Origin of the sequence: Pseudomonas farris (assembly GCF_019145235.1) — a bacterium.
Classification (GTDB): Bacteria; Pseudomonadota; Gammaproteobacteria; order Pseudomonadales; family Pseudomonadaceae; genus Aquipseudomonas; species Aquipseudomonas farris.
The window spans coordinates 1-115343 of record NZ_JAHSTV010000009.1 but is presented as its reverse complement, the minus strand read 5'-3'; the positions used below and the strand labels follow the sequence as shown (position 1 = coordinate 115343).

98 protein-coding genes, 3 tRNA genes, 1 other RNA gene and 2 pseudogenes (1 of these 104 running past the window's edge) are annotated in these 115343 nt (G+C 57.7%); 38 read left to right on the top strand and 66 right to left on the bottom strand.

Features of this window, described 5'->3' with window-relative positions:
* The 5 genes and pseudogenes from KVG95_RS30440 to KVG95_RS19645 form a co-directional block, all read right to left on the bottom strand.
* A protein-coding gene (locus KVG95_RS30440; protein ID WP_401175982.1) for a methyl-accepting chemotaxis protein crosses the window boundary here: on the bottom strand, positions 1-154 show its 5' end (the start). The gene continues 551 nt to the left of window position 1, outside the view; 154 of the gene's 705 nt are visible here — the first part of the coding sequence; its start codon is at positions 152-154; its stop codon lies off the left edge, out of view.
* Positions 155-307: 153 nt separating this feature from the next.
* Positions 308-511 (bottom strand): annotated as a pseudogene (locus KVG95_RS30435) (HAMP domain-containing protein); the annotation flags it as partial.
* A 1183-nt stretch (positions 512-1694) separates the two neighbouring features.
* Positions 1695-2531 carry a regulatory signaling modulator protein AmpE gene (gene ampE / locus KVG95_RS19655; protein WP_217857608.1) on the bottom strand — a complete coding sequence of 279 codons (837 nt, stop codon included), beginning with the start codon at positions 2529-2531 and terminating at the stop codon, positions 1695-1697.
* A gap of 2 nt (positions 2532-2533) precedes the next feature.
* On the bottom strand, positions 2534-3103 hold the full coding sequence (gene ampD, locus KVG95_RS19650) for a 1,6-anhydro-N-acetylmuramyl-L-alanine amidase AmpD (protein ID WP_217857607.1): 570 nt from the start codon (positions 3101-3103) through the stop codon (positions 2534-2536).
* 64 nt (positions 3104-3167) lie between these two features.
* Positions 3168-5375 (bottom strand): DUF1631 domain-containing protein, encoded by a 2208-nt coding sequence (locus KVG95_RS19645; protein ID WP_217857606.1) that lies wholly within the window; start codon positions 5373-5375, stop codon positions 3168-3170.
* 359 nt (positions 5376-5734) lie between these two features.
* Between KVG95_RS19645 and nadC the strand changes: the two genes are divergently transcribed.
* Positions 5735-6583: a carboxylating nicotinate-nucleotide diphosphorylase gene (gene nadC, locus KVG95_RS19640; RefSeq protein ID WP_217857605.1), complete on the top strand. Its 849-nt coding sequence runs from the start codon at positions 5735-5737 to the stop codon at positions 6581-6583.
* Positions 6584-6633: 50 nt separating this feature from the next.
* Here the strand turns inward: nadC and KVG95_RS19635 are convergent, their stop codons facing one another.
* Positions 6634-6939 (bottom strand): DUF6388 family protein, encoded by a 306-nt coding sequence (locus KVG95_RS19635; protein ID WP_217857604.1) that lies wholly within the window; start codon positions 6937-6939, stop codon positions 6634-6636.
* A gap of 301 nt (positions 6940-7240) precedes the next feature.
* Between KVG95_RS19635 and KVG95_RS19630 the strand changes: the two genes are divergently transcribed.
* The gene (locus KVG95_RS19630) at positions 7241-7786 is read left to right on the top strand and encodes a hypothetical protein (protein WP_217857603.1); all 546 of its coding nucleotides are present in this window, start codon (positions 7241-7243) and stop codon (positions 7784-7786) included.
* Positions 7787-7795: 9 nt separating this feature from the next.
* Here the strand turns inward: KVG95_RS19630 and KVG95_RS19625 are convergent.
* From KVG95_RS19625 to rlmE, 16 genes are all read right to left on the bottom strand, one after another.
* Positions 7796-7871: transfer RNA gene (locus tag KVG95_RS19625), tRNA-Thr, on the bottom strand.
* Positions 7872-8020: 149 nt separating this feature from the next.
* Positions 8021-10126, bottom strand: a complete 2106-nt coding sequence (gene pnp, locus KVG95_RS19620; RefSeq protein WP_052965657.1) for a polyribonucleotide nucleotidyltransferase — start codon at positions 10124-10126, stop codon at positions 8021-8023.
* A gap of 195 nt (positions 10127-10321) precedes the next feature.
* Entirely contained in the window at positions 10322-10591 is a 270-nt protein-coding gene (gene rpsO / locus KVG95_RS19615) for a 30S ribosomal protein S15 (protein ID WP_003176135.1), read from the bottom strand.
* 117 nt (positions 10592-10708) lie between these two features.
* On the bottom strand, positions 10709-11626 hold the full coding sequence (gene truB / locus KVG95_RS19610) for a tRNA pseudouridine(55) synthase TruB (protein WP_007900465.1): 918 nt from the start codon (positions 11624-11626) through the stop codon (positions 10709-10711).
* Positions 11627-11629: 3 nt separating this feature from the next.
* Positions 11630-12031 carry a 30S ribosome-binding factor RbfA gene (gene rbfA, locus KVG95_RS19605; protein ID WP_030128077.1) on the bottom strand — a complete coding sequence of 134 codons (402 nt, stop codon included), beginning with the start codon at positions 12029-12031 and terminating at the stop codon, positions 11630-11632.
* Positions 12032-12190: 159 nt separating this feature from the next.
* The gene (gene infB, locus KVG95_RS19600; protein WP_217857602.1) at positions 12191-14716 is read right to left on the bottom strand and encodes a translation initiation factor IF-2; all 2526 of its coding nucleotides are present in this window, start codon (positions 14714-14716) and stop codon (positions 12191-12193) included.
* 27 nt (positions 14717-14743) lie between these two features.
* Positions 14744-16225: a transcription termination factor NusA gene (gene nusA, locus KVG95_RS19595; protein ID WP_007900474.1), complete on the bottom strand. Its 1482-nt coding sequence runs from the start codon at positions 16223-16225 to the stop codon at positions 14744-14746.
* A gap of 47 nt (positions 16226-16272) precedes the next feature.
* Positions 16273-16731, bottom strand: coding sequence for a ribosome maturation factor RimP (gene rimP / locus KVG95_RS19590; RefSeq protein ID WP_010463487.1), 459 nt, complete (start codon positions 16729-16731; stop codon positions 16273-16275).
* Between the two features lie 138 nt (positions 16732-16869).
* A tRNA-Met gene (locus KVG95_RS19585) sits at positions 16870-16946 on the bottom strand.
* Between the two features lie 96 nt (positions 16947-17042).
* Positions 17043-17128: transfer RNA gene (locus tag KVG95_RS19580), tRNA-Leu, on the bottom strand.
* Positions 17129-17150: 22 nt separating this feature from the next.
* Positions 17151-17534 carry a preprotein translocase subunit SecG gene (gene secG, locus KVG95_RS19575; protein WP_017336473.1) on the bottom strand — a complete coding sequence of 128 codons (384 nt, stop codon included), beginning with the start codon at positions 17532-17534 and terminating at the stop codon, positions 17151-17153.
* A 4-nt stretch (positions 17535-17538) separates the two neighbouring features.
* Complete coding sequence (tpiA, locus tag KVG95_RS19570) at positions 17539-18294, bottom strand: triose-phosphate isomerase (protein WP_052965661.1); 756 nt, start codon at positions 18292-18294, stop codon at positions 17539-17541.
* A 66-nt stretch (positions 18295-18360) separates the two neighbouring features.
* On the bottom strand, positions 18361-19698 hold the full coding sequence (gene glmM / locus KVG95_RS19565) for a phosphoglucosamine mutase (protein ID WP_217857601.1): 1338 nt from the start codon (positions 19696-19698) through the stop codon (positions 18361-18363).
* A gap of 16 nt (positions 19699-19714) precedes the next feature.
* Entirely contained in the window at positions 19715-20566 is an 852-nt protein-coding gene (gene folP, locus KVG95_RS19560; RefSeq protein WP_217857600.1) for a dihydropteroate synthase, read from the bottom strand.
* An 8-nt stretch (positions 20567-20574) separates the two neighbouring features.
* Positions 20575-22485: an ATP-dependent zinc metalloprotease FtsH gene (gene ftsH / locus KVG95_RS19555; protein ID WP_052965666.1), complete on the bottom strand. Its 1911-nt coding sequence runs from the start codon at positions 22483-22485 to the stop codon at positions 20575-20577.
* 202 nt (positions 22486-22687) lie between these two features.
* On the bottom strand, positions 22688-23317 hold the full coding sequence (rlmE, locus tag KVG95_RS19550) for a 23S rRNA (uridine(2552)-2'-O)-methyltransferase RlmE (protein ID WP_007900501.1): 630 nt from the start codon (positions 23315-23317) through the stop codon (positions 22688-22690).
* A 101-nt stretch (positions 23318-23418) separates the two neighbouring features.
* Here rlmE and KVG95_RS19545 point away from each other — a divergent pair, with 101 nt between their 5' ends.
* Complete coding sequence (locus KVG95_RS19545; protein WP_007900503.1) at positions 23419-23727, top strand: YhbY family RNA-binding protein; 309 nt, start codon at positions 23419-23421, stop codon at positions 23725-23727.
* Between the two features lie 9 nt (positions 23728-23736).
* Here KVG95_RS19545 and KVG95_RS19540 read toward each other — a convergent pair whose 3' ends face one another.
* From KVG95_RS19540 to grpE, 8 genes are all read right to left on the bottom strand, one after another.
* Positions 23737-24141, bottom strand: a complete 405-nt coding sequence (locus tag KVG95_RS19540; protein ID WP_217857599.1) for an MFS transporter — start codon at positions 24139-24141, stop codon at positions 23737-23739.
* Between the two features lie 28 nt (positions 24142-24169).
* A complete protein-coding gene (gene greA / locus KVG95_RS19535; RefSeq protein WP_007942892.1) occupies positions 24170-24646 on the bottom strand; it encodes a transcription elongation factor GreA in 477 nt (158 codons plus the stop codon).
* Positions 24643-27864, bottom strand: coding sequence for a carbamoyl-phosphate synthase large subunit (gene carB, locus KVG95_RS19530; protein ID WP_038978902.1), 3222 nt, complete (start codon positions 27862-27864; stop codon positions 24643-24645). Before carB ends, greA begins: the two co-directional genes overlap by 4 nt.
* Before the next feature lie 117 nt (positions 27865-27981).
* Entirely contained in the window at positions 27982-29118 is a 1137-nt protein-coding gene (gene carA, locus KVG95_RS19525; protein WP_217857598.1) for a glutamine-hydrolyzing carbamoyl-phosphate synthase small subunit, read from the bottom strand.
* A gap of 259 nt (positions 29119-29377) precedes the next feature.
* Positions 29378-30184, bottom strand: coding sequence for a 4-hydroxy-tetrahydrodipicolinate reductase (gene dapB, locus KVG95_RS19520; RefSeq protein ID WP_217857597.1), 807 nt, complete (start codon positions 30182-30184; stop codon positions 29378-29380).
* 9 nt (positions 30185-30193) lie between these two features.
* Complete coding sequence (gene dnaJ, locus KVG95_RS19515; protein WP_007900528.1) at positions 30194-31318, bottom strand: molecular chaperone DnaJ; 1125 nt, start codon at positions 31316-31318, stop codon at positions 30194-30196.
* A 297-nt stretch (positions 31319-31615) separates the two neighbouring features.
* Positions 31616-33532, bottom strand: a complete 1917-nt coding sequence (gene dnaK / locus KVG95_RS19510) for a molecular chaperone DnaK (RefSeq protein ID WP_052965675.1) — start codon at positions 33530-33532, stop codon at positions 31616-31618.
* A 102-nt stretch (positions 33533-33634) separates the two neighbouring features.
* Positions 33635-34201, bottom strand: coding sequence for a nucleotide exchange factor GrpE (gene grpE, locus KVG95_RS19505; protein ID WP_007900531.1), 567 nt, complete (start codon positions 34199-34201; stop codon positions 33635-33637).
* Between the two features lie 240 nt (positions 34202-34441).
* Here grpE and recN point away from each other — a divergent pair, with 240 nt between their 5' ends.
* The gene (recN, locus tag KVG95_RS19500) at positions 34442-36115 is read left to right on the top strand and encodes a DNA repair protein RecN (protein WP_217857596.1); all 1674 of its coding nucleotides are present in this window, start codon (positions 34442-34444) and stop codon (positions 36113-36115) included.
* A 75-nt stretch (positions 36116-36190) separates the two neighbouring features.
* Here the strand turns inward: recN and fur are convergent, their stop codons facing one another.
* On the bottom strand, positions 36191-36595 hold the full coding sequence (fur, locus tag KVG95_RS19495; protein ID WP_003197684.1) for a ferric iron uptake transcriptional regulator: 405 nt from the start codon (positions 36593-36595) through the stop codon (positions 36191-36193).
* A gap of 97 nt (positions 36596-36692) precedes the next feature.
* Between fur and KVG95_RS19490 the strand changes: the two genes are divergently transcribed.
* Positions 36693-37220 (top strand): outer membrane protein assembly factor BamE, encoded by a 528-nt coding sequence (locus KVG95_RS19490; protein ID WP_217857595.1) that lies wholly within the window; start codon positions 36693-36695, stop codon positions 37218-37220.
* 61 nt (positions 37221-37281) lie between these two features.
* Here KVG95_RS19490 and KVG95_RS19485 read toward each other — a convergent pair whose 3' ends face one another.
* From KVG95_RS19485 to KVG95_RS19475, 3 genes are read right to left on the bottom strand one after another with little or no spacing between them, the layout of a single operon-like run.
* On the bottom strand, positions 37282-37596 hold the full coding sequence (locus KVG95_RS19485; protein ID WP_123498872.1) for an RnfH family protein: 315 nt from the start codon (positions 37594-37596) through the stop codon (positions 37282-37284).
* Positions 37589-38023, bottom strand: coding sequence for a type II toxin-antitoxin system RatA family toxin (locus KVG95_RS19480; protein WP_217857594.1), 435 nt, complete (start codon positions 38021-38023; stop codon positions 37589-37591). The genes KVG95_RS19485 and KVG95_RS19480 overlap by 8 nt, the downstream gene beginning before the upstream one ends.
* 7 nt (positions 38024-38030) lie before the next feature.
* On the bottom strand, positions 38031-39434 hold the full coding sequence (locus tag KVG95_RS19475; protein WP_217857593.1) for a sodium-dependent transporter: 1404 nt from the start codon (positions 39432-39434) through the stop codon (positions 38031-38033).
* Positions 39435-39552: 118 nt separating this feature from the next.
* Here KVG95_RS19475 and smpB point away from each other — a divergent pair, with 118 nt between their 5' ends.
* Positions 39553-40035, top strand: a complete 483-nt coding sequence (gene smpB / locus KVG95_RS19470; protein ID WP_007900551.1) for an SsrA-binding protein SmpB — start codon at positions 39553-39555, stop codon at positions 40033-40035.
* Positions 40036-40177: 142 nt separating this feature from the next.
* Here smpB and KVG95_RS19465 read toward each other — a convergent pair whose 3' ends face one another.
* Positions 40178-40945 (bottom strand): GntR family transcriptional regulator, encoded by a 768-nt coding sequence (locus KVG95_RS19465; protein ID WP_052965686.1) that lies wholly within the window; start codon positions 40943-40945, stop codon positions 40178-40180.
* A gap of 262 nt (positions 40946-41207) precedes the next feature.
* Here KVG95_RS19465 and KVG95_RS19460 point away from each other — a divergent pair, with 262 nt between their 5' ends.
* From KVG95_RS19460 to KVG95_RS19400, 13 genes are all read left to right on the top strand, one after another.
* Positions 41208-42899, top strand: a complete 1692-nt coding sequence (locus tag KVG95_RS19460; protein WP_217857592.1) for a lactate permease LctP family transporter — start codon at positions 41208-41210, stop codon at positions 42897-42899.
* Between the two features lie 151 nt (positions 42900-43050).
* On the top strand, positions 43051-43875 hold the full coding sequence (locus tag KVG95_RS19455; protein WP_018929467.1) for a (Fe-S)-binding protein: 825 nt from the start codon (positions 43051-43053) through the stop codon (positions 43873-43875).
* The gene (locus tag KVG95_RS19450; protein WP_217857591.1) at positions 43872-45326 is read left to right on the top strand and encodes a LutB/LldF family L-lactate oxidation iron-sulfur protein; all 1455 of its coding nucleotides are present in this window, start codon (positions 43872-43874) and stop codon (positions 45324-45326) included. Before KVG95_RS19455 ends, KVG95_RS19450 begins: the two co-directional genes overlap by 4 nt.
* Positions 45326-45997, top strand: a complete 672-nt coding sequence (locus KVG95_RS19445; protein WP_217857590.1) for a LutC/YkgG family protein — start codon at positions 45326-45328, stop codon at positions 45995-45997. The genes KVG95_RS19450 and KVG95_RS19445 overlap by 1 nt, the downstream gene beginning before the upstream one ends.
* On the top strand, positions 45994-48804 hold the full coding sequence (locus KVG95_RS19440) for an FAD-binding and (Fe-S)-binding domain-containing protein (RefSeq protein WP_217857589.1): 2811 nt from the start codon (positions 45994-45996) through the stop codon (positions 48802-48804). Before KVG95_RS19445 ends, KVG95_RS19440 begins: the two co-directional genes overlap by 4 nt.
* Positions 48805-48933: 129 nt before the next feature.
* Complete coding sequence (locus KVG95_RS19435; RefSeq protein ID WP_217857588.1) at positions 48934-49218, top strand: PA2433 domain-containing protein; 285 nt, start codon at positions 48934-48936, stop codon at positions 49216-49218.
* Between the two features lie 287 nt (positions 49219-49505).
* Positions 49506-49781: a PA2433 domain-containing protein gene (locus KVG95_RS19430; protein WP_217857587.1), complete on the top strand. Its 276-nt coding sequence runs from the start codon at positions 49506-49508 to the stop codon at positions 49779-49781.
* A 97-nt stretch (positions 49782-49878) separates the two neighbouring features.
* Positions 49879-50272, top strand: a transfer-messenger RNA (tmRNA) gene (gene ssrA / locus KVG95_RS19425).
* Between the two features lie 187 nt (positions 50273-50459).
* A complete protein-coding gene (locus tag KVG95_RS19420) occupies positions 50460-51716 on the top strand; it encodes an integrase domain-containing protein (RefSeq protein ID WP_217857586.1) in 1257 nt (418 codons plus the stop codon).
* 1025 nt (positions 51717-52741) lie between these two features.
* Positions 52742-54142, top strand: a complete 1401-nt coding sequence (locus KVG95_RS19415; protein ID WP_437180800.1) for a YfjI family protein — start codon at positions 52742-52744, stop codon at positions 54140-54142.
* Positions 54126-54485, top strand: a complete 360-nt coding sequence (locus KVG95_RS19410; protein WP_217857584.1) for a hypothetical protein — start codon at positions 54126-54128, stop codon at positions 54483-54485. Before KVG95_RS19415 ends, KVG95_RS19410 begins: the two co-directional genes overlap by 17 nt.
* Positions 54463-55443, top strand: coding sequence for an integrase domain-containing protein (locus KVG95_RS19405; RefSeq protein ID WP_050681295.1), 981 nt, complete (start codon positions 54463-54465; stop codon positions 55441-55443). The genes KVG95_RS19410 and KVG95_RS19405 overlap by 23 nt, the downstream gene beginning before the upstream one ends.
* The gene (locus KVG95_RS19400) at positions 55440-55736 is read left to right on the top strand and encodes a hypothetical protein (protein ID WP_217857583.1); all 297 of its coding nucleotides are present in this window, start codon (positions 55440-55442) and stop codon (positions 55734-55736) included. The genes KVG95_RS19405 and KVG95_RS19400 overlap by 4 nt, the downstream gene beginning before the upstream one ends.
* Positions 55737-55871: 135 nt before the next feature.
* On the opposite strand, the gene arsH is transcribed toward KVG95_RS19400, so the two are convergent.
* The 4 genes from arsH to KVG95_RS19380 are packed head-to-tail and all read right to left on the bottom strand — an operon-like array spanning position 55872 to position 58764.
* Positions 55872-56585 carry an arsenical resistance protein ArsH gene (arsH, locus tag KVG95_RS19395; RefSeq protein WP_038978880.1) on the bottom strand — a complete coding sequence of 238 codons (714 nt, stop codon included), beginning with the start codon at positions 56583-56585 and terminating at the stop codon, positions 55872-55874.
* Between the two features lie 23 nt (positions 56586-56608).
* A complete protein-coding gene (locus KVG95_RS19390) occupies positions 56609-57079 on the bottom strand; it encodes an arsenate reductase ArsC (protein ID WP_038978879.1) in 471 nt (156 codons plus the stop codon).
* 14 nt (positions 57080-57093) lie between these two features.
* Positions 57094-58377, bottom strand: a complete 1284-nt coding sequence (locus KVG95_RS19385) for an arsenic transporter (protein WP_217857582.1) — start codon at positions 58375-58377, stop codon at positions 57094-57096.
* Between the two features lie 30 nt (positions 58378-58407).
* Positions 58408-58764 carry a metalloregulator ArsR/SmtB family transcription factor gene (locus KVG95_RS19380; protein WP_038978877.1) on the bottom strand — a complete coding sequence of 119 codons (357 nt, stop codon included), beginning with the start codon at positions 58762-58764 and terminating at the stop codon, positions 58408-58410.
* 181 nt (positions 58765-58945) lie between these two features.
* Between KVG95_RS19380 and arsN2 the strand changes: the two genes are divergently transcribed.
* Positions 58946-59446 (top strand): arsenic resistance N-acetyltransferase ArsN2, encoded by a 501-nt coding sequence (gene arsN2 / locus KVG95_RS19375; RefSeq protein ID WP_080772026.1) that lies wholly within the window; start codon positions 58946-58948, stop codon positions 59444-59446.
* On the opposite strand, the gene KVG95_RS19370 is transcribed toward arsN2, so the two are convergent.
* The 7 genes from KVG95_RS19370 to KVG95_RS19340 all read right to left on the bottom strand — a co-directional run bounded on the left by KVG95_RS19370 (position 59414) and on the right by KVG95_RS19340 (position 69069).
* A complete protein-coding gene (locus tag KVG95_RS19370; protein ID WP_217857581.1) occupies positions 59414-60658 on the bottom strand; it encodes a hypothetical protein in 1245 nt (414 codons plus the stop codon). The genes arsN2 and KVG95_RS19370 overlap by 33 nt on opposite strands.
* A 9-nt stretch (positions 60659-60667) precedes the next feature.
* The gene (locus KVG95_RS19365) at positions 60668-63880 is read right to left on the bottom strand and encodes an outer membrane lipoprotein-sorting protein (protein ID WP_217857580.1); all 3213 of its coding nucleotides are present in this window, start codon (positions 63878-63880) and stop codon (positions 60668-60670) included.
* Positions 63881-63890: 10 nt separating this feature from the next.
* Positions 63891-65456 (bottom strand): AMP-binding protein, encoded by a 1566-nt coding sequence (locus KVG95_RS19360; RefSeq protein WP_217857579.1) that lies wholly within the window; start codon positions 65454-65456, stop codon positions 63891-63893.
* A gap of 80 nt (positions 65457-65536) precedes the next feature.
* The gene (locus KVG95_RS19355) at positions 65537-66391 is read right to left on the bottom strand and encodes a phosphate ABC transporter ATP-binding protein (RefSeq protein ID WP_217857578.1); all 855 of its coding nucleotides are present in this window, start codon (positions 66389-66391) and stop codon (positions 65537-65539) included.
* Positions 66392-67267 carry a phosphate ABC transporter permease PstA gene (gene pstA / locus KVG95_RS19350; protein WP_217857577.1) on the bottom strand — a complete coding sequence of 292 codons (876 nt, stop codon included), beginning with the start codon at positions 67265-67267 and terminating at the stop codon, positions 66392-66394.
* A complete protein-coding gene (gene pstC / locus KVG95_RS19345) occupies positions 67264-68160 on the bottom strand; it encodes a phosphate ABC transporter permease subunit PstC (protein WP_217857576.1) in 897 nt (298 codons plus the stop codon). Before pstC ends, pstA begins: the two co-directional genes overlap by 4 nt.
* A 30-nt stretch (positions 68161-68190) precedes the next feature.
* Entirely contained in the window at positions 68191-69069 is an 879-nt protein-coding gene (locus KVG95_RS19340) for a phosphate ABC transporter substrate-binding protein (protein WP_197282280.1), read from the bottom strand.
* 159 nt (positions 69070-69228) lie between these two features.
* Here KVG95_RS19340 and KVG95_RS19335 point away from each other — a divergent pair, with 159 nt between their 5' ends.
* The 6 genes from KVG95_RS19335 to KVG95_RS19310 all read left to right on the top strand — a co-directional run bounded on the left by KVG95_RS19335 (position 69229) and on the right by KVG95_RS19310 (position 74575).
* Complete coding sequence (locus KVG95_RS19335; RefSeq protein WP_050681290.1) at positions 69229-70077, top strand: long-chain fatty aldehyde decarbonylase; 849 nt, start codon at positions 69229-69231, stop codon at positions 70075-70077.
* Between the two features lie 43 nt (positions 70078-70120).
* A complete protein-coding gene (locus KVG95_RS19330) occupies positions 70121-71050 on the top strand; it encodes a permease (RefSeq protein ID WP_217857575.1) in 930 nt (309 codons plus the stop codon).
* Between the two features lie 25 nt (positions 71051-71075).
* Positions 71076-71510 carry a hypothetical protein gene (locus KVG95_RS19325; protein WP_038978873.1) on the top strand — a complete coding sequence of 145 codons (435 nt, stop codon included), beginning with the start codon at positions 71076-71078 and terminating at the stop codon, positions 71508-71510.
* Positions 71507-72715: an SDR family oxidoreductase gene (locus KVG95_RS19320; RefSeq protein WP_225923227.1), complete on the top strand. Its 1209-nt coding sequence runs from the start codon at positions 71507-71509 to the stop codon at positions 72713-72715. Before KVG95_RS19325 ends, KVG95_RS19320 begins: the two co-directional genes overlap by 4 nt.
* Positions 72702-73766, top strand: a complete 1065-nt coding sequence (locus tag KVG95_RS19315) for a DUF8838 domain-containing protein (RefSeq protein ID WP_217857573.1) — start codon at positions 72702-72704, stop codon at positions 73764-73766. The genes KVG95_RS19320 and KVG95_RS19315 overlap by 14 nt, the downstream gene beginning before the upstream one ends.
* Positions 73767-73891: 125 nt before the next feature.
* The gene (locus KVG95_RS19310; protein ID WP_038978871.1) at positions 73892-74575 is read left to right on the top strand and encodes a response regulator transcription factor; all 684 of its coding nucleotides are present in this window, start codon (positions 73892-73894) and stop codon (positions 74573-74575) included.
* Between the two features lie 668 nt (positions 74576-75243).
* Here the strand turns inward: KVG95_RS19310 and KVG95_RS19305 are convergent.
* Positions 75244-80376 (bottom strand): RecQ family ATP-dependent DNA helicase, encoded by a 5133-nt coding sequence (locus KVG95_RS19305; RefSeq protein ID WP_217857572.1) that lies wholly within the window; start codon positions 80374-80376, stop codon positions 75244-75246.
* A gap of 655 nt (positions 80377-81031) precedes the next feature.
* On the opposite strand from KVG95_RS19305, the gene KVG95_RS19300 reads away from it, so the two are divergent.
* Together KVG95_RS19300 and KVG95_RS19295 are read left to right on the top strand one after the other, a co-directional pair.
* On the top strand, positions 81032-81409 hold the full coding sequence (locus KVG95_RS19300) for a DUF6124 family protein (RefSeq protein ID WP_217857571.1): 378 nt from the start codon (positions 81032-81034) through the stop codon (positions 81407-81409).
* A gap of 31 nt (positions 81410-81440) precedes the next feature.
* Entirely contained in the window at positions 81441-81698 is a 258-nt protein-coding gene (locus tag KVG95_RS19295) for a hypothetical protein (RefSeq protein ID WP_217857570.1), read from the top strand.
* 129 nt (positions 81699-81827) lie between these two features.
* Here KVG95_RS19295 and KVG95_RS19290 read toward each other — a convergent pair whose 3' ends face one another.
* The gene (locus KVG95_RS19290) at positions 81828-82712 is read right to left on the bottom strand and encodes an EamA family transporter (RefSeq protein WP_217857569.1); all 885 of its coding nucleotides are present in this window, start codon (positions 82710-82712) and stop codon (positions 81828-81830) included.
* Positions 82713-82831: 119 nt separating this feature from the next.
* Here KVG95_RS19290 and KVG95_RS19285 point away from each other — a divergent pair, with 119 nt between their 5' ends.
* A complete protein-coding gene (locus KVG95_RS19285) occupies positions 82832-83620 on the top strand; it encodes an AraC family transcriptional regulator (protein WP_217857568.1) in 789 nt (262 codons plus the stop codon).
* A gap of 168 nt (positions 83621-83788) precedes the next feature.
* Positions 83789-84157, top strand: a complete 369-nt coding sequence (locus KVG95_RS19280; protein ID WP_217857567.1) for a DUF6124 family protein — start codon at positions 83789-83791, stop codon at positions 84155-84157.
* A gap of 166 nt (positions 84158-84323) precedes the next feature.
* On the opposite strand, the gene KVG95_RS19275 is transcribed toward KVG95_RS19280, so the two are convergent.
* Together KVG95_RS19275 and pmrG are read right to left on the bottom strand one after the other, a co-directional pair.
* A complete protein-coding gene (locus KVG95_RS19275) occupies positions 84324-85214 on the bottom strand; it encodes a phosphatase PAP2 family protein (protein ID WP_217857566.1) in 891 nt (296 codons plus the stop codon).
* A 34-nt stretch (positions 85215-85248) separates the two neighbouring features.
* Positions 85249-85920, bottom strand: coding sequence for a lipopolysaccharide core heptose(II)-phosphate phosphatase PmrG (gene pmrG / locus KVG95_RS19270; protein ID WP_217857565.1), 672 nt, complete (start codon positions 85918-85920; stop codon positions 85249-85251).
* A gap of 260 nt (positions 85921-86180) precedes the next feature.
* On the opposite strand from pmrG, the pseudogene KVG95_RS30430 reads away from it, so the two are divergent.
* Together KVG95_RS30430 and KVG95_RS30425 are read left to right on the top strand one after the other, a co-directional pair.
* A pseudogene (locus KVG95_RS30430) lies at positions 86181-87194 on the top strand (methyl-accepting chemotaxis protein); the annotation flags it as partial.
* Positions 87195-87236: 42 nt separating this feature from the next.
* The gene (locus KVG95_RS30425) at positions 87237-88100 is read left to right on the top strand and encodes a methyl-accepting chemotaxis protein (protein ID WP_407682179.1); all 864 of its coding nucleotides are present in this window, start codon (positions 87237-87239) and stop codon (positions 88098-88100) included.
* Positions 88101-88206: 106 nt separating this feature from the next.
* Here the strand turns inward: KVG95_RS30425 and KVG95_RS19260 are convergent, their stop codons facing one another.
* From KVG95_RS19260 to mdaB, 7 genes are all read right to left on the bottom strand, one after another.
* Entirely contained in the window at positions 88207-88575 is a 369-nt protein-coding gene (locus KVG95_RS19260; RefSeq protein WP_217857563.1) for a glyoxalase superfamily protein, read from the bottom strand.
* 168 nt (positions 88576-88743) lie between these two features.
* The gene (locus KVG95_RS19255) at positions 88744-90201 is read right to left on the bottom strand and encodes an N-acyl-D-amino-acid deacylase family protein (RefSeq protein WP_217857562.1); all 1458 of its coding nucleotides are present in this window, start codon (positions 90199-90201) and stop codon (positions 88744-88746) included.
* 1 nt (position 90202) lies between these two features.
* Positions 90203-91063 carry a MurR/RpiR family transcriptional regulator gene (locus KVG95_RS19250; RefSeq protein ID WP_217857561.1) on the bottom strand — a complete coding sequence of 287 codons (861 nt, stop codon included), beginning with the start codon at positions 91061-91063 and terminating at the stop codon, positions 90203-90205.
* A 15-nt stretch (positions 91064-91078) separates the two neighbouring features.
* Complete coding sequence (locus KVG95_RS19245; protein WP_217857560.1) at positions 91079-92428, bottom strand: GntT/GntP/DsdX family permease; 1350 nt, start codon at positions 92426-92428, stop codon at positions 91079-91081.
* Between the two features lie 220 nt (positions 92429-92648).
* Positions 92649-94094, bottom strand: coding sequence for a SulP family inorganic anion transporter (locus KVG95_RS19240; RefSeq protein WP_217857559.1), 1446 nt, complete (start codon positions 94092-94094; stop codon positions 92649-92651).
* Between the two features lie 202 nt (positions 94095-94296).
* Positions 94297-95208, bottom strand: coding sequence for a LysR substrate-binding domain-containing protein (locus KVG95_RS19235; protein WP_217857558.1), 912 nt, complete (start codon positions 95206-95208; stop codon positions 94297-94299).
* A gap of 244 nt (positions 95209-95452) precedes the next feature.
* Positions 95453-96043, bottom strand: coding sequence for an NADPH:quinone oxidoreductase MdaB (mdaB, locus tag KVG95_RS19230; RefSeq protein WP_217857557.1), 591 nt, complete (start codon positions 96041-96043; stop codon positions 95453-95455).
* Between the two features lie 160 nt (positions 96044-96203).
* Here mdaB and KVG95_RS19225 point away from each other — a divergent pair, with 160 nt between their 5' ends.
* Positions 96204-96518, top strand: coding sequence for a putative quinol monooxygenase (locus tag KVG95_RS19225; protein ID WP_217857556.1), 315 nt, complete (start codon positions 96204-96206; stop codon positions 96516-96518).
* Here KVG95_RS19225 and KVG95_RS19220 read toward each other — a convergent pair.
* The gene (locus KVG95_RS19220; protein WP_217857555.1) at positions 96508-97272 is read right to left on the bottom strand and encodes a sulfite exporter TauE/SafE family protein; all 765 of its coding nucleotides are present in this window, start codon (positions 97270-97272) and stop codon (positions 96508-96510) included. The genes KVG95_RS19225 and KVG95_RS19220 overlap by 11 nt on opposite strands.
* Before the next feature lie 101 nt (positions 97273-97373).
* On the opposite strand from KVG95_RS19220, the gene KVG95_RS19215 reads away from it, so the two are divergent.
* The 4 genes from KVG95_RS19215 to KVG95_RS19200 all read left to right on the top strand — a co-directional run bounded on the left by KVG95_RS19215 (position 97374) and on the right by KVG95_RS19200 (position 99751).
* Positions 97374-98258, top strand: a complete 885-nt coding sequence (locus KVG95_RS19215; protein ID WP_217857554.1) for a LysR substrate-binding domain-containing protein — start codon at positions 97374-97376, stop codon at positions 98256-98258.
* A gap of 45 nt (positions 98259-98303) precedes the next feature.
* A complete protein-coding gene (locus KVG95_RS19210; RefSeq protein ID WP_217857553.1) occupies positions 98304-98879 on the top strand; it encodes an NAD(P)H-dependent oxidoreductase in 576 nt (191 codons plus the stop codon).
* A gap of 48 nt (positions 98880-98927) precedes the next feature.
* A complete protein-coding gene (locus KVG95_RS19205) occupies positions 98928-99299 on the top strand; it encodes a MerR family transcriptional regulator (protein ID WP_217857552.1) in 372 nt (123 codons plus the stop codon).
* Positions 99300-99406: 107 nt separating this feature from the next.
* A complete protein-coding gene (locus KVG95_RS19200; protein ID WP_024781087.1) occupies positions 99407-99751 on the top strand; it encodes a cupin domain-containing protein in 345 nt (114 codons plus the stop codon).
* A 253-nt stretch (positions 99752-100004) separates the two neighbouring features.
* Here the strand turns inward: KVG95_RS19200 and mmsB are convergent, their stop codons facing one another.
* Positions 100005-100892, bottom strand: a complete 888-nt coding sequence (gene mmsB / locus KVG95_RS19195; RefSeq protein WP_217857551.1) for a 3-hydroxyisobutyrate dehydrogenase — start codon at positions 100890-100892, stop codon at positions 100005-100007.
* 10 nt (positions 100893-100902) lie between these two features.
* Positions 100903-102420 carry a CoA-acylating methylmalonate-semialdehyde dehydrogenase gene (locus KVG95_RS19190; RefSeq protein WP_217857550.1) on the bottom strand — a complete coding sequence of 506 codons (1518 nt, stop codon included), beginning with the start codon at positions 102418-102420 and terminating at the stop codon, positions 100903-100905.
* A 162-nt stretch (positions 102421-102582) separates the two neighbouring features.
* On the opposite strand from KVG95_RS19190, the gene KVG95_RS19185 reads away from it, so the two are divergent.
* The gene (locus tag KVG95_RS19185) at positions 102583-103530 is read left to right on the top strand and encodes a LysR family transcriptional regulator (RefSeq protein WP_217857549.1); all 948 of its coding nucleotides are present in this window, start codon (positions 102583-102585) and stop codon (positions 103528-103530) included.
* Here KVG95_RS19185 and yfiB read toward each other — a convergent pair.
* From yfiB to recC, 6 genes are all read right to left on the bottom strand, one after another.
* Positions 103527-104030, bottom strand: coding sequence for an outer membrane lipoprotein YfiB (gene yfiB / locus KVG95_RS19180; protein ID WP_217857548.1), 504 nt, complete (start codon positions 104028-104030; stop codon positions 103527-103529). The two genes, KVG95_RS19185 and yfiB, sit on opposite strands and share 4 nt — an antisense overlap.
* Positions 104031-104035: 5 nt before the next feature.
* Positions 104036-105304: a diguanylate cyclase DgcN/YfiN gene (gene dgcN / locus KVG95_RS19175; RefSeq protein WP_217857547.1), complete on the bottom strand. Its 1269-nt coding sequence runs from the start codon at positions 105302-105304 to the stop codon at positions 104036-104038.
* Positions 105301-105876, bottom strand: a complete 576-nt coding sequence (gene yfiR / locus KVG95_RS19170) for a regulatory sequestration protein YfiR (RefSeq protein ID WP_123719096.1) — start codon at positions 105874-105876, stop codon at positions 105301-105303. Before yfiR ends, dgcN begins: the two co-directional genes overlap by 4 nt.
* Positions 105877-105992: 116 nt before the next feature.
* A complete protein-coding gene (gene recD / locus KVG95_RS19165; RefSeq protein WP_217857546.1) occupies positions 105993-108101 on the bottom strand; it encodes an exodeoxyribonuclease V subunit alpha in 2109 nt (702 codons plus the stop codon).
* Positions 108098-111787, bottom strand: coding sequence for an exodeoxyribonuclease V subunit beta (gene recB, locus KVG95_RS19160; protein WP_217857545.1), 3690 nt, complete (start codon positions 111785-111787; stop codon positions 108098-108100). Before recB ends, recD begins: the two co-directional genes overlap by 4 nt.
* Positions 111784-115236: an exodeoxyribonuclease V subunit gamma gene (gene recC, locus KVG95_RS19155; protein ID WP_217857544.1), complete on the bottom strand. Its 3453-nt coding sequence runs from the start codon at positions 115234-115236 to the stop codon at positions 111784-111786. Before recC ends, recB begins: the two co-directional genes overlap by 4 nt.
* Between the last annotated feature and the right edge of the window lie 107 nt (positions 115237-115343).

Below are 115343 nucleotides of genomic sequence, written 5' to 3'. Positions count from 1 at the left end.
GCACCGACTGATCGATCTCACTGGCCAGTGCAGCGATGCTGCCCTGCTGGGACTCCACCAGGCCGCGACCGCTAATGGTCTCGTCGTTGACGCTGTGGGCGCTGCTGACGGCCGCCGCGGCACTGCGCGCCACCTCCAGGGAAGTGGCTGACATCTGATTCATCGCGGTGGCAACCTGCTCGATCTGCGTGCGCTGCCCCGCCACTGCCTGATTGCTCTGGGCGGACACGTTTTCAACCTGGCCGGCTTGGCGCTCGACCTCGCTGACGGTCTGGCCCACGCGCTCGATCAGGTCATGGATCTTCTTCACGGTGCCGGTGAATACCTCGCCCAACTCGCCCAATTCATCGCGGCTGTTGGCGCTGAAGGTCACGGTCATGTCGCCTGCCGCCACCTTGTCCATCACCGCACCAAGACGCTTGAGGGTGGTGCGGGTCGAGGCGTAGAAACCGCCATAGAGGTAAAAAATCAACACAAACACCACCGCCAATGCCACCGCCTGCAAAATCATGTGGGTGCGATGTTGCTCCAGCCGCTGCTGCAACTGGGTACCGAGAAACTTCAAGGTGGCTTCATTGAGTTGGTAGGTCTGGTCGATCAGGCCCGTAACCTGATCGTAAAAGGCCTGCCACGGTGCATCGAGGGTGTCAGCCATCACCACTTGTTCTTCGAACAGTTCACTGGCCTTTTTCAGAGAGGCCTTGCTGCTTTCGGCCTGAGCGGCCAGGGTTTCGTGCGCCGCTTTACTGGAGCCCAGAGCATCCTGCAATTTCAGACCATATTCGGCCTGAAGCTTTTCGATCTGCGCCAGCAACTCATCGAAACGGGTGCTCGACGCCGAATTGAGGAAGCCCTGCCCCAACGAGTAAGAACCCATCGCCCGGCCGTCGCCGAGCGTCTGGGTGACGGCCGGCGTGACGTTGGTAATGAGCTCGCTCAGCTGACGCATGTCGCTCTGGCTGTCGCGGCTCAGGCCGGCCTGACTGGCAATGATCTGGCTGAAAATCTGCGCATTACCGAGCAACTTGCCGATCAGCGCACTTTTACTTTGCAGGGAGGTTTCCGTTTGCTGGGCCTTGAACGCGGCAATCATTTCATCGCGCTTACCATCGAAAAAGGTGATTTGCTCCGGGTCAGTGGTCATCGCCGCCAGCCCTTGCAAACGGGTCAGAACGCTTTGCTCCAGAGCACTGATATTCGACTCGACATGACCCGCCTTGCCGGACTGGCCAAGGATGACGTTGATCTGCACCAGGTTGTTCAGGGTTTCCAGATCCCGGCGCAGGCTCAGGCCGCTGCCCAACAGGTCGAGGCTTTGCAGCTCGACCCGTGTGCCCTGGAATTCGCGATAGGAATCGCGCACCAGATAGAAGTTGGTCACCAGCATCGGCACGAGGAATAGCACGCTGATCAGGCTAAACTTCATGCCGAAGCTCAGGCGGTTCATCAGCGCGACGGCGGGATAGAGCAAGCTCTTCACTGTGAAGTCTCCCTTTGAATTCTTATTTTTATGGCAGGCGCACAGAGACAGCAGATAGCCACTATTGGCGCTATCTCTGTATAGCCTAAATCGGCGGAGGGTTTTGTAACTTAAGGTTAACGAAAAAGATCGCAGCCTTCGGCAGCTCCTACAGATTCACACGATCCCTGTAGGGGCTGCCGAAGGCTGCGATCTTTTCAATTCAAAGCAGAAATCAGGACAAAACAGTCCACAACGCAAACCCGGCATACCAAAGCACTGCCGCGCGCAGCAACAGTTCCCAGATCCGGTCGAGGCTGTTGATGCCGTCCGGCCCGACTACCGGCGCCGGAATTTCACCGGCCACCAAGCCGACCTTCTCGATCAGTTGGGCGGCACTGATGTTCCAGTTCAGCAGCTCGTGCAGCATCACCCGGCCGACCGCGACAAAGTTGCCGACCAGCGCAAAACTTGCCGCCAGCAGTCGCACCGGTACCCAATCGAACGCATGACGCAGCTGTGCCGCTCGCTCGACCACGGCCGGGTTCTGCCCGTGCTCCTCGGCCAGCGCCAGCAGTCGATAGCTCAACGCAGCAACCGGGCCCAGCAGGAAGTACCAGAAGATCACCGCGAAAAAGCTCTGATAGGCCTGCCACAGCAGATGCCCTTCAACTCGCTCCAGCAGTTGCTCGCCGTTGTCGGCGCAAATATTCAGATCGCGTTTGGCCACATGGGCGGCGGCTTGCAGGTCTTCCCGGCGCCAGGCATCGCGGAACGGCCCGAGGCCGGCCAGCAGATCACCTCGGCCTAGACTGTAAATCACCACCAGCAGGTGCACCGGTAACGCCAGTAAACCGTAGGCTACCGGCTCCAGCACTACCAATAGCAAACCCAGCAGCGCCACCGGCAACAACACCAGCACCACCAGTATCAGCCACGGACGGTTTGTCATGCGTGGGTTGGCTTCAAGCTTGTGCAGCTCGCGCACCCAACCGCCATCACGTTGAACCTGATGGCGCAGGGCCGAGAACTTCTCGATCCACACCGCCAACAGCAGCACCAGAAAACTCATTGTTACTCCTTTTTTTCCAGAGCAGCGTTTGCCAGAGCCGCGCGATAGCGTGCCCAGTCAAATGCCGGTCCCGGATCAGTCTTGCGCCCGGGTGCGATGTCGCTATGCCCGCAGATGCGTTGTGCGGTGATACCCGTAAAGGCGCTTTGCAGCTGTCGGGTCAGGGCCGTCAACGCTTGATATTGTTCGTCGGTGAACGGCAGATCATCCGTGCCTTCAAGCTCGATGCCCACGGAGAAATCATTACAGGTTTCCCGTCCTTCGAAACACGAGACGCCAGCGTGCCAGGCGCGCTCAAGACAAGAGACAAACTGAGTGACGGTGCCGTCACGTTCGATCAGAAAATGCGCAGACACCCGCAGGTCGGCGATCCCTGCAAAGTAGGGATGTTCCGTGACATCCAGACGATTCTGGAAAAATTCCTGCACCTTGCCGGTCAGAAACTGCGCTGGCGGCAGACTGATGTTGTGGATCACCAGCAGGGAAATTTCGCCCTCGGGGCGCGCATTGAAGTTGGGCGAGGGGCATATGCGCACGCCCTGACACCAACCGCTCGCGGGGTCCAACTGCATACAGGTTCCTTCAACGACGACTGTGTTGGTGCCCAGTATGCCGCGATAGACCCTCGGCGCGCGATCACTTGCCGCGATTGAGACGCCGCAGGTTGCCCAGCACCGACTCCAGCGCCCGGTCGAACAGCAAGGTGTCGTCCAGCGTTCGCACCGCGCCACGCCGGAACTCCAGAGCCAGACCGGTACGGCTGTGCTCCAGCACTTTCATCCCGGTACGGTTGACGAAGATGTATTTGTCGGTGGCTTCAATGATCGCCGCCAGCTTGCAGCGCAGGGTGTTTTCCTCGTCCTCCTGAAACTCGACCCAGCAGCCCAGGTGCAGCTGATCTACCTGAAGCAGAGCAACATCGTCCTCCGGCAAACGCATTGATGCCGTTTCGATCGGGCCTTCGTCAGCGGTGCGAAGCACGATTTCCTGCTGCACTTCGACCATCATCGGTGCGTCAACAGCCGTGCTTTTCTGGCCCGGGCGTTCGAACAACTGAAGGTGCAAAACTTCCAGCTCGCTGAAAAACTCGCCGGTGGCGAACGGGTCGAATGCCGAGCTGTTCAAGCCATCGCGCAACGACTTGAGCAACCCCGGCACCAGCGACAACAAGCGCAGGCTCGCGTCGGGTTCGTCATGGCGTTGCACGCTCCAGATCAATTGCGCCATGGTCTGCACATCGGCATGCCATTCGGCGGACTGATCACCGTGCTTGAGGCAGGTCAGCAACAGCACTTTGCTCCAGGCTTCCTGGACAAACGCCACCACGCTGTGCGGCAGTACCTTGCCCACCAACACCTGATTCAGCGCCTGCTCGACGCGCTGACGCGCCAGATCCGTCCTGGCACGGCCTTCTTCGGCGTCGCGGGTGCGTTGCTCGAGTAATTCGCTACGACGGCGTTCGTCACTGGTGAAGGCGAGGAAATCCGCCAGCAATTCGGAAAAGATCGCCGGGTCATCGACAAAATCGTTCAGCAAACGCTGCACCACTTGCTCGATGCGCAGGTACAGGCTGTCGCGCTCATGGTCATCGCACTCGCCCCAGCCCATGGCCGCAGCGGCGATTTCGTTGAGTAAACGCCGGGCCGGATGGCTGCTACGACTGAAGAAGCTCTTGTCGAGCACCGCGACTTTCAGCATCGGGATCTGCAAACGGCCGATCAGCGCCTTGAGGGAGTCCGGCAGGTTACGGTCATCGAGGATGCATTCGAAGAGCATGGCGATCAGGTTGATCACGTCTTCGTCAGCCACCCCCACCACGCGCGACTTGCCGCTTTTGACGCTGACGCGGGTCAGCAGTTGTTCAAGCTGATTACGCAGATCGAAGTCGTCCGGAGCGGCCAGCTCCGGTACGTATTGCTGCAAGTGCGAGAGCAGGCGCAGCAGGTCGCGGGTGGAAATAGGCTGGGTCTGGGCACTGACTTCCAGGGTCGGCGCAACGCTGCCACGCACGTGGAACAGCAATTCCTGCAAGGCGGCGAAGACTTCCTGCACGCCCTCGTCGATCTGTGTATTGCCAGTCCTCACGCCTGTCTCGGCGGGGTCAGCACGAACACTCGCAGCCGCCCGATCGGTGGCACGCCGCGCCGGGGCGGGCTTGAGGTCCGGCAGCACGCCGGTGGCGATCAGCAGTTGATTGGCTTCGGCGTAAAGCTGATCAACATTGCTGAGCACATAGCGTTCGAACAACTTGAGGATGATCAGCTTGACCTTGATCTCCATGCCCAGGTTGCGCCCGGCCTGCAAGAAATACTCGCAGAGCAGCGTCGGCCCCAAGGGGTTGTGCTGTTCGACCAGTGTCTTGCTCAACAGTGTGCTGAGTCGGGCGGTGAGCTGGTCGAGGGCGAAACCGTCGCGATTCAGCACTTTGCCGACCATGGCCTCCACCGCCACGTTGCGCTCCATGTCGTCATCGGGCATCGACGCCGAGGCATCGAAAGCCAATGCCCGGGGCAAGCCAGCGTGAGAAATGTCGTACTGCGCGAGGCTGACGAAGGCCTCGAAGTATTGCTCGAGAAATCCGCGTTCAATGCTTTTGCGCTTGAGGCGCAAATCGCGCATGGCCTCGAAGAAGATGTTTTGCTCGACATTGTTTCGGGCCCGGTCGGCCATTTCAAACAGGGTGTCGTCGGCGTTATCGAACAGCTCTTGCAAACCTTGCTTGAGCTGTTGAGCGGCCTTGTCGCGAACCTGAAGCAGAATCACGGGCAGGCGGGCGAGCGGCGAGTGAGTCGCCTGGTCGGTAGCGGCCTTGTGCAAAGGCACTACATTCCCGTCGTTGTGCATCCAAGCCTCCTGAAACGGTGATTCTTCGGTTCGGTAAGAAAGATCGAGTACGCAGGCCACACAGCCGACGCTCAACGGGGACAGTCACCACCCGTTGTCATTCAATAATCGGGAATCCAAAGCTACGTCAAAGCTATGACGTCAAATGCAAGGCGAATTATCTGCAAAAGACTCTCCTTGTGCCAGCAGACTCTGCCCTTCCCCAAGAAATAGACGTTTATGAGAGCCCCTTGCTTAGCACTGATTGCTCGCGCGAATCGACCAAATGCAGGTTGGCGAACGATGGAATGGCCGTTGATGCCTTGGGTTGCCTCGCAGCATGGCCCTATAATCGGGCCACTTTGTTTGTGGAGCCCGTTATGCCGAATCTACGTCTCGCCGATTTGACCGCCGAAATCGAAGCCAACGTGCGCCGTGCGTTGCTCGAGGACATCGGCAGCGGCGACATCACCGCGCAACTGATCCCGGCCGAACGCCTGGCCAAAGCCACCATCATCACCCGCGATGAGGCTGTCATTGCTGGCACCGCGTGGGTGGATGCGGTTTTCCGGCAATTGGACCCGCGGGTTGCCGTTCATTGGCAGGTGCGCGACGGCGAACGGGTGAAACCCAATCAGGTGCTATTCCATCTCGAAGGCCCGGCGCGCTCGCTGCTGACGGGTGAACGCAGTGCTCTTAATTTCCTGCAAATGCTGTCCGGCGTGGCCACTCGCGCGCAGCACCTGGCCGACTTCGTCGCCGAGACTCAGGTGAAGTTGCTAGATACCCGCAAAACCCTGCCGGGGCTGCGCCTGGCCCAGAAATACGCCGTGACCTGCGGGGGTTGCCACAATCACCGCATCGGCCTGTATGACGCCTTTCTGATCAAGGAAAACCATATCGCCGCCTGCGGTGGCATTCCTGAGGCTATCGCAGCCGCGCACAAGATCGCCCCGGGCAAACCGGTGGAGATCGAAGTGGAAAGCCTGGCGGAGCTGAAGGAAGCACTGGCGGCCGGTGCCGACATCATCATGCTCGATGAACTGAGCCTGGATGACATGCGCGAAGCCGTGCGTTTAAACGCCGGCAAGGCAAAACTGGAGGCCAGTGGCGGTATCAACGAAAGTACATTGCTGCCAATCGCCAAAACCGGGGTGGATTATATTTCGATTGGTGCGATGACCAAGGATGTGAAGGCTGTGGACCTGTCGATGCGTTTAAGCCTCTGATCACGCCTTTGATAATAAAAAATGCCAGCCTGATGAAGGCTGGCATTTTTTTAGACCACCAGATTGTTCATCTCGCAGTACTCTTCCCACTCCACGCCCAATACCTCGGCCGCCTCCTTGTGCAGCGCCAGGCGCGCGGCCTCGAACTCTTCCGGGGTTGTGGTGTATTTGAGCGTCAATTCCCACGGCTGCAAGCCCTGAGCTTCCGCCTCATCCTCGAACGCCCATTGGATCTGGTCTCTCTGATCGTCGGCTGGCAAGTCCTTGATCTCTTCGGCCAACTGAGGCGACTCAAGCAGGTACTTTTTAAGTGCTTCTTCGTGTCTGGCTTCTTGGGTCAATTCTTTAACGGTCATGGCGTTCTCGCTGATCTGGGGAATGGAAGATGGATCTGGATCATCAAGGATCTCTCTGACGCAAAAAACCGTTTGAAGCCCGGTTTGTCTGGCCTTCAGAACCATTCGGGATCATCTGAAAACTGCTGGGCGATGCTCATGCAGACAACGAATATAGGACGTTTTGTCGAGGATGCACACGGGTCTTTACATCTATCCCACAAAAAGCCACGAACATAAGGTGCAGGAGGCCTTGGAACATAAGTCGAAATCCCAAGTCGTAGCGATGTGCCATATCGTCACTTCACAAGGAACCCCAGTGATGCGCAGTTTTTCGAAGCTTTCGTCTGCCCAGCTTGCCACCGCTGCCCTGCTGCTTGGCAGCCTGACATTGGCCAGTGCCGCTCAAGCGGCTGTCGAAGTCACCTCTGACCCTTCGATGTACTCCGACAAAATCTCCGCCCTCCACAATTCATTCGGTAAGGACACGCTCGTCAGAACCAGTGTCAGCATCGATGATCTGGAAAACCTGCAAAAAACCGTGAAGGCCAATGCCACCGAACTGGAAAGCCAGAAGCGCACCCTCAGCGAGCAGGCCCGTCAGATCGAAGAACTCACACGCAACAGCGGTTCCAGCTCAAACTCCAGCAGCAAGGAGATTGACGATCTCAAGCGCACGATCAATGAGCAGGAGCGCGATCTGAACAACCTTGGCAAGCAAGTGGAAGAGCTAAAGCGCAACAACGGCTCCAGCTCAAGCTCGAACAACAGCGAAATCTCCAGTCTCAAACGGGAGATCAGCGATCAGGATCGCGCGATGGATCAACTCAAGCGCACCGTCGAGGACCTGAGCAGAAAGGTGAAGTGAAGAAGAGAATGGTGCCCGAGACAGGAATCGAACCTGCGACCTTCGCGTTACGAGTGCGCTGCTCTACCGGCTGAGCTACACGGGCTGTGGGCTAAACCTAGCACTGGCTTCGGGGTCCGGCAACTTGTGGCGAGGGAGCTTGCTCAGATATTTTTCTGTACACAAAAAAATGCCCCGCCGCTTTCACGGTGGGGCATTTTTTATAACGTTGAAGCGGTCAGGCGAAGGGGGTGATTAAACGCCCGAAGCCTTGGCTGCTGCTACGTCTTTGATGGACAGCTTGATACGGCCGCGGTTGTCCACGTCCAGTACCAGTACTTCCACTTCCTGGCCTTCTTTCAGGATATCGGTCACTTTCTCAACGCGAGCATCGCTCAGCATGGAGATGTGAACCAGACCGTCCTTGCCCGGCAGGATGTTGACGAATGCGCCGAAGTCGACGATGCGCTCAACCTTACCAACGTAGATCTTGCCGATCTCGGCTTCAGCGGTGATGCCCAGAACGCGCTGACGTGCTGCTTCAGCCGCTTCCTTGGTTTCGCCGAAGATCTTGATCGAACCGTCGTCTTCGATATCGATCGAAGCCTTGGTTTCTTCACAGATCGCACGAATGGTCGCGCCACCTTTACCGATGACATCACGGATTTTGTCGGTGTCGATTTTCATCGCGATCATGGTCGGAGCGTTTTCCGACAGCTCGGTACGCGACTGGCCAATGATCTGGTTCATCTGACCGAGGATGTTCAGGCGCGCTTCCAGGGCTTGGCCCAGAGCGATTTCCATGATTTCTTCGGTGATGCCCTTGATCTTGATGTCCATCTGCAGCGCGGTAACACCTTTGGCGGTACCCGCTACTTTGAAGTCCATGTCGCCGAGGTGATCTTCGTCGCCCAGGATGTCGGTCAGGACGGCGAATTTCTCGCCTTCTTTAACCAGACCCATGGCGATACCGGCAACCGGTGCCTTCATCGGAACGCCGGCATCCATCAGAGCCAGGGAAGCGCCACAGACCGAAGCCATGGAGCTCGAACCGTTGGACTCGGTGATTTCCGACACAACACGAATGGTGTACGGGAACACGTCGGCAGCAGGCAGCATGGCCTGAACCGAACGACGGGCCAGACGGCCGTGACCGATTTCGCGACGACCAGCGCCACCCATGCGGCCACACTCACCTACCGAGAACGGAGGGAAGTTGTAGTGCAGCATGAACGGGTCTTTTTTCTCGCCTTCCAGGGTGTCCAGCAGCTGTGCGTCACGGGCAGTACCCAGAGTCGCGACTACCAGTGCCTGGGTTTCGCCACGGGTGAACAGTGCCGAACCGTGGGTCTTGGGCAGAACACCGACTTCGATGTTCAGCGGACGCACGGTCTTGGTGTCGCGACCGTCGATACGTGGCTTGCCGTTAACGATGTTTTCGCGAACGGTGCGGTATTCGATTTCACCGAAAGCCGCTTTGACTTCAGCGGAAGTCGGCTGACCTTCTTCACCGGACAGGTTGGCAACAACCTGGTCTTTCAGCTCGCCCAGACGTGCATAACGGTCGGCTTTGACGGTGATGGTGTAAGCCTGGGAGATCGCCTCGCCGAACTCGGCACGGATAGCGCCCAGCAGTGCGGTGGCTTCTGGCTGAGGAGCCCAGGTCCAGGTTGGCTTGGCAGCTTCAGCGGCCAGTTCCTTGACGGCGTTGATCACCACCTGGAACTCGTCGTGAGCAAACAGTACAGCGCCCAGCATCTGGTCTTCAGTCAGCTCTTTGGCTTCCGATTCAACCATCAACACGGCTTCCGAAGTACCGGCAACGACCATGTCCAGGCTCGAAGCTTTCAGCTGTTCGTAAGTCGGGTTCAGCAGGTAGCCGGTGCTTTCATGGAACGCAACGCGGGCAGCGCCGATCGGGCCATCGAAAGGAATGCCGGAGATGGCCAGGGCAGCCGAGGTACCGATCATCGCAGCGATGTCCGGATCGGTCTTTTTGCTGGTGGAAACGACGGTGCAGACAACCTGCACTTCGTTCATGAAGCCTTCTGGGAACAGCGGACGGATCGGACGGTCGATCAGTCGGGAAGTCAGGGTTTCTTTCTCGGAAGGACGGCCTTCACGCTTGAAGAAACCGCCAGGGATCTTACCGGCAGCGTAAGTCTTTTCCTGGTAGTGAACGGACAGAGGGAAGAAGCCCTTGCCTGGATCGGCTTGTTTGGCACCAACGACGGTCACCAATACGCTGACGTCGTCGTCAACGGTGACCAATACTGCGCCGGAGGCCTGACGGGCGATACGGCCAGTCTCGAGGGTAACGGTCGACTGACCGAACTGGAATTTTTTGATTACCGGGTTCACGGTGTCCTACCTTCTTTTGTGGCTCTTGGGGAACTTGTCTTCTTGCGAAATTCTTGGGCAATGTCGGGAATCGGCCCAACGCCTGTCCAGGGTAAAACGTATATCCAGATAAAACTTGAGGCTGGGAGCCTGCCATGCGCCAGCGGGAAACCCACTGACGCACGACAGACAACCAACCTCTAGCGCAATCGCTTATTAGCGACGCAGACCCAGGCGACCGATCAGAGCCTGATAACGACCCAGATCCTTGCCTTTCAGGTAGTCCAGCAGCTTACGGCGCTGGTTTACCATGCGGATCAGACCACGACGGGAGTGGTGATCTTTACCGTTGGCCTTGAAGTGACCTTGCAGTTTGTTGATGTTGTGGGTCAGCAGTGCAACTTGCACTTCTGGCGAACCAGTGTCACCAACAGCTTGCTGGTAGTCAGCTACGATTTGAGCTTTTTCTTGAACGTCGAGAGCCATGAGGCAATCCTTTTATCAGGAAACTGTTTCAAAGAAACAGCTTCAACAGGCCAGGGACAAATCCCTGTATCTAAAAATGAGTAGTGACCGTGCCTGTTAACAGCCACACTCGTTCGGTCATTCTGACCGAATCAGTCGACGTGGCGCGATGCGCCCGTCTTCGCTCACTTCACCGATACCGATGAAGCGACCGTTGTGATCCTGTACCCGTACCATGCCGAATTTCGGTGCATCCGGGGCGCGTACCGGTTGGCCGTTAAGCCAGTAGAACGCGCTGTGCTCCGAGAAATGCAACAGTGGCCAGTCCAGCAGGCCGCTGTCCGATGGCATCAGAAAGCGGTCGACCGCTTCGTTGCCGCCTTCGGCATGTACCGCTTCAAGCTCTTCCAGAGTGACTGTCTGTGCAAGCGTGAAAGGCCCGGCCTGGGTACGTCGCAATTCAGCCACGTAAGCGCCACAACCGAGTTGCTCACCGATATCCTCCACCAGGGTGCGGATATAGGTGCCTTTGCTGCAATCCACCGCAAGCCGCGCAGTATCACCCTCGAAGGCCAGTAATTCCAAGCGCGCAATAGTAACAGAACGCGGTTCGCGCTCCACTACTTCGCCTGCACGGGCCAGCTTGTACAGTGGCTGGCCATCACGCTTGAGCGCCGAGTACATCGGCGGTATCTGACTGATTTGCCCACGAAATTTCGGCAGCACAGCTTCGATATCGGCGCGACCAACGGTCACCGGGCGCTCCAGCAAAACTTCACCTTCGGCATCGGCCGTGGTGGTGGTCTTGCCCAGTTGCGCCAGGGTTTCATAACCCTTGTCGGAATCGAGCAGGTATTGCGAGAACTTGGTGGCCTCACCGAAGCACAACGGCAGCACGCCGGTGGCCAGCGGATCAAGACTGCCGGTGTGCCCGGCCTTCTCGGCATTGAGCAACCAGCGGACCTTCTGCAACGCGGCGTTGGAGGTAAACCCCAACGGCTTGTCGAGCAGGATGATGCCGCTGACGTTACGACGGATACGTTTGACCTGAGCCACCGATTACTCCTTGGCGTCTTCGGGTTCAGCCGCTACCGGGTGCTGATTGTCTTCAGCCACCGCACGCTCGATCAGGGCCGACAGGTGCGCGCCACGCACGACGCTTTCGTCGTAATGGAAGTGCAACTGCGGAACGCTGCGCAACTTCATTTCGCGAGCCAGCTGCATACGCAGGAAACCTGCGGCGGAGTTGAGCACCTTGATGCTTTGCGCGATGTCTTCAGCGCTGTCCTGGCCCATCACGGTGATGAAGATCTTGGCGTGACCGACGTCACGGCTGACTTCAACAGCGGTAATGGTGACCAGGCCGACGCGCGGGTCTTTGACTTCACGACGGATCAGCTGTGCCAGCTCGCGCTGCATCTGATCGCCGATACGTTGGGTACGGCTGTATTCTTTTGCCATGTCTTGTTACCTGTTACTGCCCCACGGTGAAACCCGAGGGGTCTGAAAGCGGCAAACGCCCGGCCTGACAAAAGCCAGACCGGGCGTTGCGTTTAGAGTCCGGACGTTGCGCCGCGCATCTGCATGCGGCGGCTCATCGTGGCCCTTGAAGTGCGCGAGTTAGAGGCTGCGAGCAACCTGCACCTTCTCGAAGACTTCGATCTTGTCGCCGACTTTGACGTCGTTGTAGCTCTTCACGCCGATACCGCATTCCATGCCGGCACGTACTTCGGAAGCGTCATCCTTGAAGCGGCGCAGGGATTCCAGCTCGCCTTCGAAGATAACGATGTCTTCACGCAGTACACGGATTGGACGGTTACGGTGAACAACACCTTCGATAACCATGCAACCAGCGATCGCGCCAAACTTCGGCGAGCGGAACACGTCACGCACTTCAGCGGTACCCAGGATGTTCTCGCGAACATCGCTGCCCAGCATACCGGTGAGGGCTTTCTTGACGTCTTCGATGATGTCGTAGATCACGTTGTAGTAACGCATATCCAGACCTTCCTGCTCGACGATCTTGCGAGCGCCAGCATCGGCACGCACGTTGAAGCCGAACAGTACAGCGTTGGAGGCCAGTGCCAGGTTGGCATCGGATTCGGTGATACCACCGACACCGCCACCGACCACACGCACTTGCACTTCGTCGTTACCCAGGCCGTTCAAGGCTCCGTTCAACGCTTCCAGCGAACCACGGACGTCGGATTTGAGGACGATGTTGAGCGTCTTCTTCTCTTCCTGACCCATGTTCTCGAAGATGTTTTCAAGCTTGCCGGCGTGAGCACGGGCCAGTTTGACTTCGCGGAACTTGCCTTGACGGAACAGAGCCACTTCACGGGCTTTCTTCTCGTCGGCAACAACGCTCATCTCGTCGCCAGCGTCCGGGGTACCGTCCAGGCCGAGAATCTCGACAGGGATAGAAGGACCGGCTTCCTTGATTGGCTTGCCGTTCTCGTCGAGCATGGCGCGAACGCGGCCATAGTTCGAACCGACCAGCACCATGTCGCCTTGGCGCAGGGTACCGTCTTGAACCAGAACGGTTGCAACCGGGCCACGACCTTTGTCGAGACGCGATTCAACCACAACGCCACGGCCAGGAGCCGAAGGGGTCGCTTTTAGTTCGAGAACTTCAGCTTGCAGCAGAACAGCTTCGAGCAACTCGTCCACGCCAGTACCGACTTTCGCCGAAACCGATACGAACGGGGTGTCGCCGCCCCACTCTTCCGAAGTCACGCCGTGAACCGACAGTTCGCTACGGATGCGATCGAGATCGGCGCCCGGCTTGTCGATTTTGTTCACTGCAACAACCAGCGGAACACCAGCAGCCTTGGCGTGCTGAACGGCTTCAACGGTCTGCGGCATTACGCCGTCGTCCGCTGCGACCACCAGGATCACGATGTCGGTCGCCTTGGCACCACGGGCACGCATGGCGGTAAACGCGGCGTGACCAGGGGTGTCGAGGAAGGTGACCATGCCACGTTCAGTTTCAACGTGGTACGCACCGATGTGCTGGGTGATACCACCGGCTTCGCCAGCGGCTACCTTGGCACGACGGATGTAGTCGAGCAGCGAGGTCTTACCGTGGTCAACGTGGCCCATTACGGTCACAACCGGTGCACGGGAGAACGCTTCACCTTCAAACTTCAGGGACTCGGCCAGGGAATCTTCCAGGGCGGTGTCGCTGACCAGGGTCACTTTGTGGCCCAGCTCTTCGGCAACCAGTTGGGCAGTTTCCTGATCCAGTACCTGGTTGATGGTCGCTGGAGTACCCAGTTTGAACATGAACTTGATGATTTCAGCAGCCTTGACCGACATCTGCTGGGCGAGATCGCCAACAGTGATGGTCTCGCCGATCTTCACTTCGCGCACAACAGGGCCGGTTGGGCTCTGGAAACCGTGGGCGTTGCGTTTCTTCAGCTTGGCCTTGCCGCGACCACCACGACGGAAGCCATCGCTTTCTTCGTCGGTAGTACGTGGCGCAACACGTGGAGCAGGCGCTTTTTCCTTGACCGAAGCACGATGCGGAGCGTTTTTGCGCTCGCCATCGCCACTGCCACGACGATTGCTATCGTCGGCACGTGGTTTGTCCGGACGACGCTGCTCGTCGCGTTTGCGAGTGTCGGCCGCAGGTGCTGGTGCAGCTGCAACAACAGGCGCGCTTTCACGCACTGGTTCGGCAACTGCAGCAGGCGCTGCAACGGCATCGTTAGTAGCGGTTTGCGCAGCAGCAGGCTGGCGACGCGCTTCTTCTTCGGCGCGACGCTTGGCTTCTTCTTCAGCCTTCTGACGTGCAGCATTTTCTACTGCGCGGCGTTCTTCCTGTTCGCGTTTGCGCTCGGCTTCGATTTCTTCCGGGCTGCGTTGTACGAAGACTTTCTTCTTGCGTACTTCAACGCTGATGCTCTTGCTACCAGCAACACGCAGGGTGCTGGTGGTTTTGCGCTGCAATGTAATCTTGCGCGGTTCTTCCACTTTCGCCTTGTGGCTGCTCTTCAAGTGAGTCAGCAAAGACTGCTTCTCACTATCGCTCACACCTTCATCGGCGGCGGTGTGCGGCAGACCTGCCTCACGCATCTGCTGCAACAGGCGCTCTACCGGTGTTTTGACCTCATCGGCCAGTTGTTTCACCGTGACTTGCGTCATGCACTTCTCTCCTCAGGCCGCGCCTAATTACTCGAACCAATGGGCTCGGGCGGCCATGATCAACTTGCCGGCACGATCATCGTCAATGCCGTCGATGTCGAGCAGGTCGTCAATAGACTGCTCGGCCAGGTCTTCGCGGGTAATTACGCCGCGCACCGCCAGTTCCATCGCCAAATCCTTGTCCATACCCTCAAGCGAGAGCAGGTCTTCGGCCGGATGGGCGTCTGCCAGCTTTTCCTCAGTAGCGATGGCTTTAGTCAACAAACGATCCTTGGCGCGAGCGCGAAGCTCGTTGACGGTTTCTTCGTCAAAGCCGTCGATGTTGAGCATTTCTTCCAACGGTACGTAGGCAATCTCTTCCAGGCTGGTAAAGCCTTCATCTACCAGCACCTGTGCCAGGTCTTCGTCGACTTCCAGCTCGTCGATGAAGTTGCGCAGGATGTCGCCGGTTTCTGCTTGCTGCTTAGCCTGGATGTCCGATTCGGTCATCACGTTCAGGGTCCAGCCAGTCAACTGGCTAGCCAGACGCACGTTCTGACCACCGCGACCGATGGCCTGAGCAAGATTGTCTGCGCCAACGGCGATGTCCATTGCATGGGCATCTTCGTCAACGATAATTGCCGCCACTTCAGCCGGCGACATTGCATTGATCACGAACTGCGCCGGGTTATCGTCCCACAGGACGATGTCCACACGCTCACCGCCCAATTCGCCCGACACTGCCTGGACGCGCGAACCGCGCATACCGATGCAAGCGCCTTGCGGATCAATACGTTTGTCCTTGGAGCGGACCGCGATCTTGGCGCGCGAACCCGGGTCGCGGGACGCAGCCATTACTTCGATCAGGCCTTCAGCGATTTCCGGCACTTCGATGCGGAACAACTCGATCAGCATTTCCGGCGCGGTACGCGACAGGATCAGCTGAGGGCCGCGGTTCTCGGTGCGGATTTCCTTGAGCAGCGCACGCAGACGCACGCCAACCCGGAAGGTTTCGCGAGAAATGATGTCTTCACGGGCCAGCAACGCTTCAGCGTTATTGCCCAGATCGACGATCACGTTGTCGCGGGTGACTTTCTTCACGGTGCCGGAGATGATTTCTCCCAGGCGCTCGCGATAGGCGTCAACGACTTGAGCACGCTCGGCTTCGCGAACTTTCTGCACGATGACCTGCTTGGCGGTCTGTGCAGCAATGCGGCCGAACTCGATGGATTCGATCTTTTCTTCGACAACATCGCCGACCTTGGCGCCAGGATGCGTTTCTGCAACCTTGCTCGGCCAGGTTTCGATGGCCGGATCGTCCAGGTCTGCTTCTTCGACGACCGTCCAGCGACGGAATGTCTCGTAAGCACCGGTGTGGCGATTGATTTCCACACGCAGATCGACTTCGTCCTCAAAACGCTTTTTGGTAGCAGTGGCCAGGGCCAGCTCCAGCGCTTCAAAAATTACGTTTGCCGGTACGCCCTTTTCATTGGATACCGACTCAACAACCAGCAGTACTTCTTTGCTCATCGTACGCCTCGCCTTTCGCAAGCCATTGGATCCGCGGGATCCGCGTCTCAGTCAAAACTGGGAATAATGTTGGCCTTGTCGATCATATCGATCGGCAACAGGAACTCATGGTCTTCAACCTGCACCACGACGTCCTGCTCTTCTACACCGCGCAGAAGGCCCTGAAAGTTGCGCCGACCTTCAAAAGGCGAGCGCAGCTTGATCTTCACTTGTTCACCGGCAAATTTTGCAAACTGCTCAATAGTGAACAGTGGGCGTTCCATGCCAGGCGAGGAAACTTCAAGGGTGTATTCAACGGCGATCGGATCTTCAACATCCAGTACACCGCTGATCTGACGGCTGACGATGGCACAATCGTCCACCAGCACGCCGCCCTCTTTATCAATATAAACGCGCAACATTGAGTGGCGACCTTGAGCCGAAAACTCAATACCCCAGCATTCATAGCCTAGGGCCACGACCACCGGGGCCAGCAAGGCCTGCAACTCTTCTAGCTTGCTCGACACCTGAACCCCCTCGTGCATGTATGTGCATGCTGTGCAAAATAAAAAAATGGGCGAAACGCCCATCCTTGAAACGCCGTTGAACAGCGGCGTTGAAAGTGTCCAGCTAACAAAAAGCCCCTTAAAAGGGGCTCCTTAAACTGGTTGCGGGGGCCGGATTTGAACCGACGACCTTCGGGTTATGAGCCCGACGAGCTACCAGACTGCTCCACCCCGCGACAAAGCTGGGGCGGAAGTATACGACCGATCCCTGACAGGGTCAATGTAACCTTCCACCTACAAGAAAGCCCGCAACAGCGGGCTCTCCTGATAATTGGTACCGAGAAGGGGACTCGAACCCCTACACCCTATGGGCACAACCACCTCAAGGTTGCGTGTCTACCAATTCCACCACCTCGGCAATACTACGTTTGAAACCCTTCTTACTTCTGCTCTTGAGCTGGAGGTACGTCAGTCGCTGGAGTAGCCGACTTTTGCTCTTGAAGCACCGGAACATCATCAGAAGCCGGTTGTTGCTTTGGAACTTCCAACACTGCTGGGTTTGGCAAACCTACTTGAGTCAGCTGGTGAGCCTTCTCTTTAGCAAAGTAACCTAACCCCAAGCTGGTTATGAAGAAACCGGCGGCAAGTATAGCAGTAAACTTACTAAGAAAGGTAGAGGAACCTTGGCTTCCGAACACAGTATTTGAAGCACCTGCTCCGAAAGACGCGCCAGCATCCGCACCTTTACCCTGCTGCAGCAAAACCAGAGCAACTACGCCCAATGCACCCAGCAGATGAAAAACGACTACGACTGTTTCCAGCATTTTTTCAGTTTCCCGCGGCGCGACAAATCGCACCGAACTCATCTGCATTCAGGGAAGCTCCACCAATGAGCCCCCCATCGATATCCGGCATGCCGAACAGTTCGACCGCATTGGCCGCCTTCACGCTGCCGCCGTATAGAAGCCGCACACCTTGCGCGACTTCAGAATTCTCTGCCGCCAACTGAGCGCGAATGGCTGCATGCACATCCTGCGCCTGTTGCGGCGAAGCAGTCAGCCCGGTGCCAATGGCCCAGACCGGCTCGTAAGCGATTACTGCCTTTGCAAAGACACCTACACCCAGCTCCTCAATTATGCTGCCAAGCTGACGCCCGACAACCTCAAGAGTTTTTCCAGCTTCGCGCTCTTCGAGGGTCTCCCCTACGCACAACACCGGAATCAAGCCACATGCCTGTGCCGCTGCGAACTTGCGAATCAGCATTCCATCCTGCTCGCCCATTATCTGGCGGCGCTCGGAGTGCCCGACAAGTACCAGGGAACAACCTGCATCCACTAATTGACTCGGCGCAATTTCACCAGTCAATGCACCTTGCATGGATTCCACTGCAGAATTCTGCGCGCCGATCGAAATCGACTTGCCTTTCAAGCCATCAATCACTTGATTGATATGCAAGCAAGGCGGGAATACCGCGACATCAACACCGCTTGGCAAGGCCAGATGACCAAGGCCGTTGATCAGCTCAGCGACGCTGGCGCGGGTACCGTGCATCTTCCAGTTACCAGCTACCATAGGGCGACGCATGCTGTACCTCGTCGGTCAAAGTGGGCGCAGATGTTACCCAACACAATCATGGCTGGCAAGCCGAAATCAGGCAGAAACTTCAGTTACCAGTTTTGCGAGCTCTTCGGCGTAACCGCGAACCTGCGTTTCGTCCTCGCCCTCGACCATGACCCGCACCAGCGGCTCTGTCCCGGACTTGCGCAACAGCACGCGCCCACGACCGGCCATCGCTTGGGTAACACGGTCACTCGCTTCCTTGACTTTCGGATGTTCGAGCGGACTCGCACCACCGCCAAACCGGACATTGATCAGCACCTGAGGACACTTGCGCAGCGCCTGACGGGACTGAGCCAGGCTTTCTACGCGCCTCTTCAGCGCCATCAACACCTGCAACGCGGCAATGATTGCATCACCGGTGGTGGTGTGACTGAAGCAGACAATGTGCCCCGAGTTTTCTCCACCCACCTGCCAATCGCGCTCCAGCAACTCGGAGATCACGTAACGGTCGCCTACGTTGGCGCGCACAAAAGGAATCGCCAGATCCGCCAGGGCCAACTCCAGCCCCAGGTTACTCATCAGCGTACCGACCACACCGCCCTGCAACTTGCCGCGCTCTTGCAGATCGCGAGCAATGATAAACAACAACTCGTCGCCGTCGACGACAGTGCCAGTGTGATCGACCATCTGGACCCGATCACCATCACCGTCAAAGGCAATACCCAAATCGGCGTGCTCGGCCAATACGGCAGCTTGCAGCGGTTCCATATGGGTCGAACCGCAATTCTCATTGATGTTCAGGCCATTGGGATGAGCAGAAAGCACAACGACATCGGCCCCCAGCTCACGGAACACACTAGGCGCCACTTTATAGGTCGCACCGTGGGCACAGTCGATCACGATCTTCAGCCCAGCGAAACTGGTGCCGGTCGGAACGCTGCTCTTGCAGAATTCGATATAACGGCCCGAGGCATCGTTGATTCGCGATACCTTGCCGATCTTGCTCGATTCAACCACGGTCATCGGGGTGTCGAGCAGCTCCTCGATCATCAGCTCGACTTCATCCGGAAGCTTGGTGCCCTTTCCGGAGAAAAACTTGATGCCGTTGTCGTCATGAGGGTTGTGCGAAGCGCTGATCACGATGCCGGCTTCGGCATGAAAGGTGCGTGTCAGATAGGCGATGGCCGGCGTCGGCATCGGCCCCAGGAGCATCACATCAGCACCTGCCGAGGTCAGCCCGGCCTCAAGCGCCGATTCGAACATGTAACCGGAGATCCGGGTGTCCTTGCCCACGAGCACCTTGCAGGCACCCATGCTGCGAAATGCCATGCCTGCCGCCCAGCCAAGCTTGAGCATGAAATCAGGAGTAATCGGGTATTCACCGACCCGACCACGAATGCCGTCGGTGCCAAAGTATTTTTTGCTCATAAGTACTCCATCATTCTTATTCGGCTGATTCTACTGCGGCAATCATTCGCACTACGTCGACCGTTTCAGCCACATCATGGACGCGCAATATACGCGCCCCCTTGATTGAAGCCAGTGCCGCGAGCGCTAAACCGCCATGCAGGCGCTCTCCCACCGGCCGATTCAAGGCTTGCCCGATCATGCTCTTTCGCGAAACCCCGACCAACAGGGGCCGCCCCAAGGCATGCAAGGCCTCCATATGCTTAAACAAACTCAAGTTGTGCTGCAAGGTTTTCGCGAAGCCGAAGCCCGGATCGAGGATGATCCGCTCGGCAGGGATGCCTACCGACGCACACTGGAGCATCCGCTCGGCGAGAAACTCGCCAACCTCTTTCGTCACATCCTGGTACTGCGGATTGTCCTGCATGTCGCCCGGTTCACCGAGCATATGCATCAGACACACCGGCAAACCGGTGGCTGCAGCTGCATCCAGGGCTCCGTCTCGGCGTAACGAACGCACATCATTGATCAAACCCGCCCCCAGTCTTGCGGTTTCACGCATAACTGCCGGTGTGGAGGTATCGACCGAGATAATCACATCGAGTTCACGATGAATACGCTCGACGACAGGCGCTACACGCTCCATCTCCTCAAGGGGAGAAACCGCCCTGGCGCCGGGCCGGGTCGATTCACCACCGACGTCAATCAGTGTCGCGCCAGCCGCCACCATCGCCTCGGCGTGGCGCAGCGCCGCATCGAGCTGACTGTATTGGCCACCATCAGAAAAGGAGTCGGGAGTGACATTGAGAATGCCCATGACATGCGTCTGGGCCAAATCAAGAACCCGGTTGCCGCAAGGCAACCGGGTCGAGGACTGAACAGAAGTCATTTCAAACCTTATACGTCAGCAGCCGGGCCACCGATTGGTGTTTCCGGACGCCCATCCTGCACCGCCGGAGGCGTACCGGATGTATCACTACCGCCAGACCAGTCGCGAGGTTCGCGAGGGGTACGACCCGCCATGATGTCATCGATCTGATCGGCATCGATCGTCTCGTACTTCATCAAGGCATCAGCCATGGCATCGAGCTTGTCGCGGTTATCCGTGAGGATCTGCTTGGCCGTGCCGTAGCACTGGTCAATGATGCTGCGTACTTCGGAATCGATCAGCTTGGCTGTCTCGCCGGAGAAGCTGGCATGTTGACCACCGCCGCCACGACCGAGGAACACTTCGCCCTCTTCTTCGGCGTACATCAATGGGCCGAGTTTTTCCGACAAGCCCCACTTGGTCACCATGTTCCGTGCGATCTGGCTGGCACGCATGATGTCGTTGGATGCTCCGGTGGTGACACCGTCGAAGCCCAGGGTCATCTCTTCAGCGATACGACCGCCGTACAGCGAGCAGATCTGACTGATCAGCGCACGCTTGGACAGGCTGTAGCGATCTTCTTCCGGCAGGAACATGGTCACACCAAGCGCGCGACCGCGCGGGATGATCGACACCTTGTAGACCGGATCATGCTCAGGGACGACGCGACCGACGATAGCGTGGCCAGCTTCGTGATAAGCAGTGTTCTGCTTCTCTTTCTCGGACATGACCATGGATTTGCGCTCGGCACCCATCATGATCTTGTCTTTGGCCAGTTCGAACTCTTTCATCTCGACGATGCGCTTGCCGGCACGGGCTGCGAACAACGATGCCTCGTTCACCAGGTTGGCCAGGTCGGCACCAGAGAAACCAGGAGTACCACGCGCGATCACGGCCGGAGCGACGTCGTCACCCATTGGCACTTTGCGCATGTGGACTTTGAGAATCTGCTCGCGACCACGGATATCCGGCAGACCGACCACGACCTGGCGGTCGAAACGGCCCGGACGCAGCAATGCAGGGTCTAGCACATCGGGACGGTTGGTCGCTGCAATGACGATGATGCCGTCATTCATTTCGAAGCCGTCCATCTCTACCAGCAACTGGTTGAGTGTCTGTTCGCGCTCGTCGTGACCGCCGCCCATGCCGGCACCACGGTGGCGACCGACGGCGTCGATTTCATCGATGAAGATGATGCATGGCGCGTGCTTCTTCGCCTGCTCGAACATGTCACGAACACGACTGGCACCGACACCGACGAACATTTCGACGAAATCGGAACCGGAAATGGTAAAGAACGGCACTTTGGCTTCGCCGGCAATCGCCTTGGCGATCAAGGTTTTACCCGTACCAGGAGGACCGACCATCAGCACGCCACGAGGAATGCGACCGCCCAAACGCTGGAACTTGCCCGGATCACGCAGGAACTCGACCAACTCGCCAACTTCTTCCTTGGCTTCGTCGCAACCGGCAACGTCAGCCAACGTGGTTTTCACCTGATCTTCGGAGAGCAGGCGCGCCTTGCTCTTGCCGAAGCTCATCGGCCCGCCCTTGCCACCGGCACCGCCCTGCATCTGCCGCATGAAGAACATGAAGACAGCGATGATCACCAGGATCGGGAAGCTTGCAACCAGGAGTTGAGTCCAGATGCTTTGCTGCTCAGGCTGCTTGCCTTCGACTACCACGTGGTTATCCACGAGGTCGCCGATCAGGCCATTGTCCTGGATTGCCGGACGAATGGTCTTGAAGCTGTCGCCATCGTTGCGCTTGCCGGTAATCACGTAGCCATCAACCGCTACGCGCTCGACCTTGCCATCCTTGACCTGCTGGATGAAGTCGGAATAGTTGAGGGTCTGCGGCTCGTTAGGGCTGGAGAAGTTGTTCATCACTGTCACCAGGACAGCCGCGATGATCAACCACAGGATCAGATTCTTTGCCATATCGTTCAATTAACTACCCTCTGAAGCAAGCTCCGCTAATGGCGCGTGCTTCGCATGATATTCACCGGCCTAACTTACTACATTACCTACGGCTCTGGCAGGCGCCGTCTGTAACCCTTTGTGAAACACTTTCTACACAATATTCGCTAATGCTCACGGGACGAAATACGAAAATCCTATCGACCCGCAAAAAAACCTCGATTTACTCACTACGGCCGCGGTAGCCCCAAGCCAGCATGTATTGCTCGCGGGAACTGCCACGGGAAGAGTCCGGCTTGATCATCTGGACCTTGTCGAATTTCTGACGAGCGTCCTTCACGTAAGCATCAAACCCTTCGCCCTGAAACACCTTGATCACGAAATTACCACCCGGCTTGAGTATCCGAGCCGCCAGATCAAGAGCCAGCTCACATAGAAACATGGCTTTTGGCATGTCCACCTCAGGCGTACCACTCATATTGGGGGCCATATCGGAAATCACAAGGTCCACCTGCGAATTACCCACGGCTTCAAGGATCTGTGCGAGCACTTCGTCCTGGGTGAAGTCACCCTGGATGAAAGTCACGTCCGGAATGCTGTCCATTTCCAGGATGTCCGAGGCGATCAGACGCCCCTGACCACCGATCAGCCGACTAGTGACCTGCGACCAGCCGCCGGGCGCCGCACCCAGGTCGACAACGCTCATACCCGGACGGATCAGCTTGTATTTCTCCTGGACCTCCAGAAGCTTGTAACTCGCACGCGAGCGGTAACCATCCTTCTGCGCCTGCTTCACATAGGGATCATTGACATGTCTTTTCAGCCAACCAAGGCTTGTCTTGGAACGCGCCATTGGGCACCTCGATGATAAGGGTCGTGATTAATTGGGCGGATCCACGAACCCTCGGGTAAAATGGCCGCCATTTTACAGAATCCAGACTAAAGGGTCAGATTATGCCGCTCACTCAAGAGCAGAAGAAACAGTACAAATCCATTGGCCACCATCTGAAACCAGTTTTGATTGTGGCTGACAACGGTTTGACTGAAGGTGTGTTAGCCGAACTTGAACGCGCTTTGGCGGATCACGAGCTGATCAAAATCAAGCTCAACATCCTCGATCGCGAATCGCGCCTGGCAGCCATTGCAGAACTCTGCAAGGCCGGCAAAGCCGATCTGGTTCAGGTCATCGGCAAGATGGCACTGATTTACCGCAAGAACTTCAGCGTCAACAAGCAGCTGTCGAACGTCCATCGCTTCAAGTGATGACAAGGGTCAAGGGTGTGCTTCGCGCACCCTCACACTCCATCCCGGCACCGGTTGCATCACCAGCACCAGCCCGGAAAACCCCAGAACAAGATAGCTGAACAGCTGCCAATGCACCGCCTGCGGCCAGCCGACGTGGACTGCGAAATACATCGCGCCCCCAAACAGCGCCATCATCAGCAGTTGCCCACGAATATCGCGCCATAGACTGGCAAGGCCCTTGGCCTGAACCAGCACCAAAGCCTGAAAACCCACACACGCCGTGGCAAATCCCACCATCAGCGTATTCAGCATGCCTGCGATTTCGTCGATCAGCAGCGGTGCCAGGCCTATTCGCCCCAGCACCGGCAGCAGACCAACGTGCAACAGCCACAGGCCGCCAACCCACAACATTTGGGTTAGTTGCCAAAGCATGGCGCCCGCACGTAGCGGGCGCCTTCTTTCAGAGGTGGCGAACTTCGACAATCTCGTACTCGATAACGCCACCCGGCGTTTTCACGGCGACCACATCCCCCTCTTCCTTGGCAATCAAGGCGCGGGCCAGTGGCGAACCCACCGAAATCTTACCAAGTTTGAAGTCAGCCTCATCCTCACCCACGATGTGGTAAGTGACGCGCTCATCAGTCTCGACGTTAGCGATTTCAACGGTGGTGCCGAAAATCACTTTGCCGGTGTGAGGAATGGTCGTGACATCGATGATGACCTGATTCTGAATCCGGCCTTCAATGTCACGAATCCGCGCCTCGACCATACCCTGCTGCTCGCGAGCAGCGTGGTATTCGGCGTTTTCCTTCAAGTCACCCAACTCGCGGGCCGTACCGATGTCCTGGCTAAGCTTCGGACGGACGACCTTGGTCAGGTGAGCGTGTTCTTCTTCCAGGGCTTTCGCGCCCTGGACGGTCATTGGGTATTTGATCATGCCTTCAATCCTGCGTGTAGATCCTGCAAGCGGCGCACGGTCTTCTCGGGACCGAACTTCAGCGCTTCGCAGATAGCTTCGCCAGCAGCAATGGTAGTGGTGCAGTAGATCTTGTGCTGCAAGGCATTACGACGAATGGAGTAGGAATCGGCGATCGACTGGCGACCTTCGGTGGTGTTGATGATCAGAGTGACTTCGTCATTCTTGATCATGTCGACCACGTGCGGACGACCCTCGGTTACCTTGTTCACACGACGCACTTTCAGGCCTGCGGCTTCGATCAGCTTGGCAGTACCGGCAGTGGCGACCACTTCGAAGCCCAAGTTGATCAGATCACGGGCCACGCCTGCAACCAGTGGCTTGTCATCGTCACGCACGCTGATGAACGCGGTGCCGCCAGTCGGCAGTACTTCGCTGGCACCCATCTGGGCTTTGGCAAAGGCTTCGCCGAAGGTGTCGCCCACGCCCATCACTTCACCGGTGGACTTCATCTCTGGGCCCAGGATCGGGTCCACGCCAGGGAATTTGGCGAATGGGAACACCGCCTCTTTCACGCTGTAGAAGTTCGGAATGATTTCTTTGGTGAAGCCGATTTCCTTCAGGGTTTTACCGGCCATCACGCGAGCCGCGATCATTGCCAGGGAAACACCGATGCACTTGGACACGAACGGAACGGTACGGGAAGCGCGCGGGTTGACTTCGATGACGTAGATGTCTTCGCCTTGCAGCGCCAACTGAACGTTCATCAGGCCGACAACGCCCAGCTCCAGGGCCATTTTCTTGACCTGTTCGCGCATCTCGTCCTGGATGTGAGCAGGCAGCGAGTACGGCGGCAGGGAGCACGCGGAGTCACCGGAGTGAACGCCGGCCTGCTCGATGTGCTGCATGATCGCGCCGATCACCACGTCGGTGCCGTCGCAGACCGCATCCACGTCCATTTCGATCGCGCAATTGAGGAAGTGATCGAGCAACACCGGGCTGTCGTTGGACACTTTCACCGCATCACGCAAGTAGCGCTTGAGTTCTTCTTCTTCGTAGACGATTTCCATCGCACGGCCGCCCAGTACGTAGGACGGACGAACCACCAACGGATAACCGATCTTGGCCGCGGCACGAATCGCTTCGTCTTCGCTGCGCACGGTGGCGTTTGGCGGCTGACGCAGGTTCAGGCGCTCAACCATTTGCTGGAAGCGCTCACGATCTTCGGCACGGTCGATGGCGTCAGGGCTGGTGCCGATGATTGGCACGCCGGCTTCTTCCAGGGCTCGCGCCAGTTTCAGCGGGGTTTGGCCGCCGTACTGGACGATCACGCCTTTCGGCTTCTCGACGCGGACGATTTCCAGTACGTCTTCCAAGGTCACTGGTTCGAAGTACAGGCGATCGGAGGTGTCGTAGTCGGTGGAAACGGTTTCCGGGTTGCAGTTGACCATGATGGTCTCGTAACCGTCTTCGCGCAGGGCCAGTGCCGCGTGTACGCAGCAATAGTCGAACTCGATACCCTGGCCGATACGGTTTGGACCGCCGCCGAGGATCATGATCTTGTCGCGGCCCGACGGCGCGGCTTCGCACTCTTCCTCGTACGTCGAGTAGAGGTAAGCGGTGTCGGTGGCGAACTCGGCCGCGCAGGTGTCAACGCGCTTGTAGACCGGGAAGATTTCCAGCTTGTGACGGTGGCGACGCAGAGCCTTCTCGGTCACGCCCAGCAGCTTGGCCAGACGCATGTCGGAGAAACCTTTGCGCTTGAGGCGGAACATCAAGTCGTGGTCGATGCTGGCCAGACCCAGGGTCTTGACCTTCTCTTCTTCCTTGATCAGATCTTCGATCTGCACCAGGAACCACGGGTCGATCATGTTCATGCCGAAAATGTCTTCGACCGACAGGCCGGCGCGGAACGCGTCAGCGACGTACCAGATACGCTCGGCGCCCGGCACGGTCAGTTCGCGCTTGAGGATGCTCATGCTTTCCGGGTTGCTCAGGTCGAGCTTCTCGTCCAGGCCGCAAACGCCCACTTCCAGACCGCGCAGGGCTTTCTGCAGGGATTCCTGGAAGGTCCGGCCGATGGCCATGACTTCACCGACCGACTTCATTTGAGTGGTCAGGCGCGCGTCGGCTTTCGGGAATTTCTCGAAGGCGAAGCGTGGCAGCTTGGTCACTACGTAGTCGATGGAAGGCTCGAAGGATGCAGGAGTAGCGCCGCCGGTGATTTCGTTCTGCAGCTCGTCCAGGGTGTAGCCGATCGCCAGCTTGGCAGCGATACGCGCAATCGGGAAACCAGTGGCTTTCGAGGCCAGTGCCGAAGAGCGGGATACACGCGGGTTCATCTCGATCACGACCATGCGGCCGGTGTCCGGGCAGATACCGAACTGAACGTTGGAGCCGCCGGTTTCCACGCCGATCTCACGCAGTACCGCCAACGAGGCGTTACGCATGATCTGGTATTCCTTGTCCGTCAGGGTTTGTGCCGGAGCAACGGTGATCGAGTCACCGGTGTGCACGCCCATCGGGTCAAAGTTTTCGATGGAGCAGACGATGATGCAGTTGTCCTTCTTATCGCGGACAACCTCCATCTCGTACTCTTTCCAGCCGATCAGCGATTCGTCGATCAGCAACTCTTTGGTCGGCGACAGGTCCAGACCGCGGGCGCAGATTTCTTCGAACTCTTCACGGTTGTAAGCGATACCGCCACCGGTGCCGCCCATGGTGAAGGACGGACGAATGATGCACGGGAAGCCGAGACGCTCGAGAACCGCGTTGGCTTCTTCCATGCTGTGGGCGATACCCGAACGCGGGCAGTCCAGGCCGATGGATTTCATCGCCTTGTCGAAACGCGAACGGTCTTCAGCCTTGTCAATGGTGTCCGCGTTGGCGCCGATCATCTCTACGCCGAACTTCTCCAGAACGCCTTCGCGCTCCAGGTCCAGTGCACAGTTCAGAGCGGTCTGGCCACCCATGGTTGGCAGCAGCGCGTCCGGACGCTCTTTCTCGATGATCTTGGCAACGGTCTGCCACTTGATCGGCTCGATGTACGTGGCGTCGGCCATGTCCGGGTCGGTCATGATGGTCGCCGGGTTGGAGTTCACCAGGATGACGCGGTAACCCTCTTCGCGCAGGGCTTTACAGGCCTGGGCGCCGGAGTAGTCGAATTCGCAGGCCTGGCCGATCACGATCGGGCCAGCGCCGAGAATCAGGATGCTTTTAATGTCTGTACGTTTTGGCATGGGTTGTCACTCAAATCCGCAGGTCAGTCGGCAAGCCGTCTTGTTCAATCTCTGAAGCCTTGAGGGGGCCACCGGTTTCGGGACCGCCCTCAGGCTTCGCTACATCAGGGCGAGCGATTAGCGTCGCTTGGCCATTTCGTTGATGAAGCGATCAAACAGTGGCGCTACGTCGTTCGGGCCAGGGCTGGCTTCAGGGTGACCCTGGAAGCTGAAGGCGCTCTTGTCGGTACGCTCGATGCCTTGCAGGGTGCCGTCGAAGAGCGATTTGTGGATCGCCCGAACGTTGCCTGGCAGGGTCGCTTCGTCTACCGCAAAACCGTGGTTCTGGCTGGTGATCATCACCACACCGCTGTCCAGATCCTGGACCGGGTGGTTGGCACCGTGGTGGCCGTGGCCCATTTTCAGGGTCTTGGCGCCGGAGGCCAGAGCCAGCAGTTGGTGACCGAGGCAGATGCCGAACACCGGAATCTCGGTTTCCAGCACGTCCTTGATTGCCTGGATCGCGTAGTCGCATGGCTCAGGGTCGCCCGGGCCGTTGGACAGGAACACGCCGTCAGGTTTCAGTGCCAGCGCTTCGGCGGCCGGAGTCTGTGCAGGCACCACGGTCACGCGGCAACCGCGCTCGACCAGCATGCGCAGGATGTTCAGCTTGACGCCGTAGTCGTAGGCCACAACATGGTATGGCAGCTCGGAGGCTTCGATAGTTGCATGGCTGTCGGTTTTCAGATCCCAGACCGTCGAGCGCCACTCGTACTTCTCTTTGGTGCTGACGACTTTTGCCAGGTCCATGCCTTTGAGACCAGGGAAACCCTGAGCAGCGGCGATGGCGGCTTCTTCGGAAATGTTGTCACCGGCCATGATGCAGCCGTTCTGTGCGCCTTTCTCACGCAGGATGCGTGTCAGGCGGCGAGTGTCGATACCGGCGATTGCCACCACATTGTTGGCTTTCAGGTAGTCGGACAGTGACATCGTGTTGCGCCAGTTGCTCGCAACCAGTGGCAGGTCACGAATGACCAGGCCAGCGGACCAGACGCGGTCGGACTCGGCGTCTTCCGGCGTGGTGCCGGTATTGCCGATGTGCGGGTACGTCAGGGTAACGATCTGTTGGGCGTAGGAAGGATCGGTAAGGATTTCCTGATAGCCGGTCATGGCGGTGTTGAACACCACCTCACCAACGGTTTGACCGTCGGCTCCAATGGCTTCGCCGCGAAAAATGCTGCCATCAGCAAGGGCGAGTATGGCTGGCTTAGTCAAGAAGACCTCCCGTAAATAAAGCCTGAAAGGGCGATCGCAGGTTGTAAAAAAGCGGAGTGACGTATGGACACGTCACCCCGCTTCTTCATCGAATTATTCTGCGCGCTTTTAGTGGACACACTAAAGCTGTAGCTTACAGAAAAAGGCATTTTTGGTCTACCGCCAATGAGCCCTAAAGGCCGGAGAATGCGACAGGACGTCGCTTGGCGGAATAAAACCGGGCCCAAACGCTGAGTTTGAACCCGATTTCGGGCACATCTTACCGCAGGTCGAGCACGTCTTGCATGTCGTAAAGGCCTGGCTCACGACCATCCAGCCACAAAGCTGCACGTACCGCGCCCTTGGCGAAGGTCATGCGACTGGATGCCTTGTGAGTGATTTCCAGTCGCTCGCCTTCACAGGCGAACAGCACCGTATGATCACCGACCACATCACCACCGCGAACAGTCGCGAAGCCGATCGTTTCGCGCTCACGCGCACCGGTGTGTCCTTCACGACCATAAACCGCAACCTTCTGCAGATCACGATCGAGTGCATTGGCGATCACTTCGCCCATGCGCAGAGCCGTGCCTGAAGGCGCATCGATCTTGTGCCGATGATGGGCTTCGATGATTTCGATATCCGCGTCATCGCCCAGCACACGGGCCGCCATATCGAGCAGCTTCAGCGACAGGTTTACCCCGACACTGAAATTGGCCGCGAACACAATCGCAATATCTTCGCTCGCCTCGACCAGCAACTGCTTCTGCGCGGCGTCCAACCCCGTCGTGCCGATCACCATGGCCTTGCCCGCCTTACGGCAGAACGCCAGGTTTTTCAGCATGACTTCAGGGAGCGTGAAGTCGATCAACACATCGAACTCATCGGCCACCGCATCCAGCTTACCGGACAGCGGCACACCGATTCGTCCCAGCGATGCCAGCTCACCGGCATCCACGCCAATCAGCGTGCTGCCGGGGCGCACGATGGCTGCCGTCAGGCCGGTCAGCGGCGCGCGTTGCTGCACTGCCTCGACCAGAATCTTGCCCATGCGCCCGGCAGCGCCCATCACAGCTATACGTCGCATGCCGACTCCTTACAAATCGCCGAAGAAGCGCTTCACGCCTTCGAACCAACCGGTGGTTTTCGGAGAATGACTGTTGTCACCCGCCAGGGAGCTGCGCAACTCCTCCAGCAATTCGCGCTGACGACGACCCAGGTTGACCGGGGTTTCGACCGCCACGCGGCACATCAGGTCACCAGCACCGCCACCACGAACCGGCGCGACGCCTTTACCGCGAACACGGAACTGCTTACCGGTCTGAGTCCCTTCAGGGATCTTCAGCTTGACCCGACCATCGAGGGTCGGAATCTCCAGCTCGCCGCCCAGCGCTGCGTCGACGAAGCTGATTGGCACTTCGCAGAACAGGTGCTTGCCGTCACGCTGGAAGATTGCGTGCTCGCGCACATTGATCACCACGTACAGGTCGCCAGTCGGGCCACCCTGCGCACCCGCCTCGCCTTCGCCAGACAGACGAATGCGGTCACCGGTATCAACACCGGCCGGCACTTTCACCGACAGGGTCTTGTACTCTTCGACACGACCTTCGCCGTGGCAGGAATCGCACGGATCGGAAATGATCTTGCCTTGGCCATGGCAGCGCGGGCAGGTCTGCTGCACCGAGAAGAAGCCCTGCTGCATGCGCACCTGACCAATACCGCCGCACGTCGGGCAAGTGATCGGCGAGGAGCCTTTCTTGGCACCCGAACCATCGCACGGCTTGCAGTTGACCAGTGTCGGAACGCGGATATTCACGGTCGTGCCGCGCACCGCCTCTTCCAGGTTCAGCTCCAGGGTGTAACGCAGGTCGCTGCCGCGCTGAGCGCCGCCACGAGCACCGCCGCGGCCGCCACCGAAGAAGTCACTGAAGACATCGCCAAAGATGTCGGAGAAGTTCTGACCGCCAAACCCGGCACCGCCGCCACCCATGCTCGGGTCGACACCGGCATGACCGTATTGGTCATAAGCCGCGCGCTTGCTGGAATCGGACAGCACTTCGTAGGCCTCGTTGGCCTCCTTGAACATATCTTCCGACGCTTTGTCATCGGGATTACGGTCCGGGTGGTGCTTCATCGCCAGGCGACGGTAGGCCTTTTTCAGGTCCGCTTCGCTTGAACCACGCTCAACACCCAATACTTCGTAATAGTCACGCTTTGCCATAAGTCTTTGCACTCTTAAGGACGTTCGGCAAACCTCTCCTGAGCCTCGCCAAACTCGTTGAGCCCCAATACAGGCCCGGACCCAACTCACGTCAATTCAACGATCCTGGTCTTTGATTCGATGCGGTACTTTCGACTCGAAAAGCAGGAGCATTTCCGGTCATACCGCCAACATCCGAGCGTTGTCGCATGCTGTAAAAATTCGCTTACTCCAGACACGCCAACGCGGGAGCAAGCTCCCGCGCGGCGACATCCTACCAGTCACCGCCTGAAGGCAGTCAACCGGGCGACCAACAACTTACTTGTGGTCTTTGACTTCTTCGAACTCGGCATCGACAACGTCGTCAGCCTTTTCAGCCGATTCGTCTTTCGGCGCCGCGCCTTCAGCTGGCTGAGCCTGATCAGCGTACATTTTCTGAGCCACTGGCGCAGAGACCTTGGACAGCTCTTCAACCTTGGCTTCGATAGCGGCCTTGTCGTCGCCTTTGATGGCGGTTTCCAGGGCAACTACAGCTGCTTCGATTGCAGTCTTCTCTTCAGCGCTCACTTTGTCGCCAGCATCAGCGACCATTTTGCGCGTCGAGTGAACCAGGGCATCGCCTTGGTTACGGGCGCTGGCCAGCTCTTCGAACTTGCGGTCTTCTTCAGCGTTCACTTCAGCATCGCGAACCATCTGCTGAATTTCTTCCTCGGACAGACCGGAGTTGGCCTTGATCACGATCGACTGAGTCTTGCCGGTAGCCTTGTCTTTCGCGCCGACGTGCAGGATGCCGTTGGCGTCGATGTCGAAGGTCACTTCGATTTGTGGCACGCCACGTGGTGCTGGTGGAATCTCGGCCAGGTCGAACTTGCCCAGGGACTTGTTCTGTGCGGCTTGCTTACGCTCACCTTGCAGTACGTGAATGGTCACTGCGCCCTGGTTGTCGTCGGCAGTCGAGAACACTTGCGATTTCTTGGTAGGAATCGTGGTGTTTTTCTCGATCAGCGCGGTCATCACGCCGCCCATGGTTTCGATACCCAGGGTCAGCGGGCTAACGTCGAGCAGCAGAACGTCTTTCACGTCACCGGCCAATACCGCGCCCTGGATAGCAGCACCCATGGCAACAGCTTCGTCAGGGTTGACGTCTTTACGTGCTTCTTTACCGAAGAAATCGGTCACCAGCTTCTGAACCAGTGGCATACGGGTCTGACCGCCGACCAGGATCACGTCGTTGATCGAACCAACGTCGATACCGGCGTCTTTCATCGCGATGCGGCAAGGTTCGATGGTGCGCTGAACCAGGTCTTCAACCAGCGCTTCGAGCTTGGCGCGGGAGATTTTCACGTTCAAATGCTTAGGACCGGTAGCGTCTGCAGTGATGTACGGCAGGTTCACGTCGGTCGACTGGCTCGAGGACAGTTCGATCTTGGCTTTCTCAGCGGCTTCTTTCAGGCGCTGCATGGCCAGCGGGTCACCCTTGAGGTTCATGCCGCTTTCTTTCTTGAACTCGTCAACGAGGTAGTCGATCAGACGAATGTCAAAGTCTTCACCGCCCAGGAAAGTGTCACCGTTGGTGGCCAACACTTCGAACTGGTGCTCGCCATCGACTTCAGCGATTTCGATCACGGAAACGTCGAAAGTACCGCCGCCCAGGTCGTAAACGATCACGGTGTGATCGCCTTTCGCCTTGTCCATACCGTAGGCCAGTGCGGCTGCGGTTGGTTCGTTAATGATACGTTTAACGTCCAGGCCCGCGATGCGGCCGGCGTCTTTGGTGGCTTGACGCTGGCTGTCGTTGAAGTAGGCCGGAACGGTGATCACCGCTTCGGTCACTGGCTCGCCGAGGTAGTCTTCGGCGGTCTTCTTCATTTTCTTCAGAATTTCAGCCGAAATTTGTGGCGGCGCCATTTTCTGGCCGTTCACTTCAACCCAGGCGTCGTTGTTGTCAGCCTTGACGATCTTGTAAGGGACCATCTGGATGTCTTTCTGTACGACTTCTTCGTCAAAACGACGACCGATCAGACGCTTCACCGCGTACAGGGTGTTATGCGGATTGGTCACTGCCTGACGCTTGGCCGACTGGCCAACCAGGATTTCACCGTCGTTGGCATAAGCGATGATCGACGGCGTGGTACGCGCGCCTTCAGCGTTTTCAATCACTTTGGCTTTGCCGTTTTCCAGCACGGAGACGCAGGAGTTGGTAGTCCCCAGGTCGATACCGATAATTTTGCCCATGTTCACTCTCCCGAAACTTTGGATTTGGATGCCGCAGTAGTGGTGGCTGACTGCGGTAGCACTTAAACGCTTGACTTCTAAATGGGGGCCTTGCGGCTAATTTCAAGCCTGCTCGTCAATCGAAGGCGAAACCGGTGCAGGTGCCTTGCTGACCACGACCATGGCCGGGCGCAGCAGGCGACCGTGAAGCTGGTAGCCCTTCTGAAACACCTTGAGCACGCTGTTTGGCTCGACGTCGGCGCTTTCCTGCATGGCCATTGCCTGGTGATGCGAAGCGTTGAAGGGTTCGCCTTCAGGATCAATCGCTTCCAGGTGATAGCGTTTCAGGGTGTCCTGGAACATTTTCAGGGTCAGCTCGATCCCTTCGCGCATCGGACGAATGTTTTCGTCGTCAGGGTTGGATAGCTCCAGACCGCGCTCCAGGCTGTCGATGATCGGCAGCAGGTCGCCAGCGAACTTTTCCAAGGCAAATTTGTGAGCCTTTTCAACGTCCTGCTCGGCACGGCGGCGGACGTTCTGCAGATCGGCGGCTACACGCAAAGCCTGATCCTGCGCACCAGCCAATTGCTCTTCGAGCACTTGCACACGAGCCGCCAGGTCTTCACCCGAAGCCTCGGGGCCCTGGTTGGCGTCTAGATTTTGCGTATCCACTGTCTGTTCGTCAGCCATAGATTTCTCCTTCCAATATCGTCCGCGAGCTCAACTCGCGCTTCTGCCCGGTATATGGGGCCGCAAAATTCAGCTTCAAGGGCTATTTGATGATTAACCCTACAAAAAACAGCTGCATTGTCATTCCTCATCGCACTAAGGATTTCTTTCAATCAAGCAAATCGACCTAAGAGGGGGCATTGTCAGCCCGAAACAAAACACTGTATAAATAACCAGACCTAAAGCCTGGGAGCGGCCTTTATGCTGGTGCACCTGTCCGTACACAACTACGCCATCGTTGAACATCTCGATCTCGAACTCGATCGCGGGATGAGCGTGATCACAGGGGAAACCGGCGCCGGCAAGTCGATCATGCTCGACGCCCTCGGCCTGACCCTGGGCGATCGCGCCGACAGCGGCGTGGTCCGCCCGGGCGCCGACAAGGCCGATATCCTGGCCACCTTCGATCTGGTCGACATCCCGGAAGCCAGCGCCTGGCTGGCCGAACGAGACCTCGAGAACGACGGCCCGTGCATTCTGCGTCGAGTGATCACCGCTGAAGGGCGATCCCGCGGCTATATCAACGGCACCCCCTGCCCCCTCAGCGATCTGAAAGCCTTGGGCGAGTTGCTGATCGATATCCACAGCCAGCACGAACACCAATCCCTGCTCAAAACCGATACTCACCGCCGTCTGCTCGACGAATACGCCGGCGCCACAGACCTGGCCCGCCAGGTGCAATTGGCTGCCCAACGCTGGCGCCAGACCCGCCAGGAACTGGAACGCCTTTCCAACTCCGGCGACGAACAGCGCGCCCGCCATCAGTTGCTCAGCTACCAACTCGAAGAACTGGAAAACCTCGGCCTCGGCGAAAACGAGCTGGAGCAGCTGGAACAGGAACACAAGAACCTGACCAACGCCGAAACCTTGCTGGGTATTTGTCGGCAAGTGGTCGAACAATGCAGCGAAAGTGATTCCGGCAACGTACTGAACGCGCTGACCGCCAGCCTTAACCGCCTATCGAGCGTGAACAATTCGATCGGCGCCTTGGGCGAAGCTAGCAGCCTGCTGACCAGTGCGCAGATTCAGGTTGAAGAAGCCGTAGGCGAGTTGAACCGCTTTCTCGACAACTTCGACGCCGACCCGGCACGTCTTCAGTACCTGGAAGAGCGCCTCGACGCCATCTACACCCTGGCACGCAAACACCGCATCCAGCCGACCGAAGTCGCCGAGATGCAGCAGAAGCTACTCGATGAAATCGAAACCCTGAACGCCAACGATGAATCCATCGAGCGATTGAGCGATGAGCTGGCCTCCTACGCCCGCCATTATCAGGAGAAGGCTCGGGATCTGAGCGATCTGCGGCACCAAGCCTCGAGCAGCCTGGCCAGTGCCGTGGAACAGGAAATCCAGCGCCTGGGCATGCCCGGCGGCCGCTTCACCATCGAACTGCGCCCCAACAGCAGCGACGAACTGCTGCCCAATGGGCTTGAACAGGTAGAACTGCTGGTGAGCGCCAACCCGGGGCAACCGTTGAAAGCCCTGGCGAAAGTGGCGTCGGGTGGAGAACTGTCGCGTATCAGCCTGGCGATTCAGGTGATCACTGCGCAGACCTCGCGGGTGCCAACCCTGGTGTTCGACGAAGTGGACGTGGGCATCGGCGGCCCGACCGCCGAGATTGTCGGCCAGCTGCTGCGGCGCCTCGGGGAGCGTGGGCAGGTTCTAACCGTGACTCACTTGCCGCAAGTGGCGGCGCAAGGGCATCAACATTTATTTGTACACAAGGTTCGCGGTGAAGACGCCACGCATACGGCAGTCTCCAAACTGAGCAAGACCGATCGTGTCGAAGAAGTGGCACGGATGCTGGGGGGCATCGACCTCACCAAGGAATCACTGGCTCACGCGAAAAAGATGGTCGTTACCGCGAAAATTTAAGAACGGTAGAAAGCACGAAGGCGACCCTGGGGTCGCCTTCGTTCGTTTCGCGAACCTGAAGTTCGCGCGACATGCTTACTTTTTCTTGCGTACGTACAGTACAAGATTGTGATCAACCATCTCGAAGCCATACTTGTCGACGATTGCTTTCTGCAGCCGCTCGATTTCTTCGTCGAAGAATTCGATCACTTCACTGGTTTCGACGTTGACCATATGGTCGTGATGCTTGCCGTCGTCCAGCTCGAAGACCGCATGGCCTCCGTCGAAGTTGTGCCGCACCACAAGGCCAGCTGCCTCGAACTGGGTCAGAACACGGTAAACCGTGGCCAAACCGACGTCCTCACCAGCCTCCATCAGCGCCTTGTAGACATCCTCGGCACTCATGTGGCGTTGCTCGGCGGAATCGAGCATTTGCAGAATTTTGACCCGTGGAAGGGTCACTTTGAGGCCGGCTTTGCGTAGTTCGCTATTTTCAACCATGGTCAGCTTTCTCGCGATGCTGCTTCGCAGCTTCTCTTAATGCGGGTATGATCGGCGTTTACGTTGTCCCAGCCAAGATAGTGGAAGTCGCCCACCGATGCAAAACACCAAGCTCTTGCTAACCAGTTTCACCTTTGTGGGACTGCTCGCACTCGCCGGTTGTTCATTCCCCGGGGTTTACAAAATCGACATCCAGCAGGGCAATGTCGTCACGCAGGACATGATAGACCAGTTACGCCCGGGAATGACCCGCCGGCAAGTACGGTTTATCATGGGTAACCCTCTGCTGACTGACACGTTCCATGCCGATCGCTGGGATTATCTGTACAGCCTGCAACCGGGTGGCGGTGAACGCCAACAGGAACGCATTAGCGTTATCTTCAACCCAAATGATCAACTTGTCAGCCTCTCTGGCGATTTCATGCCAGGCGTGAGCCGCGACGAAGCGATTCTCGGCAAGGACAGTGACACTACCGTGACCACGCCTGCAGAAAACGCCGAGAAGCCGAAGCCAGAAAAACCGGTCAAGCCAGGCTCGTTGCTGGACCAGATCCAGAAGGACGTGGACAACGTGGAAACCGTTCCAATCCCGACGCCAGAACCGCTGGAAACCTCGCCGCAATAATTTGCGACGCAATAAAAAACCCGGCATGTCCGGGTTTTTTATCGTCTGGCGTTTAACCGGATCACTGATTCCGGGCTTTGGCCTCGGCCGCTTTGGCGGCGCGCAACCGGCGAACTTCTTTCGGATCGGCAAGCAACGGCCGGTAAATCTCGAGGCGATCCCCTGCCTGAACCGGACGATTGGCCGGTTCAGCGATCACTTTGCCAAAGATCCCAACCGGACAACTGGCTAGATCCAGCTCAGGGAATTCGCTGTTCAGGCCGGATTTGAGCAACGCATCTCGCACCGTTGCACCCACCGGCACCGTTACGGTCAGCAGTACCTGACGATCAACAGCGGCATACACCACTTCGACCTTGATCATTGCCTCAACCATGCATCTGCTTCGCACGCTGGCAAAACGCGTCCATCAGCGTATTCGCCGCCTGATTGAACAAAGGCCCCAACGTCGCACGCACCAGTGGCCCCGAGTAGTCGAACGACAAGTCCAGGCTGATCTTGCAGGCCTTCTCGCCCAACGGCTTGAACACCCAGACCCCGTGCAACTGGCTGAACGGACCTTCCTCCAGGTTCATCTCGATCGAACGCCCTGGCACCAGAGTGTTACGCGTCACGAAATGCTGACTCAGGCCACCCTTGGCCACGCCGACGCGGGCACGCATGAGCTCAGGAGTACTTTCCAGGACTTCCGCCGACGAGCACCACGGCAGGAATTGCGGATAGCTGGCCACATCGTTGACCAGGTCATAAAGCGCTTGTGCCGGATACGGCAGCAGGGCCGAACGTTGAATGTGTGTCGTCATGTCAGCGTTACTTCCACAGCTGGGCGGCAAACACTACAAGAATGCCGATGGGCGCCACATAGCGCATCAAGAACAGGGACAAGGCGAACAGCACCGGACGGCGGATCGACAATTCGTCGCGCACCGCTTCACGCCCCATCACCCAGCCCGCAAACACCACGAAACACAAACCACCGAGTGGCAACATGATCCGCGAGGTGAAGAAATCGATCACACCAAAGAAGTCCAGACCACCGGCTGCCCCCCATTGATAGAGGTGGAACATCCCGCCTTCGTTCACGAAAAACTTGGCTTCCTTCCAGATATTGAAGGAAAACACGGTACCCAGACCGACGAACCAGCAGATGAATGCCAACCAGAAGGTGACCCAGGCGCGGCTGATCTTCGTGCGTTCAACCAGGTAAGCCACCATCGGTTCGAGCAGGGAAATCGCCGAACTCCAGGCCGCAATCGCTACCAGCACGAAGAACACTACGCCCATCAACTGGCCGAACGCCACGTTACCAAAGGCAAACGGCAGGCTGACGAACATCAGCCCCGGTCCTTCGCTCGGGTTCAGGCCCGCGGCAAACACAATCGGAAACAATGCCAGACCGGCCACCAGAGAGACGAATGTATCGAGCAGTGCTACGCCGACCACAGTCCCGGAAATCGACGAACTCTTCGGCATATAAGCGCCATAGATCATGATCGAGCCGACGCCTACGCTCAGGGAAAAGAAAGCGTGCCCCATCGCTGGCAGCAAGCCGTCGAGTACTTTTTCCGGATGGAAGTCGAACATGAAATGCACGCCCTCCATGAAATGGCCCGTAGTCATGCTGTAGCCCAGCAACACCAGGATCATCACGAACAGCAGTGGCATCATGATCCGCAGGCTACGTTCCAGCCCGGCGACCACGCCCTTGGCGATCACAATGGCGGAGAGGAGCATGAAAATCGTGTGCCAAAGTGTCAGGCGCCACGGATCGGCAATCACACCGCCAAAGTAGGCACCGACCTGATCAGGCGTCGCCCCCTGGAAGTCGCCACGACCCATATCAATGATGTAGTCCAGCGACCAGCCGCCGACCACACTATAGAAAGACAGGATTAGCAGCGCCGTGATCATCCCGGCAAATGCACCCCAGGACCACTTCGCCGAATGCCCCGCTTCCAGCGCCAGGACCTTCAAGGCATTCGCCGGGCTCTGCCGCGCGCGGCGGCCGATCAGGGTTTCGGCCAGCATGACGGGCATACCGATCAGCGCGATACAGGCGAGGAACATCAGCACGAAGGCTCCGCCACCGTAGACGCCGACCATGTAAGGGAATTTCCAGATACTACCCAGCCCCACGGCCGAACCGGTCGCGGCGAGTATGAAGACCCAGCGGCTAGCCCAACTGCCGTGGACAGAAACCTTGTCTGTCGACATCGTTATCACGCCCAAGCGTTCAAAAAAGAGGCCGCATTGTCCGGGATTCAATCAACCTGCTCAAGCACGTAGCGATACCGTAGCCGACTCGCTTGCAACTCCCTATAATGCCGCCCCTATGGCTAAACAGAAGAAACACCCAACAGGGACCATCGCGCAGAACAAAAAGGCGCGACACGATTACTTCATCGAGCATAAGTTCGAGGCTGGTCTGGTCCTGGCCGGCTGGGAAGTAAAAAGTTTGCGGGCAAGCAAGCTACAACTGGTTGACAGTTACGTACTGCTCAAGGATGGCGAAGCCTGGCTGCTCGGCAGCCACATTACGCCGCTAATGACTGCCAGTACCCACGTCATCGCTGATCCGACCCGCACCCGGAAATTGCTGCTCAATCGGCGCGAGCTGGAAAAGCTGGCCGCTGCCGTGCAGCAAAAAGGTTACGCCTGCGTATGCCTTTCCTGGTACTGGAGCAAGCACATGGTCAAGTGCGAGATCGCTCTGGGCAAGGGCAAGAAGGAATACGACAAGCGTGATACCGAACGCGAACGCGACGCCGGTCGTGAGTTGCAGCGTGCGGTGCGAAACAAGGGTAAGGAAGACTAGTTCTTTCGCCTTCAGATCGCTTTCGCGAGCAAGCCCGCTCCCACATTATCCGTGGATGCCGAGATTTATGTGGCAGACCCGGAACCTGTGGGAGCGGGCTTGCTCGCGAATGCAATAGTCCAATCACCAAAGAACTAACTGATTACATCCCCTTGCGCCGCTCCGCCCGAGCCACGCGCTGCACTTCCTGACGCACCTCTTCCAGCACTTCCTGCACATACAAAATGTGCCGACTGGAAACTTCCCGCGCTTGCTCTGCCCGACCTTCGATAATCGCCAGATACAATTCTCTGTGCTGCGCGATCAACATGTCGCGGGTTTCAGTGCGCTGTTTGTACATACCGCCGATGTTGGTCACCACGTTGCGCTTGAGCAGGTCGAACAGACCACGAATGGTGTGCAGCAACACCGCGTTATGACTGGCTTCGGCGATTGCCAAATGAAATCTTGCATCCGCCGCCCCCTCTTCCACCCGACTCACTTCGTCATGGCGCGAATAGCAGTCCTGCAATTCATCGAAGGCTGCAGTCAGCCGCTCGCGATCCACGTCTGTGGCACGCAATGCCGCGTAGTAGGCACAGGATGCTTCCAGCGTATGACGAAACTCCAGCAAATCGCGCTGGGCCTCGGGGTTGCTTTCCAGCAGATGCAACAGCGGATCGCTGAACGTCGAGCCCAGGGATTCCACCACGTAGTTACCGCCGCCCTGACGGCTCACAAGCAACCCTTTGGCCGCCAGTTTCTGGATCGCTTCGCGCAACGAAGGGCGTGACACGCCGAACTGCTCGGCCAACGCACGCTCTGCTGGCAGGCGTTCGCCGGCCTTCAATGTGCCCTCGAGAATCATCCCTTCGAGCTGCTCGACAATATCGTCAGACAAACGGCGCTGCCGAATCTGATCAAACCCCATCACTCAATTCTCCACGATCCCGGCGGCTCGCCGGGCTCTCTATTCTGGCCTATCGGCGCTGCATCAGCACCTACCAGACGACGCTTGATCGAACAGATCAGATGCGTTCTGCACCGCTCATTCGACAAAAGTTTTAGGGCGGCAAATTGACACACCGCATACAAGGCTTTTACCCTAGCCAACAGCGATTGTAAATTGGTATTACCAATTATCCAAGAACGCTGACCAGTGCCTGACCAACAACAATTAGGGGCCACCCCATATGCAAACCTGGCAACAGCTCTACAGCCCGCTCGGCAGTCTCGGCGTGTCCGCACTCGCGGCCGTCATCCCCATCGTATTTTTCTTCCTGGCCTTGGCCGTGTTCCGCCTCAAAGGCCACGTGGCCGGCAGCATTACCCTCGCGCTGTCGATTGCCGTGGCAATCTTCGCGTTCCAGATGCCGGTCGATATGGCCTTCGCGGCAGCCGGATATGGCTTCGCCTACGGCTTGTGGCCGATTGCCTGGATCATCGTGGCAGCGGTGTTCCTGTACAAACTGACGGTTAAAAGTGGCCAATTCGAAGTGATCCGCAGCTCGGTGCTGTCGATCACCGACGACCAACGCCTGCAAGTGCTGCTGATCGGTTTCTGCTTCGGCGCGTTCCTGGAAGGTGCAGCCGGTTTCGGCGCACCGGTAGCTATTACCGCCGCACTGCTGGTGGGACTGGGCTTCAACCCACTGTACGCCGCCGGCCTGTGCCTGATCGCCAACACCGCGCCGGTAGCCTTTGGCGCATTGGGGATTCCGATCATCGTCGCCGGGCAAGTCACCGGCATCGACGCGTTCAAGATCGGCGCCATGACCGGTCGCCAGCTGCCATTGCTGTCGCTATTCGTGCCGTTCTGGCTGGTGTTCATGATGGACGGCCTGCGCGGCGTTCGGGAAACCTGGCCCGCGGCACTGGTGGCCGGCTTGAGCTTCGCCATCACCCAATACTTCACCTCGAACTTCATCGGCCCGGAACTGCCGGACATCACCTCGGCGCTGGCCAGCCTGATTTCCCTGACACTATTCCTGAAAATCTGGCAGCCAAAACGTGCCGCAGGCGCGCACATCGTCGGCGCAGTCTCGGCTTCCGTGGTGGCCAGCGCAGGTGGTTTCGGCCAACCGCGCACCACCGTGGCTTCGCCCTACAGCCTGGGGGAAATTTTCAAAGCCTGGTCGCCGTTCCTGATCCTCACCGTACTGGTCACCATCTGGACGCTGAAACCGTTCAAGGCGATGTTCGCTGCAGGCGGCTCGATGTATGGCTGGGTATTCAACTTCGCGATTCCGCATCTGGATCAAATGGTGATCAAGGTCGCCCCGATCGTAACCGCCCCGACGGCGATTCCGGCGGTGTTCAAACTCGATCCGATTTCCGCGACCGGCACGGCGATTTTCTTCTCGGCGCTGATCTCGATGCTGGTGCTGAAGATCAATTTAAAAACTGGTCTTACCACTTTTAAAGAGACCTTCTACGAACTGCGCTGGCCGATTCTGTCCATCGGCATGGTGCTGGCCTTCGCCTTCGTCACCAACTACTCGGGCATGTCGTCGACCATGGCTCTGGTACTGGCAGGCACGGGGGCGGCATTCCCGTTCTTCTCGCCGTTCCTCGGCTGGCTCGGCGTGTTCCTGACCGGCTCCGATACTTCGTCCAACGCACTGTTCAGTTCGCTGCAAGCAACCACCGCGCACCAGATCGGCGTCAACGACACCTTGCTGGTGGCGGCGAATACCAGCGGCGGCGTGACCGGCAAGATGATTTCGCCGCAATCGATCGCCGTGGCCTGCGCCGCGACCGGGCTGGTGGGCAAGGAATCGGATCTGTTCCGCTTCACCCTCAAGCACAGCCTATTCTTTGCAACGATCGTCGGCCTGATCACGTTGGCTCAGGCTTACTGGTTCACCGGCATGCTGGTGCACTAAGAACTACACGCGGCACGGAAAAAACCGACACTGGGTTACGCCCCCGGCGTCAGCTATTCACAACCGGGTCTGCAAGGCTGCTGAAAGCTTCCCTCTCTATATTCAGCAGCCTCAGCGGACGGATAACCGGGACCACCCGGAGACACGCCTGATGAGCGAGCTTTTTTACAACGCAGTGCCGAACGCGACCCGCGTCGCCCCGCCACTGCCCGAGCCTCGGCAATACCCCAGCGAAAAACCGTCACGGGTCTACCTGTTCGGGACTTGCGTGGTGGATCTGTTCTACCCGGAAGCCGGGATGGACGCGATTCATCTGCTGGAACGCGAAGGCATTCGTGTCGAATACCCGCAAGGGCAAAGTTGCTGCGGGCAACCGGCCTACACCTCGGGCTACACCGAACAGGCCCGGACCGTGGCACGCTCGCAACTGGCGTTGTTTGCCGGCGATTATCCGGTGGTGGTGCCGTCGGGGTCTTGCGCGGGCATGTTACGCGAACACTACGCCGACTTGTTCAAGGACGAGCCGCAAACGTTGAAACAGGTTCAGGCCCTCGCGGCACGGACTTATGAGCTGGCCGAATTCCTGCTGTTTGTCTGCAAGGTGCAGCTCAAGGACAGCGGCGAACCGGTCAAAGTGGCGCTACACACGTCGTGCTCGGCACGCCGTGAAATGAACACCCACCTGCACGGCCGTGAGTTGTTGGCGCAGCTAAGCAATGTGGAGCGAGTCGACCATAGCCACGAAAGTGAATGCTGTGGCTTTGGTGGGACTTTCAGCGTCCGTATGCCAGATATTTCCGGCGCGATGGTGGCTGACAAGACCCGGGCGTTGAAGGAATCCGGCGCGCACAAGGTACTCAGTGCCGACTGCGGTTGCCTGATGAACATCAATGGCTCACTGGAGAAACAGCAGGAAGCGTTGCGCGGCCAGCATCTGGCCAGTTTCCTGTGGCAGCGTACCGGAGGTGCCCGATGAGCACCTCCACGATTATTCCTACGGTCACAGTAGAAGAAGATTTTCGCGCCCGGGCTCACGAGGCTTTGGCTGATACGCAACTGCGAAACAACTTTCGCAGCGCGATGGATTCACTGATGAGCAAACGGGCAGCGTCCTTCAGCGATGCCCATGAAAGAGAACATCTGCGAGTGCTGGGCAATGCTGTCCGCGCCCGTGCTTTATCCAAGTTGCCCGACCTGCTTGAGCAGCTTGAACAGAACCTGACCCGCAACGGTGTGACAGTGCACTGGGCGGAAACGGTGGACGAGGCCAATGGCATCGTCTTGGCGATCATCCGCGCTCACGAGGCGCGGCAAGTGATCAAGGGCAAATCGATGGTCAGCGAAGAGATGGAGATGAACCATGTCCTCGCGGCTCAAGGCATTGAATGCCTGGAGTCGGACATGGGTGAATTCATCGTCCAGCTCGACCACGAGAAGCCTTCACACATCATTATGCCGGCGATCCACAAGAATGCCGGTCAGGTCGCGTCCTTGTTCCACGACAAACTTGGCGTGGAGTACACCAAGGACGTTGACCAACTCATCCAGATTGGTCGCAAAGTCTTGCGACAGAAATTCTTCGAAGCAGACATCGGCGTCTCCGGCGTCAACTTCGCCGTGGCCGAAACCGGCACTCTGTTGCTGGTGGAAAACGAAGGCAACGGGCGCATGTCGACCACCGTGCCGCCCGTACACATTGCCGTCACGGGCATCGAGAAAGTCGTCGAAAACCTGCGGGACGTTGTACCGCTGTTGTCGCTACTGACCCGCTCGGCACTCGGCCAGCCGATCACCACCTACGTCAACATGATCTCCGGGCCGCGCAAGGAAGATGAACTCGACGGCCCGCAGGAAGTGCACCTGGTATTGCTCGACAACGGTCGCAGCCAGGCGTTTGCCGACAGCGAATTACGCCAGACCCTGAACTGCATCCGTTGTGGCGCCTGTATGAATCATTGCCCGGTCTACACCCGAATCGGCGGCCATGCCTATGGGGAGGTTTACCCTGGGCCTATCGGAAAAATCATCACCCCGCACATGGTCGGCCTGGCGAAAGTCCCCGATCACCCAAGTGCGTCTTCTTTATGTGGCGCTTGCGGTGAAGTCTGCCCGGTAAAAATTCCGATCCCCGCATTGCTGCGTCGCCTACGGGAAGAGAACGTCAAAGCGCCGGACAGCCCACATCAGGTCATGCGCGGTCAGGGCAGCAAGTACTCGCGCAAAGAACGGTTTATCTGGAACGCCTGGGCGAAGCTCAACAGTTCGCCAACGCTCTATCGCCTGTTCGGTTTCTTCGCCACTCGCCTGCGCGCGCTGACGCCGAGCAACGTCGGCCCATGGACCCAGAACCACAGCGCACCGAAACCCGCCGCCCGCTCACTGCATGACATGGCCCGCGAGCATTTGGCCAAACAGGGAGACCGCTGATGAGCGCCAAGCAAAATATCCTCGCCAAATTGCGCAACAGTCTGACGGGTACCACGCCGGTGCCTGACAACTTCGATATCGAACTGGTGACCGCGCCCTACACCTACACGCCAGAGCAACGCATCCCGCAACTGCGCAAACTGATGGAAGCGGTGCACACCGAAATTCATCTGACGTCCGCAGATGGCTGGCCCGAATTGCTGGCGCAATTGCTGCAGGATCGCCAGCTGCCAAGCCTGTTGATTGCGCCGACGACACTTCACGGTCAACGCATCACTCAGCATTGGGCGAAAAATCCTGGCCTGCCCGCGCTCAAAGCCTACGAGCGTCCGGTCGAGGAATGGAAAGCCGAGTTGTTCAACGACACCCCGGCCAGCCTGACCACCACCCTCGGCGCGATCGCCGCGACAGGCAGCCTGATTCTCTGGCCGACGCGGGAAGAACCGCGCCTGATGAGCCTGGTGCCGCCGGTGCATTTCGCCCTGCTCAAGGCCAGTGAAATCCGCGACAACTTCTATCAGGTACAGCAGGAATTCGAATGGGCCCAAGGCATGCCGACCAACGCCTTGCTGGTCTCCGGCCCGTCTAAGACTGCCGACATCGAACAAATACTGGCCTACGGCGCCCACGGCCCGAAAGACCTGGTCGTTCTAATCCTGGAGGATCAATGAGTCTACCGGCGGCTTTCCTGCGAGATGCGCAGCAACTGATTCCTCAGGCACGACGGTTCGACGACCCGCTGTCGACTTTGGCCTTCGGCACCGACGCCAGTTTCTACCGGCTGATTCCGAAACTGGTGATCCGCGTCGAGTCCGAAGACGAAGTGGTGGCGCTGCTCAAACTGGCGCAACGGGATAAAGTCCCGGTGACCTTCCGCGCCGCCGGCACCAGCTTGTCTGGCCAAGCCATCAGCGATTCGGTGCTGATCGTACTGGGGGATAACTGGAACGGTCGCGAGATTCGTGGCCAGGGTATGCAGATCCGTCTGCAACCGGGCGTGATTGGCGCCCAGGCCAACGCCTGGCTGACACCGTTCGGACGCAAGATCGGCCCAGACCCGGCATCGATCAACGCCTGCAAAATCGGCGGCATCGTCGCCAATAATGCCAGCGGCATGTGCTGCGGCACGGCGCAGAACACCTATCACACACTGGCCGGGATTCGTCTGGTGTTGGCTGATGGCAGTCGTCTCGATACCGAAGACGCCGCCAGTGTGGCGGCCTTCCATGAGAGCCACGCCGAACTGCTGGAACGTCTGGCGACGCTGGGCCGCGAGACCCGCGCCAATGCCGAACTGGCTGCGAAAATTCGCCACAAATATCGTCTGAAAAATACCACCGGGCTGTCACTCAATGCGCTGGTGGATTTCGACGAGCCTGTGGATATCTTGAGCCACTTGCTGGTGGGCTCCGAAGGCACGCTCGGATTTATCAGCGCGGTGACTTACGACACGGTGATCGACCACCCGAACAAGGCGTCGGCGCTGATCGTGTTCCCGGATGTAGAAACCTGCTGCAACGCCGTCACCGTGCTGAAAAGCCAACCCGTATCGGCGGTGGAATTGCTGGACCGTCGCAGCCTGCGCTCGGTGCAGGACAAACCCGGCATGCCGGCTTTCGTACAACAACTGTCGACCAATGCCTGCGCCCTGCTGATCGAATCCCGCGCCGCCTCTTCCACTTTGCTCCAGGAACAACTGACGCAAATCATGGCGTCGCTGACCGGTTTCCCGGTAGAGAAGCAAGTCGACTTCACCGAAGACCCGATGGAAAATGCCCGGCTCTGGGCGATCCGCAAAGACACCTTCCCTGCCGTCGGCGCGGTGCGCAAAACCGGCACCACGGTGATCATCGAAGACGTGACCTTCCCGGTGGAACAGCTGGCCAGTGGCGTCAACCGCTTGATCGAGCTGTTCGACAAACATCACTACGACGAAGCGATCCTTTTCGGACACGCCCTGGAAGGCAATCTGCACTTTGTCTTCACCCAAGGCTTCAACAGCGCGGAAGAAGTCGCACGCTACCAGGCGTTCATGGACGACGTCGCGCAGTTGGTGGCCGTTGAATTCGGCGGCTCGCTGAAGGCTGAACACGGTACCGGTCGCAACATGGCGCCTTTCGTCGAGCTGGAATGGGGCAGCGATGCTTATCAGTTGATGTGGCAGCTCAAACGCCTGCTCGACCCTAACGGCATTCTCAACCCGGACGTGGTGCTCAGCGACGATCCGCAGATCCACCTCAAGCACCTGAAACCGCTGCCCGCCGCCGATGAGATTGTGGATAAGTGCATCGAATGCGGCTTCTGCGAACCGGTGTGCCCATCGAAAGGCCTGACCTTGAGCCCACGCCAGCGCATCGTGATCTGGCGTGACATTCAAGCGAAGAAACGCGCTGGCACAGACACCGCCGAGCTGGAACAGGCCTACGAATACCAAGGCATCGATACGTGCGCTGCGACAGGCCTGTGTGCACAACGTTGCCCTGTAGGAATCAACACCGGCGAGCTGGTGAAAAAGCTCCGAGGCCGAAAGGCAACCCATACGAAAACCGCCAACTGGATAGAGGGAAATTTCGCCACCGCGTTGCAAGGCGCGCGCTTCACCCTGCACGTCGCCAACGGTGCGCGGATGCTGCTGGGGGCACCCCGCCTGGCGAAGCTTTCGGCATCGCTGACGCGGCTGTCCATGGGTCAGGTTCCGCAATGGACCAACGCCATGCCACAGCCGGAAAGAGCCATCCGTTTCAGCCCGACCGTGTCGGACGAGCGGCCTCGGGTGGTGTACCTGGCGGCCTGCGTGTCGCGGGTCATGGGCCCGGCAGCGGGTGATAAAGAGCAAATGTCGCTGTACGAAAAAACCCGTGGTCTGTTGGAAAAGGCCGGTTACCAGGTAGTTTTTCCGGACAATCAGGACAACCTCTGCTGCGGTCAGCCATTCGCCTCCAAAGGCTACGCCGAACAGGCCGAACACAAACGCCAGGAACTGATCGGCGCCCTGTTGCACGCCAGCCGCGGCGGGCTCGACCCGATCTACTGCGACACCAGCCCCTGCACCTTGCGGCTGGTTCAGGACTTGGGCGACGTGCGACTGGACCTGTACGACCCGGTGCGCTTCATCCGTACTCACCTGATGGATCGTCTCGATTTCACCCCCCAGGATGCGCCGATCGCGGTACACGTCACGTGCAGCACTCAGCATCTCGGTGAGAGCCAGGCGTTGATTGATCTCGCGCGCAAATGCAGCAATAACGTGGTCATCCCGGAAGGCATTCACTGCTGCGGTTTTGCCGGTGACAAGGGCTTTACCACCCCAGAATTGAATGCCCATTCGTTACGCACGCTCAAGGACGCGGTACAGCAATGCAGCGAAGGGATTTCCACCAGCCGCACCTGTGAGATTGGTCTGACTCAACACGGTGGAATTGACTACCACGGGCTGGTTTATCTGGTGGATCGAGTAACGCAGGCCAGGGCGACCTGAAGAAAAATAGAACCCTGACGCATCGTCGCAGTCCACCGATCAAGTCCCGCAAACGTGGGACCTTTCCCAAAATTGGCAGCCTGTCCTGATGGCCAGCGATGCCTGGACCCTCAGTTCAAGGAGATACACATGAAACGCTCTGTACTGTTAGGTCTGTTCGTTACTGCCTCAATGCTGGCCTCCTCCTCGTTTGCCGCCAGCGATGATCTCTGTGCAACCAACCTGCAAGCCATCGCCAATGCCAAGTCCGAGACCTTGGCGCCGGAAATCAGAACTCGCGTCGAGGCCAGCGTCCAGCAAGCCAAGGCCTACCAGGCGCAAAACACCGAGGAAGGCACCAAAAAATGCATCTCTGAAACAACTCAAACGCTGCAAGAGATCCAGAATGCAGGCAAAGACGGTAAAAGCTCATAAGCGTGAGGGCCAACCTTCGGGTTGGCCTTCTGAGCCCTGTAAACCCTAAGCTTGCGGAGCATCAGACAGACGACTGCTTCGCAGCCTCGCAAGCTCGGCAGCTGCAACAGATAGCATTTCGTCTTAACTGACTGGCATCAGGCGTTTCTTGTCCCTTTTTCGCTCCCGTCTCCCGGAAAAATCTTTCACCCTAACGCCCGCAAAAACAGAACCCTTGCACGCCATCACAGTCCATTTGTTAAGCCCCAATCAGCGTGGCCCAATTCCCCCCGTTCCAGGAGATACCCATGAAGCGTTCCGCCCTGGCTGGACTGCTCATCGCTGCAACAATGCTGGCCTCCTCCGCATACGCCTCAAACGATAGCGATCAATGCGTAATGAAGCTCCAGGAAGTCAACAGCAAGCTGTCCAGCGCAGCCACGCTGGACGCCGCCACCAAAGGTGTCGTCATCACTAAAACCGAACAAGCCAAGGCCGCCCACGCTGCCAACAACGACAAAGAGTGTGTTTCCCTGACGCAGCAGGCGCTTCAGGACATTCAAAGCCACTTGAATAGCCATTAGCGCCGGGCCAGATAACACGCAGGTAAGGACAGAAGGTCGACTCGCCGCGCGCATTGGCGTACACTGCGCTTGCCTGCTGGTTACACACAGCAGGTTCGGGGCCGTTTAGGATTCGACGCCGGTTGCGAAACTTTAGGTGCATGCCGAGTTGGTAACAGAACTCGTAAATCCACTGTTGCAACTTTCTATAGTTGCCAATGACGAAACCTACGGGGAATACGCTCTCGCTGCGTAAGCAGCCTTAGCCCTTCCCTCCTGGTACCTTCGGGTCCAGCAATCATCAGGGGATGTCTGTAAACCCAAAGTGATTGTCATATAGAACAGAATCGCCGTGCAGTACGTTGTGGACGAAGCGGCTAAAACTTACACAACTCGCCCAAAGCACCCTGCCCGTCGGGTCGCTGAGGGTTAACTTAATAGACACGGCTACGCATGTAGTACCGACAGCGGAGTACTGGCGGACGGGGGTTCAAATCCCCCCGGCTCCACCATTTGATCAACTAAAGACGTCCACGGACGTCTTTTTTTGTGCCTGAAATCCAGTGAAATCAAGGGCTTAAGCGCTACTGGGCGCTGGAGAAGTTTTTTGAGTTCCAGCTGTTTGGGTATTCCAAATGGTATTCCAAGCCATCCGGTGCTATTTTTTGGAATACCAAAACGGTGTCAGAGGTAGCTCTCATGCCCGCTCCAGCCCTTCGCCTTTCCGACCGCCAGCTCAAGGCAGTCAAGGCAAAAGACAAGGATTACGTCCTCAGCGATGGTGACGGCCTTCAGCTCCGAGTCAGGAGCAATGGCTCGATGCTGTGGAACTTCAACTACCGCGAGCCGGTAACCAAAAATCGTATCAATATGGGGCTGGGCACATACCCAGAACTCTCGCTAGCGAACGCCAGGAAGAAAGTGGTGGAAGCACGCGAGTTGCTTGCACAAGGCATTGATCCCAAAGTGCAACGCAATGCACAGGACGAAGCCAAACGAGCGGAGACGGAGCACACGTTTGAAAACGTGGCCACCGCCTGGTTCGAGCTGAAGAAGGACTCCGTCACGCCGGCGTACGCCGAAGACATTTGGCGATCGCTCACGCTGCATGTATTTCCAGACCTGAAAACAACGCCGCTCTCGAAAATTACCGCACCGATGGTCATCGAACTGCTTCGCCCAATCGAGGCCAAAGGCAGCCTCGAGACAGTGAAGCGATTGAGCCAACGGCTCAACGAGATCATGACCTACGGGGTCAATTCAGGATTGATCTTTGCGAACCCCCTAAGTGGCATTCGCGCAGTATTCAAGAAACCCAAGAAACAGAACATGGCCGCGCTACGACCCGATGAGCTTTCCGAGCTCATGATCGAAATCGCAAATGCCAGCATCAAGCGGATCACCCGCTGCCTGATCGAATGGCAACTGCACACCATGACCCGCCCCGCCGAAGCGGCTACCACCCGATGGGCAGACATCGACTTCGACAAACGCATCTGGACCATCCCGCCGGAGCGCATGAAAAAGCGTCGTCCGCACACCATCCCGCTGACCAAACAGGCACTCGCGTTACTGGAGGCGCTCAAGCCCCACAGCGGCCACAGGGAATACGTGTTCCCGGCAGATAGGAATCCGCGCACACACGCCAACAGCCAGACCGCCAACATGGCGTTGAAACGCATGGGCTTCCAGGACCGCTTGGTCAGCCACGGCATGCGCTCCATGGCCAGCACCATCCTGAACGAGCATGGGTGGGATCCGGAGTTGATCGAAGTCGCGCTGGCGCATGTCGACAAGGACGAAGTCCGAAGCGCTTACAACCGAGCAGACTACATCGAACGCCGGCGTCCGATGATGGCTTGGTGGAGTGAGCACATCCTGAAAGCGGCCACTGGCAACTTGTCGGTAGCTGCCATCAATGACGCCAGGAACCGCAATGTCGTGCCGATACGGTGAGCGCTCACCGGACACCGCCGGTAACCGGAAATGACTCCCCAGATGGAGTGATGGTTGATTTGGCGACAGCGGCGACACCGGCGACAACCCGCGTAATACCTGGTCTGCAGCATGGCGACAGAAGTGGCGACTGTCGCCGCTGTAAACCTCTCTCTTGGGGCTTTTTCGGCCAAGCCCACGCGAGCGGGAAGGCTCCGCATTCCCACGCGCATGGGCTCACATTAAAAATCGACGAACGACCACCCGGCCATGGAAAACCACCGGCATCCAAGGTCTTCCAACGCTACCGATTGGCGTAAGAGCCGCCCCCAAAATACTGTTGACCGCGAGCAGAACGAGCGCTACACAGAACCGTACAAGCGCTGTCCTCGACAGCACCCAGGTAGCTAGAACCTTTGAGGCTGCGCCACATTGTGGTGGTTCTCCCCAAGTGCGATTAGCGTCCGGCGGCTCGCACGATCACAGCGATGTGATGGATGCCACTTCTTCCAGAATTCCCACTGCGGCAACTCATGCCCCCTCCTGACTGCTCTGCAGCAACTTATCCGCTTGGCCATTTCTTGCGCCAACCTTTTGCCCGTCTCTTTGCCCCCTAAAGAGACGGGCGCTCATCCCCCTGCTGCAGCCCTGCTCGCATGGGGCTTTGCGGCTTTCCCCCTCGTGACAATCGGCGTGACAAAACCGATTCGACACATCTCGCATTAACGCTGGCGACGGTGCCGCAGCCCAGGACAGGCTGCACCTGACTGACAGTCAGGCATGCCCCGCTCGCGACGATGATGCCCTCCCCCGTCCATGATCTCGCGGTACCGGATTCGTCAACCGGTGCAGCCTCCACCCGCCCGCATTCTTGGATGCGTTCAGGAGGCCAGATCGATGGGAAATGCCCGCGCTCTTGGTCGTACAGAGCCGTCCGTTCCGCGTCAGTGAACACCCTCACAGGTCGCAGGGGCCTTTATCCCTGATAACACTCAACATTCGTGGCGGGAGCGTGAGGGAAACAACTGCTGAACAGGAGACAGATGATGCTGCAATCAAGCTGGAGCTTGCCGCCGCAACCCTTGCTGGAGACCAACCCGACGCCCTTGGATTATCCGGTGGCCGCCCTCGGTGATCTGCTGGGACCGGCCGTCGAGCGCATGGCCGAAGTGATGGGTGTGCCGCAGGCCATGGCGGCGCAATCCGTGCTGGCCACCTCAGCCTTGGCCACTCAGGGGCATGCCAATGTGCATTTGGATGGCCGGGTCTATCCGCTGTCGCTGTATCTGCTCACCATTGCGGCTTCCGGTGATCGCAAGACGGCAGTGGATAAGCTGGCTTTGCAGCCAGCCCGCGAATGGGAACACCAGCAATGGCAGACCTACCGTGAAAAGCTCAGTCGTTACCGCGCCACGCTGGTGCAATCTCAGAAGCAGATGACAACGATCGATCGCCACACCGACACGCCAATCCTGATAGAGCCAGAGCCCGTAGCGCCACGACTGATCAGCAGCGAGCCGACCATCGAAGCCTTGACCAAAAGCCTGTGTTTGGGTCTGCCCAGCATGGGGTTGTTCAGCGATGAGGGCGGCCAATTCCTCGGCAGCAGCACCATGAGCCGGGACAATCGGCTCAAGGCGGTGACCACCTTGTCGTGCCTGTGGGACGGCAACCCCATCGATCGCTCTCGTTCCATGGCCGGAGAAAGTTTGCGCGCTTATGACCGACGCTTGAGCCTGCACTTGATGCTGCAACCGTATTTGGCGAGACAACTGCTCAAGGACCCGCTGCTCAACGGCCAAGGCATCTTCGCCCGCTGCCTGATCACCTGGCCACAGAGTTTGGCCGGACAGCGCTTTTATCAGCCGGTGGATCTCACCCAAGACATCAGCCTCAAACGCTACACCCAACGAATCACCGACCTGCTGCAACGTCCTTGGGCAATCGGCAGCGATGGCGCGTTACACCCCAAAGCCCTGCCCCTGAGAAGCCTGGCCCGACAAACCTGGATCAACCTGCACGACACCATCGAAGCCCAACTGGGCGAGTTCGACGAGTTGGCCAACGTGCGTCCCAGCGCCTCCAAGGCCGCGGACAATCTGCTACGGATCGCCGGCGTCTTTGCGGTACTGGAAGACCACGAACTGATCGAGGTCACCCACATCCAGCGCGCTTCCTCGCTGATGGATTACTACCTGACCGAGATCCAACGGCTGACCGAGCAGGAACCGATCAACACGCAGCGGGAAGAAGCCGATCGGCTGCTGCGTTGGCTGCAAGAAAAACAGTGGTGCCGTTTCACGGTTCGAGATCTGTTACGCAACGGCCCGCGCTTCGCCCGCAAAAGCAGCCATCACACGTTGGCCCTGCTGGTTGAGTTGATCACTCATCAATGGCTGGGCACCGACGGACACCACTTCGAGGTGCGCCATGTTTCGACTCAATGAAGCCCTACGTAACCGGCGCGCCCAGGCGAAAAACGCTCATCATTTACAACTTGTCGCCACCACTGTCGCCACTTTGTCGCCACGCGCAAAGCCAGACGCCACGGGGCTTGTCGCCGCTGTCGCCGCTGTCGCCAAAAACCAAGGCAACAGTTCACACATCAGCGATCTGGTTGAGCGCCTACACCGGGAAGGTGCCGAGTTGTTCTGCCAGGACAACCGGCTGTGTTTTCGTCCCAGTGACTGGGGCCAACTCCCCCCTGTGAGCGGCCAGTGGCGCGAGCTATTGGCATACCTGCGCCAGCATGAGGAGGAGTTCCAGGATGGCCCTGGTCGGCAGGCGTGACGGTCGTAACTTTGGTTATGGCCGCCAATTGAGTTACGCCGGTCCGCAGGCACTCAAGGACTTATTCGGCGGTGGCCATTTTGCTACGGTCAAAACCCACAGCGATCGCTGGCAGGCGTTCGTGCGCTGGTGTCGATCAGAAGAGGGTCCGGGCTACAACGATGCGCGGCAAATTGATCGACAAACGCTGTTCAACTATGCCCAGTACCTGCGTCAGCAAATCGACCACGGTAACCTCAGCATCGCCACCGCGCAAAACCGATTGTCCAGCGTCAACCGCACACTCGCGGCGCTGCGCGGTGATCAGTATGTGAAAGTCCCGAGCCCGAGCCAGACGTTAGGGCAGCAGCGCTCGACGATCCGCACCGTCGCGCCACAAGGCCAGGATCGGCAGCAGATTGAGCGCATTACTCAGTCACTTCGCAATCAAGGACACCATCGCGTCTGCGCCATCGTGCACTTGGCTCGCGAAACCGGCATGCGTTTGCGCGAAGCGATCCTGGCTGATCTGCCTCGATTACAACGTGAAGCCGAGAGGTTTGGTCGAATCAACATCCAGGACGGCACTAAAGGCGGCCGCTCAGGTGCTTCAGCGCCGCGATGGGTCGCGGCTAATGAACAAGTGAAAAGCGCGTTACTGCTGGCTCAAAGCGCATCACCGGCCGGCAGCCGCAACTTGCTGGCCCGAGATGAAAGCTACGCCACGTTCCTGCAACAGACCGTGCGCTCTGCCCGCGAAATACTGCATGAACAAGGGTTGAAGGGCTTTCATGAATTGCGAGCGGCCTACGCTTGCGAACGTTACGAGAAGATCACGGGCCACGCCGCACCAATCAATGGTGGCCACGGCTATCGCCATGACCGCGACCTTGATCAACGGGCGCGCCAACAGATCAGCCTTGAGCTCGGTCATCACCGCATCGATGTGGTTGCGGCCTACATTGGAGGCAAAGCATGACCAAACCCTTCGACATTGCGCTGTTCCTGAGCGGCGTTCTGACCGGCTCGCTGGCCACCCGTCAACGCCATCTTCGGCAAGCCCGAATCATGCAAGCGGCCATTCAACAGCGGTGGCAGCGAGATAATCCCTGGACCTGGCAACTCAAGCATGTGCGCTGGTTTCTCACTCAACACCTGAAAGACCAGTCCGACGCTACCCGGTATTATTATCGACTCACAGCCCTATTGGTGTGGAAGCGATTAGGGAACAGTCGAGAACTACTGATCTGTCGCTCGAATAGCTATAGGTAGGCAGCCCACGAATCTCACTTGACCGCCTTCATCTACTTTACCTTGCACATTCTCTTGCAGAACGAACCTGCTCGAAGCTCACCGCCTTTGTGCGGTAACAATTTCATCGAATACGGGTGCGACATACTGATAACTTCAAATGGCACGCTGGTTGACCCGCTTTGAAAGTGCCTCGGCCGACTCCTTGCGTTCGGAGTACCGATCAACCAAGTAGTCTTGACGATCTCGCAGAAGCAACGTGAACTTCATCAGCTCCTCCATCACATCAACCAATCGGTCGTAATAGGAGGACGGTTTCATCCGACCTGCGTCGTCAAACTCCAGAAATGCCTTTGGTACCGAGGATTGGTTGGGGATGGTGAACATACGCATCCAGCGGCCCAGCACCCGGAGTTGGTTCACCACGTTGAAAGATTGCGAACCACCACAGACCTGCAGTACTGCCAATGTCTTGCCTTGGGTGGGACGGACAGCTCCCATCGCCAGCGGTACCCAGTCAATTTGTGCTTTGAACACCGCGCTCATAGATCCATGACGTTCTGGGGAGCACCAGACCTGGCCCTCGGACCACTGCATAAGCTCACGAAGCTCGCGGACCTTCTCATGGGAGTCCGGCGCATCGTCCGGTAACGGCAAACCCGATGGATCGAAGATTCGGGTTTCGGCGCCGAATTGTTCCAGCAGGCGAGAAGCCTCCTGCACCATCAACCGGCTGAAGGAACGTTCGCGGGTAGACCCGTAGAGCAGCAGAATCCGCGGCTTGTGAGCAGACGGTTCCTTCGGCTGAAGTTGCTCCAGCGAGGGTAGATCGACCAGCTCTGGCTGGATATTTGGCAAGATGTCGTTCATTCCAATCTCCTTAAATCCAATGGTTAGAGAGTACCGATGCGGTCGAGCGCTGCTTTGAGGTCATCCACACCCATTTGCCTTACAGGCAGAGCTATGAATGCGCGGACCCGTTCCTCGATCTTGGCTAGCGTCACTTGGAACGCGGCTTCGATCTCCGCTTCGCTACCGGTCGCGACGGATGGATCAGCCAAGCCCCAATGAGCTTTGAGGGATGGGCCGAAGAAAATCGGGCAAGCCTCGCCTGCAGCACGATCGCAAACTGTAATGACGATGTCCGGTGGCGAATTTTCAAATGCATCCGAAGCCTTGCTTGATAGGCCTTCGGTAGGAATGCCGGCAGCTTCCAGCGTCTTCAACGCTTGAGCATTGACTTTGCCACTTGGAAAACTTCCCGAGCTCACAGCTTCCATTACCTCGGGCGCCAAGTGATTGAACAGTGCTTCAGACAATATGCTGCGGCAGCTGTTGTGGGTGCACATGAACAAGACTTTCATTAAGTATCTCCGGTTCAGAAGCTCAGGCGGATTGCCAAAGCGGCCAGGGTGGCAAGCAGAATGGGTAGTGTCAGGACGATGCCAGTGCGGAAGTAGTAGCCCCAGGTAATAACGATGCTCTTGCGGGCCAACACATGCAGCCATAGCAAGGTGGCCAAGCTACCGATCGGGGTTATTTTTGGCCCCAGGTCACAGCCGATGATGTTGGCGTAAATCATGGCTCGTTGAACAACACCAGTAGCCTCAGAGGAATGTATCGATAGCGCCCCCACCAAGACGGTGGGCATGTTGTTCATAACAGAAGACAGGCCTGCGGCGAGTAACCCCGTACCCAGGGAAGCGCCCCATATGCCATAGCCAGCAAACACATTCAGGATCTGCGATAGATAATCTGTGAGGCCGGCGTTACGTAAGCCGTAGATCACCAGGTACATGCCAAGCGAGAACACTACGACCTGCCAGGGCGCCTCCCTGAGTACCTTACGTGTCGAGATGACATGGCCGCGCGCGGCGATCAAGTAGAGGATCAAAGCGCAGACTGCGGCAATGGCACTGATTGGCACGCCCAATGGCTCGATAACGAAGAAGCCGACCAACAAAAGCCCGAGTACCCATCCTCCAGCAATAAAGGTAGCCCTGTCGCGGATGGCAGCTTCGGGTGCCTTGAGTTGATCGAGGTCATAGGTGCGCGGTAGGTCCTTATGGAAGAACCACAGCAGCATGGCCAAAGTGGCAGCAATGCTGACCAGGTTCACCGGCACCATGATCGACGCGTACTCACTGAAGCCGATGTTGAAATAATCGGCTGAAACGATGTTGACCAGATTGGACACTACGAGAGGCAAGCTCGCGGTGTCGGCGATAAAACCAGCAGCCATGACGAATGCCAGTGTCGCCGCCGGTGAAAAACGCAACGCCAGCAGCATCGCAATGACGATAGGGGTAAGGATCAAGGCCGCACCATCATTGGCGAACAATGCGGATACGGCCGCCCCAAGCAAAATGATGAAGGCGAACAGTTTGCGACTGCTACCAGCGCCCCACCGAGCCACATGCAAAGCAGCCCATTCAAAAAAACCCGCCTCGTCCAGCAACAAGCTAATGATGATGACGGCGATAAACGTGCCAGTGGCGTTCCACACGATCTGCCAAACCACAGGAATATCAGACAAGCTAACCACACCAGTCAGCAGTGCCACTAATGCCCCCAGTGCTGCGCTCCAACCTACACCAAGCCCCTTGGGTTGCCAGATAACGAGAACTATCGTCACAAGAAAAATCAAAAACGCGATCAACATGAGCACAACTCAATCAGCAAAAAAGGGAGGTCAAACACAAGCGGCCGTGTTTTGGGGTCTTCCCCCCATCTCGGCGAGACGCATGGCATCTGTGTTCAACCAGTCCTGATTAGCATCGACGGCGCTGTTCAGCATCGTTCCAACCCACTCAGGCAAGGATGGGTGCAGGCGGTAATACACCCACTGTCCCTGACGACGATCCATCAAGATTCCGGCTTCTCGCAGCTGAGCGAGATGACGGGAAATTTTCGGCTGGCTTTGATCGAGTGCGCAGGTGAGCTCGCAGACGCAGAGCTCACCCTCTCTTGCAATCAGCAAGGTCATGCGAGCTCGAGTTTCGTCAGCCAAACACTTGAAAACGGCGGGGGGCGTCAAGGTTTCCTGCATGTGACCTCTTGGTGGGGACGCTCACTAGCGTGGCGGCCAAAATATCTGGGAAACCGAATATACGAAAAACAATATATACGGTAAAGCACATATTCATATCAGACTGCCTCTGGCGGCTTATCAAGCCAAACCTCAACTCGGGCCTATACTGAGCGCCAAACAGTCCCTCTTCAGAGCCCCCATGAACGAGTCAGATATCTCTGTTCGACTACTTGATGTCGACCAAATCGACGGTTTGGCGATTCAGCTGAACTCGGCGGGACTACCAACCCAAGACCTGCTGCAGCCCAATCGAATGTTCTATTCCTTCCATTATGGAGATACGACGCTGGGCTACGGTGGAATTGAAGGAAACGGTCCCGACCGACTGTTGCGCTCACTGGTCGTTGTTCCGGCTCAAAGGCAGGTCGGTGCAGGAACATTGCTGCTACACGCACTTGAGCGTATTGCTGCGGCCGATGAAGCCTTGCACCTTCACCTTCTGACAAACACGGCGGAAGACTTTTTCCAAACTCGAGGGTACGAACGCAGGGAGCGATCCCAAGCACCGGAAGCGATATCCAGTTCGACGGAGTTCGCGGCGCTGTGCCCTGCTTCAGCGGTCTACATGGTGAAGACACTAGACTCTACTGGCGCTGCTGCCTCTGTATCACCAGATGTAACTTGCCTCAACGAACGTTAATGAGTTGGTTCTCAAATGACCAAGGAAAGAATCTTGGGGCCCTCTGAAGATGTCGAACCCGGTGCTCACCCGCCACGAATCCGTTAATGCGTATTTGAGTCTTCCTCGCAGCATCCAATCGTTGCGAGGCTCAGTCCAAACGGCAAAGAGATCAAGGTCGGCTTTTGAGTCGAACAGTGGCTTGGCATACCTGAGCGTAATCCCATACTGATCACGGTCGAGCTCATTGCTGATCAGCGCCTGTGCCGCTTGTACCTGAGCAAGCAACGGGTCGTTCGACAGACTCGAAACTGACCTCAAGTGCCGCCAAAAGCCCTGTAACGAAACAGTCTCGCGGTCACCGATATACCACTCAGCACCACCAATTGCTGAGGTATAGGGCTGTCGACGGGCAACAGTAGGATCTGATGATTGCTCGAAATCCACCCAAGCAATTTCCCCCCTATAGGCCATTTCCCCACGGACTATTGTGAAGTCGCTACCGATCATGCGCATGCGAGTAGCGTGCTGACCGAGCGTGATCCCTTCAGGCGTGGCACTTCGCACTGCAAAGGTCGGGAACAAGTCATGACCGTCTATTACACTCACCGACCAATCAGCATCAGAGCCCAGCACGTCATACTTCATCGCAACTGTAGGACGCACATCCGGATCTTGCTCCCTGAAGACAACACCGGGTGTTTTCTCCAACGGCACATCATTAAATTGGAACCGATCCAATACATGCATCTGCAGCTTTCCCGCGCCCACCTCACAGTCCAGATGCAGCCCCCAGTTTCCCGTGCGCTGATCAGTAGTTTCAGGGGTCAACCTTCGGTAGTTGCTCGGTGAAATCTGATCGGTGGGATTGATCCCATCAGCACGCCCCCACATCACCAGCTTTTTACCCAGGGCAGGCGCACACACCGTCTCGCTGCTTTTCACATACAGCTCATTGACTCCTGCGTCTTCACGCTTCTCATCCAGACGCTCCGGCGACGATAGCGCCCAGACCTCACTGTTCAACTGCAGGCTTTCGGACGCCTGCCAATCCAGTTTGAGCTTGGCACGATTGGAGGACACCGCGTGTTGGTCATCCAACATCCGGTTGGATGACCACACGCCTGAAGCGACCTCACCTGTCACTTCCGGAGCGCTGGCATACGCACTCGCGGAGAGAATTAGGGGCGCGACAACACCGGCCCGCCACCAGGGCAAAAAGGACCCGCTCATCTCCTCTCCTTATTTGGAAGCTATGTTGTTCGCGGAGAAGAGGCTGTCGCTCAGCGATTCGCCGACCTTGAAGTTGGAGAAAGTAATCGTAGTGGTATGCCCACTCTGCAGGTTCTTGCCCTCGGTTTTCATTGGCTGCCACTTTCTATTCGCTGAATCAACCAACTGGATGTCCGCGAAGGAGAACTGTTTGTAAGGCTGCCCACTGGCATCCGAGGCTTCCACGTAAGTCGTGGCGAAATTGTCCTTGCGCACCCAAGTCACGCGCTTGGCATATCCCGAGTTAGTGCGAACGCTATCCTCAGCGGGTACCGACTCAATGACGTAATGCTCAACACCGTCACGTGCCTGCTGGCTGAGCAAGGTGTGCTTCCAGTCGCCGACCTTGTGCCCCATAACGTCGCCATAGCTAAAGTCAGTACCGATGAAGCTGTCTTTTTTGTTCGAGGCCACTAGGCGACGCACACGTTTCATCGCCGGCAGGTATACCCACATATCGTCATCCTGGGCCGAGCGTTCAACAAGCAAAGTCGTGGTCCCGCGAATGTCTGCCGGCGCTTCGAAGCGAACCAGACGCATGGTGTCTTGCCCATTCTCCTGAAGTTTCGACGCCATGTTCGACTTGCGAACGCGCTTACCACCATCTTTGGTCTGCAGCACAAACTCTGCATCCGCCGTGGAAGTGCTGAAGCGAGTTACAGCAGCATTGCGCTCCATGATTTGCTTCGCCTCCAGCTCTGCAGACCAACCTACCTGTGAGTAAGTCAAGAAGCCGATAGCAGCAAGGATGATCAACAGCACTGCGCCACGATCACCCGAGCGACGCTGGAAAATGAATGCTGGTTTGAAGGTCAGAATGGCGCTCGGAATGAGGGTCAGAGTTGCCAACACGCTTGCCAGCATAGCCAGCACGATGAAAGTAGAAAGCCACATATGAACCTTGTAGTCATAGGAGAACATGAGGACGGCATAGCCACCTGCCACAGCAGTGGCAACGAACAGACAGGCTTTACCAGCGGTTTTCATTGCCATTTCGACGGCCTGAGGCAAGGCCTTGCCCTGGGCTGTGTACTCACCAATGCGGTATATGAGATAGATCGCGTAGTCAGCGCCAATCCCTACCGCCATGGCGGAGATCAACGAGTTGGGAATGTTCAGAGGGACACCGAAGTAGCCCATTACGCCGAAGACCAGCGAAAGAACCACAAGTAGCGGCGACAGCACCAGTAGGCCTGCGGTGAACGAACGGAATGCAATAACTGATACCGCAAAAATCACACCGAGAATTTGCGCGATGTTCAGCAGTTTGCTGTGCACCATCACATCGGTTACTGCCAGTGTCTGCGCCACCTCCCCGCCGAACGAAACCGTTACATTTTTGGGGAAGCGCTGGTTCGCAACCTCACGCAGCTCGTTTACCAGGCGATCAATTTCAGCGTTGCTGTTGGTCCTCAACATGATCGAGATCTTCGCTCGCTGGTAGTCATAATCGACATGCGCCGAGAAGTCTTCCGGGTCGCCAGACATCGAGTAAAGGAACAGGTACTGGGCGATCAGATTTCGATCTTCAGGTAGTGGATTAATAGCACCAGTGTCCCCAGATGCAGCGCCGTGCATGCGCTGGAGAAAGTCATCGATGGACAAGGTCTTACCCACGATCGAGCGCTTCGCGGCATCAGCCTGGAGCTCCCGAATAGCATTCAGGATCTGTGGATCTTTCACTCCGTCGGCCTGCCCAGTGTCGACCATTACATACAGAACGTTGGTGCCGCCAGTCTGTGCGTTCAGCAGGTTATCGTCCCGCTGTAGTGGCAGTGAGTCAGAGAAAAAGCTCTTGCTCGAGTTATCGACATGCACCTTGGGCCAGCCAGCAATCGCAACACCTATCAGTACGACGAAAGCCACCAGGATCCACCGACGACTACGCGGCGTGATCACCAAATGAGCAATGCGAGCACTCAGGTGATCCCAAATTCGCGGTTTGGTCTCGGTATCAATCTGTGCCGCCGAAGGTGGTTTCAGACTGGCACGAACTGCCGGAGTGAAAGTGAATTCCAGTAGCACTGCGGCGAGGATGCCGATGCCAGTGAAAATGCCGAAGGCCCGGACGGTTTCAAGCTCGAACACCACCAACGAGAAAAAACCCAAAGCTGCGACACCACCGGCGATCACCAAAACGGGCCCCACTGCTGCGAGCGATTGAATCGTCGCCAGCCGGTTAGCCACTTCTGGGGCCATGTGCTGTCCGTTGACCAATTCGATGAAGTGTTCGTAGTAGCGCTTGAGCAATTGAACAGCGTGCCCAGCCGCAACGGCAAGAATCAGGATTGGCGTGGGCGAGTTAAAGATATCCATCGGCACCTTCATCAATCCCATGATGCCGACGCCCCAAACCACTGAGAGCAACGCCGTCACCAAGGGAAGAATCAGTCCCTGGCGCGTACGGAAGGCCTCGTAGTGCAGCAAGCCAATCACCAGCACCGCGATGGGGAACAGCCAGTTGATCCGATCTGCAAAAACTTCAGCCTGCTGCAGGAACACCGGGTTTCCACTCAAAGAAATCTCGACGCCCGGCGTGTTCTCCTGGCTCAGGATCCGGTGAACATCCGAGAGCATCGCCCCGAAACCGTTAGGGTTCTCCTTCAACTCCAGCATGATCGTAGCGGTTCGCCAGTCGCTGGAGATAACCGTATCTCGATAAACCGGGTTGGCTTCAATGGCCGACCTTAACGCACTAATTTGATCGGTTGTCGTGGGGATCTGGTCATCGAACAGAGGCTTTGCCTCAAACCCTTCGGCGTTACCACGGATACTCTTGGCCTGCCGCGATGAGAGGCTAAGTAGAGTCTGCTTGGTAACCGATGGCGCGGCATATAGCTTGTCCGTAATGCGCTTTACGGCTTCGAGCACTTGCGGCTGCAGTGCATCACCCTGGGTTGGTGTCAGTCCTATTACCACGAGGTACTTCGATCCGAAGATTTTCTCGATGGTGTTGGTGGCCTTTATGTATGGATGGCTCTGCGGGACAACCGCGGCAGGATTGATGATGACTTGCTGTTTGGCTGCAAAAAAGCCGAAGAAAGCTGATAGAGCCAGCACAAGGGCGATAACCCACCGCCGATGATCGACCACCCAAGTCACATACTGCTCCAAGGGCAATGAGCTCTTGCTGGAGTTTTCGTGAACAGAATCTACCGCTGCGGTTTTCGTTATTTGCGTCATAAGTCAGGCATCAGCAGGAGGAATTAGGAGTTAAAGCCACGTCGTCTTCGTGAAGCCGAGCGATGTGATCTTTGAGAAGGTGTTTCTGGACCTTTGCAGACGCTGTATACGGAAACGCATCCACCACGATGTATTGCGTTGGACGCCACCTGTTGAAGGTCTTGGAAAGGATTTTTTCGAGCTCGACAGTTACTGAAGCGGTATCGACCTCAGGCATGGCCACCCAGGCAAGCACGCTCCGGCCACTGGCAACATCGGTCACCAGCAATGCTGCATCTGCAACACCCTGAACCAATCGAGCCTGATGCTCCACAAGGGCTGAACTGAGAGGGATGCCATCAACGATCAACGAATCTTCCATGCGATCGATGACCTCTAATTCTGAGTTTTCGTGCAGCGTCGCAAAGTCCCCGGTTGCCAACCAGTTACTATTATTTGCTGTGCTGTGGGCAACCCAATGCCCACGGGCCATCAGCTCACCGGTGCCTTCCGCCGAGCAAGCACCTCCTTTGCATTGCACGGCCAACTCGATTCCAAATACCGGCTTGCCGTGGCGCAGAGATGCCCTGGTGCTATCGAAGCGCTCGATGGTGGCCAATGGTGACGTCTCAGTCATTCCCCAGGCATGACATACCTCGACACCAAGCTCTTCCTGGATGAACTGAGCAACATCAAACGGTAGTCGAGTACCACCGACAACCGTGCGGCGCAGGGTACTGAAGCTCAATCCGCTTGTTCGCATGTACCGAACAAGCGCTAGCCAATGTGCAGAGACTGCCCCCAAAACCGTGATGCGGTGTTCCTCGATCCATTGGAACCACTGCGCAGGATCGCGATGCGGTGGTACGAGCACCAACGAAGCACCGACCAGCGGGCAAACAAAAGGAGCGCCCCAGGCACTAGCGTGGAAATTCTGCATGAGAGGCATAACCCGATCGGCACTGTTCAACCCCATCGCGTCGGGCAAGGCACAGGCCCAGGCATGCAACACTGTTGAACGGTGCGTGTACTCAACGATTTTCGGAACCCCTGTGGTCCCGGATGAGTAGCAGACATGGGATAAGGTATCTTCCGCAAACTCAGTAGTGGTGTATTCCCTACCACCTCCAGTGCCAAGCTTGGCCATAGCGCGTAGCGGGGTACCAGGAACCAATGCTGCGAATGCCTGGGCAGCACTCGCTGTAGCCGCATCATGCAACAACATGCCGGGTCGCACCTGCTGAAGAAAACGACCTAGATCTTCCGCGCGATGCTGAGGGTTCAGAAAATGAGTTATCACGCCTTGGCTTAGCGCTGCGTATAGCCAAGCCATTTGATCGAGTGAACTAAAGCCAAAACTGACAACTGCATCTCTGGACCGAAGCCCCATGGAGTGAAGCTCTGTGGCGCAGTTATTCGCAATTTTTGCCAACTGAGCATAGGTTTGAGTTTCAACCACGCCTTCTAGAGATACAGAGGTTACCGTTGCCGCTGCATGCACCTGTGCGGCATGTTTGAGCAGGTCATGGACATGAAGCGAGAGCATTTGCACTCTCGCGGTAGGGTACTGCACGGTATTAGAAGAGTATTTGTTCATGCGGCCATAGTAGAAATCGCCGCACTCCCCCCACAATGGAACCGATGTACCATGGCGCGACAACGTGCCTGTTGCTCAATTCAAGCAAACTGCAAGTAGGTCTGAGTCAACTCATGGCGCGGCCGATCAAACACATCCCTTGCTTTGCCACATTCAATCAGCTTGCCCACCCCCTCCAGCTTCCAAAAAACTGCTACCTGGTCTGCTACACGTCGCGCCTGACTTAGGCTATGGGTCACAAGAATGATCGTTCGTCGCTGAGCCAGGCTCAGAATCAACGTCTCAATTTTTTGAGTCGAGATCGGATCTAGAGCACTGCATGGTTCGTCCATCAGCAAAACATCTGGATTCAAAACCAGCGCCCGAGCAAGACACAGTCGTTGTTGCTGCCCACCGGACAACGCGATGGCCGAACTGTCGAGACGATCATGAACCTCGTCCCACAACCCCACTTCCCGTAATGACGACTCAATACGGCTATTGATATCGGCCTGCGCTTTAATGCCGTGCTGCCTGAGCGCGAACTCAAGGTTCTTGCGAATCGAAAATGGAAATGGATTGGGACGTTGAAACAGCATCCCAACCTGACGCCGCAACTGGGTCGAGTTTTTTGCCAGATGCTTATTGTCCATCCAGCTGAAGTTGATCGAGCCTTCTACCGAGCAGCCCGGCACGAGATCGTTCAGGCGGTTGATGCAATACAACAAACTCGACTTCCCACACCCTGATGGGCCGATGAGTGCGGTGACTGAATTGCGCGGAACGCGCAACGTCACTCCCTCAACGACTGTGCGCTTGCCATAACTCACGGAGAGGTCTTGGATATCGATATGCCCTTCCGCAGCAGTACTCAAGTGAGTAACCGTCCCGTGCACGCTTGATGCAGCTCGTACAAACGGTTCAAGCGATATAGCTCTATTGTCGTTGATCATCATTCAGAGACTCCGTGTCGTGTTGCCAGTCATGCGTCGCTGCATCCAACGAGTTAAGGCATGCACAGTGAAGCTGAGCAAGGCCAAGAGCAGCAGCAGCGCCAAGGCCGAGCCATAAGCGTTAAGGGTACCGCCCGGCACATTGGTCGATAGGTCATAAATATGAACAGAGACGCTGCGCCCGGAATCGAGAACCGATTCGGGCATCCTGTCGGAATAACCGCTGGTGAAGAGCAGTACAGCAGTTTCCGCCAGGGCTCTGGTCAACGCGAGCACAACACCTGCGCATATGCCAGGCAGTGCTACCGGTACCATCACATGCCATAAAACTGACTGTTTCGAGAGGCCGAGCGCTGCTCCGCCAGCGCGATGGGCAACACCCGCGGACTCTAAGGAGAATGCCAGTGAACGCGCCAAAGTGGGCAGGATCATGCAGGCCAAGGTCAGCCCGCCGGCCAGAATTGAATATCCCAATTCCAATTGCCTACAGAACAGGCTGAGTCCAAATAATCCAAACACGACCGAAGGAATGCCCGCCAGTATGTCGAGGCTGCAGCGCAGTATCGTAGCCGGCCAACCTGCGGGATTAAAACCTTCAGTCAACATTACCGCGACGCCAAACGCTAAGGGCAAGGCGGCCGTTAAGCTGACCAACACAATTCCCAGGGTGGACACGAGAATTGGTGCGATCCCCCCGCTGCGGCCTGCATCTTCCGGGCTCGCCAACAGAAAGTCCCAGCTCAGCACCTGAAGTCCGTTACCGAACACCGTTAGCAGCGGCCACAGGAGCATCGCAACTGCAGTCAACGTCAGACCATACATCACGAAGGTCCAGACGAAATCCCGAACGTCGAAACCGAACACATGGAAGCGCCTCATGAGATCATCTTCCTCTGACGCATACCGACCCACTCGCCCACAGCAACCAACGCGCTGACCAACAGCAACATCAGCAGCCCGGCTACGAACAGGGAGGCGCGGTGATCCCCCATCGCGTAGGGCATTTCCAAGGCAATGTTCGCAGTCAACGCTCGTACTGGATCAAACAGCGAAGTCGGTACCTGCACAATGTTGCCACAGACCATCAACACCACCATTGTCTCGCCGATTGCTCGGGCAGCACCGAGTACCATTGCGGAAAAAATGCCCTGCCTGGCAGCAGGGATAACAATACGAAGCAATGTCTGGCTGGTTGAAACGCCCAGCGCTGTCGCTCCCTGGACATAAGCTGTCGGCACAGTCTGAAGGGCAGATTGGGTCAACACCGTGATCGTTGGGATGATCATCAGTGCAACAATGAGGACACCAGCCAATAAACTCGCACCTGGAGGGCTCCAGATGTTCACTATCGGAACGATCGAACTGACGCCCCAAAGTCCGTAGACCACGGTAGGCACTGCAGCACTGAGTTCCACAAGATTGCGCAGCACGTGAGCAAGCCGCGCGGGTGCTTTGAATGTCGTGACCAGCGAAATGGCCAGGCTCAGTGGTGTTGCAACGACAAGCGCACCAATGGTCAGGTAAAGGCTCGCCAATACCATTGGGGTCATGTTGAAGCTAGCGTCCCGCGGCCACCACCCCTCGTCCGTAAAGAATCTTATAGGCCCTCCCTGCGCGATCAGTGGGAAACTTTCACTCAACAAGAAAGCGACGATCAAAAACACGATTGCCGCGCCTAGTAGAGCGAGCATGGACATGGCCGACCAGAACGCCCATCCACGCAGCTTCGTGGGATGGACCTTCGCGACCACCTCATCTGTCAATAAAGTCATGAAGAGAGCCTGATCAGCAGCGCCTGGCTGTCATTTCGTCACCGGAATGAAGTACATGCGAGTAACAAAGGCTGCAGCTTCATTGGAGCGGGCAAACGCCAGGAAGTCCTGAACCGGCTCTGTGAGAGGCGCTTTGTAAACCAAATTCAGGTCTCGGCTGATCGCGTACTCGCCCGACGCAACCGCTGCTGTCGATGGAATCTGATCTCCTAAAGGGATTAGCCGAATTGCAGCGCCCTGATCGGCTTCATACTCAGCCGAACCAATGGACACGTAGCCGACTGCAGCGGGAGAGCCTGCAACAGTCTGAATACCTTGCTGGTTGTCTCCAATAATCACGTGGGCGCGGATATCTTTGTAGGGAATACCAAAAAACCCACTGAAAATCTCCAAGGTAGATCGCCCCTCTGCCTTGCTCACGACGGTGATAGGCGAATCGTCTCCCCCCACGTCTTTCCAATTGGTGATCCGGCCTGTGTATATTCCGACAACCTGCTCTTTTGTCAGACCAGTTATCGGGTTGCTTTTATTGACGATCATGCCGATGCCATCTTTGGCAATCAGCGCATGCTGCAGATCCTGCTCTTCAGGTTTGAGCTCTCGGGAGACCATGCCAAGCACAGCCGTGCCGCTGCGCACATCCATAATCCCCCGAGCACTACCGCCTGCCTGGACCTCGATTCTAATGCCCGGATGTTCTCGCTCGTAAGCTTTGGCCAGTTCACTTATCAGCGGTGCGATAGTACTAGCCCCCACAACGCTGACACGCACGGCCTTGGCTTCAGTCTTTTGATCCGTCTCACGATTGCAGCCTGACAGGCAGAGCAACGCACCCAGCATCCACAGCGCAGGCACGCCAACGTGCCGGGCCGTCCAGGTTTTCTTATTCATTTCTTCCCCGATTTCCATGGGACACATCGAGTGACCGATGCGTCAATATCTGACTAATCGTAAGGCGGAACGGACCGAACTTTGAATAGAAGCTATGTACTATGGCAGTACGCCAGCAGCCTCCCGACAATTGCCGCGGCAAGGGAATGTCCTTGAGCCTAATGGGAGGATATAAAAATGAACGAAGTTTCTGCCGGCACACAGCCAAATCTGCGCGCGCCAGTCGACTTACGTGCTGTAAACCGCCGAGAAGAACTGAGCACTGAGCACAACAAAAGCGACGGTTATTTCAACCTGATCGCGTACATCGCTTCCAACGCAATCGCTGGAGAGGTGATGGCGGTAGAGAACTATTCGGAAATGGTGCCGTTGATGCCAGATACCGAAAGTAAGATTGAAACCGTCAAACAAGCCTACGAAGAATCAAAACACATTCTGATGCTGGCCAGCTTGGGCAAACGCCACGACTACATCGTGATGCGTGAGATCGTGGAGCCGCAGTGGTTCAATATCCGCCGCCACTTCAGCACTGCTGTTCAAAACAAGGACCTGGCTGCGTGCCTGATCATTCAGGACCTGATGACCGAAACCATGGCCATCGTGCTGTACCGCACCCTGCAGCGCCAGGGCGATCCAGACACTTCAGCACTGGCCGGAAAGATCCTGGAAGACGAACTGGAACATCTGGAAATCGGCCTGGCACGTATCCGTGGCCTGATCGCCAAAGACCCGGAAGGTGTTCATGAGAGCCTTAAATGGGCCCACCATCGTGTAATGCCAGAGCTGTTCAGCATGGTGAGCACCAGTTGCCACTTCCTCTGCGACCGACTGAACATTGACTGCGGTGCTCTTTCACTTGGTGATCTGAAGACCGACATCGACGAAATTCGCATCGAAGCTTTGGACACCTACGTAGAAACCCTTGATAAGGCGAACTTCGATCCGGTTGTCACAGCGGCGCTAATCGAGTCGATGCAAACCTATGGCGGCACCCCGTCAATGAACGCTGGGCTGGCCAACGCCTGACGCGTTGCATCAGCCCGCTCTCATCAGTACCGGCGGAGCTCATATGTCCGATAACACAACCTTAACGCAGGGTATTCAAGCCTTCTTCGAGTTTCTACTCATGGACGGTGCCCTGCTCATTGGGCTTTTCCTGCTGGTCACCTGGTTTGTGGTAATGCTGCAACAACGTATGCCCTTTCAAGCGACACAAGGCTCGCTGCTTGGGTCCTCGGGCTGGCGGTCGGCATTTGCCGCCAGTGTTGGGGGCGTCATCACGCCCTTTTGCTCCTGCTCCACGATTCCCGTGCTGAGCGGCATGCTCAGGGCAGGCGTTGGCTTCGTGCCCAGTTTCGCTTTTCTGGTGGCCTCGCCAGTAGTGAACGAGGGTGTGTTTATTCTGCTGTTCCTCACTGTGGGTTTTGTCCCTGGCGCTGTTTTCATCATCGGCGGCCTGGCCCTGACTTCCGCTGCTGGTGTAGTAGCAGGAAGGCTCGGACTGGCAAGACACGTGACGATAGCACCTGCCCCCAAGAGCAGTGCCGCCTTCCTGGGCCAGGGGATTCGAACTTGGCCCGGTTGGAAACCTGCGAGTCGATTCGCTTGGCTTGCAGCGAGGCAGGAGTTGCGGACGGTCGCGCCGTATCTGCTGATCGGTTTGTCCATCGGAGGCTTGATCTACGGTGCCGTACCGAAAGACACACTGATGAGCCTCGTCGATCGGCTACCGGCCGGGTGGCTGTATCTGGCATGCGCCTTGGTCGGCGTACCGCTGTACATCTCTCCCATAGCAGCACTGCCAATCGGATTTGCCCTAATCGAGAAAGGGTTTCCAGTCGGACCGCTTGTGACCTTTTTGGTGGCGGCAATCGGCACAAGCCCTCCAGAGATCATGCTGCTGTTCAGGCTTTTCAAACTCCCACTGGTGATAGCCCACACGCTAACAGTCATTGTTTGCGCTCTGGTCCTTGGCCTGGCTGTCGCACTCGTGCTGTAACCATCTAAATCAAAGAGGGCAAGACATGCTCAATTTTTTCAAAAAGACTTCGGATGCAGATATCACCCAAGTCAAACGCGCATTGGGGCCCGAAGCTATCGTAGTGCTCTCTGCAAGTTGCTGTATGCCTGGCACTACGCAGGTTGACGAACAGATCGAAGCGGCAGCACGTAACGCATTGACGCAGGCCAAGCTGGACTGGCCGGTCCTCACAATTACTGTGACTACTGCGCAATCGATCCTTCCGAAGCTATCCGCAGAGCTGAACGCAAAAGAAAGCGCGGTAGCCCAGCAAGTCACGGAGCTGTTCATGGCTCATGGTCTGAGTGCATTCCCGATAGTCATTGTTGACCAGACTCTGGTCTCCTACGGTGGGGAGCCAGACCAAGCGATGATTCATAACGCACTGGCTGCAGCTTCTGAAACTAACCTTGGTCTTACGAGTGGAGAGGTCCGATGAGAACGCCTCTCCAGACCCCACGCCACGGAAAACGCGTCTTCCTAACAGGAGGTACGGGATTCCTCGGGGCACTCATGGCCGCTCAAGTGCTTAGCGATGACTGGGCAGATCACTTGGTCATCCCGACCAGGCGAGGTGACCATAAGGTTGGTATTCCAGAAGAAGTGCAGCGTGAGCTTCTGGCATTGGGAAGAAGTGCTGACGAATTCGAGAAAAAGGTGACCACTGTTCACTGGCAGGGTGCTGAAACGGCATCGATAGAGCTGCTGGAAAGTATGCTTCGCTCAGGAAATGTGGACACGGTAATCCACTGCGCAGGTTGCCTCGATTACTTCGATAATGAGGCGCTGCAAGCTCTGAACGTCGATTTCACTGCAAGGCTTACTATCGCGGCCAAACAAGCGGGAGTGAGCTTCTTTATCTTCGTTTCCACGGCCTACTCCGCTGGCTACTCTGGAGGTGTAGTGCCAGAAACGGCGCTGAATGAGCCGCAGAGCGATCCTACCAACTACACGCTGACCAAGCGGGCAGCTGAGCGCGTAGTTGCTGAATGTGGCATTCCATTCCTTGTTGTCAGACCATCAATCGTGATTGGTAGCTCTGCTGATGGTCGCTACAGCGGTAAGCGCTATGGCCTCTATCAACAATGGATGGGTATCGAAAGGCTGCTCTCCGATCGCCATCACGCCGAACTGCATACGGTCGCTACGGACCAAGCGCTCAATCTCCTGCACCAGGACGTTTTCCAAGCCAGCATCGCCAGCGTATTTCGGTGGGTGCCCGAAGGTGAATACGTCAATCTGGTCGTTGACGATCAGACCAGTCCGTCGATGAAAGACCTATGGCGGCTGTTCTGCGAAGTCACGCGCCCCAAGACCGTAATTTTCTACGACAGCCTCCAAGCGGTTGATCTAAAGGCCATCAACATTCGCCAGCGAGGCTACCTGACGTTCGCTCAGACCAACCTCGAAATCGGTGCCTACCCTTGGCAGTTCGACCGTCAGTGGCTCAAGGTTTTGAGCCAGCGTGGCCTGAACTTCACTGAAACGACATTGGGCACACTGCAGATCTGCCAAGATCGATTTATACGTTCCTCTCAGCCCATCCAACGGTACCTTGAGCGCTTCGGCGCGGACCTGCCTGCTCGCACTGAGTACCGTGATCACCTCGATACCTGGGACGTTTCTGCCAATGAAAATGCTTGATACCGCGGCCTTTCGACTGGAGCCTTGGCAACGTGAATTGATCCACACCGCAGCTATAGTGAACGGCGGTCTCGAGACAGATGAGCACTCTGACTCCACTCCTCATATCCTTTGGTGGGGAGGCGCGTATTCTGAATTGCTGTCCATGTGTGTAGATAAGATACGCGGCGAACTGATCATCGCTGATAGCGATCCACGACGACTACGCAAAAGCGCCGCGATGATGGACAACGCTCGCAGCGTGCGCCTAATGACGCTTTCTGATTTGTCACGTGATGCCAACGTTATTGAGCCACTACTCCAGGGCGCATTACTTCGTGACATCGATGGTTACATCGCATTGGAGGAGAAACTGCGATTTGGTGTTGAGCGTTCGCCCGCTGTTTCTGATGGTTGGGCCAGTCGAATCCTGATGGACTTCACCCTCAATCGTGTGGATGCGGAGGATGAAAAACAGGTATTGGGGGAAGCATTCCGCGCGCTGAACGTAACCGGTTGCGTGGTCTGCGCAGTACTTGTAAGCGATGAACCTTTAACTTCGCACCACACCGTCAGGTCCGCACCTGCCGGAGCGCCACTTCGGTTACCTTCAGAAACTGCTGTGATAGCTGCGTTCGAACAAGCCGGCTTCCATGGCATCACCTTCCATTGGTCGCCAACAGCAGCAAGCGCTATCGACAGAATTGGCGATGCTGAAGTACGCATGTGTACCGTCAAGGCATACAAAGGAAAACAAGGCCCATGCTGGGAGTTAGGACAAGCCGTTATCTATCGCGGTCCTTGGCTTGAGGTGCACGATGATGATGGACATGCGTATCGCCGTGGTGAGCGGGTCGCGGTATGTGCAAAAACATATGACCTGATGATGCGTGCTCCTTACCAAGGAGCCTTCCTCGGACTTCGCAGCATGAACGAACCACCGCTGGGTCAGGCCGCACCTTTCGATTGCAACACTCCTGCTCTTCGAGATCCGAAGGTGACCAAAGGGCTGGCTCCTTTTCAAGGGGCTCAGGCAGCAGCTTGCTGCTCCACAGAAAGCGGATGCTGCTAGACAAGTACCAATCGGCCGACACCTGTCGCGAGGGATACCATTTGGCCATATAATCGAAATCCAAAGTGCATCAGGTGCCTGAAAATGGGCATCTGATGTGCTTACATCGGGCAGGGAGAGCGAATATGGAAAGCGTCAGGAACAGCTGGCAAATGCTTCAAACAAGCATCAGAACGCCATCCTTTCTAGACCTGGACGTGGACTGCACTGCCATTGGTATCGCCTCTGTGAATGGCCCCGCCGTTCACTTCAAGAAAATCCTATTTCTCGAAGGCGAAATTCACGAAGAGCCCGAAACTCTGCAGAGCCACTGTGCTTCGCTGCTCGCCCTATGGGCTGCAGTGAGAGCCCCTTCCTTGATAGACCTCGGCAAATGCACTTGCATAGGACGTCGCTTGCTCCTACAGGAGCCGACCCTTGGTAGAAGGTTTGCCGTCCACGCCACCCAACTCGACGAGAACAACCTTCTCTTTGCTGTCGTTAGTTCGACTAAGCGCTGGAACAACGTTGAAACTGCCAAAAACCTTGTCACAGTACTAGTTCAACACGCTGCTCAAATTCACGCAGCTGACGATTTCCAACCTTGTGTACCACTCGAGCAGATAGGCGCAGGGCTGGATTGGTATCAGTTTACGACCAGGGAGGTTGAAATTCTGAAGCTAGTAGCCAGCGGAATCAGCAACAAGCAGATCGCCCGGGAATTAGGCTCAAGCCCAAATACGGTCCGAAATCAGATCCATACGTTGTTCCGCAAGGCAGAAGTGACAAACCGAACAGAGTTGGCACTTAGAGTTGCCGCAACGATTTGATACAGGTGTTTACCGATTTGCCGTCAGACGCTGCGAATGGCATTCCCGTTATCTTTGCGAAAGTCGGCAATGGTTTTGCGTTTCTGTGCGAATTTCCAGTCCGCTGATTAACCAAGAACTGGCAGATTTTACGTTCAGCGCAGACTTCAAAAATGGTGCCTACGTTTTTTCACAGCCGGGGCCGACTCCTGCCTTGTCACAACCGGTAGCTATGGGCAGTTCACTGCCGATCATGGTTACGAAGCGTGCTGATCAACTCCGATGCAATCGGTGGTCAGATCGAATGCAAACGGGTAGTCAAGTGAAGTGCAGTATTCCAACTGGTATTCCAACCAAAAATAAAAACCGATATTAATATTATAAATCAATATCTTACTGAACGGATTCAGATTACCCCGGCCCAATCCGAAAACGACAACGCCCGCCAAGTGCGGGCTTTGTTGCATCTGGGGTTTGGTAAATTGTCGGCTATCCCGCATCCACTGTAGAAGCGAGCGGTGCGGGAATCCAACTTCCCCGCAAACAGGCCAACCAGACCAGGACAAATCCGCCCGCGACCAAAGATGCAACCGTCGCCGCGAGCGCCCTCGGAAATGTCCTGCGCCAAGCCATCCTGATCATCGATAGGTAAAGTATTCGCACATATGTCGGCGCCGGAGCGCCAGAATTTACCTCGGCATCCCGCTGATTCTAGGAATCACTACTTCCCACATTTCCATTTTTAGAGCAGGTCGAAACTGCTGATCAGCCTCACCGGCATACCGGGCGATTATCCCTTCCACATGGCACTGGTCTATCTCGACGTTCGCTTTGAAGTTTTTCGCAGTACGACCAACGACTCGCCCTTGGGGGTCCTGAAGCAAGTACCGATCACCATCGCGCGTGAGGTGAAGGGGGTGGCCCGTTTGTAGTTCGGCGATCGCCCGGTGTATTTGATGCGTCGCAGTGCTTCTGCCGGCAAAGCCGATGTCTACGTCAGCCAGCGAAAGCTGAATGTAAGTGCGAGACAGTCGTGGATCGAAATCGCCGGCGAAGCTTTGTACCAAGGCACTGTGTGAAAGCTTGGGACTGAATGGATTTCCAGACTCGAACTCTCCCAAGGTCAATGTTTGTTCCGCCCGCGTCATGCCAACGTAGTAGAGGCGGCGGTCTGCATTCAAGTTTTGAGATGTGCGGCTCCACGCGCCGTCCAGCAATCCGACATGGCGAAACTCCAGGCCTTTGGCGGAATGTACGGTGCCAAGGTACAAGCCCTGCCTTCCTTGTTTGCGAAGTGCCCGCGGGTACTCGTATAACCAGTCGATGATTGAATGTGAAGACAGCTGGCATTCGCCCATTTCCTGAACAAGGCACAGGAGGGCTGTTTCAAAGAATTCTTGCCAGTGCGGATCATCCAGGCTCGGCCGAAGCATAGAGATGGCCTCCGTCGCCGTCTGAGGCTGCTCGATCAAGCGTAAACACCCTATCCCTTTCAGGAAGCCCCGCTGGCGCGTCAAAGGGATTGAGTCCTCATTCTCGGAGGCGAGAAAATAAGGCACCTCGTTGAGTTCGCACCAGGCTTGAACCGGTTTGAGATAGGCATGAGTTCGGCCCAGTATCGCGCATCCGTTCCAGGTGCCGTTTTCCTCCAGTGAAATAAGCCGCGCCAGCTCAGCCGCCACAGCTTGAGCCTGTAGGTTACCCTTGGACCGGTCAGCAAAAGGAAGCTGGATTCGCAGCACCTTACCCGCCCGGGCCGGATCTCGCGCCTCCCATTGCCCACCTGCGGGTAGCTCCCGGCGAGCCTTGTCGATGGTGATGGGATGTTCTGCTTTCATCCGGCCTTCAGTTTCTCCGATCACCCGGTTCGACGAATTGATGATATTGGCGGACGAACGATAGTTATCCACCAGGTAGGTGACGCTGGCATCGTAGTTGTCGCGGAACTGCTCGATGTACTGGTTGCTGGTATGGCGCCAGTCGTAAATATTCTGATCGTCATCACCCACCGCCAAAATGCATAAGCGCCCGTCCTCTTCGGCATTGCGCCCAGCCAACGCACTGACTAGTCGGTACTGCATCTCATCGATGTCCTGGTACTCGTCAACCATAATGTAACGGTAGCCACGCAGCAGTTGCTCGCATAAGTTGTCCTCACCAGTCGCCTGGCCACCCTCCTCCAGCAAGTGCACCGCATCGGTGATTACCTGAGTCAACCGCGTCTCATCGACGGCCTCACCGCGCTCGAAGCGGGTGCCCGTCAATCGCATCGACATCGCGTGGTAGGTCAGCACGCTGACACCGTAGGCATCGGCTCCAACCAATGCTAACAAGCGCTTGCGGATTTCATTGGCGGCATGCCGGTTGAATGCCAAGGCAATGATGCTGCTGGCGGGTACTCGGCGCACGCGCAACAAGTAAGCAATCCGATGGACGATGACACGTGTCTTGCCAGACCCTGGGCCGGCCAGAACTAATCGGTTGACGTCATCGTTGTCGGCAACGACCAATCTCTGGACGGTACTCAAGGAATGGGTGATGGCCTTCCAAGACTGCTCGCTGGTTGCGAGTTTCAGAACTTCTTCGCGCTCATTGAAATATTCTTTGATGAAGTCGCGCTTGGGGTTTCCAAAGTACGCCAGTACCAGCCTGAGCGCCGGTTCCATGTCATGGATTCCGCGCTCGGCATATTCACGCATGACATGCACCTGAACACATTTTTCCCGGTAATGTTCATCGAGCTTCGCGTAATCGTCCTTGTAAAACCCCACCTTCTTTTCAGCCTTTTCGCCGTCCACTTTGATTGTCATCGCACGCCGCATGACAGTCATACCGTGGTTCAGAGTCAAAATTTCCTGCTGGTGCATATACAACAGCACGTGCTCCACCGCTCTGCGAAACTGATCTGCCGGCATCGTGGATTTCAAGACCAGATCGCCCTCAAGCGTGGCGACCAGCTTGCCAAAGGTGGTATCGACCATCAGATCGCGGGCTCGGGCACCCGGTGGAAGTTGGGAGATGAGGTAATTAAGCAGCAGCGTTGCAATGGTGCGGCGTTTCTCACCAAATGCGCTGATACGCTTCCAACTATGACGGCCGGTAAAGCGCAGCTTCAAATGATCACGATTGATCGGGCGAATTTCGAAGGTGCTGCGCTGTTGGCTTTCACCGTCGCGATCCTGGGCCAGACTCTTGAGCAGCCTGAGTACCTGAATGGGATTCACATCGTCACGCTCCAGCCTGGCCTTCAATGCGGTGTTGAGCTGGGAAAGGTTGATGTCTTGCCATTCACCATTTTCTGCATCTGGCGAGAGTTCAGGCAGCAACTCGAACAATGCCTTTTCAAGTTCCAGCGATTGCATAAGCCGCTGATTGGATGAGCCGACGACGCCATATCGGACAAACACCGTCAGCTGAGAATCATTGATCAGGATTCCCATCTGTTCCATCTGCTTCAAGGCCCCGGCAACCTCCTCCAGCGACTGGCCGGTAAGCGTCATGAGTTCATCAGTGTTGATACGTTGGTCGGCCTTGGCCTGAAAGAGGTAGTTGAGGATAGCCTTGAATTCGGCAAACCTGCGTTGGGGGAGTTTCGCCTCCACGAGACGCACCTGCGACTCTTCAAGGGTGAGTGCAGCGCGGGCGGGAAAGATACGCGTCTGGTTTTCTTCACGGCGCAGAAAATCACTACGTTCCAGCCAAGCGATGGCCGTCACCACCTTGGTTTCGGCATCACGATCTTCTGCTGCGAAAGTCGTTTCGACAGTTGCATCCAGCAGAATCTCGCCGGCCGTAATAACCAACTCTCGTCCTTTGCGCTTTGAAGTTTCCCCGCGCAGCTTTTTCAGAATTTGCTGGATATCACGAAGACTGAGCTTGGAGCGCTCGCTTATCCCAAACTGCGCTTCAATATCCTGTGGATCGTAGAGCAGCACGCAGCGGGCGCTTTCCTGATCTCGACCGGCGCGGCCAGCCTCCTGCAGGTAATTTTCAAGCGAGCCGGGGATATCCGCATGGATGACCAAGCGGACATCCTTCTTGTCGACCCCCATGCCGAAGGCGTTGGTGGCAACGATGACTCGAAGCACCCCTTTTATGAAATCGTTCTGAATGTCGGTCTTTTCGCCAGGCGGGAGCCCTGCGTGGAAATACTTGCAAGCCCAACCCTTCCCAACCAGAAACTCCGAAAGCTCCTCCGCACCTTTACGGCTGGAGACAAAGACCACGGCCCCGCCCTCTTGGGTGACCAGATTGTCTTCCAGCAACTGCTGTGTACGCTGGCGCTTTTCTGACTTCTGACAAGGGACAACTTCAAAGTGCAGGTTGACGCGTTCGTGCGAGCCAATGAACTCCTTGAAAGTAATGCCAAGGGAGTCTTGGAAATGCGCGCGGATGTCCGCCAGTACGTCCGGCTTGGCTGTCGCAGTGAAGCATCCAATCGGAGCGAGCGGTTGGTCTTTGTGGTATTCACTAATGAAGCGCGAGGCATACAAGTAGTCAGGGCGAAAATCATTACCCCACTTCGACAGGCAGTGGGCCTCGTCGAAGATCCAGGCGCCAACCTGTCGCTGCCTGAGGGCCCGACGAAAAGTACTGTTGCGAAACTGCTCAGGCGAGACGAGCAGCACGCCGATGTCACCCATCTGGATTTTTTCCAGGACGTCGGCTCGCTCAGGGAGTGTCAGCAGACCGCTGAGGGCGGCAGCACATTGGACGTTGGATGCGATCAGCCCATCTACTTGATCTTTCATCAGCGATTGGAGCGGCGAGACAATGATCGTCAGGCTGCCATTTCGGTGATAGCGGTTCAGGGCCGGCAGTTGATAGCCGATTGACTTACCGCCCCCTGTGGCCAATACGGCAAGAACGTTTTCACCGCGCATACCAGCAAGCGCTACATCATGCTGGCGAGACCGACCATCGCTATCACGACGGAATTCGTCGTGACCGAAGTAGCGTTTCAACTCCTTGACCGGGTCATGCTCGGTGCTGCAGTACTCGCACTCCTTTTTCCCACAGGGGATATCGCGCAACTCTCCAATGATTCGGCCGACCTCGGGAAACTGATGCCTCACCCAAGGTGCGAGCACCGAGTTACCGCCAGAGACTCGAAGCCAGGCAAGCGCATAGGCATGTGGCCAGCGCAACTCATCCCGCTCCAGATCATTTTCCAACAAGCTGAAGAGCCGGGTCTGGCAAACTTTGTATTGCCGTTTGAACGCCGGATCAGTCTCGACCAGAAGCTGCGTGATTGCCGCGCGCAGCTCTTCGAGAGAAAGCGCAGGGGTCTGTGTAATCGACTGGAATATGGACTCAAGGTCACTACCTTTTGCGGCGATCAATGTTTGGTAGCACAGTAGCTCCCGTACATTCATCAACTTCAGATCGGCAAACGCGGCCTGCTGGTCCTGGAAAAGCGTAAGCGTTGAGCGGCAGTCTCCGAGCGGGGAATTCAAACTTTCGCGGATGAGCTTGTAATCTTTGATCAGCCGGTGATACGGATTTTTCGGAAAAGCCAGCGGCGACAAGCGCAGGGTATCGACTACAGCTAGATCATGTAGCGCCAGTTGAGGAGCCTGGGACTTGAGCAATGGCAGATCGTGGTCGATCAGGTTGTGCCCAAGTACATAGTCTGCACCCTGCCCCAGTGCATCCAACTGAGCAAGCGCCGCCGTTGGATCTTTGGAGATCTTGAGCTCTAACTCTTGGCCGGTAGTGGGCCGCAACGCCCCGACCATTATTATTTTGGCCGGCTTTGACTCAGTCGGAGGTACCACCTCCAAATCGAAAATCAAAGTGTTCGGAATTGCTGATTCACTCATACATCCAGAGTCCTTTCTGACCGCGAGACATGGCCAAATTTTAGCGTTACATCACGATACATGATCGGATGCTGATGCAGGACAGAAACGCATGAACTGCGCAGGCCGAGTAGAAAGATGCTCAGCGCCCCGATCCGATCGTTGACCGACTTCTATCTGTCGCCATCGGCAGCAACCATCGACTATTTGAAAGCTTGAAGGTGGATCGGGTATTTGTGTACGGTCTTCAAAACGGAGACTTGTTGCTTAGCGGCCGGATTAACCGACGTTGATTATGGGTTGACGGTAGGGTCATCGCTGGATCGGTTGAGGTTCGGTATCGGGGACCTTCCTATCCTCCCCGTCCTAGGAAATTTCCCGCAAAACGCATCGACTTCCATGAACTAGCGGGCGCGGCTCATCGAGGATAGCCTTCAGGTGTCGCTGCAAATCAGCGATTGGGCTTTGACAGGCCGAAAAGTGTAACCTTTCACTCCTCCTGATCAGGCAGCATGCTCACGCGCATGCAGTCTCGTTTATGGCGGCTGTGCGTGGGGCATCTTCGGGTGCACCGGGTTCCTACACTACCGGTCTGTCAACCCGCGCACAGCTGCCACCCAATTCTGTTTGACAGCAGAGGGGTGGCCGCTTCCATAACTAGTGTAGGAGCATCAACATGAAGAAGATCACCCCCAACCCTCCAGAAACCGATACCCCTTCAGAACCCGAAGCCCTCGACCTGACCCAACTCTCCAAAGCCACCCAACGCGCCGTCAGCGCCCGCTTGCGCGACCCGAAACAGCCCGATCCCGTGAGCCATGTTTTCACCATCCTCCCCGACGTCGATACGCCCACCCTGCTCGCTCACGCCAGCGAAACCCTGGCCTCCATGAATGTCATGACCACCGACCTGGCCGACCAACTCGAAGGCTCGCATCGCAACGTGGCATTGGCGATTCAGCAACTGGCCGTGCTGGCCGAGATGTTGATCAATCGAGCGCTGGATAACCTCGATTCGCCCACGCCGGCGGTCACGCCGTCTGCCACTGAGTGATCACGCTCGTTGATCGAATGGAGGTTTTGTCATGGATCGATACATGCCGATCACCGGCATCGACTGCACCATTGCGTCGCTGCTGATCGACACCGAAGCACCGCTGGATGTGCTGCATGAAACGGCGGCCTACCGCATCCGCACCGCGACTCAATTGCTGGAGAGCTTCGCCGCGAATGAAGGCGTTTACAGTGAACTGGCGCGAGTGCTAGTGACTTCGCTGCGCGATGGCTGCGATTTACTGGATGTGGTTGGGCGAAGGTTACAGATGCAGGTTTCGGCGTCGTAACGAACCAGGCATAGAAAATATTTGCCGCTTCCCCAACACAAGAAGGCACCTGACGAGCATATCGCAGGTGCCTTTTTTTGGATTTGAGCGGATAGGGATGCTCTGAATACGTGACAGAACTGAATGCCCCTATTTTCCAGAGGGTGCAATGCGCACCGACTGGCGCTCCTTCATCAACCCCACTGCAAGTGCCGATAGAATCAGCGCAATCGAAACCCCTTCATTGAAATCAACCCTATGCCCAAGCATCAGCATCGAACCTGCGATCCCAAACACCGGAATCAGCAAAGACAGCGGTGCCACCCTGGAAACCGGGTACTCTCGCAGCAGTAGATTCCAACCCCAATAGCAAAAATGCGTCGCCGCGTAGACTTGAAACAAAATCGAGAACACCGACACCCACTCAAGGTGCGTTGCCAGGGAGGTAAACGGAGCAGAACCGTGTGCCAGCCAAGTGAGTACCAACAAGGGAATCGGCGGGAACAGGCTAGCCCATACCACAAAGGCGAACATTTCCCGGACCTTCGACCTTTTGATGATGACGTTGCCGACACTCCAACTAAAGGCACTCACCAACAACAAGCCATAACCTACTGTCGTCGCATGGCCGGGACTGCTGAAAATAATGCTGATCAAGCCCAGCGCTGCGAGCCCCACTCCAAGAGTCTGTCCAAAGCTCAGATGCTCGCGAAACAGCAACACTCCCCAACCCAAGGTAAAAAATGCACTGAACTGGATCAACAGGGCAGCGGTTCCTGGTGGGACACCCAGTTCGATGCCCAGGTTGATTAACGCCCACATCGCGACGCCAAAAATCAATCCATAGGCGGCCAACCACCCTATGGCGATCGGCGGGCGCCTGACAAAAAATACCCACGGCAACGCAGCCAGCGTAAAGCGAAGAGCCGTCAGCAACAGCGGATCGATAGCGGCCAGGCCTAGTTTGGTGATGGGAAAGTTCAGGCCCCAGACGGCTGTCACCAAGACGGCCAGGGTCAGATGTTTTTTCTGCATGAAGTTCTATTTCCAGAAGACAAGGCAGGCAGCTGTATGCACCAACCAAGTCATCACTATGAGCAATAGAGGCAATGGCTCGCTTGCACTACCAGGTCATAAATCATTAAATTCGGGCCATGCGCGAAACTGAAATAGATCCCTACGAAAACACACCCCGCGATGCAGTGGTGACGGCCAATAACTATCTGGATGGCCAGCGCTTTGCGCTGCATACGCATCAACGTGGGCAGTACGCCTACGCCGCCTGCGGCGTCATCACGGTATTCACCAGCCAGGGTAACTGGGTCGTGCCCCCACAAAGGGCTATCTGGGTACCGGCGGGAGTTCCCCATGAGATGAGCATGAGCGGGCCGGTCACCATGCTTAATACCTACATCCGTAACCGTGCCGCGGCTCGGCTCAGTCTGCCTGCGCACTGCCAGGTCTTCGGCGTGTCGGCACTGCTTCGGCAGCTGCTGATCCGCGCCATAGATGTTCCGGCACTGTATGCGAAGGAGCATCTGGACGGCCATCTGATGACATTGCTGCTTCACGAAATAGCAGGCATGTCGCCCCTATCGCTTAATGCACCTCTGCCGGTTGAGCCAAGGTTGGCACACGCATGTCGCAACCTGCTGGAGCAACCTTCGCTGGAGATAGGGATTGATGATATGACCAGGCAAGTCGGGATGAGCCGCCGCACATTCACCCGTCTATTTCGCCAACAAACCGGTATCAGCTTCGTCGAATGGCGCCAGCAGGCATGTCTATTGGCGGCCGTTGTGCGTCTGGGTAACGGGGAGGCAATTACGAGGGTGGCGACTGATCTGGGCTATAGCAGCCCGAGTGCCTTCACCAGTGTTTTCCGTCGAATATTGGGCGAGGCGCCCAGTCGGTATTTTCGTAGCGAGAAAGGGTTTCTCTGACAGATTGGAGCCACGTGATCCTGGGAAATTTCCCGCAACCCGTAGCGACTTCCATGAACTGGCGAACAAGGTTTCCGGAAGATAGTCTTCACGCTTCGCTACAAACCCTGCGGACGGTTTTGACCAGCCGAACCAGCGTAAGGATCCCTAACCCCATGGAACGCCCTTATGAAAAAGCCTCCCCTGAAATTAGTTAAAAATCCGGCCACTTCTGAGCCTGAAACCCGCGCCCCTACCCAACTTCCCCAAGCCACCGAACGTGCCGTCAGCGCCCGCCGGCGCAACCTGAACAGGAACATCTTCAGCGTCCGCCCCGACGTCGATACGACCACCCTGCTCGTTCATGCCAGCGAAACCCTGGCCTCCCTCAACGTCATGACTTTGGACTTTGCCTATCGACTCGAAGGCTCGCAGCACAATGTGGCGCTGGCTCTTCATCAGTTGGCTCGGTTGACCGAACTGTTGGTCAACCGAGCGCGGGATAACCTCGACCCGAACGGGTTGGTGGCAGTAGACAAACCTCCCGTCGTTCACTGAGTGATCGCGCTTATAGATCGAAGGGAGGTTTTGTCATGGATCGATGCATGCGACGGTCACAGACACAGGTTTCGGCGTAGAAAAGCAAAATGGAGAAGCCTTACATCAACATGAATTTTTCTTCACCCAACCGCCTCTCTCCAACCTGTACATTCCTCTCGCTCATTCAAGAAACTACAGTTTGCCCGCCTCCCGCGGGCTTTTTTTTGCCTGTCGTTTTGTTAGCGATGTGTAACCCTGTAAACGGCTCAACCACAGGTGACGCAGCCTTCTGCAGTACAGGCAGCTCCAGCCGCGCCCGTCCATAGAACGCCAATGCCGTCAGCAAACATGCCAGCCATACAAAGATTCCGGCCCAGAAGGTGTGGGACATGTAGTGCCAACCCTGTAGAACCCGCGTCGTGCCGTAGACGAAACCGAGTAGCAGCGAGCCGTGCATCAGCGCTTTGGAATACCGCCAGCGATAGCGGCGCGCCACGAAGTACAGCGCGAGCATGGTGAAGCCGCCCGACGCATGTCCACCCGGCCAGCAGCGACCGGCGCCGGCGACTTTCAGCAGGTCGAAATTCTGGTACCACTCCTTGTGTTCGATTTTCCCGGCGTACTGAGTCGTTTCGACCGGGCAATACACACTGGTGTGGCCTTTGAGGTAGTGGATAACGCCAGTGCTGATGGAAAACGCGAACACCACATAGAGGACGTCCCGACGGTGTTTACTGGCGAACCGAAGTACCGGTGCGACTTTGATTTTTTCCAGGAACGCGATGATTTTCGAATGTTTTTCAGCCTTCAGCCGCGGCCAGAGAAACGACAGCAAAGCGCCAATCATCGCGACCTCACCAGTCCAGTTCGGGATGATCCGCGCCCATTTATGGGTGATCTTCTCGAACAAATGGACGTGGTCCAACGGAAACACGCGGGTGGCAGGATCATAAAAAAGATCGCTGAAGGCGATATCGATTTTGGTCAGGTCAAACAGCAGGAACACCACGACCGCACAGGCCAGCGGGATACCGAAGTTCGCCCAGTAAAAGCGGTAACGGGAAGAAATCAGCATCGTACGTCCTGATCCAGAAGAATGATGGTGAAGCTCATTCGGTGGTTACCGAACGCCAGTCGGAGGCCTCGATGAAACCGAGCATGCGCGGTGGCTGAGACTTTTTGGCGGAGATAAACAGAGAAGCGCCGTAACCCAGGGTCGCGGTCGGTAACTTGAGGTCTTTTTCGAGTTGCGCCATGCATTCGCTATGGGTCACCAGAATCAGGTTGCGCCCGGCCACTTTGTGCGCCAGGGCATCGCGCAGCATGCTGCCCCTGCAGCGGATCAACCAGTCTTCGCCGACGCCGACCTTGTTGAACATGTAACCGGCGGTTTGCGCCGTACGCATCATCGGGCTGTTGTAGATGTCGGCCCGATCCAGCCCCAGACGCTCGAACTGCGCGCCGACACTCACCGCCACGCTGCGGGAGCGGTCGGTGATTCCATCGTTGCCGATCAGGCAGGCGGCCGTGGAGTGATCACAACGCTCGACGTGGCGCACCAGCACGATCATGTCGCCCTTGGCCCAACCGGTCGCCAACGCCCGAGCACCCGCCACGTTGCCATGGGCCAGGTCCGGTACGGCAGCAGGCCGCAACAGCCAAATCGTCAGCGGAATAACCAACAAGACAGATGCCAGCACGACCGCGGCGTTTCGATAACGGGCCAAACGGCTCAGATCGATCGAGCGTTTTATCCCGAACAGACTCAGTCTCAATTCCACATCAAGCCGCCTCGCCGGCATGCACCCTTGTGATTCGATGCCGCGAGGGTAAAGAGGCGCGCGTCAGCAGCCGGTGAAACCCATGTGAAAAAAAGCTTAAGACCCGCCCAAAAATCTTGTTACAGAATCCATCCAACAAAATTCTTTCAGCTCTCGCGATTGCTGCCGATACAGACCTGCTAACCCTTTGCTGGCTCTTAAAACAACAATCTTCCAGCCAACCGACGATCAAGAAGCGCAACGTTCCTGGAGGAATATTGATGAATAGCTGGTTCGGTAATATCAGCGTGAACCTGAAACTGGGCCTGGGATTCGGCCTGGTCCTGGCACTGACTTGCGTCCTCGCCCTGACCGGCTGGACGAGCCTGGGCGGGTTGATTGACCGCAGCAACTGGATGAGCGACATCACTCAGCTCAACGCCGGCCTGACCAAACTGCGTGTGGTTCGCCTGCAATACATGCTGACCAACGGCGATGAAACGGCCGCACAAAATGTGCAGACCACCCTCGACGGCTTCATCGCTCAGCAACAAGCGTTGCTGTCGAGCTTCAAGAGCCCGGAAAACGTCAAATTGCTCAAAGAGCAGAGCGCGACCATCAGCGCTTACCAGATCTCCCTGAACAAAATGCGCAGCGCCTACCGCACCGGTAACAGTGCTCGCGACGCCATGGGCGCCAATGCTGAAACCGCCAGCAAGTTGATCGAAGCGATCAGCGCCCGTGTGCAGCAAATGCCCCTGAGCGACCAACGCTTCGAACAGTTCCAGGCCATCACTGCGGCCAAGGAAGCGTTCATCCTCGCGCGCTACGAAGTGCGTGGTTATACCGCCAGCACCAACGCCGATACCGAGCAAAAAGCCGTCGCCCAACTGGACACGGCCATCGCCAGCCTGAAACAGCTCAACGTGCATTTCGCCGAGACCCAGCAAGATGCCCTGCGCCAGTTGGAAACCGCGCTGAGCAACTACCGCAGCGCCTTACAAGCATATAAAGCCGCCAACACCGATGCGGTGCAGGCGCGCAAGGAAATGACCGAACAGGGCGCCACCATCGTAACGCTGAGCGATCAGCTGTATCAGATCCAGCTCGACCGCCGCGACGCCGAAAGCGCCCAGGCCCGCACGCTGCAATTGATCAGCACCTTGCTGGCGTTGCTGGTGGGCATCATTGCCGCCGTGATCATCACCCGTCAGATCACCGGCCCGTTGCGCGATACCCTGGCCGTGGTCGAACGCATCGCCAGCGGCGATCTGTCCCAGGACGTCAAAGTGACCCGCCGTGACGAACTCGGCGTGTTGCAGCAAGGCATCGCACGCATGGGCGTGACCCTGCGCGATTTGATCAGCGGTATCCGCGATGGCGTCACCCAGATCGCCAGCGCTGCCGAAGAACTGTCGGCCGTGACCGAGCAAACCAGCGCCGGGGTCAACAGCCAGAAGATCGAGACCGATCAGGTGGCCACTGCCATGCACGAGATGACGGCCACGGTGCAGGAAGTCGCGCGCAACGCTGAAGAAGCGTCCCAGGCCGCAGCCGCCGCTGACGGCGAAGCGCGCGAAGGCGACAAAGTGGTCAACGAAGCCATCGCCCAGATCGAGCGCCTGGCCAGCGAAGTGGCGCGCTCCACCGAAGCCATGAGCGTGCTGCAGAAGGAAAGTGACAAGATCGGCAGCGTCATGGACGTGATCAAAGCCGTGGCCGAGCAGACTAACTTGCTGGCCCTCAACGCCGCCATCGAAGCGGCCCGTGCCGGTGAAGCCGGTCGTGGTTTTGCTGTGGTGGCCGACGAAGTTCGTGGCCTGGCACAACGCACACAGAAATCCACCGAGGAAATCGAAGGTCTGGTGGCCGGCCTGCAGAACGGCACTCAACAAGTGTCGGCCGTGATGAACAACAGCCGCGCCCTGACCGACAGCAGCGTGGCGCTGACCCGCAAGGCCGGCGTGTCACTGGAAAACATCACCCGCACCGTGTCGAACATCCAGTCGATGAACCAGCAGATCGCTGCCGCCGCCGAGCAACAAAGCGCCGTGGCCGAAGAGATCAGCCGCAGCATCATCAACGTACGCGACGTGTCCGAACAGACCGCCGCCGCCAGCGACGAAACCGCTGCGTCCAGTGTGGAATTGGCGCGGTTGGGTAATCAGTTGCAGATGATGGTCAGTCACTTCCGGGTTTGACGCTAGGTCAGCGGTGAATGACAGATCCATTCGCGGGCAAGCCCGCTCCCACAGGGATTGCACATTACCTGTGGGAGCGGGCTTGCCCGCGAAGGCTGTCTAACGCTTAGACACTAATCGCATTGGTAAACACCAACCGATTCCCGAACGGGTCGGCCACCGTCATGTCCTGACTGCCCCATGGCATCGCCTGAATCTGTGGGCGAGCGAAAGAATATTCCTTGGCCAGCAATTGCTGCTGGAACGCCTCTAGCTCATCCGTCTCGATGCGCAGCGCCGAGCCCGGTGTCGTGTCACCGTGGTGCTCGGACAGGTGCAGCACGCATTCGCCACGGGAGATTTGCAGGTACAGCGGAAAGCTTGTTTCGAAGCGATGCTGCCAATCGATCTTGAACCCCAGGAAGTCGACGTAGAACTCCAATGCCTTGGTCTCATCGAAAATCCGCAGGATCGGGGTGGTTTTGCCGAAGCTCATGGCGTTGCTCCCAGACTGAAAAGGCCCAGAGTGTAGCTGGGCTGGATGTCAGCGCTTCGGCTTGGTTGCGGCTTTCTTTAATTGCAATATGCCACCATGAGACGTAGATCAAAAGATCGCAGCCTTCGTCAGCTCCTACAGGGGCCGCGATCTTTTCGGTATCACCGATCACCGAAACCCTTCACGCAAATCCCCTTCACGCGCCAGAAACCGCCCCTCTCTTCTCCCGTTCGCCTGACCTTCGCTGTAACTCAAGGCACCATTGACCCACACCCCATCAATCCCTTCCGCCGCCCGTTGCGGATCGTTGAAGTCCGCCACATCGCGAATCGTCACTGGATCGAACAACACCAGATCCGCCCAATACCCTTCGCGAATCTCGCCACGTTGCTTCAAGCCAAATCGTGCCGCCGACAGTCCGGTCATTTTGTGTACAGCGGTGTGCAGCGGAAACAGCCCTATGTCGCGACTGAAATGTCCGAGTACTCGTGGGAACGCGCCCCACAACCGTGGATGAGGAAACGGGTCTTCCGGCAAACCATCGGAGCCGACCATCGACAGCGGGTGCGCGAGGATTCTTCGTACGTCGGTTTCGTCCATGCCGTAATACACCGCCCCGGCCGGTTGCAGTCGGCGGGCGGCCTCGAGTAATGGCACATCCCACTCGGCGGCGATGTCGATCAAATCCCGACCACCCATTTGTGGATGCAGCGTGGACCAGGTGATGGTGATGCGATGGGCGTCGGTGACTTGCTTGAGGTCCAGGGTCGAAGAACTCGCCGCATAGGGATAACAATCGCAGCCCACCGGGTGGGTTTTCGCCGCGTGTTCGAGGGACGCCAGCAGTTGCGGACTACGTCCCCAGTTACCGGCGCCGGCACATTTGAGGTGGGAAATGATCACGGGGGCTTTCGCGTGGCGACCAATCTGGAATGCCTCGTCCATGGCCTCCAGCACCGGTTCGAATTCACTGCGCAAATGGGTGGTGTAAACCGCCCCGAATGCAGTCAGCTCTTCGGTCAATTGCATCACTTCGTCGGTGGAGGCGCAGAAGGCGTTGGCATACGCCAGGCCTGTGGATAAACCCAAGGCACCGGCCTCAAGGCTCTCTCGCAGTTGCTCGCGCATCGCGCTGATTTCATCGGCGGTGGCGGTGCGAAACAGGTCGTCCAGGTGATTGCTGCGCAACGCGGTGTGCCCCACTAATGCGGCCACGTTCAGCGTGGTATTCGCCGCTTCCACAGCCGCGCGATAGTCGCTGAAGCGCGGATAAACGAACGCCGCTGCGGTGCCGAGCAGGTTCATCGGGTCCGGCGGCTCGCCACGCAAACTCACTGGCGATGCGCTGATCCCGCAGTTGCCGACGATCACCGTGGTCACGCCTTGGCTGAGCTTGGGCAGCATCTGCGGCTGACGGATCACCACCGTGTCGTCGTGGGTGTGCACGTCGATGAAACCTGGGGCCAACACCCGACCGGCCGCGTCGATTTCTTCGGTGGCGCGAGCATCGTGCAAGTCGCCGACACGCTCGATGCGACCGTTCAGAATCGCCACATCAGCGGGGTAACCGGGGGTGTTGCTGCCATCGATAATCAGCGCGTTGCGGATCAGCGTGTCGTACGTCATGTCAATCTCCCAGCGGCAAGTGATCGTCGCCGCCGCGGTAGTCGTCCAGGGCCAGTTTGATCCGTCGCAGACGTTCTTGATTGTCTTCAGGACTGGCCAGCGCCAGCTCGGTAGCGAGCACATCGATGGCCAGCAGCATGCCGTAGCGCGCCGCCGTGGGTTTGTAGATGAAGGATGTCTCGGCGCTTTGCAGCGGCAACAGCACATCGGCCAGTTGCGCCAGCGGCGAATCAGCCCGGGTGATCGCAAGAATTCGGGCACCATAGCTGCGAGCCAGGTCCACCGCTTCGAGCATCTCGGGGGTGATGCCGGTCAGCGAGCAAGCGATGACGGCGTGTTCGGCACCGAGGCTGGCGGCGGTGACGCGCATCATCACTGGGTCGTGACACACCGCAATCGGGTAGCCGAGGCGCACCAGCCGCACTTGCAATTCATCGCTGCACAAGGTCGAGCAGCCGCCCATACCGAAGGCGTGAATCATCCGCACCTTGCCCAGCAGTTTCACCGCATCGGCGAAGCGCGATTCATCGAACGCAGATAAGTGCTGACGCAAGGTCGACTCGATATCACCGACGATCTGCCCGTAGAACGCCGACTGTTCAGGCGTGCCCGCCGGGTCGAGAAAGCGACTGCCGACGCCGCTGGCCTGGGCCAGTTGCAGGCGCAAATCCCGCAGGTCGCGGCAGCCGACGGTACGGGCAAAACGCGACAACGTGGCGGTGCTGACTTCCGCCCGCTGCGCCAGCTCGTCGAGGCTGGCGGAGGCGGCAAATCCTACGTCGTCGAGCATCAGCCGGGCGATGCGTCCTTCGCCGGCGCTGAAGGAATCCTGACGGGCGCGGATCTGATAGAGGATGTCCATGGCGGATGGCTCCGACTAAAGCAGGTAAGAAAGACCTACGGTCAAACCGAAGGCGACCACCGAGATGATGGTCTCTAGCACCGTCCAGGTCTGGAAGGTCTGGGTAACGGTCATGTTGAAGTATTCCTTGATCAACCAGAAGCCGCCGTCATTGACGTGGGAAAAGATAACCGACCCCGCCCCCGTCGCCAGCACCAGCAACTCCGGGTGGGGATAACCCAGTCCCACGGCCACGGGCGCGACAATCCCTGAAGCAGTGGTCATCGCCACTGTGGCGGAACCGGTGGCGATGCGCATCAACGCGGCGAACAGCCAGCCCATCAACAGCGGCGACAGCTGGAATTCATCGGCCAGACTGACGATCTGATTGGTGACACCTGCGTCCACCAGAATCCGGTTCAAGCCACCGCCGGCGCCTACCAGCAAGGTGATGCTGGCGGTCGGCGCCAGGCATTCATTGGTGAACTTGAGGATCGATTCGCGATTGAAGCCTTGGGCCAGGCCGAGGGTCCAGAAACTCAGCAACGTCGCCAACAGCAAGGCGATCACCGAGTTGCCGATGAACAATAAAAACTGGTTGAAGCCGCTGCCCGGGGTGGAAATCAGATTGGCCCAGCCGCCGATCAACATCAGCACCACCGGCAATAGAATGGTCGCCATGGTGAGGCCGAAACCCGGCAGGCTATCGCGCGGTTCACGCTCCAGGAACTGGCGCTCCAAAGGGTTATCCGCCGGCAGCTGAATGCGCGGCACGATGAACTTGGCATAGAGCGGACCGGCGATGATTGCGGTCGGAATGCCGATCAAAATCGCATAGAGCAACGTCTGCCCCACCGACGCCTGATAGACCTGCACCGCCAGCATCGCTGCCGGGTGCGGCGGTACCAGCGCATGGACCACCGAGAGCCCCGCGACCATCGGCAAGCCGACCATCAGAATCGACACGCCTACCCGCCGCGCCACGGTAAACGCGATGGGCACCAGCAAGACAAAACCGACCTCGAAGAACAGCGGCAGCCCGACAAGAAAGGCGATACACACCATCGCCCAATGCGCGTTTTTCTCACCGAAACGGTCGATCAACGTGCGCGCCACCTGCTCGGCGCCGCCAGACTCGGCCATCATCTTGCCGAGCATCGTGCCCAGCGCCACCACCAGCGCAATGTGCCCCAGCGTCTTGCCAACCCCGGCCTCATACGCGCCCACCACACCCGACGGCGGCATCCCGGCCAGCAGTGCCAAACCGATGGATACCAGCGTGATGACAATGAAGGGATTAAGCCGGTAACGGGCGATCAGAACGATCAGCGCAATGATGGCGATGGCGGCATAAACCAACAGCCAATAGCCGAAGGAAAGCATCATGCGGTACTCCTCGAAAGGGTCACGTCGAATGGGTTGTGAAACTCATAAATCATTTCGACGAGCGACTTTCAAACGAAGTGAAAGTAATTTTCGCGGAGGGATAAGGGATGTCGTGCAGAGGCATGGAAGGTTGTGAGTTATGAAAATTCGATAGTGGAACTTTCATCCTCCCGACGCTGATCCGTTCCCACGCGAGTGTGGGAACGATCACTCATCGATTTCAGTCGTGATGCTCGCTGGCGCGTTTGAGCAGTTTCTTGCAACGTTCGGACAAATGCAGCACGCGTAGCTGCTTGCCGGCCTTGGCGTAGCGCTCGCGCAATGTCTTCAGCGCAGCGATGGCCGAATAGTCGACGAAGCTCAGGTGGCGACAATCAAGGGTCACCTGGGCCGGATCATTGGCAGGGTCAAACTGGTTGAGGAATGGCGTGGTAGAGGCGAAGAACAGCGTGCCATGCAGGCGGTAGAGTTTGCTGCCGTCGCTTTCCTGATGAATGTCGGCATACAGCTCGCGGGCCTGTTGCCAGGCAAAGTTGAGCGCCGCAATGATGATCCCGCACATCACGGCGACGGCCAGATCGGTGAACACCGTAATCACCGTAACAGCAAGGATCACCAAAACATCATTCAGCGGCACCTTGTTCAGCACCCGCAACGAGGCCCAGGCGAAAGTCTGCTGCGACACCACGAACATCACCCCGACCAGTGCGGCCAGCGGGATACGCTCGATCAGCGGCGAAAGGAACAGCACGAACAGCAGAATCATTATCCCGGCCACGGCACCGGACAGCCGACCGCGACCGCCAGAGCTGAGGTTGATCATGGTTTGCCCGATCATGGCGCAGCCGCCCATGCCACCGAACACGCCAGAAACTATGTTGGCAGCTCCAAGCGCCACGCACTCGCGATCCGGGTAGCCGCGGCTCTCGGTGATTTCGTCGGTGAGATTCAGGGTCAACAGGGTTTCCAGCAGGCCGACCAACGCCATCAATATCGCGTAAGGCGTGATGATGTGCAGGGTTTCCAGGCTCCAGGGGATATCTGGCAGCGCGAAGCTCGGCAAACCGCCGGCAATGTTCGCCATGTCGCCCAGGGTGCGGGTCGGCAGGCCGAGCAGGTAAACCGCCAACCCAACGCCCAGAATCGCCACCAGTGCTGGCGGCACGGCACGTGTCAGGCGCGGCATCAGGTAGACGATGACCATCGTCAGCGCCACCAACCCGATCATCATGTACAGCGGCGAGCCACTCAACCAGGCCTCACCACTCTTGAAGTGCTCCAACTGGGCCAGGGCAATGATGATCGCCAAGCCGTTGACGAAGCCGAGCATCACCGGGTACGGCACCATGCGCACCAGTTTGCCCAGCCTCAACAGACCGAACGCCAGCATGATCAATCCGCCCAGCAGCACAGTGGCCAGCAAGTACTGCACGCCGTGCTGCACCACCAGCGCGACAATCACCACGGCCATCGATCCGGCGGCGCCAGACACCATCCCCGGCCGCCCACCAAACAGCGCAGTCAGGGTGCAGATGATGAAAGCGCCGTAAAGCCCCATCAATGGATTGAGGTGGGCCACCAGCGCGAAGGCAATGCATTCGGGCAGCAGGGCGAAAGAGGTCGTGAGTCCGGCCAGGACATCGGCGCGCAGACGTTTGGGTTTCATGGCTTACCTAAAAATACAGGCGGGAGAAGAGAGGGCGGATGTTACGGAATTGAGGGCGGGCAGGCCAGTGAATGGGCCGCAGAAACGCTTTCGCGAGCAAGCCCGCTCCCACATTGGTCCTGTGTCGTTCCCATCATCGTGAATCGACGCAAGTCCACTGTGTGCGGGCTTGCTCGCGAAGAACGATGACGCGGTCTACGAATCAGCCCTTGAAATCCGCAATCGCATAAGCCGCCAATTTGCCCTGGATGAAGTCCAGGAAGCACTGAATCCGTAAGGCAAGTTGCGAGTTGCGGTAGTACACCGCGTTGATCGGTTGGCGATATCCGCTGTTGAACTCCGCCAGCAGCACCTGCAAGCGACCGGCGCGGATGTCGTCGATGGTCATGAAGTGCGACAGGCAGGCAATGCCCTGCCCTGCCAGCGCCAAGTGCCGGATCGTCTCGCCGCTGGACGCACTGATCGACGCCTGGATCGGCCAGCGATCACCGTGGACATAGCGCAACGGCCATTGGTTGAGGCCTTCGTTGTTGGTGAAACCCAGCAGCGTATGTTCGGCCAGATCGGCAACCGCGGCCGGTATGCCGTGCTGCTCCAGATACGCCGGGCTGGCGACGATGTGCAGCGGGCTGCAACCCAGTGAGCGGGCGTGCAGGGTCGAGTCGGCCAGCGTGCCGATACGGATGGCGATGTCGGTGCTTTGTTCGAGCAGGTCGATGATCAGGTCGTTGCTGTTGAGTTCAAGCTGAATGTCCGGGTAGAGACGGCGGAACTCATCGATGTACGGCACGACGGCGTGCAGCATGAACGGCGACGCGGCATTGATTCGCAGACGCCCGGAAGGGGTTTGCTGGCGTGAGGACAGGCGCTCTTCGAGTTCGTCCATCTGATCGAGAATCAGCTTGGCGTGCTCGAAGAAGTACTTGCCCTCCTCGGTCAGGTCCATGCGCCGCGTGGTGCGGTTGATCAGCGTGGTGTCGAGCTTGGCCTCCAGTCGCGACAGCGTGCGACTGACCGCCGACGGCGTTTGCCCGACTTGTTCGGCCGCAGCCGAAATCGATCCGCATTCAATCACGCAGACGAAAATCTGCAACTCATCGGATCTGGCTTTCACATGTGTCCCTTATCGATAGTCCTGCGCCGTTCTACTGCGGCGAGGGGGCTTACCCTAATACCAGCCAAAGTGCGGAACCTGTGGGAGCGGGCTTGCTCGCGAAAGCGGTGTGTCAGCCGACATTAATGTTGAATGATAAATCGCCTTCGCGAGCAAGCCCGCTCCCACATGGATTGCGCATGACTAACTGGCATTGGGGCAAGCCAACTCACCACAGGTTCAGACTTTCGATAGTAGCTGAGCGTTATGCCTTAAGGCCAAACACCTCGCTCAAGTGCTGCTCATAACGCGCCACATCGGCTTCGATATTCGGGCGTTTCATCACATCCACGCACAGGAAGGTCGGTAAACCGGTCATGCCGAGGAAGGTGTTGGCTTTGTGGAACGGGAAGTACACCGCGTCCACGCCTTTGGCTTCGAAGAAATCGGTCGGGTCGTCGAAGGCTTGCTGCGGCGCGTTCCAGGTCAGCGACAGCATGTATTTTTTACCGTGCAGCAAACCGCCGCTGCCGTACTTCTGCGACGCATCGGAGCGCGTGCGGCCATCGCTGGCGTAGAGGCTGCCGTGGCCTTCGGTGAAGACTTCATCGACGTACTTCTTGACGGTCCAGGGCGCGCCCATCCACCAGCCGGGCATCTGATAAATGATCACATCGGCCCAGAGGAATTTGGCGACTTCCTCCGCGACGTCGTAGCCCTCGTCGATGAACGTGGCTTTCACATCCACACCGCCGCGATCCAGCACGCTCAACGCGGCTTCGTGCAACGTCGTGTTGTAGCGACCATCGGAGTGGGCAAATTTTTTGCCGCCATTGAGCAACAGGACTTTTTTCATGAGAAGTCTCGCAAGGTTGAAATTCGATGGCGGCAGAGTAGCGAGTCGTCTCACGCGGAATAAGCGCTCAATCAGCAAAATACATTTGACCAATACGCACGAATCGACATGGGATTGTTGCCGTAAACTTGCGCTGATTCTGACTTTCAAGGACAACCTGATGAGCGAACTGCAAGGCTTTATCCTGCACGCCAAGACCCGCCCGGAAAAAGCCGAGGCCTTCGAAGCGTTCTTTCGTGCCTATGTCGAACCGAGTCGCGCCGAACCCGGTTGCATCGAGTACCACATGCTGCGAGACAAACAGGACCCGACGCTGTTTATCTTCTACGAGATCTGGCAATCCCAGGCCCATCTGGACGTGCACTCAAACCTGCCGCACATGCAGCAGTTTCTTGATCAACGCATGGAATATCTGGAGCGGGATTTCGATATCCGCCCGATCGAGATGCTCAGCACTTCGTCCGCTAGCCGCTGATCAGCAAGTGGCCGCCGAGCACGCCGAGACCGATGAAGAACACGCGCTTGAACAACACGGCGCTGATCCGCTGGCGCAGCCATTGCCCCAGCAGCATGCCGAGCACCGCCGGAATCAGTGCCAGCAGCGACGCGCTCAACTCGCCACCGCCGAGGGCGCCGCGCCATAACAGGCCGGCGGCCAACGCGAGGGTCGAGACGGTGAACGACAGGCCCAGCGCCTGCACCAGCTCATCCTTGCTCAAGCCCAGTGCTTGCAGATAAGGCACCGCCGGAATCACGAAAACCCCGGTGGCCGAAGTGATGATACCCGTCAGCACACCGCAGAGCGGACCGAGCCAACGCTCGGTGCGACCGCCAACACGCAAGGTCGGCAGGAACAACCCGCTCAAGGCGTATATCAACAACGCTGCCCCCAGCCCTCGCACGACCCAATGCCCACCGGCCATGCCGATCCAGAGCGTGCCGGCGCCCGAGCCAATGAAAATCGCCAACAGCATCGGCCACAACCGGTTCAACAGCCCGCGCAAATGACCGCCGAATGCCAGTTGCCAGACGTTGGTCAGCGTCGCGGGAATGATCAGCAGCGCCGCAGCCTGCGACGGAGCCATAGCCAGACCGAGCAAGCCCATGGCGATGGTTGGCAGTCCGAGGCCGATTACACCTTTGATCATCCCGGCCAGCAGGAAGGTGGCGATGACCAATAAGGAAAGGGCTAAACCCAGATGCTGGTAAAACGCGGCGAGTGTATTCATGGGGCTATGGTGAGCGCTGAAGGTTGCCTTGAAAATCTGCCATATACTGAGGCTGCCTCTTGCTCAACAAGAGGCATGGGAACGATCTTCGGGATACCTGTATGCACTTCGACCTGACCGACCTGCGCCTCTACCTGAACATCCTCGACACCGGCAACATCACCGCCGGCGCCGCCCGCAGTCATCTGTCCCTGGCAGCGGCGAGCGCACGAATCCGCGCGATGGAATCTTCACTCGGCACTGATTTTCTGGAACGCGGCCGTCGCGGTATCAGCCCTACCCCGGCCGGCAAAGCCCTGGCGCAGCACGCCCGAGTTCTTTTGCAACAGGCCGAGCGCATGCAGCGGGATCTGGCCGAATACGCCAACGGGGTCAAAGGCCAGGTGCGGTTGTTGTGCAATACCACAGCGATCACCGAGTACCTGCCGGAGTTGCTGGCAGACTTTCTGCGCGACCATCCGAACCTCGACATCGACCTGCAAGAGCTGCCCAGCGCGCGCATCACCCATGCCTTGCGCCAAGGTGCGGCGGACCTGGGCATCGTATCTGACGCCATGGATACCGACGGCCTTCAGACCCGCTATTTCCGCGACGACCCGCTGGTACTGATCCTTCCGCGCGATCACCCCTTGGCCGACACCGGACCGTTAAATTTCAGCGCCACCTTGCATCATGATTACGTCGGCCTGAACGCCAACAGCGCCTTGGCCGTGTACCTGGAAGAACAGGCCCTGCACAGCGGCTTACGGATGCAGATCCGCATCCGTGCCGATGGCTTCGATGGCGTGATGCGCATGGTTGCCCGAGGTGCCGGGCTGGCGATCGTGCCCTTGGCGGCGGTCGAACGCTGGTCAGCTGAAACGCCGTTCAAAAGCATCGCACTGAAAGAGCCATGGGCCCGACGCAAACTGTTGCTTTGCGCCCGGGACTTCGCCGTGCTGCCCGGTTATGCCCAGGCCTTGCTGAACGTCTTGACTCTCCCCTGAGGGGCAGACTTTACCCTTGAGGTTTCATCTTCAGGGACCGTTACGATGAGCAAACGAATACTGGTGATTCTCGGTCATCCTTCGAGCAACAGTTTTTGCGGCGCACTTGCCGAACGCTACGCACAATCGGCGTTGCGTGCTGGGCATGAGGTGCGCCAGTTGTTTCTAGGAAGAATGGACTTCGACCCGGTGCTGCGCGAAGGCTATCAACAGGTGCAGCCGCTGGAAGCCGACTTGCGCCGTGCTCAGGCAGACATTTTGTGGGCCGAACACCTGACCCTGGTCTACCCGATCTGGTGGGGCGGCGTACCGGCCTTGCTCAAGGGATTTCTTGATCGGGTGTTGCTTCCGGGCTTCGCCTTCAAGTATCGCGAAGGCAAAGCCTTTCCCGACAAATTGCTGCATGGCCGCAGTGCGCATCTGCTCGTGACCATGGACACGCCACCCTGGTACTACCGCTGGATCTACCGCATGCCCGGCCTGCATCAGATGCGCAAAACCACCTTGGCGTTTTGCGGCATCGAACCCCAGCGCACGCTCACCTTCGGGCCGGTCCTGGGGTCCAGCGCCGGTCAGCGCGAAACCTGGCTGCTGCAAGCCCAGGCTATCGCCAGCCGATGAGTCTGCCGATAATGGGGCTGGCTTACCCTCGGCAAAAAAGGACTTTTCATGTACATCGGCCAAGCCGCGCATCGCTCGGGCACGACGATCAAGAGTATTCGCCATTACGAGTCGATCGGCTTGCTGCCTGCCGCTCGGCGGCAAGGGAAATACCGTGTCTATGATCAGCAAAGCGTCGACCTGCTGATCTTCATCAAGTGCGCTCAACACTTAGGTTTCAGGCTCAAGGAGTTGCAGGCGATTTTTACTGGACATCAAGGCCTGGCGATGCCTTGGTCATTGGCGCAGCAAGCCATCGATGCCAAGAAGTGCGAAATCAGCGAGAGGATTGCCGCACTCACGCATCAACACGAGCAATTGGTCGAGTTTGAAGCCAGCCTCACACAGGCCAAAGCCGATTGCCCGCTGGAAAGTCTTTGAGAGTCTGCGCGTTTCTGGACAGCTCAATGTCGAATACAGACAACTGAACGGTGTATGGGCGCTATAGGGTGCGACTTCAGTTCTTGAACCCACTGCCCGGAGTCATCATGACCGCACCGATTACCGTCCTTCGCGACACTCACCCGCTGCCCGTACTCGACGCCTGCAAATGGGAAAAACTCGAAGGCGACCCGCACACCGTCAACCTCAACGCGTACACCAGCGAAGATGGCAGCAAGATCATGGGCACCTGGATCTGCACGCCGGGCAAGTGGTACGTGGAATACGTGAAGTGGGAATACTGCCATTTCCAGGAAGGCTACTGTATCATCACCCCGGAAGGCATGGAGCCGATCCACCTGCGCGCCGGTGACATTTTCGTCATCGAGCCAGGCATGAAAGGCACGTGGGAAGTGGTTGAGACCGTGCGTAAGTATTTCGTGTTTGCCTGATGCAAAAAACCGAGAGACCACCCGACGTGGTCTCTCGGCAAATATTGGAATACGCAGAACCCGTGGCGAGGGGGCTTGCCCCCGTTCGGCGGCGAAGCCGTCGTCAAACCTGCCGACGCGGTATGACTGAAAGAATGCAGGAGGGAGCGCTACGCACTCCAACGGGGGCAAGCCCCCTCGCCACAGGCAAGCCTCCTCTACACAGGCAAGCCCTCTCACCACAGACAAGCCCACCAGCCCCAATCCCGTCCCATTATTGGGGCTTGCGATAGCTATTGATGATCGCCGAGAAGTCCTTACCCCCTTCCCCACGCTGACTCATCGCCTGATACAACTGTTGCGCCACCGCGCCGAGCACCACCGGTTGGTGCGCCTGACGTGCCGCCTCAGTGGCCAGCCCCAGATCCTTGAGCATCAGTTCGGCACCGAAACCGCCGGTATACCCGCGCGAGGCCGGCGCCGTTTCGACGATACCCGGCCACGGGTTGTACATCTCCGAACTCCAGCAACGCCCGGTGGAACTGTTGATGATCCCCGCGAGCACCGTCGTGTCGATCCCCAGCGCATCGCCCAAGGCCATGGCCTCGCTGACGCCGACCATGGAAATCGCCAGCAGCAGGTTATTGCAGATTTTGGCGATTTGCCCGGTGCCGACTTCGCCACAGTGGACGATGTTACGGCCCATCTGCGCCAGCACCGGTTGCAGGGTCGCGAACAGCTCAGGTGTGGCGCCGACCATGAAAGTCAGCGTCCCGGCCGCTGCACCGCCAGTACCGCCGGAGACCGGTGCATCAGCCATCGTCACGCCTTGTTTGGCAGCCGCTGCGGCAACATCGCGCGCCGTCTGCGGATCGATGGTGCTGCAATCCACTGCGGGCACGCCCTTGGCGATCCCCGCCAGCACGCCGTCTTCGCCCAGCCAGACGCTGCGCACATGCACAGCGGCTGGCAGCATGGTGATCACCAGCTCTGCCTCTTGAGCCGCTTCACGTGCCGAAGCGCTGATGCTGCCGCCCAGTTGCTCGAGCTCTGCCAGCACAGCTTTGTTCAGGTCGACCAGGCGCAGTGAATGGCCGGCCTTGATCAGGTTGCGCGCCATTGGGGCGCCCATGTTGCCGAGACCGATAAACGCGATTTTCATGTCCGGCTCCTTAACGCAAGTGGATGGTGGTGTTCACACCGTCGTTGACGCTGTCGTCGTCGAACCAGCGTGCAGTGACGGTCTTGGTTTGAGTGTAGAACTGCACCACTTGCTTGCCATACGGACCGAGGTCGCCGAGCTTCGAACCACGGGAACCGGTGAAGCTGAAGAACGGCACCGGTACGGGAATCGGGATGTTGATGCCGACCTGACCGACGTCGATTTCCGTCTGGAATTTACGCGCCGCCGCACCGCTTTGAGTGAACAAACCCGTGCCATTGCCAAATGGGTTGGCGTTGACCAGAGCGATGGCCTCATCGAGGGTGTTAACTTCCAGCACCACCAGCACAGGGCCGAAGATTTCCTGGGTGTAGATCTGCATATCGGGTTTCACACCGGAGAACAGGGTCGGGCCGACAAAGTTGCCTTTTTCGAAGCCAGGAACGGTAACGTCGCGACCATCCAGCTCAAGCTTGGCACCTTCCTTGATGCCGCTTTCGATCAGATCGAGAATCCGTGCCTTGGCACGTTTGGAAATCACCGGACCAACATCAGTGCCCGGCTCGCTGCCGGCATTCACTTTAAGTTTCTGTGCCAGTGCTTTCAGGTCTGGCAGCCATTGCTTGGCCGCGCCCACCAGCACCACCACGGACGTGGCCATGCAGCGTTGCCCGGCGGCACCGAAACCAGCCCCCACCAGCGCATTGAGCGCTTGTACGCGATTGGCATCCGGCAGCACCACGGCGTGGTTCTTGGCGCCCATCATCGATTGCACACGCTTGCCGTGTTTGCCGGCCAGGTCGTAGACGTGAGTACCGACTGCGGTCGAACCGACGAACGAAACAGCCTTGATGTCCTTGTGGGTGCAAAGCGCATCCACCACATCCTTGCCGCCATGAACGACGTTGAGCACACCCGGCGGAATGCCGGCTTCGATGGCCAGTTCCACCAGCAGCATGGTCGACATCGGGTCCTGCTCGGACGGCTTGAGCACGAAGGTGTTGCCGCAGGCGATCGCCATCGGGAACATCCACAGTGGAATCATCGCCGGGAAGTTGAACGGGGTAATGCCGGCACAGACGCCGATTGGCTGACGCAGGGTGTAGGTGTCGACCCCGCCAGCGACGTTCTCGGCGAACTCGCCCATTTGCAGGCTGCCAATGGAGCAAGCGTGTTCGACCACTTCCAGGCCGCGGAAGATATCGCCTTCAGCGTCGGCAATGGTTTTGCCCTGCTCGTTGCTGAGCACCACGGCAATACGCTTGGAGTGTTCACGAATCAACGCCTGAAGCTTGAGCATGATGCGCATCCGCGCGCCGATCGGCGTCAGCTTCCAGGTCTGGAAGGCGCGATGGGCGGCGCTGATGGCAGCATCGACTTCGGCGGCTGTGGCGAATGGGACTTTAGCCAACACTTGCTGGGTCGCCGGGTTGACGATGTCGTGCCATTCGGTGGTCTGGGATTCGACCCACTCGCCATCGATCAACAATTTGACCTTTTGCACGGTGGTTTCTAGCGATGCGTTCATGTTGGTCTCCGGGACGTTGTTCTTATTAAGAGAGCGATCTTTGGAGCCAAGGCGAGAAAGTCGCCTTGAGATGAGGCGTGTGTCGCGAATTGGTTGTCGGACTGTTTTTGGAGTATAGATGTGCAAACTTCTAATAAGAACGCACATAAAAGCCGGTCCATCATGCAAAAAAACATCACGTCTTTAGGCTCGTTGAATTGGGATGACCTCAAGTTTTTCCTTGAGGTTGCCCGCACTCGCAAGGCCAGCACCGCGGCCAAGCGCCTGGCGGTGGATTACACCACCGTGTCGCGACGCATCAGTTCGCTGGAAGCTTCATTGGGCACGTTGCTGTTCGAAAAGTCCCGGACCAGCGGTTTCGTCCTGACTGCCGAAGGCCAGCGGCTGCTGGGTTACGCCGAGTCGATCGAAAGCACTCTGCACATGGCCTGCGAACAGGTTTCGGGCTCAGGCGTGGCGTTGTCCGGGCATGTGCGCATGGGCTGCACCGAAGGGTTCGGCAGCTTTTTCATCACCCCGCAGCTGAGCCATTTCGTAGACGCCTACCCGGCGATCTCGGTGGACATCCTGCCGCTGCCGCACTTCATCAGCCTGTCCAAGCGCGAGGCAGACATCGTCATCGCGCTGGAGCGGCCGGAGCACGGCCCGTATGTCTGCTGCAAACTCTGCGATTACAAATTGCAGCTGTATGCGACCCAGGACTATCTGGACAAGCACCCACCGATCCGTCGCCCGGCAGACTTGGGCAAGCATCAATTCATCAGTTATGTGGACGATCTGGCGTTCAGCTCGGAGCTGCTGTACCTGGCGAATGTGTTGCCCGGTGCCAGTGCCAATCTGCGCAGCACTAGTGTGATTGCGCAGTTCGTGGCGGCGCAGCAGGGACGGTCATTGGCGATTCTGCCGTGTTTCCTGGCAGCTCAGGACCCGCGATTGCTGCCGGTGTTGCCGCAAGAGATCACCATTACCCGACAGTTCTGGATGTACTGCCGGGAGGACCTGCGCAAGCTCAAGCGGATCACGTTGTTGTGGGATTACATCCGTGGTGTCACCGAGCAGAATCAAGGGCTGTTGATGGGGGAAAGTCGGGAGATGTTGTTCGCCGATTAATCCGTGCTGACCACGATCGACACCCGACGGTTCTCGGTGCGGCCGACCACGGAGTCGTTGGAGGCGACGGGCTTGCTGCTGCCCAGGCCGCGCAGTTGGATGTTTTCTTCTTTTATACCGGCAGCAGCTAACACCTTGCCGACGCTTTTCGCGCGACGCTGGGAAAGCTGTTCGTTATAGGACTCTGTGCCCGAGGAGTCGGTGTGGCCGTCGATTCTTACGCGCTCGATTTCCACACTCAATAGCGCCTTGGCAATGCGCTCGACAATCTCGGTACTGGCGGGGTTGAGACTCTCGACATCACTGCCGAACAAAACTTTGCCTGACAGATCATAGGCCCAGCCATCATCCGTCATTTCGAAACCTTGCTGCTTGAGCACGGCGATTTGCGCCGGGGTCAGGCCTTTTTGCGGCGCCGTCTGGCAACCGGTCAATGTCAGCAAGGTCAGCAACAGGGTGATCGTGAAAAGGCGTAACGAACGTTGATTGAAGGTGAACACAGGCATTAACTCCTGGTTTGAACATGGACGACAGGGAGCTCCGCCCCTGCCGTTTGCTGTGCGCCTCGGGAAAGGCGTTTGGCCTGGTACATCGCGGCGTCGGCAGCATCGAGCAACTCACCCGGTGTGACCCCATGATCGGGGTACACCGCGATGCCAATACTGAGTGAAGTCAACACTTGGGTACTGCCCGGCAACTGGATGGGTATTTCCATGCTGGCGATGATTTTGTCAGCAATCCGTTCGGCGTCTTCGGCCTTGTGCAGCGGTGTGAGCAGGATTGCAAACTCGTCGCCGCCCAGACGCGCGACCAGGTCCTCTTCACGCAGTTGTGCACGAACCCGGGTTGCCACGGCGACCAGCACCGCATCGCCAGCAGCGTGGCCGAAGTTATCGTTGATCTCCTTGAACCGGTCACTGTCGAGAAACAGCACAGCCACTCGCTCATCGAGCTTGCCGGCATTGCGCAAGGCACGCATAAGGCGGCCTTCGAAAAACGCTCGATTCGGCAGTCCGGTAAGGCTGTCATGGCTGGCTTGGTGGGCCAGGGTTTCGTTTTCGCTTTGCAGGTGGGTCTGCCAGGATTCGAGTTCATCGAGCAAGGCATTGAAGTCATTGCCCAGGTTGTCGAGTTCGGCAATGTCGGCGGGCGGTACGCGCTGGTCAAAGGCTCGCTCGCTGCGGGCGGCGTGAGCCACAGTAGCCAGGCTACGCAAAGGGCCGGTGATCCCCCGCAATTGCCGCCGCGCCAGATAAAGCGCAACCCAGGCACTGATGGCGGTACACAAGACGATTCCCACCAGCCCGCTGAGCAAAAAACTCATCAGGCTGCCACCGTGCCCGACCAGCAGGATACTGCCGATTTCCTGACCTTGATGGACAATCGGCATGCTGATGGGCTTTTCCAGAATCACCCGGGCGATCTGCATTTCAAGATCCGACAACAATCCCGTTTCCGGTCTCTGCCAACGTGCGAGCAACTCGCCTTGCTCGTCCATCACCTGTGCATCGGCCACTTCTTCGGTGGACGCGATCAACGCCAGCGCTTCGGTGGCGGCGGCCTTATCGTCGAACACCACCGCGGCTTCCACGGTGTAGTTGATCGAGCGGGCGATCAGATGCAGGTTGTGATCGGCATAAACCCGCAAGGCCAGAACACCCAGCAGGGTCAACGAAACACTGGCCATGGCCACGGCCACCAAGGCGACGATCAAATGTCCACGGCCGATAACCGAACCCAGGGTCGGGCGTGTACGAGATTTGAATAGATTCATGGTGCCGCCGGCTTGCGGCGCGACAGTTGCAGCACGCTAGGATGAATGCGCACACCGCTGCGGGCGACCGAGTCGAGGTTGACCTCGAAGGACACTTGTTCATCGCCGACCCGCAAACAGAACAGACTGCCGACAGTACACTGATCGCCGCCTTCGCTGATGCTCACCACCGGGCGTCCTGTCAGCGAGGCGAATAATCGACTGCGTTCGTCGCTCGTCAGCTTGCCGATGTACACCGCATCGCATTCCCCGGCAATCGCCGGGTTGTCGGCCAAAAGCCTTCGCACAGTGACAGGCCGACCAGTGGCCTGGGTAGTGCCCTTGACCAGGTCGTCGGTGTACTCGGTAGGGCCGACTATGCACAGACGCAACTGTTGAGGCTCAACAGGCCACCGGGCGTAACTGAGGATCCCGAGCACCACCTGAGTGACCGATCTGGCACGCTGGTCGGCCTTGCTCTCAACGGTTTCCGGCTGAGCGAAGGCAACGCCCGTCAACAAACAGAGAAGGCCGGCAAGCAGCACTTGCTTGCAGCCAACAACGCGCTCTGTCGCCCAGACAGCCACCTTCATGCAGGGATTCTCTTCGATCACAACGAAATGATGCCGCAACGATAGCACAGCACCGAAACACCAGCGAGGCCACGCACCACGGCACTTCGGACAGATTCCGTCGTCTGCTCATCTTTTCAGTGACCCTGCTCAATTCCCTCTTCCAGCTCCAGCATCAACCCGCTCAAGCGCTTGACCTTGCGCCGCACGGCCTCTTCGAATACGCCGGTGCGAGGCTCAATCAGGGTGAACCAGTGTTTGGCCCGGGTAATCCCGGTATAGATCAGTTCCTTGGTGAGCACAGGGTTCAGGGCGTCCGGCAGAATCAACGCCGTATGGGCAAATTCCGAGCCTTGGGATTTGTGTACGGTCATGGCGTACACGGTGTCGACATCGTTCAGTCGACTTGGCAGGACGAAGCGCACACCGCCCTGACCATCGTTGCGCGGGAAGGCCACACGCAGCACTTGCCGTCCAGCCTCAGGCCCCTCACGTTCCGGCAGCTTGAGGGCAATGCCAATATCGCCGTTCATCAAACCCAGGCCATAGTCGTTGCGGGTCATCAGCACGGGCCGACCTTCGTACCATTGGTGGTCGCTATCGATCAGCCGAGCCTTGAGCAGCGCGTCGGTCACTCGCTGATTCAAGCTTTCCACACCCCAAGGCCCTTTGCGTACCGCGCACAATAGCTGGAAGGAGTCGAAAGCTTGCAACACCACACGAGCCCAATCGGTCCAGCACGGATCGTCGATCGAGCTGCCGAGCGATGGCCGCTGACTGCGCAAAAGACTCAGGTAATGTCGATAACCTTGTGGCCCCTCGCTATGGCCTTCGAGCAACAACCGCTCCAGCGCCCGGTCCTGCTCACCCTTGAGGGGCAGGGAAAATACGTCGTCATGGCTTCCTGCCGCCAATAACTTGCGGGCTTCCTCGGGTTGCTGCTGGTTGACCCAACGGGCCAACTGACCAATGCCGCTGCCCTCGCCGAAGCGCCGTGAGTGACGCAGCATCACGACTTGCTGAGCCAGGGGATGCGTTCCGTTGATATCTTCATGCAAACCGCTGCTACGCAGGTTTTCACCGCTGACTGCCTCCAGCCACTGGCGTGTCTGCGGGCTGTACCAACCAGCTTCGGCATCGCGGCACAGATCGCCCAGGACGGCACCGGCCTCTACCGACGCCAGTTGATCCTTGTCACCAAGCAGCACTAGACGGGCATGGGCCGGCAATGCGTCGAGCAGATTGGCCATCATTTCCAGGTCGATCATCGAGGCTTCGTCCACCACCAATACATCCAGCGGCAAGCGATTGCCGGCGTGGTGCCGGAAATGCCGGGTGCCGGGACGACTGCCGAGCAAACGGTGCACGGTGGTTACATCCGACGGGATCTTCTCCCGCACTGTTTCAGCAACTTCCAGGGTTTGAACCTGTTGGCTGATGGATTCGGTCAATCGTGCGGCAGCTTTGCCAGTGGGTGCAGCAAGACGAATGCGCAGCGGTTTGCCGGCCTCCACCGCGGGCGCCTGGAGCAATGCCAGCAAGCGCACGACCGTGGTGGTTTTACCGGTTCCCGGGCCACCGGTGACGATGCTGAATGCGCCACGGGTAGCCAGGGCACAGGCGAGCTTCTGCCAGTCGATCACTTCATCAGGCCTGGCTGGACCGAACAGGCCGGTCAGGCGCTGGGGCAAATCATTCGGTGTGGTTTCGTGTGCCGACAGACGCTGACGCAGGGCATTGTCAATGCGCCGTTCGTAAGCCCAGTAGCGACGCAAGTACAGGCGTTTACCCGACAGCACCAACGGCCGATGCTGCGCGGCCTCACGTCCGTCGACGGCCAGCGCCACCAGACGACTGCACGCCAGCACCTTGCACCAATGAGCACCCTCCAGCGCCTCAAGCAATTGCGACGGCAGCAACATCGCGCCACTTTGCAGATCACCTTCCGGCGGCAGCGACAGCGCGAAGTCCGGCTCTTTCAGCGTTTCGAACAGGTCCAGGCAAACATGGCCGTGACCCAACTGGTGACTGGTCAACGCCGCAGCCAGCAGCACCAATGGATCATCGTCGGGGGCGAGTTCGTGGAGAAAGGCCACGAAGGCCTTGTCCAGCGCCCGCAGCCAACCGCGCTCGACCCAGCGCGTGAGCAGCAGCAACAAGTCATCTGCGCGACTCAAGGGGGCCAGGTTCGCCAGACTTTCGGCCGCTAATGGCGTGGGCAGCAGATCGGCGAAGGTGCGACTCATAGCAGTACTCCCTGTTCCCAGGCGGGTTCGGCCTTGGGCTCTGGCTTACCCTGGAACAACCGGTCCAGACGCTCGATCAGCTCCCGTGGCGGACGGGCGAAATACACACCCTGGCTGGCCGCGCGAGTACCGCGAAGGAACAGGTACAACGCCCCACCAACATGCCGGTCGTAATCGTAATCGACCAGCCGCGCCTTGAGCTGGCGATGCAGGGCGAGCAGGTACAACACATATTGCAGGTCGTAACGGTTATCGAGAATCGACTGCTCCATGGCCTGCCCGGTATAGGCCGCGTCATCGACGCCCAGCCAGTTGGATTTGTAGTCGGCGACGTAATAACGACCGTCGTGCTCGAACGTCAGGTCGATGAAGCCTTTGAACATGCCATTGAGCAGCACCGGTTCGGCAGCCACCCTGGCCACGCCGTTGTGGGTGTATTGGCGCACCAGTTCATCGAGTTTGAGCACATCGACTTTGTGACTGGCGAACCAGAACTCCATCTCGACCCGGTATTGGGTCAGTTGCTCGAACACCACTGGTGCCTGCCCGCCGCCGATGTGCAGCGGAGATTTGAGCAAGTGCTGTAGCCAGTCACTCAACGTCGTGATCCAGCCTTCCCAGCCACGTCGGTTGCAGCGGCGAGCGATGGCGTCTTCCACAGCTTTTGGTGCAGCGGCAAAACCTTCGTCACCGGCCCACTCGAGCAATCCATGGAGAAAAGTGCCGGGGTTCGGCCCGCGAGGGAATCGATGGATATCAGCGCCACCGGCAATCACTTCTCGCGGCGCTTGCGGATCAAGACGCTCGTCGTCAAAAAGCTTTTGCGCTTGCGGACTCTCCGGGGCTTCGTCACTGCCCACGCTCAAACTGTCACCGATACGCAAGGCGCTGTAGGAGGCGATCCACCAGTTTTCGCTGGCCTTGCGCTTGGGTATCAGCGGCGCAAGCAAGGTCGCTTCATTGCACGGCGGATGGTAGTGCTCAGCGCTCGCTTCAGGCATTTCACCGTAGTTCAGCGCCGGGCAGTCCTGCTGCAAATCTTCCAGCCAACGCCGTAACCCTGCCGACTCGGCCAATGGCGCACCACCGCCCAGCAGATAACCCAATGCTGAAAGGTGCAACGTCGAGCCGTTGTTATTGCCGCGCTTGAGGTCCGTCACACCGAGCCAGCAGGCATGTTGTGCCCGGGTCAGGGCGACATAGAGCAGCCGAAGATCCTCGGCCAAGCGCTCATCATCGGCCTGGGCAACCAACTCCGGCGTCGGCTTCAAGCTCACTTGAGCCTTGCCCATCGCGTCGTGGTAATACAACGGCAAACGGCTGCCATCCACCGGTTTTGCCGAGCAAATGAACGGCAGAAACACCAACGGATATTCAAGCCCTTTGGATTTGTGAATGGTCACAACCTTGACCAGTTGCTCGTCGCTTTCCAGGCGCAGGATCTGTTCTTCGCCAGCCTGACCGGACAATGCCAGATGCTCGGACAAATGACGGATCAGTGCTTGCTCGCCATCAAGCTCGGCGGCGGCCTGCTGTAGCAGCTCGGACAGGTGCAGCAAGTTGGTCAGCACCCGCTCGCCATCGTTGCGCGCGATCAACGCCTGGGGCAGTCGGAAGTCGTGCAGCAAACGTCGCAACATTGGCAGCACGCCCTGCTTGCGCCAGAGCTCGCGATAACCGCGGAACTGCATGACACGTGCTTCCCAAGCCAGCTCATCCTGATTCAGCCGTTCCAATTCAGACAGCGAAAGGTTCAGCGTGATGCAGGCCAGCGCGGCACGGAGGGGGCGCTCGACATCCGGCTCGGCACATGCCTTGAGCCAGGTCAGCAGGTCATGGGCCTCTTGTGCGGCAAACACGGAGTCCTTGTCTGACAGATAAACACTGCGCACACCGCGGGCCGAAAGTTCGCCACGCACGGCCTGGGCCTCTTTGCCATCGCGCACCAGAATTGCGATATCCGATGGCAGCAGACCTTTGAAGTCCTTACCGTCCTGGATGAAGCCCGCACGGTCTTGCTGGCCACTATTGAGCAGCGCGGTGATTTCACTGGCGCAGGCAGCGGCCAATTTTTGTCGATATACCGCGCCAGACAGTGGCTGATCGGCGGACAGGTGCCAGATGTTCAGGGCTGGTACAACCTGACCATCAATCTGCAGGAGTTCTTTGCGCCCCTGGGATTCGACGGGCAGGAACGGTACCGGGTTCTCGCCATTCTTCTCACGAAACAGGAATGCTCCGCGCCCCTGCTCACGAGATTCAGCGCGCTCAAACACATGGTTCACCGCACTGACCATGCCATGACTGGAACGGAAGTTGGTGCCCAGGGTATGCAGGCGGCCAGTGGTGGCCTGGCGGGCGCGCAGGTAGGTATAGATGTCGGCCCCGCGGAAGGCATAGATCGCCTGCTTCGGGTCGCCGATCAGAAACAGACCGGTTTCAGGATTGTTGTCTTCGATGCGATAAATGCTCTCGAAGATTCGATACTGCACCGGGTCGGTGTCCTGGAATTCGTCGATCAACGCGACCGGAAATTGCTCGCGAATCAGTGTTGCCAGGCGCTCACCGCCTTCGGACTGCAAAGCCGCATCGAGGCGCAGCAGCATGTCATCGAAGCCCATTTCCGCGCGGCGACGCTTTTCCTCCTCGAACCGTGCACCGACCCAGTGAGCAGCGTGTTGCAGCACGGCGGCATCGGGGGTCGGCAAACTATCGAGACTGGTCTTGAGACCGGGCATTGCGTCGAGACCGGGATGACGGGGAGCTTCACCCTTCCAGGCTTCAGCCATGCCATCGGGGGTCAGGCGAGTGAAGCCGGTGCCAATATCCAACTGCTCGAGAGATTCGTCTTCGGCCCAGGCCCGGAGCTTTTCAAACCAGGGTTCAAAGTAGCGCGGCTGCATCTTGCGGCCATCGACGCTTTTGCTCGCGACGCCCTGGTGACAGATGGCAAGCAACTCATCCGCCCATTGGCGCCAGGGCATCTTGAGTTCGAGCAAAGCGGCACGTCGCTCCTGCAGGCACTCGGCAATCAACTCGGCAGGCTCTTTACCTTCAACGCTGTCACGCTCGCTGGCGAACAACCCTCGCACTCGTGGCAGCAACGCCGCAGGGCCGCCCCAATTGCCGCGAACCCAGTTCAACGCATCGCCTTGCATTGGATAGCAGAACAGTCGCCAGTAGTCGCGCAGGACTTCGCCGAGCAAATCGCTGTGATCGGTTTCCAGGGTCTGGGTGAACAGGCTGCCACTGTCGAACGCATGTTCGCGCAACATGCGCTGGCACCAACTGTGGATGGTCGATACCGCCGCTTCATCCATCCACTGGGCGGCGACGTCCAGGCGGTTTGCACAGCCGGACCACTGTTCGGGGAGGTACTGTTCGCGCAACTCGGCAATGAGGCCATCCGGAGGCGGTGTCTCATCGCGGAAAAACCGTGCGGCTTCAGCCAACCGAGAGCGAATACGTTCGCGCAGCTCTTTGGTCGCGGCATCGGTGAAGGTCACCACGAGGATTTGCGGCGGCAGCAATTCACGGCCAAAACCACTCGATTCGCCGCCGTGGCCAAGGACCAGACGCAAGTACAGCGCAGAAATAGTGAAGGTCTTGCCGGTTCCGGCGCTGGCCTCGATCAGCTGGCTGCCACGTAGCGGGAATGCCAGGGCCAGCGGTGTTTTCGTGGTCATGAGCGCGCCTCCTCGCTGGTCGATGAACGCCAGGAGGCCTCAAACAGCGGCCGATACAAAGCGCTGCACCAATCGGGGAAGGTCTCGTCGGCAATCAGCGCATCGTAATCGGCAAATTGCCGAGCGAGCGCAGGGCTTTCGCGGCGCTCGCCGTCAGTGGTCTGGCCGTCGCCTTCATAGGCCTTGCGGGCAGCGGCGTCAGCTTTGCTCGGGTCGGTTTGAGCGAGCCAGGCGAAGGCTGTTTTTACTGCAATCGGCAGCGGCTGGCGCATGCCCGTTTGCCAGGCCAACAACAGATCGCCCAGAATCCGGGATGCTGTCGCCTCCTCCATCGGACCGAGCAGCAAACTGTCGTCGCTGGCCACCAACGCAGTTGCCATCGGCATGCCGCTGGCACAGGCCACCAGGTGATTGACCCAAGGTCGCGTGAGGCGATGCCATTTGCGGGCCTTGATCGAACCGATGCTGTTGGGAATCGTAGTAACCGACAACAACCCGCCATCTGCGCGTTGATGCAGGCCACTGAGCCAGCCCTCCAGATGCAATCCTTGTAGTTCCAGACTCACCGGTAACGCGCTGGTGAGCGGGGTCGGCCATAACGCCAGAAGTTGCTGATAGCGCAGCAGCAGATCCGGCAGCGGCTCGATCAACTCTCGCTGAAGACATTCACCAAAACCGGCCATGGGCAAAAGCCCGCTGTTTTGCAGGCGTTTTGCCTGCGCCTCCAGTACCTGATCGGTTTGGTCCAATTGCCCCAGTGCCGCTTCGAGCAAGCTATCGCTGAGGCTGTAGCGTTGCAGCGCATCGAGTACGAATGGCTCTTCATCTGCCAAAGGCACTTCGGCAGCCTCGAAGAACACTTTGAGCCGCTGACTGAAGAAATGTCGTACCGGGTTGCGCAGAAAATCCTGCAGCTGACCCAGGCTCAGTGGTTCGTCCTGGACGTAGGGTTCAAGCACTTCGATATCAGTCGCCAGATCACTGGCTTGATGAAGAACCTGCCACTCGCTGGCGTAGCTGAATAGATCATCGCCCTCATGAAAGTAGCGATGGCTGAAAGGTTGCAGCGGATGTTCCTGAGTCATGGACTCAAGCAGGTCATCATTGTCATCGTGCAGTCGCCAGCCGCTGCCGAGATGGTCACGCAACTGCCCTATCAACACCGACGCAGGGCGCTCGCTGTTGTCCCGAATACTGCGGCCGACCCAGCTGATATAGAGTTGGTCGCGCGCGGACAACAATGCTTCCAGCAACAGATAGCGATCATCCTCGCGTCGGGAACGATCGCCGGGACGGTAGTCACTGCCCATCAGGTCGAAATCCAGCGGCGGCTGCGCGCGAGGGTAATCACCGTCATTCATGCCAAGCAGGCAGACCAGTTTGAAGGGGATCGCTCGCATGGGCATCAAGGTACAAAAGTTAACGGCCCCGGCGAGGAAACGCTGAGACAGGCGACCTTGGTCGAGACCCGCCAGCCAGGCTTCCCGGACGACGGTAAGAGGTAACTCGTCTTGCAAACCTACGGATTCGCAGGTTTCAAGCCAGGTCTCGCGAAGCTCTTCGAGTTGGGCCAACAAATAGTCGTCATGCTCGTTGCTGGCCAGGAAGAATAGCTGCACCAAAGCTTGCAACCGCGAGCCCCATTGTTTGGGCGCTGCAGGTTGAGTGAGTTCCTGGTGGGCAATTTCCAGTGCATCCAGCAGTGCGACCAAAGGACCTATGAGCGCGGCATCCAGACCACCGATTTCATCGTAGGGTTCGATACCCTCACAGGCACTGGCGCTGCCCACGGCATAACCCAGCAGCATCCGTCGCAGACCGAAACGCCAACTGTTTTGCTCCAGCTCTTCAGGCAGGCCCAGACCCGCGCGCTGCTCGGCGTTCATCCCCCAGCGGATACCTGCGCCTTCAATCCAGCGATGCAAGGTAGGCAGGTCACGCTCCTCTACGCCAAACCGAGCGCGTAATGCCGGAACGTCCAACAGATCTAGGATTTCGCTGACGGGGAAGCGACTGTCGGGCAGCTTGAGCAGATGCTCGACAGCGATCAATAGCGGATCCCGGCCGCGCTGGCCTTGATCCGCAAGCGTGAAAGGAATGAAGCGCGGATCAAAGCGATCAAGCTGGCCAAAGACAGCACGGATGTGCGGGGCATAACTGTCGATGTCCGGGACCATCACGATCACATCGCGAGGCCTCAGGTCTGGGTCAGCACTGAATCGTGCGAGCAACTGATCGTGGAGTATCTCCACTTCGCGTTGAGCGCTATGGGCGATGTGAAAACGGATCGATTCGTCCTTTTTCATATCGACAGCAGGCCAACGCTCTCGAGTTTCATTCAGGGGACGCAATTCCAGGATGTCGTCCTGCAATTGATTAAGCATGTTCTGTGGCTGGTTTTCGCTGAAAAGGTCGATACGTCCGTCTCGAAATGCCGAGCGATAGCTATTAGGATCGTCGTAGCTGTCGAGCAGATTGATGTAGTCCCGCCCCTGCTTACCCCACGCTGCCAGTAGCGGGTGGGCATGCTGATGGAGCGTTTGCGAGTCGAGAACAATCGGCATGCCGCTCTTGCGAGCCTGACGCTTGTACTGATGTCGCAACAGATCTTTATCGGCGACGATGTCTGCCCAATGGTGACGACATGGGTTGTGTACGCACAGCAAGACCTGGCTGAATCGAGCAAGCCCGGCAAGCGCTTCCAAGGCTTGAGCAGGTAGTGAAGAAATCCCGAAAACGATCACCCGTGACGGCAATCCGCTGGGCGCTACGTCAAGACTATTGATGCGCTCGATAAAGCGTTGGTGAACGCCTGCGCGGCTTTGCGCCATGCCTTGTTCACCGACGTCCAGCAACAGCGCACGCCACAGCTCCGCCTGCCAGCAGTTGGCCGGGGTCAGGGCTTTGGCTTCGCCTCTGCCATTTCGTAGCTGATGGCGGCCTTCTGCCCAGTCTTCGAGCCAGTCGGCACGGTAAACCTGATATTGGTCAAACAGGTCTGCCAGTCGCTCCGCCAATTGATAGCGTTTACGTAAGTCGGTGTCATTGGTAAGAAAGCGCTGCAGGGGTTCGAAGTGCGGTTGGTTAATCAACTGTGGTAGCAGACGCATCAGACGCCAGGTCAGCGGGGCTTTATCGAGCAGGGATTTGACCGGGATTTCGTCACGTCCCAGTACCATGCGATAGAGCTGCCACATGAAGCTGCCCGGTAACTGCACGTCGATGGCGGCGGCGATTCCGCAGCCGCCCATGTCGTCATCTTCGGGGTCTTCGGCCAGTGCCAGCTTCAGCCATTGGGCGATGCCGTTACTCTGTACCAGAGCGATTTCATTTTCCAAGGGAGCCAATGGGTAGCGCCGCATCCAGCTGACCACCAGGCTGCGCAACTCGTCCAGGCGGTTGCCGTGAACCACCATAAAACCAGCACTGAGGGACGTAGCGTCCGGCATAAAGGCTTCCTTGGGAAAATACAAAAGCTAGGGCCGAACCTTAGCACTGTCGGCAGACTGTGGCAGCCGGGAACGATCCGATGATGCTGTACGAACTTTCCTGCGGG

Bases quoted from the DNA above. Each gene is read 5' to 3' on its own strand.
- ampE (WP_217857608.1), bottom strand. From the start codon at position 2,531: ATGAGTTTTCTGGTGCTGCTGTTGGCGGTGTGGATCGAGAAGTTCTCG.
- ampD (WP_217857607.1), bottom strand. From the start codon at position 3,103: ATGCAGTTGGACCCCGCGAGCGGTTGGTGTCAGGGCGTGCGCATATGC.
- KVG95_RS19645 (WP_217857606.1), bottom strand. From the start codon at position 5,375: ATGCACAACGACGGGAATGTAGTGCCTTTGCACAAGGCCGCTACCGAC.
- nadC (WP_217857605.1), top strand. From the start codon at position 5,735: ATGCCGAATCTACGTCTCGCCGATTTGACCGCCGAAATCGAAGCCAAC.
- KVG95_RS19635 (WP_217857604.1), bottom strand. From the start codon at position 6,939: ATGACCGTTAAAGAATTGACCCAAGAAGCCAGACACGAAGAAGCACTT.
- KVG95_RS19630 (WP_217857603.1), top strand. From the start codon at position 7,241: ATGCGCAGTTTTTCGAAGCTTTCGTCTGCCCAGCTTGCCACCGCTGCC.
- rpsO (WP_003176135.1), bottom strand. From the start codon at position 10,591: ATGGCTCTCGACGTTCAAGAAAAAGCTCAAATCGTAGCTGACTACCAG.
- rbfA (WP_030128077.1), bottom strand. From the start codon at position 12,031: ATGGCAAAAGAATACAGCCGTACCCAACGTATCGGCGATCAGATGCAG.
- infB (WP_217857602.1), bottom strand. From the start codon at position 14,716: ATGACGCAAGTCACGGTGAAACAACTGGCCGATGAGGTCAAAACACCG.
- nusA (WP_007900474.1), bottom strand. From the start codon at position 16,225: ATGAGCAAAGAAGTACTGCTGGTTGTTGAGTCGGTATCCAATGAAAAG.
- secG (WP_017336473.1), bottom strand. From the start codon at position 17,534: ATGCTGGAAACAGTCGTAGTCGTTTTTCATCTGCTGGGTGCATTGGGC.
- tpiA (WP_052965661.1), bottom strand. From the start codon at position 18,294: ATGCGTCGCCCTATGGTAGCTGGTAACTGGAAGATGCACGGTACCCGC.
- glmM (WP_217857601.1), bottom strand. From the start codon at position 19,698: ATGAGCAAAAAATACTTTGGCACCGACGGCATTCGTGGTCGGGTCGGT.
- folP (WP_217857600.1), bottom strand. From the start codon at position 20,566: ATGACTTCTGTTCAGTCCTCGACCCGGTTGCCTTGCGGCAACCGGGTT.
- ftsH (WP_052965666.1), bottom strand. From the start codon at position 22,485: ATGGCAAAGAATCTGATCCTGTGGTTGATCATCGCGGCTGTCCTGGTG.
- rlmE (WP_007900501.1), bottom strand. From the start codon at position 23,317: ATGGCGCGTTCCAAGACAAGCCTTGGTTGGCTGAAAAGACATGTCAAT.
- KVG95_RS19545 (WP_007900503.1), top strand. From the start codon at position 23,419: ATGCCGCTCACTCAAGAGCAGAAGAAACAGTACAAATCCATTGGCCAC.
- KVG95_RS19540 (WP_217857599.1), bottom strand. From the start codon at position 24,141: ATGCTTTGGCAACTAACCCAAATGTTGTGGGTTGGCGGCCTGTGGCTG.
- greA (WP_007942892.1), bottom strand. From the start codon at position 24,646: ATGATCAAATACCCAATGACCGTCCAGGGCGCGAAAGCCCTGGAAGAA.
- carB (WP_038978902.1), bottom strand. From the start codon at position 27,864: ATGCCAAAACGTACAGACATTAAAAGCATCCTGATTCTCGGCGCTGGC.
- dapB (WP_217857597.1), bottom strand. From the start codon at position 30,184: ATGCGACGTATAGCTGTGATGGGCGCTGCCGGGCGCATGGGCAAGATT.
- dnaJ (WP_007900528.1), bottom strand. From the start codon at position 31,318: ATGGCAAAGCGTGACTATTACGAAGTATTGGGTGTTGAGCGTGGTTCA.
- dnaK (WP_052965675.1), bottom strand. From the start codon at position 33,532: ATGGGCAAAATTATCGGTATCGACCTGGGGACTACCAACTCCTGCGTC.
- grpE (WP_007900531.1), bottom strand. From the start codon at position 34,201: ATGGCTGACGAACAGACAGTGGATACGCAAAATCTAGACGCCAACCAG.
- recN (WP_217857596.1), top strand. From the start codon at position 34,442: ATGCTGGTGCACCTGTCCGTACACAACTACGCCATCGTTGAACATCTC.
- fur (WP_003197684.1), bottom strand. From the start codon at position 36,595: ATGGTTGAAAATAGCGAACTACGCAAAGCCGGCCTCAAAGTGACCCTT.
- KVG95_RS19490 (WP_217857595.1), top strand. From the start codon at position 36,693: ATGCAAAACACCAAGCTCTTGCTAACCAGTTTCACCTTTGTGGGACTG.
- KVG95_RS19485 (WP_123498872.1), bottom strand. From the start codon at position 37,596: ATGGTTGAGGCAATGATCAAGGTCGAAGTGGTGTATGCCGCTGTTGAT.
- KVG95_RS19480 (WP_217857594.1), bottom strand. From the start codon at position 38,023: ATGACGACACACATTCAACGTTCGGCCCTGCTGCCGTATCCGGCACAA.
- KVG95_RS19475 (WP_217857593.1), bottom strand. From the start codon at position 39,434: ATGTCGACAGACAAGGTTTCTGTCCACGGCAGTTGGGCTAGCCGCTGG.
- smpB (WP_007900551.1), top strand. From the start codon at position 39,553: ATGGCTAAACAGAAGAAACACCCAACAGGGACCATCGCGCAGAACAAA.
- KVG95_RS19465 (WP_052965686.1), bottom strand. From the start codon at position 40,945: ATGGGGTTTGATCAGATTCGGCAGCGCCGTTTGTCTGACGATATTGTC.
- KVG95_RS19460 (WP_217857592.1), top strand. From the start codon at position 41,208: ATGCAAACCTGGCAACAGCTCTACAGCCCGCTCGGCAGTCTCGGCGTG.
- KVG95_RS19455 (WP_018929467.1), top strand. From the start codon at position 43,051: ATGAGCGAGCTTTTTTACAACGCAGTGCCGAACGCGACCCGCGTCGCC.
- KVG95_RS19450 (WP_217857591.1), top strand. From the start codon at position 43,872: ATGAGCACCTCCACGATTATTCCTACGGTCACAGTAGAAGAAGATTTT.
- KVG95_RS19445 (WP_217857590.1), top strand. From the start codon at position 45,326: ATGAGCGCCAAGCAAAATATCCTCGCCAAATTGCGCAACAGTCTGACG.
- KVG95_RS19440 (WP_217857589.1), top strand. From the start codon at position 45,994: ATGAGTCTACCGGCGGCTTTCCTGCGAGATGCGCAGCAACTGATTCCT.
- KVG95_RS19435 (WP_217857588.1), top strand. From the start codon at position 48,934: ATGAAACGCTCTGTACTGTTAGGTCTGTTCGTTACTGCCTCAATGCTG.
- KVG95_RS19430 (WP_217857587.1), top strand. From the start codon at position 49,506: ATGAAGCGTTCCGCCCTGGCTGGACTGCTCATCGCTGCAACAATGCTG.
- KVG95_RS19420 (WP_217857586.1), top strand. From the start codon at position 50,460: ATGCCCGCTCCAGCCCTTCGCCTTTCCGACCGCCAGCTCAAGGCAGTC.
- KVG95_RS19415 (WP_437180800.1), top strand. From the start codon at position 52,742: ATGCTGCAATCAAGCTGGAGCTTGCCGCCGCAACCCTTGCTGGAGACC.
- KVG95_RS19410 (WP_217857584.1), top strand. From the start codon at position 54,126: ATGTTTCGACTCAATGAAGCCCTACGTAACCGGCGCGCCCAGGCGAAA.
- KVG95_RS19405 (WP_050681295.1), top strand. From the start codon at position 54,463: ATGGCCCTGGTCGGCAGGCGTGACGGTCGTAACTTTGGTTATGGCCGC.
- KVG95_RS19400 (WP_217857583.1), top strand. From the start codon at position 55,440: ATGACCAAACCCTTCGACATTGCGCTGTTCCTGAGCGGCGTTCTGACC.
- arsH (WP_038978880.1), bottom strand. From the start codon at position 56,585: ATGAACGACATCTTGCCAAATATCCAGCCAGAGCTGGTCGATCTACCC.
- KVG95_RS19390 (WP_038978879.1), bottom strand. From the start codon at position 57,079: ATGAAAGTCTTGTTCATGTGCACCCACAACAGCTGCCGCAGCATATTG.
- KVG95_RS19385 (WP_217857582.1), bottom strand. From the start codon at position 58,377: ATGTTGATCGCGTTTTTGATTTTTCTTGTGACGATAGTTCTCGTTATC.
- KVG95_RS19380 (WP_038978877.1), bottom strand. From the start codon at position 58,764: ATGCAGGAAACCTTGACGCCCCCCGCCGTTTTCAAGTGTTTGGCTGAC.
- arsN2 (WP_080772026.1), top strand. From the start codon at position 58,946: ATGAACGAGTCAGATATCTCTGTTCGACTACTTGATGTCGACCAAATC.
- KVG95_RS19370 (WP_217857581.1), bottom strand. From the start codon at position 60,658: ATGAGCGGGTCCTTTTTGCCCTGGTGGCGGGCCGGTGTTGTCGCGCCC.
- KVG95_RS19365 (WP_217857580.1), bottom strand. From the start codon at position 63,880: ATGACGCAAATAACGAAAACCGCAGCGGTAGATTCTGTTCACGAAAAC.
- KVG95_RS19360 (WP_217857579.1), bottom strand. From the start codon at position 65,456: ATGAACAAATACTCTTCTAATACCGTGCAGTACCCTACCGCGAGAGTG.
- KVG95_RS19355 (WP_217857578.1), bottom strand. From the start codon at position 66,391: ATGATGATCAACGACAATAGAGCTATATCGCTTGAACCGTTTGTACGA.
- pstA (WP_217857577.1), bottom strand. From the start codon at position 67,267: ATGAGGCGCTTCCATGTGTTCGGTTTCGACGTTCGGGATTTCGTCTGG.
- pstC (WP_217857576.1), bottom strand. From the start codon at position 68,160: ATGACTTTATTGACAGATGAGGTGGTCGCGAAGGTCCATCCCACGAAG.
- KVG95_RS19340 (WP_197282280.1), bottom strand. From the start codon at position 69,069: ATGGAAATCGGGGAAGAAATGAATAAGAAAACCTGGACGGCCCGGCAC.
- KVG95_RS19335 (WP_050681290.1), top strand. From the start codon at position 69,229: ATGAACGAAGTTTCTGCCGGCACACAGCCAAATCTGCGCGCGCCAGTC.
- KVG95_RS19330 (WP_217857575.1), top strand. From the start codon at position 70,121: ATGTCCGATAACACAACCTTAACGCAGGGTATTCAAGCCTTCTTCGAG.
- KVG95_RS19325 (WP_038978873.1), top strand. From the start codon at position 71,076: ATGCTCAATTTTTTCAAAAAGACTTCGGATGCAGATATCACCCAAGTC.
- KVG95_RS19320 (WP_225923227.1), top strand. From the start codon at position 71,507: ATGAGAACGCCTCTCCAGACCCCACGCCACGGAAAACGCGTCTTCCTA.
- KVG95_RS19315 (WP_217857573.1), top strand. From the start codon at position 72,702: ATGAAAATGCTTGATACCGCGGCCTTTCGACTGGAGCCTTGGCAACGT.
- KVG95_RS19310 (WP_038978871.1), top strand. From the start codon at position 73,892: ATGGAAAGCGTCAGGAACAGCTGGCAAATGCTTCAAACAAGCATCAGA.
- KVG95_RS19305 (WP_217857572.1), bottom strand. From the start codon at position 80,376: ATGAGTGAATCAGCAATTCCGAACACTTTGATTTTCGATTTGGAGGTG.
- KVG95_RS19300 (WP_217857571.1), top strand. From the start codon at position 81,032: ATGAAGAAGATCACCCCCAACCCTCCAGAAACCGATACCCCTTCAGAA.
- KVG95_RS19295 (WP_217857570.1), top strand. From the start codon at position 81,441: ATGGATCGATACATGCCGATCACCGGCATCGACTGCACCATTGCGTCG.
- KVG95_RS19290 (WP_217857569.1), bottom strand. From the start codon at position 82,712: ATGCAGAAAAAACATCTGACCCTGGCCGTCTTGGTGACAGCCGTCTGG.
- KVG95_RS19285 (WP_217857568.1), top strand. From the start codon at position 82,832: ATGCGCGAAACTGAAATAGATCCCTACGAAAACACACCCCGCGATGCA.
- KVG95_RS19280 (WP_217857567.1), top strand. From the start codon at position 83,789: ATGAAAAAGCCTCCCCTGAAATTAGTTAAAAATCCGGCCACTTCTGAG.
- KVG95_RS19275 (WP_217857566.1), bottom strand. From the start codon at position 85,214: ATGCTGATTTCTTCCCGTTACCGCTTTTACTGGGCGAACTTCGGTATC.
- KVG95_RS30425 (WP_407682179.1), top strand. From the start codon at position 87,237: ATGGGCGTGACCCTGCGCGATTTGATCAGCGGTATCCGCGATGGCGTC.
- KVG95_RS19260 (WP_217857563.1), bottom strand. From the start codon at position 88,575: ATGAGCTTCGGCAAAACCACCCCGATCCTGCGGATTTTCGATGAGACC.
- KVG95_RS19255 (WP_217857562.1), bottom strand. From the start codon at position 90,201: ATGACGTACGACACGCTGATCCGCAACGCGCTGATTATCGATGGCAGC.
- KVG95_RS19250 (WP_217857561.1), bottom strand. From the start codon at position 91,063: ATGGACATCCTCTATCAGATCCGCGCCCGTCAGGATTCCTTCAGCGCC.
- KVG95_RS19245 (WP_217857560.1), bottom strand. From the start codon at position 92,428: ATGATGCTTTCCTTCGGCTATTGGCTGTTGGTTTATGCCGCCATCGCC.
- KVG95_RS19240 (WP_217857559.1), bottom strand. From the start codon at position 94,094: ATGAAACCCAAACGTCTGCGCGCCGATGTCCTGGCCGGACTCACGACC.
- mdaB (WP_217857557.1), bottom strand. From the start codon at position 96,043: ATGAAAAAAGTCCTGTTGCTCAATGGCGGCAAAAAATTTGCCCACTCC.
- KVG95_RS19225 (WP_217857556.1), top strand. From the start codon at position 96,204: ATGAGCGAACTGCAAGGCTTTATCCTGCACGCCAAGACCCGCCCGGAA.
- KVG95_RS19220 (WP_217857555.1), bottom strand. From the start codon at position 97,272: ATGAATACACTCGCCGCGTTTTACCAGCATCTGGGTTTAGCCCTTTCC.
- KVG95_RS19215 (WP_217857554.1), top strand. From the start codon at position 97,374: ATGCACTTCGACCTGACCGACCTGCGCCTCTACCTGAACATCCTCGAC.
- KVG95_RS19210 (WP_217857553.1), top strand. From the start codon at position 98,304: ATGAGCAAACGAATACTGGTGATTCTCGGTCATCCTTCGAGCAACAGT.
- KVG95_RS19205 (WP_217857552.1), top strand. From the start codon at position 98,928: ATGTACATCGGCCAAGCCGCGCATCGCTCGGGCACGACGATCAAGAGT.
- KVG95_RS19200 (WP_024781087.1), top strand. From the start codon at position 99,407: ATGACCGCACCGATTACCGTCCTTCGCGACACTCACCCGCTGCCCGTA.
- mmsB (WP_217857551.1), bottom strand. From the start codon at position 100,892: ATGAAAATCGCGTTTATCGGTCTCGGCAACATGGGCGCCCCAATGGCG.
- KVG95_RS19190 (WP_217857550.1), bottom strand. From the start codon at position 102,420: ATGAACGCATCGCTAGAAACCACCGTGCAAAAGGTCAAATTGTTGATC.
- KVG95_RS19185 (WP_217857549.1), top strand. From the start codon at position 102,583: ATGCAAAAAAACATCACGTCTTTAGGCTCGTTGAATTGGGATGACCTC.
- dgcN (WP_217857547.1), bottom strand. From the start codon at position 105,304: ATGAATCTATTCAAATCTCGTACACGCCCGACCCTGGGTTCGGTTATC.
- yfiR (WP_123719096.1), bottom strand. From the start codon at position 105,876: ATGAAGGTGGCTGTCTGGGCGACAGAGCGCGTTGTTGGCTGCAAGCAA.
- recD (WP_217857546.1), bottom strand. From the start codon at position 108,101: ATGAGTCGCACCTTCGCCGATCTGCTGCCCACGCCATTAGCGGCCGAA.
- recB (WP_217857545.1), bottom strand. From the start codon at position 111,787: ATGACCACGAAAACACCGCTGGCCCTGGCATTCCCGCTACGTGGCAGC.
- recC (WP_217857544.1), bottom strand. From the start codon at position 115,236: ATGCCGGACGCTACGTCCCTCAGTGCTGGTTTTATGGTGGTTCACGGC.